We start from the raw sequence: 112922 nt of genomic DNA, 5'->3' as shown, positions 1-112922 counted from the left end.
CGTCCGGGAGATCGAAAGGCTCCGGCTGCGGGTCGCGGGCTTCCCGTTCCTGCTGTAAGAAGACGCTCCGAAGGCCGGCTGCGCGTCGGCCGACCCCGCATTCTGACCACCGTCGTCCGGAGATGATCCCGATGTTGTACCTATCGCGCGTCCGCCTCGCCGGTCTTGCCGCAACAGCTTCGCTGCTGGCTGCCGGCCCGGTTCTTGCTCAGCAGGCTGAAAAGCCCGCCGCGCCGGCTTCCGGTACCGCGAAGATTGAGACCGTGCAGACGCCGGCCGGTGCGGCGCCTGCCGCGCCCGCTGGGAGCGGTACGGCCACCCCGAAGGCCGCCGAAGCGCCGGCGAAAACCGGCGCTGCCGCCGCTCAAGCAACCACGGCCGTCGGGACGCCGGCGGCGAAGTCCGAGACGGCCGACACCGGCGCGATGACGAAGACGGTCGAGACCCTGCCGGTGATGATCCAGGACGTCCAGATCGTCGGCCCGTGGAAGGACGGCGACAAGGAGGGCGTCTGGCGCACGATCATCGCGCAGCCGGATGGCGACTCCGGCAAGTCGCACTTCTTCATCCAGCAGATCGAGACCGACGGCAACGAATACAAGCTGCTCTCGACCACCGAGATCAAGGAGATCTCCAATGTCGACGGTTCGATCCTCGGCTATCGCGCTGACGATCCGAGCGACGTCGACCCGAACAGCCTGATGCTGTTCTTCGAAATCGTCCCGGCGGGGGCACAGATCTCGGAGACCTACGAACTGCGCTTCCATCCGGGCAAGCCCTACACCTTCGGACCGTCCACCAACTGACGCAGTGCCGGCTCGATCGGCGGTCGAGCCCGCCCGCGGGCGGCTCGGCGCATCGAGGGTTCGTCGGGCGCCCGGCTCATTCGGGGGCACCCCGTCCGGACGTAGCGTGCAGGAGCCGCTGCAGCGCCCCGGTCGCAACCTCCGGGGCTTCCAGCGAAACCATGTGGCCGATGCCTTCCAGCATGGTCAGCGCGGCCCCGGGTATCGCCGCAGCCATCTCCCGCGATCGCTGCGGCGCAATGATCTCGTCCGCCGTCCCCGCGAGGATTTCCGTCGGCACGGCGATGCTCGATAAGAGGCCGGTCTGGTCCAGCCGGGCGATGATCGCCTCCTGCTGACGCACGAAGGCCTCGGGTCCGACCGCCTCGGCCATCTCGACCGCCAGGCGCTGCAGCCGCGCGTCCGAACGTGCGGACGGACCGAACAGCCGCTCCGCCAGCAGCCGCGCGACGGTGCCGACGCCGTCCCGCCGGGCGAGCGAGATCAGCCGGCGCCGCCGCTCCGTCTGCTCCGCTGTGTCGGGGTCGGCGCTGGTCGCCATCAGCGCCAGGCCGCGGACGCGGTGAGGCTGCTGCCGCATCACCTCCAGCGCAACATAGCCGCCCATCGACAGGCCGCAGAGGATGAATTCCGCCGGTGCGGTCGCCAGAAGGCGCTCCGCCATCTGCGTGATCGACGCGTCCGTCAAAGTATCGGCGATGCGGCAGTCGATCTCCAGCGCAGCGATCTGCGGGAGATAGAGGTCGCCGCTGCAAAGCAGCCCCGGCACGAACACGATGCTTGTCGTTTTCATGAATTTAACCCTCAAAATCCCGGAAATCCGCCCCATATGACTGCTCAAGGTTGACTCGCGTCTGCGGTCGCCCTATCGCCCCTCATAAGCATGGGCCTTTGTCGGCGCATTCGCGCCATTGTCTCCAGTCGTAGAGAACTGCCAGCTTGACACTCTTTTCCGAACTCGGCCTCAGCGCCAAGGTTTTGGCGGCCGTCGAAGCCGCCGGCTATCGCGAACCCACGCCGATCCAGGAACAGGCCATTCCGCACGCGCTCGAGCGCCGCGACGTGCTCGGGATCGCACAGACCGGTACCGGCAAGACCGCGTCCTTCGTGCTGCCGATGCTGACAGTGCTCGAAAAGGGCCGCGCACGCGCCCGTATGCCACGCACGCTGATCATCGAGCCGACGCGCGAACTCGCTGCGCAGGTCGAGGATTCCTTCACCAAGTATGGCAAGGACCAGAAGGTCAACGTCGCCCTGCTGATCGGCGGCATGTCGTTCGGCGATCAGGACAAGAAGATCGACCGCGGCGTCGACGTGCTGATCGCGACGCCCGGCCGGCTGCTCGACCATTTCGAGCGCGGCAAGCTGCTTCTCACCGGCGTCGAAATCCTGGTGATCGACGAGGCCGACCGCATGCTCGACATGGGCTTCATTCCCGACATCGAGCGGATCTGCAAGCTCCTGCCCTTCACCCGGCAGACGCTGTTCTTCTCGGCGACCATGCCGCCGGAGATTACCCGGCTGACCGAGCAGTTCCTGCAGAACCCGGTCCGCGTCGAGGTCGCCAAGCAGGCCTCGGCCGCGCTGACCGTGACCCAGCGTCTCGTCGCCTCGCACAAGACCGACTACGCCAAGCGCGAGACGCTGCGGCGGGTGATCCGCGAACAGGACGACCTGAGCAACGCGATCATCTTCTGCAATCGCAAGCGCGACGTCGCGACCCTTTTCCGGTCGCTGGAGAAGCACGGCTTTTCCGCGGGCGCGCTGCATGGCGACATGGACCAGCGCTCGCGCACGGCGATGCTGCAGGGCTTCCGCGACAACCAGATCCAGCTGCTCGTCGCCTCCGACGTGGCGGCGCGCGGTCTGGACATTCCTGCCGTCAGCCACGTCTTCAATTTCGACGTCCCGATCCACGCCGAAGACTACGTCCACCGCATCGGCCGCACCGGCCGCGCTGGTCGCTCCGGCAAGGCGTTCACGCTGGTGACGAAGGCGGACAAGAAGTATCTCGACGCGATCGAGAAGATGCTCGGCAGCGAGATCGCCTGGCACGGCGACACGCTCGCCGATCTTCCGGCGGAAGAGGCCGAGGAAAAGCCGGGCCGCGGCAGCCGCCGCACCGGCACCTCGTCCCGCGCCGGCACGCGCTCCCGCGGCGAGAGGAGCGATCGCCGCAAGAAGGACGTCGCGCCGGAGACCGCCGAAGAGCCGGCCGTCGCGCGGGCAGAGGCCGGGGAGTTGGCCGTTCCTGTCGCCGAGATCAATGACGACGCCGCGCCGGCCGCCGCTGCGACGGAGGCCCCGGCCCGCAGCTCCCGCAGCCGTGCTTCCGGCAGCGATCGCGGCCGCCCGTCGGCGTCGTCCCGGGGCCGCGTCTCGCCGCCCGCCAACGCGAACCGCTCGCGCGGGGGCGACGACGGCAAGCAGCCGGTCGGCTTCGGCGACGACATCCCCGCATTCATGCTGATCGGCACCGGCACCTGAGCGATGGGGGCCGGCCGTACCGTCGGTCGGAGCGCTGTAGCCGACAGTCAGTCCCACAGATGCAAAAAAGCCGCGGACGAGAGATCGCCCGCGGCTTTTCTTTTTCCTGTCCGGCTCGCCTCAGTGGATCGAGAGGCCGCCGACCTGTTCGCTGAGCCGCCGCAGCTCCGTGCGGGCCTGCGCCGTCAGCTCGACCGTCAGCGAGACGGCGCCGTCGTCGCGGTCGTCGCGCGTCTGCACCGAGGCGTTCTCGTAGAGCCAGGGCAGTACCCTCATCGCATCGGGGGCGACGTCGAGCGAGAGTTCGCAGAGCGAGCCGGCGATGCGCCGCTCGATCTCGGTCAGGAGCGCGTCCGTCCCCTTGCCCGTCACCGCCGAGACGAGATGCGCGGCCGCAGGATCGGGCAGCCCGTCACGCGCCGTCTCCAGATGCTGGCGGCCCGCCTCGTCCAGAAGGTCGATCTTGTTCCAGATCTCGACGACGTGGCTCGTATCCTCCGCATCGATGTCGAGGTCGTGCAGGATCTTGCGAACGTCCTCGGCCTGGGCGAGCGTGTCGGGATCGGCCATGTCGCGCACATGCAGGATCAGGTCCGCCTCGATCACCTCTTCCAGCGTCGCCCGGAAGGCGGCGACGAGATGCGTCGGCAGGTCGGAGACGAAGCCGACCGTGTCGGAGAACATCACCTCGGTGCCGTGCGGCAGCGTGGTCCGGCGCAGCGTCGGGTCGAGCGTCGCGAACAGGAGGTTCTTGGCGAACACGTCCGACCCCGTGAGCCGGTTGAACAGCGTCGACTTGCCGGCATTGGTGTAACCGACGAGGGCGACCACCGGATGCGGCACCTTCTGGCGCTTGGCGCGGTGCAGCTGGCGCGTCCGCTTCACCTGCTCCAGTTCGCGCTCGAGCTTCTTGATCTTGTCCTGCAGCTGCCGGCGGTCGGCCTCGATCTGCGTCTCGCCGGGGCCGCCCATGAAGCCGGCACCGCCGCGCTGGCGCTCGAGATGGGTCCAGGAGCGCACGAGACGGCCGCGCTGGTAGTTGAGATGGGCGAGATCGACCTGCAGCCGGCCTTCCTTGGTGCGCGCACGGCGCCCGAAGATCTCCAGGATCAGGCCGGTGCGGTCAAGCACCTTGGTGCCGAGCTCCTTTTCGAGATTGCGCTGCTGCACGGGGGTGAGCGGGTGGTCGAAGACGACGAGGCCAATCTCCTCGGCCGCGACGACGCCTTTCAACTCCTCGACCTTGCCGGTGCCGATCAGGGTCGCCGGACGCGGCCTGGAACCGGTGACGACGCCGCTGGCGACGATCTCGAGGTCGATGGCCGCAGCAAGGCCCAGAGCCTCGGCGAGACGGGCCTCGTCGCTGCGGCGGACGAGTTCCGATCCCGCGCCCATGCTCTCGTCCGCCGAGGTGAAGTTGCGGAAGGTCGGGACGAAGACCGCCGCTCTCGTCGCGACGCTCTTGTGTTCGATCGGGCCGCGCGGCCCGGTTTCGCGGAATTCTGCCAATCAGTTGGTCCTGTCCTCGTCGCCGCCCTCGTACATCTGGACGGGCTGCGACGGCATGATGGTGGAGATGGCGTGCTTGTAGACGAGCTGCGAGTGCCCGTCGCGGCGAAGCAGAACGCAGAAATTGTCGAATGAGGTGACCACGCCGGTCAGTTTCACGCCGTTGACCAAAAAGATCGTCAACGAAATCTTCTGCTTGCGGACCGTGTTGAGAAAGAGGTCCTGGAGGTGCTGGGTGCGCTCAGCCATGTATGGGCTTTCCTTGTTATCGTTCTTCCGCAGCGGCTCGAAATCTCCGTTTCGCCGGCCGCGGTGCCGCATCGCCTGGGGGTAAGCAGTCGGCGCCGACGGCTTATGCATGAATGTGGTCTTTCGCAGCGCCGTCGTAAAGCCGGACTTTCGCACGCGCACGCAAAGACGATGCGAAAGCCGAGCTGTGCCACGGTCGGCGGCCGTGAACGCTCCGGCTGCGCGTGACGGACGGACAATGTCGGCGCCTGGGCCGACGGGCGTCCTGGGGCGCCGCCTCGAGACCCGGTCAGAAGAATTCGAGGCTGACCCGGAACATCTGCTCGACATGGCGCACCGCGCTCGCCGCTGCGAAGATGACGACGCGGTCCTTCGCCCTCACCTTCATCTGGCCGCTCGGCTTGACGTATTTGCCCTCGCGGTAGATCGCGCCGATCCTCAGATTGTCCGGCAGGTCGAGATCCCGCAGCGGCGTACCGACCAGCGGCGAGGTTTCCAGCGCCTCCGCCTCGATCACCTCGGCGATGCCATTCTGGATCGAATGCACCGCCCGGATCCGGCCGCGCCGCACGTGCTGCAGCACCTTCGAGATCGTCACCGTGCGCGGATTGATGAAGGCGTCGATCCCGAGCGTGCGCGTGAAGCCCTGGTACTCCGGATTGTTCAGAAGGGCGAGGTTGCCCTTGCAGCCCAGCCGCTTGGCCATGACGCTGGAGAGGATGTTGACCTTGTCGTCGTTGGTGACGGCGACGAGAAGATCGCCCGTGCCGATATCGGCCTCCTCCAGGATCGCCTGGTCGAGGCCGTTGCCGTGCAGCACGATCGTGCGTCGCAGACTGTCGGCAATCGCGACCGCGCGCTCGTGATTTGCCTCGACGATGCGGATTTTGGTGCCGAGATTGCGCCGCTCGATCTGGCTGGCGACATAGAAGCCGATATTGCCGCCGCCAACCACGACGATGCGCCCCGCCTCCGGCTCCTCGTGGCCGAACAGGCCGAGCGTCCGGCGCACATGCGAGCGCTCGGCGACGACATAGGCGACATCGCCCGGAACCATCTGATCGGCGGAAGCCGGGATGAACACCCGCTCGCCCCGCCATATGCCGACGACGGTGGCGTTGAGATCGGGAAACAGGTCGGTCAGCTGGTCGAGCGGCGTGTTGACGACCGGGCAATCCTCGCGGCACTCGATCGCCACCATGGCGATCTTGTCGTCGGCGAAACGCACCGCGTCCATCGCGCCCGGCAGCGAGATGCGGCGCAATACCATCTCGCCGACCTCCAGCTCCGGCGAGATGATCACGTCGATCGGCAGGTTGTCGGTCGAGAACAGGTCCTGCCAGTGCGAATGCAGGTAGCTCTGCGAGCGGATGCGGGCGATCTTGGTCGGCACGTTGAACAGCGAATGCGCGACCTGACAGGCGATCATGTTGACTTCGTCGTGCAGCGTCACGGCGATGATCATGTCCGCCTGCTCGGCGCCGGCCTCTGCCAGAACGTCGGGATGGGCGCCGTGCCCGACGAAGCCGCGGGCGTCGAGATTGTCGCGGATTGCCTGGACGAGCGTGTGGGAGGTGTCGATGACCGACACGTCGTTGCGCTCGGACGCCAGCCGTTCGGCGATGCCGTAGCCGACCTGTCCCGCACCGCAGATGACAACCTTCATTCAGACGCCCCTCTGGCGATCGTTGCTGAGCGATGTGCATAGACCGCAAGCGGGTCGCCCGCAAAGCCCTCCCGCGGAGGATGGCCCGCACGCCGACGCGGCGGATCGCGCAACACCAGCAGCGGCGGCGCGCGATCAGATGCCGAGCGACTTCAGCTTGCGGTGCAGCGCCGAGCGCTCCATGCCGACGAATTCGGCGGTGCGCGAGATGTTGCCGCCGAAGCGGTTGATCTGGGCGACGAGATATTCCTTCTCGAACACCTCGCGCGCATCGCGCAGCGGCAGCGCCAGGATCTGGCCGTTCGCCTGGCTTGGCGTCCTCGGCAGCATGTCGCCGACCTCGTTCGGCAGCATGTCGGCGGAGATCGCCTCCTCCGCATCGCCGTCGCGGGCAAGAATCATCAGGCGCTCGACGTTGTTGCGGAGCTGGCGGACATTGCCCGGCCAGTCGCTCGACTGCAGCACCGCCATCGCCTCCGGGCTGATCGCGCGTGGCTTGATGCCGGTCTGCTCGCTGATCTGCTTCATGAACGCATCGATCAGCAGCGGCACGTCCTGCCGGCGATCGGCGAGCGGCGGCACCGGGATCGGAACGACGGCGAGGCGGTGGTAGAGATCCTCGCGGAAAAGCCCGTCGGCGATCATCGATTCGAGGTTCTGCGACGTCGAGGAAATGATCCTGACATCCACCTTCACGCGCTTCGAGCCGCCGACGCGCTCGAAGGTCTGTTCGGTCAAGACGCGCAGGATCTTGTTCTGCGTCTCGCGCGGCATGTCGGCGACCTCGTCGAGATAGAGGACGCCGCGATGGGCCTCTTCCAGCGCACCGACCTTGCGCTCGACGCCCGGCGGCGTCTCGTTGCCGAACAGCTCGATCTCCATGCGCTCCGGCGTGATGGCGGCGGCGTTCAGGGCGACGAAGGGTCCTTCGGCGCGGCTGGAGGCTGCATGGATCGCGCGCGCCACCATCTCCTTGCCGGATCCGGACGGGCCGAGGATCATCACGCGGCTGTTGGTCGGGGCGACGCGCTCGATCAGCGTGCGCAGCTGGTTCATCGGCTGCGACTTGCCGATCAGCTCCGAGAAGTCCGAAGAGCGGCGCCGTAGGTCGAGGACCTCGCGCTTCAACTTGGACGTCTCCAGCGCGCGCTCGGCGACCAGCAGCAGGCGGTCGGCCTTGAACGGCTTCTCGATATAGTCGTAGGCGCCGCGCCGGATCGCCGAGACGGCGGTCTCGATATTGCCGTGGCCGGAGATCATCACCACCGGCACTTCCGGATGCTGCGCCTTGATCGCGTCCAGGAGGTCGAGCCCGTCGAGCCGGCTGCCCTGCAGCCAGATGTCGAGGAAGACCAGTCGCGGCACGCGGTCGGCGATGGACTGCAGGGCGGCGTCGGAATCGCCGGCCGTGCGCGTCTCGTGCCCCTCGTCCTCGAGAATCCCCGCGACCAGCTCGCGGATGTCGGCTTCGTCATCGACGATCAGGATGTCCGATGCCATGGCTCTCACCCAATCCTTTCTGCGGTCTCGTTCTCGCTCACGGACCCGTCTCTTGCGGCAGCCGTACCGGACGGAAGCCTCATTCTCACCATCGCGCCCTGCGGCTGATCGGGTGCATCCTCGAGCGAGATCTCCCCGCCGTGGTCCTCGATGATCTTGCGGACGATGGCGAGGCCGAGGCCGGTGCCCTTCTCGCGCGTCGTCATGTAGGGCTCGAGCAGACGATCACGATTCTCCCGCGGGAAACCGCGGCCGTTGTCGATGATGTCCACGCTGTGGAACTCGTCGCCGGCGCGGGCGCGGATCGTGATCCGGCCGGCGAGACCTTCCGTCGCCTCGAGCGACTCGACCGCGTTCTTGACGAGATTTCCGAAGGCTTGTGACAGAAGACGGATGTCGTAGGAACCCAGCATCGGCCGATCGGGGATGTCGGCTTCGAACGCGATGCCGTGATCGCCCATCTCCCGCATGAACATCGCCTCGCGCAGCGCCTCGCGCAGATCCTTGTTCTCCATCTTCGGCTTCGGCATGCGGGCGAAGGTGGAGAACTCGTCGACCATGCGGCCGATGTCGGACACCTGGCGCACGATCGTCTCGATGCAGCGGTCGAAGACCTCGCGGTCGTCCTCGACCCGCTTGCCGTAGCGCCGGCGGATCCGCTCGGCCGAAAGCTGGATCGGCGTCAGCGGATTCTTGATCTCGTGCGCGATGCGCCGGGCGACGTCGGCCCAGGCCGAGGTGCGCTGGGCATCGACGAGATCGGTGATGTCGTCCAGCGTGACGACGTTGGACTGGCCGCCTTCACCGTCGCCGGAGGAGGTGATGCGCACCGCCAGCGTGCGTTCGCGCTGGCCGATCTTGAGCTTCAGCTCCTCCTGATACTCCGGGCGGCGCGACTGCGAGGCAGCGTCGCGGATGCGGCCGATGGTCGGGAAGACCTCGTCGAGCTTGCGGCCGATCACCTCCTCGGCGTCCACCGACAGGATCCGCTCGGCCGAAGGGTTGAGCATCGAGATGGTGCCGTCCTGCTCGACGCCGAGGACGCCGACAGTGACGCCGGACAGCACCGCCTCGGTGAAACGCCGGCGTTCGTCGATGACGTCCTTGGCATGGACCAGCTCCGAGCGCTGGCTCCGCAGCTGCAGGATCATGTTGTTGAAGGTGTTTGACAGCGAGCCGACGTCGCCATCCGAGACGCGCACCGGCACCGAGACGGAGAGATTGCCCTCCGAGACCTCGTCGGCCGCTCCAATCAGCAGCCGGATCGGGCGGACCAGCCGATCGGCGACGCCGATGCCGGTCCAGATCGCCGAGAGAAGGACGATCAGCGTGATGCCGAGATAGAGCAGCGCGAAGGCGATCTGCAGGCCGAAGCGGTTGCTCTTGAGATCGGAATATTCCGCCGTCCGCTCCTCCATCAGGCGCAGCGATTCCATCACCTGGGGATCCACTGCCCGCACCGTATAGAGGTAGGCGTCGGTGAGCTGCCGCAGCTTGATGATCGAGCCGACGAGGTTCGTGACGCCCGGCGGAATGAAGACCAGATTGCCTTCCGCCGCCTGGGACAGCGCGTCGGCGGGCGGAGCCGGCAGCGGCTTTCCGACCGGCACATTCGCCTTCATGAACGGCGTGCCGTCCGGCCGCAGCAGCTGCGCGCCGAGCAGCGAGCGTCCCCTCGCCTGTTCGGTCAGCAGCGATTCGAAGCCGGTCCGGTCGAGATCGTAGAGCCGGCGCTGCTGGTCCAGGTCGTAGGCCATCGACAGCGTCGAGCCCTGCAGGTTGCGGGCGTTCTCGTTGACATAGGCCCGGGCGACGCTGATCGAGGAGTCGATGATCGCCTGCGTGCGCATACCGAACCAGCGGTCGAGGCCGAGATCGAGGGTCACGCCGGCGACGATCGCCACCAGGAGCGCCGGCAGCGCCGCGACGATCGAGAACAGGACGACGATGCGGATATGCAGGCGCGAAGCCGCCCGCCCCTTGCGCCGCGCCCGGAACATGCGCAGCACCTCGCGCCCGATCAGCACGCACAGCACCACGACGAAGGCGCCGTTGACGATAGAGGCGATGGTGACGATCGTGTCGGTCGGCGCGATCGGCGTCAGGCCCATCAGCACGACGAACGAGATCGCGCCGGTGATCAGCGCGCCGACGACCGCGAGAAGTCCCGGCACCAGCATGAAGCGCCGGCGTTCCAGAAGAAACGGGATCTCGGTGTCGGACTGAATCGGGTGCGATGTCATTCTTGGCTGCAGCTCAGGTGGCCGTTGCCACTGAGCAACGGAATGTGTCTAAACTGCAACGAAACCGAAGAAATTTCCAGCTATCTGATCGATCGGACGACGGAAATATCAAGATCCCGGATCTTCTTTCGCAGCGTGTTCCGGTTCACCCCAAGAAGATCGGCCGCCTTCACCTGATTTCCACGCGTCGCCGCCAAAGCGGCTGCGATCAAGGGATATTCCACCTCCCGCAGGATTCGGCCGTGCAGGCCCGGCGGCGGCAGGTCCTCGCCGAAGGAGGAGAAATACTCAGCGAGATAGCGCTCGACCGCCGTCGACAAGTCCACGGCCTTGCTGCCGTCGACGTCCAGTCCTGGCGCGCGGACCGCGTCGTTGGTGAGCTCGTGCTCGACGAGTTCCGCCGAGATCTCGTCCTGCGGATAGAGCGCCGACAGCCGGCGAACCAGGTTCTCGAGTTCGCGGACATTGCCGGGCCAGGCATAGCGGCGCATGACGTCGAGCGCCCCCTGCGACAGCGTCTTGCGCGGCAGACCCTCCTTCTCGACCTGCTGGAAGAAGTGCCGCGCGAGGTCCGGCAGATCCTCGATGCGCTCGCGCAGCGGCGGCAGGCGCAGCGGCACCACGTTGAGGCGGTAGAACAGGTCCTCACGGAACAGGCCGCGGCTGATCAGCTGGCGCAGGTCCTTGTTGGTGGCGGCGACGATCCGGACATCGGTCGCGATCGGCGTGCGTCCGCCGACCACGGTGTACTCCCCCTGCTGCAGCACCCGGAGCAGCCGCGTCTGCGCCTCCATCGGCATGTCGCCGATCTCGTCGAGGAAGAGCGTGCCGCCCTCGGCCTGCTCGAATCGCCCGCTGGCGCGCGCCTGGGCGCCGGTGAAGGCGCCCTTCTCGTGGCCGAAGAGCTCCGACTCGATGAGGTCGCGGGGGATCGCCGCCATGTTGATCGCCACGAACGGCCCCTTCCGCCGCCGTCCGTAGTCGTGCAGTGCGCGGGCGACCAGCTCCTTGCCGGTGCCGGACTCGCCGGTTATCGTCACCGTCAGGTCGGTCTGCATCATGCGGGCGAGCGCGCGGTAGATGTCCTGCATGGCCGGCGAACGGCCGACCAGCGGCATCGCCTCCTGCATCTCGTCGCCCGCGCCGTTCTTGGCGCCCTGCTTCGGCTCGGACAGCGCCCGGCGGACGATCGAGACCAGCTCCGTCAGGTCGAAGGGCTTCGGGATGTAGTCGTAGGCGCCCTTCTCGGACGCCTTGATCGCCGTCATGAAGGTGTTCTGCGCACTCATGACGATGACCGGCAGGTCCGGGCGCGAGTTCTTGATCTTCGGCAGCGTGTCGAAGGCGTTGCCGTCGGGCATCAGGACGTCGGTGATGACGAGGTCGCCCTCGCCCGCGGAGATCCAGCGCCAGAGCGTCGCGATGTTCGAGGTGACGCGCACTTCGAAGCCGGCGCGCATCAGCGCCTGGGAGACGACGGTCCGGATCGCGGCATCGTCGTCGGCGACGAGGATCTGCATTGCCATGGTACTCTCAGCCTTGCATTCCGGAAGTGTCGTTGGGGTCTTCGGCGAAGGATTCACGCCAGGCGGGCATCAGGATCCGGAACACGGTATGGCCCGGCTGCGACTCGCATTCGATGACACCGCCGTGGTCGCCGACGATCTTGGCGACCAGCGCGAGGCCGAGGCCGGAGCCTGAGGGCTTGGTGGTCACGAACGGGTCGAAGATGTTCTCGCGGATGTCGTCCGGGACGCCGTCGCCATTGTCCTCGACCGAGAACTCCAGCGGCAGCGTCACCCGGTCCTTCGACCCCGGGACGGACAGGCGCACCCCGGGCTTGAAGGCCGTCGAGAGCTTGATCTCGGCATCCTCCTTGTCGCGCACCGCCTCCGCCGCGTTCTTCAGGAGGTTGAGGAACACCTGCACCAGCTGGTCGCGGTTGGCGTAGACGGGCGGCAGCGAGGGATCGTAGAGCTCGGTCACCTTGATGCCGCGGGCAAAGCCGTTGCGGCCGAGGGTCTTCACATGCTCCAGCACGGAGTGGATGTTGACCGCGGAGCGTTCGATCGGGCGCTGGTCGGAGAACACCTCCATGCGGTCGACCAGCTTGACGATCCGGTCGCTCTCCTCCTGGATCAGCCGGGTCAGCGTCCGGTCCTCGTCGCTCGCCGAACTCGCCAGCAGCTGCGCCGCCCCCTTGATGCCCGAGAGCGGGTTGCGGATCTCGTGCGCCAGCATGGCGGCGAGGCCGGTGACGGTCCGGGCCGCCGAGCGGTGCGTCAGCTGCCGGTCCATCTTCTCGGCGATCGAGCGCAGCTGGATCATCACCACGACGAGATCCGGATCGTCCGCCAGCGCCGAGACGTAGAGGTCGACGATGCGCTCGCCACCGAGCCGGGGCGAAGAGATGTCCACCCTGTATTCGCTGATGCGCGACTGCTCGCGCCGCACCTGCTCGATCAGGCCGAAGAGCGGACTGTCGCCGGGGACGAAATCCTGCAGCCGACGCTTGGCGAGGTAGGACATGCCGGCGGAGAAGAACTGTTCGGCATCCGAATTGGCGAAGCGGAAGCGGCCCTCGGGGTCGATCACCACGACGGGATGCGACAGCGCGTTGAGGATCCGGGTTTCCGGCGTGTCGGGTGCGACGAGATCGGAGTGACTGGACATGGCTCAGGCGGCCTCCGCCAAGGGTGCGTCGGCGAAGGACGGCTCGACGTCCGACAGGCGCGCGTTTCCAAACAGGCTTCGCAGAAGCGCGATCACCGCATCCGGGGAGCGGCCGGTCATCACCGCAGCGCGCTCTTCCCCCGGCACCGGCCCGACGGCAGCCGCAAAGCGGTCGAGATACCAGCCGAGGTGCTTGCGCGCATGCCGCAGGCCGGTCTGGACGCCGTAATGCGACAGCATCGCCTCGTAGTGCTCCGTCACGAGGTCGGCGAGCGACATCGACCGCAGGTCCGCCTCCTGCACGGCGCCCGCCACGAGGCCGGGCAGCCACGGCCGACCCTGGCTGCCGCGGCCGATCATCACGGCATCGGCGGCGCTCTCGCGCAGCATGCGCGGCAGCTGCTCAGGCCGGACGAGGTCGCCATTGGCGATGAGCGGCACGGACACCACCGCCTTCACCGCCGCGATCGCCTTCCAGTCGGCGGTGCCCTCGTAGAAGTCGGCGCGCGTACGCCCGTGGACGGTGATCATCGCGACGCCGGCTTCTTCCGCCCGGCGCGCGATCTGAGGCGCATTCAGCGACTGCCGGTCCCAGCCGAGCCGCATCTTCACGCTCACCGGAACGTTGCCTGCGCCGGCGAGCGTCGCCTCGACCAGGCGCAATGCGAGATCGGGCTCGCGCATCAGCGCCGAGCCCGAGAGGCCGCCGACGACCTTCTTCGCAGGGCAGCCGAAATTGATGTCGATGAGGTCCGCGCCCTCGGCAGCGAGGCGTTCGGCGGCCGCGCGCATCCAGGCCGGATCGCGGCCCGCGAGTTGCACCGCATGCGGACCGTCGCCGTCACGCATCGCCCGCTTCAGCGCCTCGGCGTCGCCCTTGACGAACTCGCCGCTGGCGATCATTTCCGACACTACGAGGCCCGCGCCGAAACGCCGCGCCAGCCGGCGAAACGGCACGTCCGAGATGCCGGAGAGCGGCGCGAGCAGGACGCGGTTCTTCAACGTCAGGCGGTCGAGCGTCCACGCTTTCCCGACCGCAGCCGGACCGGCGCTCTCGCTTAAAGTTTGAGCGTTCATGAGCGGTGTCGATTCTTGCATCACTGCGATGTACTTTATCGGGGCATGCTCAAAAGACAAGCATGTTGCGCTTGCGAAGATCGCTCCTTTTATGATCCATCCGCAGCGATCGAAAGGGAGGGTTGGGTGAATGGAGCGGACAGTCGCCGCGATCATCGTGGCTGCCGGGCGCGGCGAACGCGCCGGGCAGTCGCAGGAGGGACCGAAGCAGTACCGCACGATCGGAGGCCGCCCCGTCCTCGCCCATACGGTGGAGCGGTTCCGGAGCCATCCCGCGGTGGGGGAGATCGTGCTCGTCGTCCATCCGGATGACGGGGATCTCCTGGCGCGCGCGCTCGGCCCTGCGCGCGACGGGTTGACGATCGTCACCGGCGGTGCCGAGCGGCAGGAATCGGTGCGGATGGGACTGGCGGCGCTCGGCGACGATCCGCCGGACATCGTGCTGATCCACGACGGCGTACGCCCCTTCCTCCAAGCGGATCTGATCGAGGCCGTCATCGCCGAAGTCTCCGACGATCGCGGCGCGATCCCGGCCCTCGCCATCGCCGACACGCTGAAGCGCGCGACCGGCGACTCGCACATCCACGAGACGATCGACCGCAAGGGCCTGTTCGGCGCGCAGACACCGCAGGGCTTTCCCTATCAGGCGATCCGATCCGCACACGACGCGGCGTCACTCTCCGGCCGCTCGGACTTCACCGACGACGCCTCGATCGCCGAATGGGCCGGCCTGCCGGTGCGCCTGGTCGGCGGCCACCCCGAAAACGTCAAGCTCACCACCGCCCACGACATCGCGCTGGCGGACCGCAAGCTGAAAGGAAGCCCAGAGATGATCGACGTGCGGACCGGCAACGGCTACGACGTCCACAGGCTGGTCGCGGGCGACCACGTGACGCTCTGCGGCGTGCGCATTCCCCACGACCAGACGCTCGACGGCCATTCCGACGCCGACGTCTGCCTGCACGCGCTGACGGATGCGCTGCTCGCGACCTGCGGAGCCGGGGATATCGGCGATCATTTTCCGCCCAGCGATCCGCAATGGCGCGGCGCGGCCTCGCACATCTTCGTCGAGCGGGCGGTGGAGATCGTGAAAGAACGCGGCGGCCGGATCATGAACGCCGACATCTCGCTGATCTGCGAAGCGCCGAAGATCGCGCCGCACCGCGAGGCGATGTGCGAGGCGGTCGCGGCGATGACCGGGCTTTCGCGGGACCGGGTGTCGGTCAAGGCGACGACCAACGAGACGATCGGCTTCGTCGGCCGCCGCGAGGGCATCGCCGCGATCGCGACGGCGAGCGTATCCTATGGAGAGCAGGGATGAGCGCGAGCGGACCGTCAGGCGAAGGCACACACGCTGCGAACGCGGCTCCTGTCGCTGCCGCCGGAGACACGGCCGCCCTCGCCCGCGCGATCGTCGAGCGCTACGCCGCCGCCGGCTGGACGCTCGCCACCGCCGAATCCTGCACCGGCGGCCTCGTCGCCGGCGCGATCACCGACATCGCCGGCTCCTCCGCCGTCCTCGACCGCGGCTTCGTCACCTATTCCAACCAGGCGAAGATCGACATGCTCGGCGTCGATCCGGCGGCGCTGGCGGCGCATGGCGCGGTGTCGGAGACGGTGGCGCGGCAGATGGCCGAGGGCGCGCGACAGCGGGCGGGCGTGAACGCGGCCGTCTCGATCACGGGCATCGCGGGACCCGGCGGCGGCTCCGACGTGAAGCCGGTCGGACTCGTCCACTTCGCCTGCGCGGGCCCGGCCGGCACAGCGCATCGCGAAGAGCGCTTCGGCGACATCGGCCGGGCGCAGGTGCGCGCGGCGTCGGTGCGGGTGGCCCTGGAGATGTTGGCGGCGGCACTGGAGCGACGCTGACTGGAAGCGCGGCATCGGCGCGATCCGGTCGCCCCGGACGCCAAGCGATCCGCTTTGGCCGACAGCGGCAGCGTGGCGATGAGGGCGCCTACAGCCTGCCGTTCTCCGGGCCGATGTTCCGCCGGAGCGTAGCGGCTTCGCGGCTTGCGGTGACGGAGCCGGCCGTTCCGCCGACCGCCGTATCCCGCAAGAGCTTTCGCGCGCTTTCGACGGCAGCGTAGCTCGCCTGAAGCCGCTCGGCCTGGAATTCGAGCGTCTGCTGGCTTCGGGAGACGCAGAACGCGGTCCGCCCGAGCCCGTCGCTGAGGCCCGCCCGAATCCAATCGAACTGCGGATCGAGCGTCGGACCGCGCATCGAATTCTCCTGACTGAACATGATGGCAGGAGAGTAAGGCCCGGATCGGCAGCCGACCACTAAAAATTTCGCAACACGGTTCAGGAACGTGTGAGCGAGGTGGCAGTGCGCGAGCGCAACGCCGGCCCTTGGCCGGCGCCGGGCGTGCCGGCCATCCGCCTCAGCCGTAGATCTTGTCCGCCCGCTGCTCGAACGCCTCGGCGAACCGGCGAAACGCGAAGTCGAACATCGAGCCCATCAGCAGGCCGAGCGTGCGGCTCTTGAACTCGTAGTCGATGAAGAACTTCACGTCGCAACCGCCCTCGCCCGCCGGCTCGAAGGTCCAGCGGTTGTCGAGATATCTGAACGGGCCGTTGACGTAGGAGACGTCGATCTCGTTCTCCTCGGGCTTCAGGAGCACCTGCGAGGTGAAGGTTTCCCGCACCATCTTGTAGGCGACCGTCATGTCGGCGATCAGCAGGCGCTTGCCCTCCTTCTCGCGCTCCGAGCGGATCACCAGGCGCTGGCAGAGCGGCAGGAACTCCGGATACTTCTCGACGTCCGCGACGAGGGCGAACATCTCCTCCGGCGTGTGGCGGACGCGGCGGGTCGTTTCGAATTTCGGCATCGGAACGGAAACTCAGGCGGCGGCTTGGCGGGCGAGCCGCGCCGCCTTCAGGCGCTCGAAATCCTCGCCGGCATGGTGCGAGGAGCGGGTCAGCGGGCTGGCGGAGACGACGAGGAAGCCCTTGGTCAGCGCGACGGTCTCGTAGGACTTGAACTCGTCCGGCGTGACGTAGGCGATCACCGGATGGTGCTTCTTGGTCGGTTGCAGGTACTGGCCGATGGTGAGGAAGTCGACGTCGGCCGTGCGCAGGTCGTCCATCAGCTGCAGCACCTCGTTCCGCTTCTCCCCGAGCCCGACCATGATGCCGGACTTGGTGAAGATCGTCGGATCGAGTTCCTTCACCCGCTGCAGCAGCCGGATGGAATGGAAGTAGCGCGCGCCCGGCCGCACCGTCAGATAGTTCGACGGCACGGTCTCGAGATTGTGGTTGAAGACGTCGGGCTTGGCCTCGACGACGCGCTCCAGCGCGCCCGGCTTCCTCAGGAAGTCCGGCGTCAGGATCTCGACGGTCGTGCCAGGCGCTGCGGCGCGGATGGCGCGGATCGTCTGGACGAAGTGCTCCGCCCCGCCGTCCGGCAGGTCGTCGCGATCCACCGAGGTGATCACGACATGGGCGAGGCCCATCGCGGCGACGGCGCGGCCGACGCTCTCCGGCTCGCTCTGGTCGAGCCCGTGCGGCTTGCCGGTCGAGACGTTGCAGAAGGAGCAGGCTCTCGTGCAGATCCCGCCCATGATCATGAAGGTCGCGTGCTTCTTCTCCCAGCAGCCGCCGATATTGGGGCAGCCGGCCTCCTCGCACACGGTGACGAGCTTGTTGTCCCGCGCGATCGCGCGCGTCTCGTAATAGCCCTTCGACACCGGGGCCTTGACGCGGATCCAGTCCGGTTTCGGCTGGGTCGCGGCATTGTCCGGACGATGGGCTTTTTCGGGATGCCGCGGCCGGGGCTGAGCCTCGGCCGGCGAGCGGTTGTCGAGCACGGTGACCATGACCGGCTATTTAGGCCGCCGAGGGCTCTGGCGCAATCGTTTCAGGCGCGTCCGCGGATCAGCCGGAAGACGAAGATCAGCAGGCAGGCGCCGATGAAGCCGACGATCAGATAGGCCCACGACCAGTGGCTGGTGTAGCCGATGACGTGGAAGGCGGCGAGGATGGCATTGAGCACCACCGCGCCGACGATGCCCAGAATGATGTTCATGATCACGCCCATGTCGCTGCGCATGACCTTCTCGGCCAGCCAGCCGGCAATGCCGCCGACGATGATCGCACCCAACCAACCCATGCCGCTCTCTCCTTCAGGCAATCGATAGTCGGCGAAAAGATGAGGCGAAAACGCCGCCCCGCAAGGGACGGCGTCGACAAAATCGCGATGGCGGGCGTGAGGCAACGGGACAGGCACCTGCCGTGGGCGCGTTGCGAGCGCCCGAGCAGAGGCGCGCGGCCCGGCGCCCGGCATTACATGTGGATGACGCGGCCGAAGGCGTCGAGCACGCTCTCGTGCATCATCTCCGACAGGGTCGGATGCGGGAAGCAGGTGTGCATCAGCTCTTCCTCGGTGGTCTCGAGGCCCATGGCGATGACGAAGCCCTGGATCAGCTCGGTCACCTCGGCCCCGACCATGTGCGCGCCGAGAAGCTCGCCGGTCTCGGCATCGAACACCGTCTTGACCAGGCCCTCCGGCTCGCCGAGCGCGATCGCCTTGCCGTTGCCGCGGAAGTTGAAACGGCCGACCTTGACCTTGCGGCCGGCCTCCTTGGCCTTAGCCTCCGTCAGGCCGACCGAGGCGACCTGCGGCTGGCAATAGGTGCAGCCGGGGATCTCGGTCTTCTTCATCGGATGGACGTCGAGGCCCTTGATCTTCTCGACGCAGATCGTCCCCTCGTGCTCGGCCTTGTGGGCGAGCATCGGCGGGCCGGCAACGTCGCCGATGGCGTAGATGCCCTCGACATTGGTCCGCCCGTAGCCGTCGATCTTCACGATGCCGCGCTCGATCTGGACGCCCGCCTCTTCGAGGCCGAGCCCTTCGGTGTTGCCCATGACGCCGACGGCGGAGATCAGCCGCTCCGCATTCAGCGTCTGCGACTTGCCGTCCTTGGTCTCGACGGTGACGGTGACGCCGTTGCCGCCCTTCTCGACCTTCGACACCTTGGCGTCGGTGAGGATCTTCAGCCCCTGCTTCTCGAACTGCTTGCGCGCGATCCCTGCGATCTCGGCGTCTTCCACCGGCATGATCTGCGGCAGCAGCTCGACGACGGTCACGTCGGCGCCCATCGTCCGGTAGAAGGAGGCGAACTCGATGCCGATGGCGCCGGAGCCCATGACGATCAGGCTCTTCGGCATCGCCTTCGGCTTCATCGCCTCGAAATAGGTCCAGATCCGATCGCCGTCCGGCTCGATGCCGGGCAGGACGCGCGGGCGCGCGCCGGTCGCCACGATCACGTGCTTGGCCTTGTAGGTCCCCTCGCCGAGGACGCCCTTCGGGATCGGGTTCTGCGGCTCGACCACCGTCTTCTCGATCTTGCCGACGGCGACCTCCACCGGCCCGCCCTTCGGCGCCTTCGCGATCTTCGCCTGGCCCCAGATGACGTCGATCTTGTTCTTCTTCATGAGATAGCCGACGCCGCCGTTCAGCTGCGCCGAGACGCCGCGCGAACGCTTCACCACCGCCTCGATGTCGAAGTCCGGCTTGGCGATCTTCAGCCCGTAATTCGCGGCGTTCTCGGCATAGTGGAAGATCTCGGCCGAGCGCAGCAGGGCCTTGGTCGGGATGCAGCCCCAGTTGAGGCAGATGCCGCCGAGATGCTCGCGCTCGACCACCGCCGTCTTGAAGCCGAGCTGGGCGGCGCGGATCGCCGCGACATAGCCGCCGGGGCCGCCGCCGATGATCAGGATGTCGTAGGTGTCAGCCATGGGTCGTCTCCCCGGACGCTTGTTCGTTGTCTGTTTCGACGAAGGGATCGATGGGGTGCGCCATGCACCGGCCGCCAGCGCAGAGCCATGCCCACGGCGCCGGGCTGCCCGGCGCCATCGTCATGCGTCGTCGGCCAGAAGCTTGCGCACCGGCTCGATCAGCGCTTCGCCGAGTGCCTTCGTGTGCTCCGCCGAAAGGTGGATTCCGTCGAGCGGCGTCGTCTCGCACGCCTCGGAGGCGTCGAAGAAGGCGCATTGGTATTCCTCTGCCACCTTGGTGAAGGCGGAGCGGAAATGCTGCGATTCCTCGACCGCATGGCCGAGCAGCAGCGCGAAATCCGGCTCGGTCGTCTCGCAGAAGATCGGCGGCGCGACGATCAGGATCTTCGGAACGGTGTAGCCGCGCTGATAGGGGAAGCCGAGGACGATCTCGACCAGCCGCTCCATGCCCTGGCGCGATTCGAACACCCGGCCGCCGCCGGTGTGCTTCTTCAGGTCGTTGGTGCCGAGCATCAGGATGACGAGGTCGAGCGGCTGATGCGCGCCCAGCGCCGTCGGCAGCGTCTTCACCGCGTTGCGCTCGGCCGAGACCATCTGGTCGTCGAACACCGTGGTGCGCCCGTTCAGCGCGTCGGTAATGACGTAGGCCTCTTTCTCCAACGCCTTCGACAAGACGTTCGGCCAGCGCACATCGTGCTCGTGCCTCAGGCCCGTCTCGGCGTTGTAGCCCCAGGTGAGGGAGTCGCCGTAGCAGAGAATCGTCTTCATGCGCCTGCCCTCGTCTCTCGTCTCAGACCAGCATCGACATCGGGTTCTCGATCAGCTGCTTGAAGGCGCTGATCAGCTCCGCCCCGAGCACGCCGTCGACCGCGCGGTGGTCGGTCGAGAGCGTCACCGTCATCACCGTCGCGACGGACACGGCCCCGTTCTTCACGACGGCACGCTGCTCCCCGGCGCCGACCGCGAGGATCGTCGCATGCGGCGGGTTGATGACGGCGGAGAAGTCCCTGATGCCGAACATGCCGAGGTTGGAGACGGCCGAGGTGCCGCCCTGGTATTCCTCCGGCTTCAGTTTGCGGGCGCGGGCGCGCTTGGCGAGGTCCTTCATCTCGTTGGAGATCGCCGAGAGCGTCTTTTCGTCGGCGCGGCGGATGATCGGCGTGATCAGCCCGCCCTCGATCGACACCGCGACGCCGACATCGGCGTGCTTGTGGATCAGCATGGCGCCTTCGGTCCAGGAGGCGTTGGCCATCGGCACGGCTTTCAGCGCCAGCGCATGCGCCTTGATGATCATGTCGTTGACCGAGAGCTTGTAGGCCGGCTTGTCGCCTGCGTCGGTCTTGATCATCGGCGAGGCGTCGTTCAGCTGCTTGCGCAGCGCCAGCAGCGCGTCGAGCTCGCAGTCGACCGTCAGGTAGAAATGCGGGATCGTCGTCTTCGCCTCGACGAGGCGCTTGGCGATGGTCTTGCGCATCCCGTCATGCGGCACCTTTTCGTAGGAGCCTTCCGGGAAGAGCTTCAGGATCGACTCGTCGCTCGCCGCCTTGGCGATCGGTGCGGCCGCAGCCTGCGGCTCGGCGGCCCCCTGGGGCGCAGCGTCCGCCGGCTTCCTCGCGGTGCCGCCGGCCTTCGCCGACTCGATGTCGGCCTTGACGACGCGGCCATGCGGGCCGGAGCCGCTCACCGCCGAGATGTCGACGCCTGCCTCCCTGGCGAGGCGCCGCGCCAGCGGCGAAGCGAAGACGCGGCCGCCCTCGGACTTGGCGTCGCCGTTCGCGGCCGGCGCCGGAGAGGCGGCCGGAGCCGATGCGCCGTTGCCGCCGGTCGCCCGGCTGTCGCCGCGCATCGCCGGCTCCTTGGCCTCTTCCACCGAACCGGTCGCGGCATCGTCTGCCTTGGCGTTCTCCGCCATGACGCCGCCCTTGGCGTCCCCGCCCTGCGGCGCGCCGCCGCCATTGCCGGCCTTCGCCGCGTCGGAGACGTCCTCGCCTTCGGCGGCGAGGATCGCGATGACCGCGTTGACCTTCACGCCCTCGGTGCCGGCCGGCACGAGGATCTTCGCGACGGTCCCCTCGTCGACCGCCTCGACCTCCATCGTGGCCTTGTCGGTCTCGATCTCGGCAATCACGTCGCCCGAGGAGATCGTATCCCCCTCCTTCACCAGCCACTTGGCGAGGTTGCCCTCCTCCATCGTCGGCGACAGCGCGGGCATGGTGACATTGATCGGCATGGCGTCGTCTCCGCTTGCGGCGGGTCCCTAGTGATCGTTCTGTTGGGTTTCGCTGCCGGCATGCTGCTGGCCGAAGGGCCAGAGCACCGACAGGGGAAAGGAAATGGCGTCGAAGGGCGGTGCGGACACAGGATCGGAACCGGACATCGTCGTGCCGACCATCCAGTTCCCATCGACGAGCGCGAAGGTCTCGAGCAGTTCGGCGCGCGGGTCGAGGAGCCACATGTGCCTGACGCCGGCATCGGCATAGATCAGGCGCTTCTCTCCGCGGTCGTAGCGCTCGGTCGACGGCGACACGACCTCGCAGACCCAGTCGGGCGCGACCGCGATGAAGGCCGTTTCCGGCAGCGTCGGCAGGCGCTCGCGTCGCCAGCCGGCAATGTCCGGCACGACAACATCCGAGCCGAGGTGCAGTTCCGGCTCGTCGAGAATGATCCAGCCGCCCGGTCCCGAGCGGCCACGGCCGAAAGCGTCGACCAGTTCCGCACCGAGGCAGGACGCCGCAGCCGCATGCTTCGGCGCCGGCCGCGGATGCGTCACCAGCTCGCCGTCGAGGATCTCGGCGACGAGATGCGACGGCACGGCTTCGAGATCGGCATAGGTCGCGGCCACACGCTCCCGACGCGGCAATGCTTCAGCGCTGGACATGGTCGCCTCCGCTCATGGCCCTTCGTCCGCCCCGTCCGCTCCGTGGTCATGCGTCTCCGCATGTGAGGCCAGACTGTCCAGATGATGCTCCCAGCCGGCGCGGTGGTCGAGGAGAAACGCGGCGCGGTCGGCCTCCGGCGCGCCCTCCCAGCCCTGATGCTCGATCGTCACGCGGGTCCCGGCCCCGGTCGGCTCCAACGAGACGGAGACGACGGTGTCGAAATCCCATGCCTCGTCGGCCCAGACCATGACGAAGCCCTTCGGCGGATGATAGGCGGTGACCTCCGCCGTCACGCTGCGCCCCTTCCCCGAAGGATCGACGAAGGGTGCGGCGAAGCGGCCGCCGAGCTTCGGCTCGAAGCTCAGATGTTCCTGCCACCAGACCTTGAAGCACTCCGGCGCAGTCAGGCAGCGCCAGACCTGCTGCGGCGGCGCGCCGACGTCGCGGGTGACGACGATCGCGGCGCCCTGCGGCACCCCGTCGTCGCCTGTCGCTTCCGCCGCACCTGCCGCCATCAGATCAGTCCCGGTAGCAGACCGCCTTCACCGCATCGATCACTTCCTTGACCGAGGGCAGCGCCAGCTTCTCGAGATTGGCCGCATAAGGCATCGGCACGTCCTTGCCGCAGATCTTCAGGACCGGCGCGTCGAGATAGTCGAAGGCGCGGACCATCAGCTCGGACGCGATGTGGCCGCCGACCGAGTTCTGCGGGAAGCCTTCCTCGACCGTCACGCAGCGATTGGTCTTCTTCACCGAGCGCACGACCGTGTCGAGGTCCATCGGACGGATCGTGCGAAGGTCGATCACCTCAGCGTCGATCCCCTCCTTGGCCAGTTCCTCCGCCGCCTTCACGGCATAGGTCATGCCGATGCCGAAGGAGACGATGGTCACGTCCGTGCCCGGCTTGTGGATGCGGGCCTTGCCGATCGGCACGGTCCAGTCGTCGAGCTTCGGAATCTCAAAGGAATGGCCGTAGAGGATCTCGTTCTCGAGGAAGATCACCGGGTTCGGGTCGCGGATCGCCGACTTCAGCAGGCCTTTGGCGTCGGCCGCGGTATAGGGCTGGACGACCTTCAGGCCGGGAATGTGGCTGTACCAGGCGGCATAGTCCTGGCTGTGCTGCGCCGCGACGCGGGCCGCGGCGCCGTTCGGGCCGCGGAACACGATCGGGCAGCCCATCTGGCCGCCGGCCATGTAGAGCGTCTTCGCCGCCGAATTGATGATCTGGTCGATCGCCTGCATGGCGAAGTTGAAGGTCATGAACTCGACGATCGGCTTCAGGCCGCCGAAGGCCGCGCCGACGCCGAGGCCGGCGAAGCCGTGCTCGGTGATCGGCGTATCGACGACCCGGCGGGCGCCGAACTCGTCGAGCAGCCCCTGCGTGATCTTGTAGGCCCCCTGATACTCGGCGACCTCCTCGCCCATGACGAAGACGCGCTCGTCCTTGCGCATCTCCTCGGCCATGGCGTCTCGCAGCGCCTCGCGCACCGTCACGGTCACCATCTCCGTGCCCTCGGGGATCTCCTGCGCGTACTGACCGACATCGTCCTCGGGATCGGGATGCACCTTGCCCTCGGCCGGAACGCGCCGGGCCGAGATGTCGGCGACGGCGGCGGCCGGCGCTTCCGGCTTTGCGCCGGCGCCCTGCGCCTCGTCGGTGCGGCGGGCGCTGGCGGAGGTGTCTTCGGCCGCGGACGCCGGGGCGCCGCGCTGGCTGCCCGTGGCAGCGCCGTTCTCCAGCGCGCTCTCGTCCTCATCCTCGCCGAGGAGCAGCGCGATCGGCGTATTGACCTTCACGCCCTCGGAGCCGGCCTCGACCAGGATCTTGCCGAGCTTGCCCTCGTCGACGGCTTCGACCTCCATGGTCGCCTTGTCGGTCTCGATCTCGGCGATCACGTCGCCGGCGGAGACGGTGTCGCCCACCTGCTTCACCCATTTGGCGAGCGTACCCTCCTCCATGGTCGGAGACAGGGCGGGCATCAGGATTTCAGTCGGCATTGGTCAGTCCCACCCCTTACTCGGCCGCCTGCGGCATCTCGTCCGCATAGATGTCGGTCCACAGCTCGGAAACGTCCGGCTCGGGATCGTTCTGCGCGAAGTCCGCCGCGTCGGCGACGATCTCGCGGACCTCCTTGTCGAGGCCCTTCACGTCGTCCTCGGACATGCCGTGCGTCTCGATCAGCCGGCGCTTCACCTGCTCGATCGGATCCGACTCCGAACGCATCTTCTGCACCTCGTCGCGGGTGCGGTACTTCGCGGGATCCGACATCGAATGGCCGCGATAGCGATAGGTCATCATCTCCAGGATGATCGGCCCGTCGCCCTTGCGGCAGTGCTCGGCCGCGAGGTCGCCCGCTGCCTTCACCGCGCGCACGTCCATGCCGTCGACCTGGATGCCCGGAATCTTGAAGGAGATGCCGCGATGGGCGAAGTTCGTCTCCGCCGACGCCCGGTTGACGGAGGTGCCCATGGCGTAGCGGTTGTTCTCGATCACGTAGACCACCGGCAGCTTCCACAGCGAGGCCATGTTGAAGCTCTCGTAGACCTGCCCCTGGTTCGCCGCGCCGTCGCCGAAATAGGTGATCGAGATCGCGTCGTTGCCCTTGTAGCGGTTGGCGAAGGCGAGGCCGGTGCCGATCGGCACCTGCGCGCCGACGATGCCGTGCCCGCCGAAGAAGTTCTTCTCCTTCGAGAACATGTGCATCGAGCCGCCCTTGCCCTTGGAATAGCCGGAGCGGCGGCCGGTGAGCTCGGCCATGACGCCGCGCGCCTCCATGCCGGTCGCCAGCATGTGGCCGTGGTCGCGGTAGCCGGTGACGACCTCGTCGCCTTCCTTCATCGCCATCTGCATGCCGACGACGACGGCTTCCTGGCCGATGTAGAGGTGGCAGAAGCCGCCGATGAAGCCCATGCCGTAGAGCTGGCCGGCCTTCTCCTCGAAGCGGCGGATCAGCAGCATGTCGCGATAGGCGCGCTTGTCCTGGTCACGGGAGAAGTCGGCGGGCGCCGGCGGATCGAAATGCTCCAGCGTCTCGACGATCTGCGAAGAGGACTGCTTGGTCGCAGCCGTCGCCGCCTTCGTGCCGGACGTGCGCCCCGCACCCCGCGTCGACGGAGACTTCTCCGCGCCTGCAGGGGATTTTCTCTGTCTGGCCGCCATGGTGCCTCCGATCTTGACCCGCCGTCATGCGGCTACACTTAGCCCGGAGGCACTATAGGATCAGGGGTAGGGTCATCAAGCGGAGAGCCGGTCTTTAACCGGGAAACGGTTATAAATTGACCTGTAAGCGCACTTTAACCGAAATGTGGTTTTCGGAATTGCTGCGCTGCAGCAAGTAGCGAGCAACCCTTTACTCACGCCCTGCCTGACACGGGCAGGCAATTCCTCTCCGAGGCAGCGATCCGGCAGTTCCACGGCGGTCTGTTGTTAGCAACCGCAGCAATTCACGTCTCCGCAAATCGTTATCGCAGAATCACGATCTCGTCCTCGTTGACGACGTTGAGCGCGCGGCGGGCCTGCTCGTCGATCATGTCGCGCTCCAGCGTCCCGTCGTGCAGCAGCTGGACGCGCCTTTCCAGCTGCTCCCGCTTCTGTGTCAGCTCCGCCAGTTCCGCGTTGCGTTCGGCCAGGCGGTGCGCGAGCGTCGCCTTGGCGCGGATGCCATACTGGCCGCTCTGGGCGTGGATCGCGAAATAGCTGAGGAAGGTGGCGGTGATCGCGGGAACGATCAGCCGCCCGACGAAGCTTCGGCGTTTCTGAATGGTGCGCATGGACTGCCTCCGGATTCGGCGCAGTTTGCCAGCCGCGACTTAAGGCCGCGTAAACCGTGTTCGGCCGGTGGGCCGGGCTTCGAGCCGCCGTCAGGCCGGGCTGACGTCACTTCCGCTGGACACTTCGCGCGCTATCCTTTGCTTCGGCGGCTGCGGATCACGCAGGACCCGTCTGTCGAGGATGGCACCGATGACGTCGCAGCCTTCAGTGGAACAGTCGCAGGCTCCGCAGGAAGAGGAGCGCGAGGACAGCGCTACAGCGCTCAGAAAGGATCGCGATCCCGACGAGAAGCGGCGCTCGGACCCGGAGGTCTCTCTTGCCAATGCCCCCTCCGAGGGGGAGACGATCTCGGACTATTTCGCCTTCGAGGAGATCTTCGCGCGCGTCCTGTCGACCGCGGACGACGAGCTCGACGCGACGAACAAATACCTGTTCTGGAGCGGCCTCGGCGCCGGCGGCGCGATCGGCCTGACCTTCCTTGCCCGCGTCGTCTTCACCGACGCGGCGCACGAGGCCGAGCCCGGCCTGCTCGGCAATCTCCTCTACCCCGTCGGCTTCCTGATCATCGTGCTCGGCCGCTATCAGCTGTTCACCGAGAACACCCTGACGCCGGTGGTGCTGGTCCTGACCAAGATCGCCAGCCTGCGCAACCTGCTTCGGCTCTGGACGGTGGTGCTCGTCGCCAATCTCGTCGGTGCGATCGGCGTTGCGGCGCTGCTCGGCTATTTCGACGTCCTCAGCCCTGAACGGCTGAAGAAGGCGCTGGAGATCAGCCGCCACGCCTACGAGACCGGATGGGGATCGCTGTTCTCGAAGGGGATGATCGCCGGCTGGATCGTCGCGGCCATGGTCTGGCTGGTGCATGGCGGGCGCGACACCGTCTCGAAGATCCTGTTCGTCTGGGTGCTGATGTATTTCGTCGGCGTCGGCGGCTTCTTCCACGTCATCACATCCTCGGTGGAAGTGTTCTTCCTCGCCTTCCGCGCGCCGGACGTGGCCTTCCTTCCGCTGTTTCCGAACTTCGTCCTGCCGGTTCTCCTCGGCAACATCGTCGGCGGCGTGACCTTCGTCGCCGTCCTCAACTATGCGCAGTTCGCCGAGCACGAAGACGCCCAGCTGTTCGAGCGCTACGGCGACCGGCTCTCCTGGAAGGACTGGGCGTTCGGGCGGAACGAGCAGCGCCGGCAGGCGGAGGCCTCGACCGCCCGGCCGTGACGCGCAGCGCCGGCCGGATTGCCCGTGCCAGGCCGTGAACACCGACAGTTGACGGTCGGTCGCCGGAAAGGTTGGGAGCCGTCCCGCGCCGAGGCCGTTTCCCAAGATAGAGAGCCGAACGTACCCCGGGGCTGCGACCCCGCGGCTCCGCGGCAGCTCCTGAAGCAGAGGCGAAATGGATCAGTACAACCCCGCATCGGAACAGGCCCCCCGGCCCGGCCGCCGGCATTCCAACGATGTCACCGAGCGCCGGCTGGAAGAGGAAGGCTCGACGCTCACCGAAGACGAGCTCAACGAGATCAACCACCGCCTGAAGCTGCGGCCGCTCGCGGTCTACGAGATCGTGCGCCAGGAGGGCGAGGACGAGTTGACGCGGCCGACCGCGAGCCTCTGGTGGTCGGGCCTCGCGGCGGGCCTGTCGATCGGCTTTTCCGTCTTCACCCAGGCGGCACTCCGCGCCTATCTGCCTGATGCCCCCTGGCGGCCCTTGGTCGAGTGCTGGGGCTATGCCGTCGGCTTCCTGATCGTGATCCTCGGCCGCCAGCAGCTCTTCACCGAAATCACCCTCACCGCCACGCTGCCGGTCCTGGCGCGACGCAAGCGCAAGGGGCTCATCGCGATCGCGCGCCTGTGGAGCGTCGTCTTCATCGCCAACATGATCGGCACGGCGGCCTTCGGAGCCGGTATCGCCTTCGACGTCCTGAACCTACCCGGGGTGACGGACGCCGCGATCGCCATCTCGCAGGGGACGCTGAGTCCGGCGCCGCACTACATGCTGCTGCGGGGCATTGCCGCCGGCTGGCTGATCGCGACAGTCGTCTGGGTGCTGCCGTCGGCGGAGAACTCCAGCTTCCTGGTGATCGCTCTCCTGACCTATCTGATCGCGCTCTTCCACCTCGCCCACGTGGTCGCCGGCTCGGTCGAGGCGCTGACGCTGGTTTTCTCCGGCCATATGAGCTTCGGACACGCGCTCTGGGGCTTCTACCTGCCGGCCCTCGTCGGCAACGTCCTCGGCGGATCGGCGCTGTTCGCCCTGATCAGCTACGGCCAGGTCGCGACCGAACTCGACCAGCGCGGCAATTGAGCGCCTTCGAAAACGACGAACGCCGGCGGATCGCTCCGCCGGCGTGTCAGTCTGTCCGCCTCGTGCGCAGGCTCGTCTGTCAGCCGCGCAGGATGGAGCGCCCGGCGAAGACCGCCTGGTCGCCCAGCTCTTCCTCGATGCGGAGCAGCTGGTTGTACTTGGCGAGCCGGTCCGAGCGGGCGAGCGAGCCGGTCTTGATCTGCCCGCAATTCGTCGCGACGGCGAGGTCGGCGATGGTCGAATCCTCGGTCTCGCCGGAGCGGTGCGACATCACGGCGGTATAGCCGGCGCGGTTCGCAACGCTGACGGCGTCGAGCGTCTCCGACAGCGAGCCGATCTGGTTGACCTTGATCAGAATCGAGTTGGCGACGCCGCGCTTGATCCCCTCGCGCAGGCGCTCGGAATTGGTGACGAACAGGTCGTCTCCGACGAGCTGGACCTTGCCGCCGATCTGGTCGGTCAGGCTCTTCCAGCCGTCCCAGTCGTCCTCGGCCATGCCGTCCTCGATCGAAATGATCGGATAGGCGCTGGCCAGTTCGGCGTAATAGGCCGCCATGTCGGCGGGCGAGAGCTTTCGCCCCTCGCCTTCCAGATCGTAGACGCCGCCCTTGAAGAACTCGGTCGAGGCCGGGTCGAGCGCGATCCCGATCTCCTCGCCCGGCTTGTAGCCGGCCTTCTCGATCGCCTTCACGACGAAGTCGAGCGCCTCCTTGGCCGAGCCGAGGTTCGGGGCGAAGCCGCCCTCGTCGCCGACATTGGTGTTGTGGCCGGCGTCCTTCAGCATCTTCTTCAGCGTGTGGAAGGTCTCCGACCCCCAGCGCAGCGCCTCGGAGAAGCGTGCCGCGCCGAACGGCATGATCATGAATTCCTGGAAGTCGATCGGATTGTCGGCATGCGCGCCGCCATTGATGATGTTCATCATCGGCACCGGCAGGACATGCGCCGAAGCGCCGCCGACATAGCGGTAGAGCGGCAGGCCGGCGGCGTCCGCCGCGGCCTTGGCGACGGCCAGCGAGACGCCGAGAATGGCGTTGGCGCCGAGGCGGGACTTGTTCTTGGTGCCGTCCAGCGCCCGCAGCGAATTGTCGATGCGGATCTGGTCCTCGGCCTCGAAGCCGCCGATCGCCTCCAGGATCTCGGTGTTGACCGCGTCGACCGCCTTCTCGACGCCCTTGCCCATGTAGCGCGAGCCGCCGTCGCGCAGCTCGACCGCCTCGTGCGCGCCGGTCGAGGCGCCCGACGGCACCGCCGCGCGGCCCATCGAGCCGTCCTCCAGGATGACGTCCACCTCGACCGTCGGGTTGCCCCGGCTGTCCAGAATCTCGCGTCCGATGATGTCGATGATGGCAGTCACGGGCCCACTCCTTGTCGTGCCGATCAGGTCTGGTTCGGCCGCGTTCTAGAACATGCGGGCCGGGCTGAACAGCGCGAAGCGGGCTTCGGACGCGGGCGCGGGAACTTCAGGAAGTCGCCGGGAAGATCCCGCCCTCGGGGAACCGGCGACAGTCGACGCGATTTCCCTCGGGTTGAGCCAAGCAGGGAGGCAGACCATGGCCGAAGTGACATTCGAAGAGGATGGTCCGGACACGATCGCGCGCGTCGATGGGGTCATCATCGGCCGGCTCACCGGCCAGGGCCCGAACCGCCAGATGCAATGGCGCGAGGGCCACGACTACGACCAGGCGAAGGTCGAGGCCTTCGACCATGGCTATGCCGCCAGCGACCGCTCGCCGGAGGCCGCGCGCCGGGAACTGAAGAAGGCCGGCTTCGCCTGAGGCCGTCGTCTCAGCCGAGGTCCTTCGTCAGCGCGTCCAGCGCCTGCAGCCGCTTCAGCATCTCCGGCATCCGGTCGAGCGGCACCATGTTCGGCCCGTCGGACGGCGCGTTGTCCGGGTCCTCGTGGGTCTCGACGAACAGCCCGGCGACGCCGACGGCCACCGCCGCGCGCGCCAGCGTCTCGACGAAGCGGCGCTCGCCCCCCGACGAGCCGCCCTGCCCGCCCGGCTGCTGCACCGAATGGGTGGCGTCGAAGACCACCGGCAGGCCGGTCTCCGCCATGATCGGCAGCGCCCGGAAGTCCGAGACCAGGGTGTTGTAGCCGAAGGAGACGCCGCGCTCGGTGAGGAGCACGTTGGAGTTGCCGCTCTCCGTCACCTTGGCGGCGACGTTCTTCATGTCCCAGGGCGCCAGGAACTGGCCCTTCTTGATGTTGATCACGCGGCCGGTCTTCGCCGCGGCGATCAGAAGGTCCGTCTGGCGGCAGAGGAAGGCCGGGATCTGCAGGATATCGCAGACGGCGCCGACTTCATGGGCCTGCTCCTCGGTGTGGATGTCGGTCAGCACCGGCAGGTCGAAGGTCTCGGCGATCTCCTGGAAGACCGGCAGAGCGCCGGAGAGGCCGATGCCGCGCTTGCCCTTGAGGCTGGTGCGGTTCGCCTTGTCGAAGCTCGCCTTGAAGACATAGGGGATACCGAGATCGCCGGTGATCCGCTTCATCCTCTCCGCGATCATCATCGCATGGTCGCGGCTCTCCATCTGGCACGGCCCGGCGATCAGCGCGAAGGGCGCGGCGTTGGAAAACGAGGCGGATTTGGCGGAGACGGTGGCGGCCGCAGCAGTCATGTCGATGCTCTCTCGAAGGCGATGAAGGTGCCGGCGGTCCCGAGCGGGACGACGAGGCGGCCGGCGACCTCGTGATACGACACTGCGCCCCGATTGAGGCACTGACGGCGCTTTGTCAGATCGGCAACCGCGAAGACGAGACCGAGGGCGCCGCGCACCCCCTCCGCTCCGTCCTGCGGCGCCCCCCCGTATACCGCGGACAAGTCGTCCCGCCCGGCGAACTGGAGCGCGACGTTCGCGAGTGATTGCGCCCTGCCGGCTTCGGCCGACGCTTCCTGGCTGTCGGTGGCCGAAGCGGCCGCGTTCAGCCTCTGAAGCACGGCTTCCACCGCCGATCTGGCGCCCTCCGCGACGACGATCCGGGCGAGGCCCGACACGCCGTTTTCATGCCGCATGAGCGCGCTGCGATCCGGCGCCGCCTCATGCCGCGGCTCGCAGAGAAACAGAGTCAGGTCACGGTCGCTGTCGGTGCAAGCGAAGGCCAGCCGGAAGCTGAGCGTTGCCGCCTCGCCGCTCGCGGTGGTGAAGTCGCGGGAGAATTCGACGAAGGGCTCTTCCGCCAGACCACCGGCGGCAAGCAGCGCCCGGTCAGCGTCCGCATCCGCCGACTTCAGCGCCAGCGCCGAGATCGCCGGCAGCGCGTGCGCCTGACGAAAGGCCGCGTCGCGCATCACGAAGAGATTGCCGTCCGCTTCGGCCCGCCGGTAGGCGACGGGGTCGGCGACGACCAGCGGCTCAAGATAGATGCCGTCGGCGAGGAAGACGCAGGCATTGCCCGTCCCGAACGGATGCACCGCGTCGGGCGCGACCGTGAAGCCCAGCGCCGCGAAGGTCGTGCGCGCATGGGCGGGCGAGGCAAAGGGCATGACGACATGGTCGAGCGCCCGTGCGGATGACACGGCGCCCGCCCTGTCGCTCACACCAGCCTCGACTGCTCGACCGCCGCCGCGATGAAGCTCGCGAACAGCGGGTGCGGCTCGAAGGGACGCGACTTCAGCTCCGGATGGTACTGGACGCCGATGAACCAGGGATGGTCGGAGAACTCGACCGTCTCCGGCAGGAGCCCGTCCGGAGACATGCCGGCGAAGTGGAGACCTACCTCCTCCAGCGCCTGGCGATAGCCGCGGTTGACCTCGTAGCGGTGCCGGTGACGTTCCTCGATTTCGGTGTCGCCGTAGATCGAGGCGATCTTCGAGCCTTCCCGAAGCTGGGCCCTGTAGGCGCCGAGCCGCATCGTACCGCCGAGATCGCCTTCCGCCGCGCGCTTTTCGAGTTCGTTGCCGCGCAGCCATTCGGTCATCAGACCGACCACCGGCTCCGGCGTCGGACCGAACTCGGTCGAACCGGCCTTCTGGATACCGGCGAGCGAGCGCGCCGCCTCGATCACCGCCATCTGCATGCCGAAGCAGATGCCGAAATACGGCACCTTGCGCTCCCTCGCGAAACGCGCCGCGAAGATCTTGCCCTCGGCGCCGCGCTCGCCGAAGCCGCCCGGCACCAGGATGCCGTTGACGCGCTCCAGATAGGGCGCGGGATCCTCGGCCTCGAACACCTCCGACTCGATCCAGTCGAGCCGCACCCGCACCTTGTTGGCGATGCCGCCATGCTGGAGCGCCTCGATCAGCGACTTATAGGCGTCCTTGAGGCCCGTATACTTGCCGACGACGGCGATGGTGACCTCGCCCTCCGGATTGCGGATGCCGTCGACCACCTGGTGCCAGCGCTGCAATTGCGGCTTCGGAGCCGGATCGATGCCGAAGGCGGCCAGCACCTCGGTATCGAGCCCCTCGTGGTGATAGGCGATCGGCACGTCGTAGATCGTCGCGACGTCCAGCGCCTGGATCACCGCCGTCTCCCGCACGTTGCAGAAGAGGCTCATCTTGCGCCGCTCCTCCTTCGGGATCGGCCGGTCGGCGCGCACGAGGAGGATGTCCGGCTGGATGCCGATCGCCCGAAGCTCGCGCACCGAATGCTGCGTCGGCTTGGTCTTCAGCTCGCCCGCCGTCGGGATGTAGGGCATCAGCGTCAGGTGGACGTAGACCGCCCCGCCCCGCGGCAGATCGTTGCCGAGCTGGCGGATCGCCTCGAAGAACGGCAGGCCCTCGATGTCGCCGACCGTGCCGCCGATCTCGCAGAGGACGAAGTCGAAGTCCTCGTTGCCGTCGAGGACGAAGTCCTTGATCGCGTCGGTGACGTGCGGAATCACCTGGATGGTTGCGCCGAGATAGTCGCCGCGCCGCTCCTTAGCGATGATGTCCTGGTAGATCCGCCCGGTGGTGATGTTGTCCATCCGGTTGGCCGAGCGGCCGGTGAAGCGCTCGTAGTGCCCGAGGTCGAGATCCGCCTCGGCGCCGTCGTCGGTGACGAACACCTCGCCGTGCTGGGTCGGGCTCATCGTGCCCGGATCGACGTTGAGATAGGGATCGAGCTTGCGCAGCCGCACGCGGTAGCCGCGCGCCTGCAGGAGCGCTCCGAGCGCTGCCGAGGCGACGCCCTTGCCGAGAGAGGAGACCACGCCGCCGGTGATGAAAATATATCGCGCCATGGGCCTCCCCGATAACGTTCCGGCTTCGATTCTGCCAGTCACTTTTGCTGATCCGCGACCTGGCTCATAAAACGATCGGGGCGCCCTGCGGCGCCCCGAACACACTCTGTCCGCCCGGATCGGCGGCCGGGTTACTGGGCTGGCGCGGTCGCCGGCGTCCCGTTCGTCTGGCTGGCTGCCGGAGCCGCGGTGTCGGTCGTCGTGCCGGTCGAAGCCGCCGTGCCGGCGTTTGCCGCAGGCGTCGTCTCGCCCGAAGACGCCGGTGCGGAATTCGCGGCCGGGGCCGTGCTGCCGGCGGACGGCGACGCAGCGCCGGCCGGAGCCGACGGTGCTGCGTCCGGGGTGGCCGCGGAGGACGGCGCCGAAGCCGGAGCAGCCGAAGACCCGCCGGTGGCCGGAGCCGTCGTCGCAGGCGCCGTCTCAGCCGGGGTCGCGCTACTCGGCGCAGCGGCGGCCGGGGCGCTCGGGCTAGCGGCCGGAGCCGCCGTCGTCGAAGCAGCGGGCGCAGCCGGAGCCGTCGCGGCACCCGTCGCCGGCTGGCTGGCTCCGGCGGCCGGAGCCGTGGTGCTGCCTCCGGAGCCGGCAGGCGTGGTCGAGCTCGCGGCGGGAGAAGCCGGCGCGGTCGTCGAGGCACCGTTCGGCACGCCGAGGTCGTCCGCCGGAGCAGGCGCTGCCGCGGGTGCCGTGGCCGGCTGCGCCGGCGCCGTGCCGCCCGCCGCCGGCGTTTGGCTCTTGTCGGGCAGGCCGCCGAGCTGGTCGAGCAGGCTGGTGCCGGCCTTGCCGGACTGGCTCGGCTGGAGTCGATCCAGGATGTCCGTCGGCTGCGAAGCGTAACGCGCCATGATGCCCAGCGTCAGCGAGGTTACGAAGAACGCCGCCGCAAGGATGCCGGTGGTTCTGGTCAGCGCGTTCGCCGCGCCGCGGGCGGTCATCAGGCCGCCGCCGCCGCCACCGATGCCGAGAGCGCCGCCTTCGGAGCGCTGCAGCAGCACCACGACGACGAGCGCAATGACGATCATCAAGTGGATGATGATGATAATGGTTTCCATCGGACTTTCGTTACGCGTCTTTGGGAGATGCGGCGCCTTCTATAGAAGCTTCGCCGGTATTCCAACCGGATTCCGCCAGGCGGCGACCGGGAGAGATGGAATCACGCCGCGGAAGCCGGCTCGCGCAGGTCCGGAACCGCCTCGCATATCGCGATGAAGGTCTCCGCCTTCAAGCTGCAGCCGCCGACCAGCGCGCCGTCCACATTGTCGATCGCCAAAAGGCCGGCGGCATTGTCGGGATTGACCGAGCCCCCGTAGAGGATGCGGATTCCCGCCACACCGGCCGGTCCGAAGCGGTCCGAGAGCTCGCTGCGGATCAGGGCGTGGGCTTCCGCCACATCGGCCGATGTCGCGGTGCGTCCGCTGCCGATCGCCCACAGCGGCTCGTAGGCGACGACGAGATTGTCCGGCGTGGCGCCCTCAGGCACGGAGCCCGCCAGTTGCGCGCGGAGCACGTCGAGCGCCCGGCCGGCCTTGCGCTCCTCCTCGCTCTCGCCGACGCAGACAATCGCGGTCAGGCCAGCGCGCGAGGCGGCTTCGGCCTTGGCACGCACCACGGCATCGCTCTCGTCGTGGTCGGTACGGCGCTCCGAATGGCCGACGATCACGAAGCGCGCGCCGAGATCGGCCAGCATTTCCGCGGCGACGTCGCCGGTATGGGCGCCGGACGCCTCGGCGTGACAATCCTGGCCGCCGACGGCCGCCGCCGAGCCGAGGATGCCGTGGCTCGCCGACAGGATCGTCGCCGGCGGGCAGATCAGCACGTCGCAACGCGGCCGCAGCCGCTCGGCGGCTTCGGCGATCGGTTTCAGTTCGACGAGCGACTTCAGCGAGCCGTTCATCTTCCAGTTCCCGGCAATCAGGGGCCGTGGCGCCATGAGATTCCGTCTCCTCCAGTGCGGGCTCGATCGCCTCCCGATCGCCTCCTGTCGCCCGGCCCCGTTCGCATCCGAGGGCATGACGAGCATTGCCAGTCGGTTTGGCGGAAATCAATTGTCGCCATGCTTGCGCCCGCACGCCGCATTTTCCTAATAGAGCGCAGACGAGAAGACGATCGCGGCGCCGCATCAGGACCGGCCGCGACAGTGGGAGATCACCATGCTCGATTTGCTGCGCCGGAGCGTGTCCGGCTGGACGGCGAAGATCCTTCTGTCCCTTCTGGTGATCAGTTTCGTCGTCTGGGGCATCGGCGGTGTCTTCCAGGGCGGAGCCGCGAGCGCCGTCATGACCGTCGGCGACACCAGGGTGACACCGCAGGACTATGCGCTGGCCTACACCCGGGCGGAGTCGCAGGTGGCCCGCCAGCTCGGCCGTCGCCCGACCGCCCAGGAGGCGCAGATGTTCGGGCTCAATCAGAGCGTTCTCAGCCAGCTGATGGCGGGAGCGGTGCTCGACGAACAGGCGCGCCGGATCGGGCTCGGCCTGTCGCAGGACGCCCTCGCCAAGCAGATCGGCCAGGACCCGGCCTTCCAGGATTCGAACGGCCAGTTCTCGCGCGCCGCCTTCACGAACATCCTAGCGAATGCACGGATCAGCGAGGCAGAATACATCACCAGCCAGGCGGAATCGGCCAAGCGCAGTCAGATCCTGCAGGCGGTCTCGGGCGGCGTGAAGGCCCCGCAGGTGCTCGACACCGCCCTCGGCCTCTACAACGGCGAGCGCCGCACGATCGACTATGTGGCGCTGACGCCCGCGCAGATCCCGCCGATCAAGGACCCGGACCAGAAGACGCTGCAGGCCTATTTCGACGCGCACAAGGACAAGTACGCGGCCCCGGAATATCGCTCGATCGCCTATGCCGAGCTGACGCCCCAGGCGATCAGCGATCCCGGTGCCATCACGCAGGATCAGATCGCGGCGGACTACAACGCCCACAAGGACCGCTACACGACGCCCGAGGCGCGGCAGATCCAGCAGATCGTCTTCAAGGACATGGCTGCGGCCAAGGCTGCGGACGCCAAGCTCGCATCCGGCGAGAGCTTCGATCAGGTCGCCAAGGAAGCCGGCAAAAGCGTTTCGGACACGCAGCTCGGCATGCTGACGAAGAGCCAGATTCCGGACCCGAAGCTCGCCGACGCGGCCTTCTCGCTGCCCAAGGGCGGCACCTCCAACGTCGTCCAGGGCGCCTTCGGCCCGGCCATCCTCCACGTCTCCGAGATCAAGCCGGCCGGCGTGAAGCCGCTGTCCGAGGTATCCGACCAGATCCGCAAGGCGCTGGCGCTGTCGAACGCCGCGGACGCGATCAACAAGGCCTACGACACCTTCGAGAACGCCCGTGCCGGCGGCGCGACCTTCGAGGAGGCGGCCAAGAAGGCCGGCATTCCGGTCAAGGCGGTTCCGGCCGTCGACAGCCAGGGCAACGGACCCGACGGCAAGCCGCTCGACCTTCCCGCCGAGCAGGATCTGCTCGATCAGGCGTTCCAGACCGAGCCCGGCTTCGACAACACGCCGGTCAACGAGGGTTCGACCGGCTACGTCTTCTACAACGTCGTCAGCGTGAACCCCGCGCATCAGCGTACGCTGAAGGAGGTTCACGACAAGGTGCTCGCGGACTGGAAGGACGAGCAGACCCGCGGCGCGCTGCAGAAGAAGGGCGAGGCGCTGAAGGCGGAGGTGCAGAAGGGCAAGACCATCGCGCAGGTCGCCCAGGAGATCGGCGCGAAGCCGCAGACCGCCGCTTCCGTCACCCGCCAGTCCGGCGTCTCCGAACTCGGCCAGGCGGGCGTCGCCGCGGCCTTCGACGGGGGCAAGGGCACGGTTGCCGCCACCGTCGGCAGCGATCCCGACAGCCGCATCATCCTGAAGGTGGCGGAGATCGCACCGCCGGCCGACCCGAAGGCCAGCGTCTCGCCGCAGGAGCGCCAGCAGTTGAGCTCGATCCTCGAGAACGACCTGCTGCAGTCCTATGTCGGCATGCTGCAGAGCAAGTACCCGGTCAGCGTCAATCCGGCCGCGATCGAGCAGGCGAAGGCCTTGGTGCGATGAGCGGGTCGCTGAAGCCGCTGATCGCGAAGGTTGCCGACGGTCAGAGCCTGACGCGAGCGGAGGCGGAGACGGCCTTCGGCATCATGATGTCCGGCGAGGCGACCCCCTCGCAGATCGGCGCGCTCCTGATGGCGCTGCGCGTGCGGGGCGAGACCGTCGAGGAGATCGCCGGCGCCGTCAGCGTGATGCGCCGGAACATGCGGCGGGTCAAAGCGCCCGCGGATGCGATCGACATCGTCGGCACCGGGGGCGATCACGCCGGCACCGTCAACGTCTCGACCTGCTCGGCCATCGTCCTCGCCGGCTGCGGCCTGACCGTCGCCAAGCACGGCAACCGCGCCCTCTCCTCGAAATCCGGCGCGGCCGACGTCCTGTCGGAGCTCGGCATCGATGTCGACCTGTCCCCGGACCAGATCACCGAAGCCATCGCCGAGGCCGGCTTCGGCTTCATGTTTGCGCCGACCCATCATGCGGCGATGCGCTTCGTCGGCCCGAGCCGGGTCGAGCTGGGCACGCGGACGATGTTCAACCTCCTCGGCCCCCTGTCCAACCCGGCGGGCGTCGAGAAGCTGCTCGTCGGCGTGTTCTCGCCGGACTGGCTCGACCACATCGCCGAGACGCTTCTGACGCTCGGCACGAAATCGGCCTGGGTCGTGCACGGCGACGGCCTCGACGAGATGACGGTGACCGGGACGACGCAGGTCACTGCGGTCGAGAACGGGACGCTGCGCCGCTTCACCATCGAACCGGAGGATGCCGGCTTGCGGCGCTGGACGCTCGCGGACGTGAAGGGCGGCGACGCGGCGGCCAATGCCGTGGCGCTCCGTGCCGTCCTGGACGGCGCCGAGGGCGCCTACCGCGACATCGTGCTCCTCAACAGTGCCGGCGCGCTCGTCATGGCCGGCGAAGTGCCCGACCTCGAGACGGGCGTCGCCCGGGCCGCGGAGGCGATCGCGACGGGCCGCGCCCGCGCCGCCCTGGAGCGGCTGGCGGCGGTCACGCAGCGGATCGGTGGAGACAAGACGCCATGAGCGACATCCTCGAACGCATCAAGTCCTACAAGCTGGAGGAGATCGCGGCGGCGAAGGCGACGATTTCGCTCGCCGACCTCGATGCAGCGGCGGCCGAAGCCGGAGCGGCCCGCGGCTTCGCGCAGGCGATCCGGACCCGCGTCGCGGCGGACCAGCTCGCGCTGATCGCCGAGATCAAGAAGGCGAGCCCTTCCAAGGGCCTCATCCGCGAGGATTTCGATCCGCCGCTTCTGGCGAAGGCCTACGAGGCCGGTGGCGCGACCTGTCTCAGCGTCCTCACCGACGCGCCTTCCTTCCAGGGCGAGCCGGCCTTCCTGACGGCGGCGCGCTCTGCCACGCGGCGCCCGGCGCTGCGCAAGGATTTCCTGTTCGACACCTATCAGGTGGCGCAGGCCCGCGCCTGGGGCGCCGACGCCATCCTGATCATCATGGCGGCGGTCGACGACGCGCTTGCGGCCGACCTCGAAGCCGCGGCGACGGCCTACCGCATGGACGTGCTGATCGAGGTGCACGACGAGGCCGAGACCGAACGGGCGCTGCGGCTCGCCTCGCCGCTGATCGGCATCAACAACCGCAATCTGCGCACCTTCGAGACCAGCCTCGCGACGGCGGAGCGGCTGGCGCCGCTGGTGCCGGACGACCGCATCATCGTCGGCGAGAGCGGCATCTTCACCCATGCCGACTGCCGCCGACTCGCCGGCCACGGCATCAAGACCTTCCTCGTCGGCGAGAGCCTGATGCGCCAGGCGGACGTCACCGCCGCGACGCGCGCGCTCCTCGGCGAGCCCGAGACGATCCGAGCGGCCTCATGAGCGGCGAGACCCGCCTCACCCATCTCGACGAAGCCGGTTCGGCGGCGATGGTCGATGTCGGCGACAAGGCCGAGACCGTCCGCACCGCGACCGCCGAAGGCCTGGTCGTCATGCAGCCGGAAACGCTGGAGCTGATCCGCGCCGGGAACATGAAGAAGGGCGATGTGATCGGCATCGCACGCATCGCCGGCATCATGGCGGCCAAGAAGACGCACGAGCTGATCCCGCTCTGCCACCCGCTGATGCTGTCGAAGATCGGCGTCGAGATCGAACTGGAGCCCGCCCTTCCCGGCCTCCGCGTCACCGCGACGGCGCGGCTGACCGGCCGTACCGGCGTCGAGATGGAGGCGCTGACCGCCGTCTCCGTCGCCTGCCTGACGATCTACGACATGGCCAAGGCCGTCGACCGCGAGATGGAAGTGACGGGCATCCGGCTGCTCGCCAAGTCGGGAGGCCGGTCCGGCGACTTCGCGGCGGCGGCGAAATGAGCCTCCTCCCGGTCGAAGAGGCCTACCGCCGCCTGATCGGATCCGCCCGGGCGCTGGGCCGGCACGAGGACGTGCCGCTGCGCCAGGCGGCCGGGCGCGTGCTAGCGGCGGACGTCCGGGCGCGGCGCACGCAGCCGGGCTTCGACGCCTCGGCGATGGACGGCTATGCCGTGCGCGCGGCGGATGTGCAGGAGCCGTTCGCGCCGTTGCGGCTGATCGGCGAATCGGCCGCCGGCCGTGCCTTTTCCGGAACGGTCGCGACGGGCGAAACCGTCCGCATCTTCACCGGCGCCCCGGTTCCCGACGGCGCGGATGCCGTCCTGATCCAGGAGGACACCGAGGCTCTGTCCGACGGCACCGTCCGCCCGACCGAGGCCGTGACGATCGGCCAGCACATCCGCCAGGCTGGCGTCGATTTCAAGGAAGGGGCGCTGCTGCTCGCCGCGGGAACGCATCTTTCCGCCGGCGCCGTGGCGCTGGCCGCAAGTGGCGGGCATCCCGTCCTGCCGGTCCTCGCGCGGCCGAAGGTCGCCGTCCTCGCCACCGGCGACGAACTCGTCCTGCCGGGCGAGCCCGTCGGCCCGTCGCAGATCGTCGCCTCCAACACCTATGGCGTTGCGGCTCTCGTCGAAGCGTCAGGCGGCGACGTGCTCGACTGCGGCCTCGCCCCGGACCGCGAGGACGAGATCGCGGCGCGCCTCGATCAGGCGCTCGCCGCGGGCGCCGACATCTTCGTGACGATCGGCGGCGCGTCCGTCGGCGACCACGACCTCGTCGGCAAGGTCTTCGCGTCGCGCGGCGTCGAACTCGACTTCTGGAAGGTAGCGATGCGGCCGGGCAAGCCGCTGATGGCCGGCCGTCTCGGCGGGATGCGGATCGTCGGCCTGCCGGGCAATCCCGCTTCGTCCATGGTCGCGGCGACGCTGTTTCTCGGCCCGCTCGTGCGCAAGCTCGCGGGGCTCCCCGAGCGGCCGCTGCTGCGCGAGGGCATCCTGGCCGCGCCGATGCCGCAGAACGGCGTGCGCGCCGACTTCGTGCGCTCGCGCAGCCGGGTGGACGAGGATGGCCGCGTCATGGTCGAGCCGCTGCCGCGGCAGGATTCCTCGCTGTTGTCCATTTATGCCGCGGCGGACGTGCTGCTTTTTCGCCAGCCTAATGCCCCGCCGGCCGCGAGTGGCGAGCCGTGCCGGTTCGTCCCGCTGGACTGATCGCCTTTCGCCGAACGCTCGGCGGAAACCGGCGCTCCTACGGGCACCGCGACGGCGTCAGCCGCTCGGTGCAGTCCGGATCAACTTGCCGATGATCGCCACCCCGGTCAGGCGGCCGCGCTCTTCTCGCGCCGCTCGATCTGGTCGAGCGCGTCGACCACGGCGTCGAAAGTCAGCATGGTCGAGGCGTGGCGCGCCTTGTAGTCGCGGACCGGCTCCAGATATTTGAGGTCGGCGAAGCGGCCCTCCGGCGGCGCGCCGTTCTCCTTCAGCATCGCCCGCATCCGCTCGCGCACCGCCCGCAGCTCGCCGGGGCTGGCACCGAGGATGTTGCGCGCCATCACAGAGGACGAGGCCTGGCCGAGCGCGCAGGCCTTCACCTCATGCGCGAAGTCGGAGACCACGCCGTCCGCGAGCTTGAGATCGATCGTCACCGTCGACCCGCAGAGCTTGGAGTGCGCGGTCGCCGAGGCGTCGGGCTGGTCGAGCCGGCCGATCTTCGGTATGTTGCCCGCGAACTCCAGGATTTTCGTATTGTAGACGTCGTCGATCACGGAAAGCACCCACGGGTTTTCGTTTATCGTCGGCGGTCTGTTACCGCGCGCCTTCGCCAACTATATAGGAAGGCGGGTGCCGCTTTGATAGTCGTGGCTCTGGTACCGGTCCGTCCGCGAAACGGCGGGCTTGAGCCGATCGACCAGACGACGGAACGAGCAGAGCGTGACAAAGCTTCCGATGGCCGGCACGAGCAAGCTGCCGCTTCCGGCACCCGACCACCATTCGCAGTGGATTGCGGCCCGCATCCCGATCCGACCGGAAAGCAGAGACATGGACGCCGTCGTGAAGAAATTCCCCGATTTCGCCGAAGACCGGCAGGCTTCGCGGCCGAGCCGCGCCGAGGCCGAGGCGGCCGTCGAGACGCTGCTGCGCTGGATCGGCGAAGATCCGGGCCGCGAGGGTCTGCGTGAGACGCCGGCCCGGGTCGTCAAGGCCTATGAAGAGCTCTTCGGCGGCTACAAGCTGCAGCCGGGCGACGTCCTCGGCCGGACGTTCGCCGACGTCTCCGGCTACGACGACATGGTCCTCGTGAAGGACATCGACTTCCATTCGCACTGCGAGCACCACATGGTGCCGATCATCGGCAAGGCGCACATCGCCTACATGCCGGACAACCGGGTGCTCGGCCTGTCGAAGATCGCCCGGCTGGTGGACATCTACGGCCGCCGCCTGCAGACGCAGGAATCGATGACCGCGCAGATCGCCGCCGCCCTCGCCAGCCTGCTGAAGCCGCGCGGCGTCGCCGTCCTGCTCGAGGCCGAGCACATGTGCATGTCGATGCGCGGCATCCGCACCAAGGGCTCGACCACGATCACCACCTCCTTCCAGGGCGTCTTTGCCGAAGACGCCGGGCTGAAGGACCGCTTCCTGTCGCTGTCGGGGTACAAGGCGTGACGGACCAGCCGTTCCCGGCATCGTCGTCCGACAAGAAGGTCCAGGAGGAAGGCCGCGAGCTTCGGCCGCGCTTCGACGCCGCCGGTCTGGTGACCGCGGTGGTGACGGATTTTGCCTCCGGCGACGTGCTCATGGTCGCGCACATGAACGACGAAGCGCTGCGGCGCACGATCGACACCGGCATCGCCCATTACTGGTCGCGCTCTCGCGGTACGCTGTGGAAGAAGGGCGAGACCTCGGGCGGGCTGCAGACGGTGCGCGAGATCCGGGTCGATTGCGACCAGGACGCCGTCTGGCTGCGCGTCGACGTCGCCGACCCCACCCAGACCTGCCACACCGGCCGTTCGACCTGCTTCTTTCGTGCCCTCGCCGCGGATGGCCGCGCTCTCGAATTCGTGTCCGCCGCGCAGCCGCGGTCTTAACGATGCCGAGAGGATCCGAGCGCAATCTGGTGAGTCCGAACGAGACGCAGCCGGGACGACGCAAGATGCTCGACCGTGTATTCGGATGGCGCGAAGAGCCGTCCATCAGCCGGCCCGAATCCGCTCCGGAAGAGCCCGGCGTCAAGCCTCCGGCGCGACCCGGCATCGCTTTGGCGCTCGGCGGCGGCGCCGCGCGCGGCTGGGCCCATATCGGCGTTCTCAAGGCCTTGGACGAAAGCGGCATCGAAATCTCGATGATCGCCGGAACTTCGGTCGGCGCCCTCGTCGGCGGCTGCTATCTCGCCGGCAAGCTGGACGAACTCGAAGCCTTCGCCCTCTCGCTGACCCGCCGCGGTCTCATCCGCTTCCTGGACTTCCGTTTCGGCGGCGGCGGGCTGATCGGTGGCCTCCGGCTCTCCAAGCGGCTGTCCGAACGGCTCGAAGGCGTCAGGATCGAGGACCTCGACCGGCCGTTGATCTGCGTCGCGTCGGATGCCCAGACCGGTCACGAAGTGTGGCTCGATTCCGGTTCGCTGGTGCTGGCCATGCGGGCGTCCTACGCCCTCCCCGGCGTGTTCGAGCCGGTCTCCTGCGGCGGGCGCCGGCTGATGGACGGCGCGTTGGTCAATCCGGTGCCGGTGAATGTCTGCCGCGTGTTCGAGCAGCAGATGGTCATGGCGGTGAACCTCCACTACGACCTGTTCGGCCGCGCGGCCGTCCTTCGCATGACGGCGGAAGAAGATTCGGCAACCAATGCCGATCGGATCGGCCTCGGCGCCCCGGCGATCATGCCGCGCGCGGACGCGGCGGCGAAGCGGCGCGAGAAGCTCGGCCTGACCCGCTCCATGGTCGATGCGTTCAACATCATCCAGGACCGCATCTCGCGCTCGCGTCTCGCCGGCGACCCGCCCGACCTGTCGCTGCAGCCGCGCGTGCGCGACATCGGCCTGTGGGAGTTCTTCCGCGCCGAAGAAGCCATCGCGATCGGCTACGACACAACGATGAGCCGGATTTCCGAGATCCGGCGCATGGCCGACAGCCATCGCAGCCTCGTCACCGGCTGAACACTTCGATTGGCGCTGCCCCGCGCCGGGATAGCGCCGGGGCCGGGATGGCGCCGGGCTCGCGGCACGAGCCTCTGTCCGGTGACCCTGTCGCCGTCGGCCACGCGTTTTCGGGAAGCGCCTATCCCGCGGTGATGTACTCGCGGATCTCGCGCGCCTCCCGCTCGGCATCCTCGATGCGCTGCTTCACCACGTCGCCGATCGAAACGATGCCGATCAGCTTGCCGTCTTCGCAGACGGGAAGATGCCGGAACCGTCCGTTGGTCATGATTTCCATGGCCTCGTGGACGGTCGTCCTGACCGTGCAGGTCGTCACCTGCATGGTCATGACATCCTTGACGGGCTGAGTGAGGCTCTGCGCCCCGGCTTTGGCAAGCCCGCGAACGATATCGCGCTCCGATACGATGCCGGCGACGCGGTCGTCGTCGGCGAGAAGGACGATGGCGCCGATCTTGTGCTGCGCCATCACCTTGGCCGCTTCCTCCACGGTCACGCCCGGCCGCAGCGTCACGACATCGCGTCCCTTGCTTCCCAAGATTTTCCCGACTGACATGATCGCACCTCCCATTCATGCCGAAGGGGATGGTGTGTCAGGACGATGACGAGCACAAGAGGCCGCCGGGCGAAACCTGAAGCCCGCAGCGGCCTTTAGCGTCGCCGACCACGTGACCCGCGCGGCCGACGCGATCAAGCTCCGCTCACGAATGCACGGCCGCCGCACGCCCGTGACCTGCTCCGTCCCCACGGGTCGTAGCCTCCCGGCAGGGCACGGTCCGGGCTCCGCTATCGCTCCTGGCGCAGTGTCACCGGGTCGAACAGCGGAAAGCCGAAGAAGCCGAAGGCGAAGCCGCCGAGATGCGCCTGCCATGCGACGTCGCTGCCGCCGGCGACCAGGCCGCCGAGGCTTCCGATCAGCGCGAGATTGCTCGCGAAGAACACGATGATGAAGATCAGCACCGTCCGGTTGGTCAGCGCCTCGCGGACCGAGGCACGGGGCTGGCGCGGGTTCATCGGCATCAGGCCGCCGGCGGGGCCGCTGAAGGCGAACCGGCAGGCACCGCCCATCAGCGCCGAGACGATGCCTGAAGCGCCGATCATGGGTGCGACGAGCGCCGGATTCATGAAGTAGAAGACCGCGGCGCCGGCAACGGCTCCGAGCGCCGAGAACAAGAGGAACCGCGGCGGACCGAAGCGCCTGGCGACCGGCGTTCCGAAGGCGAGCAGCCAGATTGCATTGACGCCGAAATGCGTCCAGCTTCCATGCAGGAAGGCATAGGTGAGCGGCGTCCAGATCCCCGCGCCCGCCGCGCGAAACCGGCAGACCGCGTCGAGCGACCCGTAGCAGCCGGGGATGAAGGCGAAGTCGACCAGCACGCGCGTGTTCGCGACGTCTCCGAGCAGGAGGGTGCGGAGGGCATGCACCGCCGCAAACGCGACCACCAGCGCCAGGATGACGCCGGGCACGTTGAACGCGGGAGGATGCCGCACCGGTCGCCGTGGCCGTTCAGCCTCCTCCGGCCACTGCTGATCGATGCCGTCCTCCACGCAGATCTCTCCTGGTCGTTTGCCGGCGGCGGCGGTCACCGCCCCGGCTGAAGATGGGTTTCCTCCCGCCTAGCGGAACCGGCTGCAACGAAAAAGGCCGCCTTCCCCGATCGGGTAAGGCGGCCAGGTTATTCGGATCGGCTCACGGACGGATCCGGAGCGATATCCTCGATCGTGCTGTCGAACGGGACAGGAATGTCCTGACATCGCGTTACCGCGAAACGGCACGGGCTTCAAAGCCGATCGGCGACCAGAGTTAACGCTGCCTTCGTCCCGCGGGCCGCTTTGGTCCGAACCGGACCTCCACCGATGGTTAACCCTTGCGAGATAAGTTTCGTTGCCGGGGCTTCCCCAGCGTTCGCACCGCCAGAAGATGGTTCACCGACGATGCAATTGATGACGGCCCACACTCCGCGGACGGATTTTGTCGAAAGACGGCGGTTCAACCGTGTGACTGTCGATCTGCTGGGCCGATTCATGCGCGAGGACAGGACGGAATATCCCTGCCGCGTCGAGAACATGTCGCCGGGCGGCATCGCAATCGCGACGCCGGTCGTGCCGAACCCGGGCGAGCGAATCATCTTCTACATCGACCACGTCGGCCGCGTCGAAGGGCCCGTGACGCGCATCTTCAAGGGTGGCTTCGCGGCCGAACTCATCGGCACCGAACGCAGGCGCGAGAAGCTCGCCGCGCGGCTGACCTGGCTCGCCAATCGCGGCGAACTGGACCTGCCGGAAGACCGCCGGCACGAGCGCCACATGCCCGCCGACCCGTTCTCGGACATCATTCTCGAAGACGGGCGCCGCTATCAGGTGCAGATCATCGACCTGTCGCTGTCCGGCGCCGCGGTCCAGTCCACCGTTCGCCCGGCAATCGGCGCCAGGGTGACGCTCGGCACCATGCAGGGCCGCGTGGTGCGGCATCTGGAGGAAGGCTTCGCGCTGGAGTTCGCAGCGGTGCAGGCGGACGAATCGATCCAGCGGTTCTTCCGCTAGCAGTCCCGAGCGTCGTTCGGGCTATCGGGCCGCAGACAGCCACCTCGAAGCCACTGCCCTTGCCCCCTCCCGCGGCTCTTCCCCGGCGCCGGTGGCCTGCTGCCTTTAATCCCATGCCGGGGGCATCCCTGGATCCGGTCCCGACCCGGCGGCCGGATCATCCTCGGATCCTCGCCGACAAGCCGCGATGCCGCCCTCAGCCCAGGGATCCGGCGCGGCCGCGCGGCGATTGCGGGAGCTCGGCTCCAGACGGCGCCACGGGGGGACGTCGGCCGTCTCAACTAAAGCTCGCAGGGACCAAAACCGGGCCTTGTCAAATGCTGCACCTGCACAGTGATTCATCACATTGCCTGACATTCAGCCGTGGTTGACTCCTAGGCATTTTGGCGGAAGTCTGCGGCCTCAATCACGGGGAGACCGCATTGGGTCAACATTTTTCGCCCGAAGAGATGCTGGCAAAACTCGTCGCATTTCCGACGGTCTCGAGCCGGAGCAACCTGCCCCTCATCGATTTCGCCGCCGACTATCTCGCCTCGCATGGCATCGCGTCGCACCGGGTCCCGAACGAGGACGGCACCAAGTCGAATCTCTGGGCGACCGTCGGCCCGGACGCGCCGGGCGGGGTCGTTCTCTCCGGCCACACCGACGTGGTACCGACCGAGGGCCAGGCCTGGTCCAGCGATCCCTTCGCGCTGACGGCGCGCGGCGACAAGCTCTACGGCCGCGGCACCACCGACATGAAGAGCTTCGTCGCGATCGCCCTGGCGCTGGCGCCGGACATGGCGGCAGCCGGGCTGAAACGCCCGATCCATCTCGCGCTCTCCTATGACGAGGAAGTCGGCTGCCTCGGCGCGCCCTTCATGATCCGCGAGATGCGCGGTAAGATCGCGCCGCCGCAGGCGGTGATCGTCGGCGAGCCGACGAAGATGCAGGTCGTCACCGGCCACAAGGGCGTCATGGGCCTCAATGTGCATGTGCGCGGCAAGCCGGTGCATTCGAGCGTCGTCCACGGGGGCGTCTCGGCGGTGATGGTCGCGGCGCGGCTGATCACCTGGCTTTCCGAGCGCATGGAGAAGAATCGCGTCTCTGCCGAGGCGAGCGCCGGCGACAGCCTGTTCGTGCCGCCCTACACCACGCTGCACTCCGGCAAGATCGAGGGCGGAACGGCGCACAACATCACCGCCAAGGACTGCTGGTTCACGGTCGACGTGCGCACGCTGCCGACCGAGCGCTCCGGCGATTATCTCGAGGAGTTCCAGGCCTTCGCGGCGACGCTGGAGGCCGGGATGCAGCGGATCGATCCGGCGAGCGGCATCGACATCGTGCGCCGCTCCGACACGCCGGCCTGCCGGCGCGAGGCCGACGGCGGCGCCGAGGCGCTGGCCCGCGCGCTGACCGGCGACAATGCCGAGCATGTCGTCGCCTACGGCACCGAGGCGGGGCAGTTCCAGGACGAGGACTTCTCCACCGTCGTCTGCGGGCCGGGCGACATGGAGCAGGGCCACGCGCCCGACGAGTTCATCACGCGCCAGCAGCTCGCGGCAGGCGAAGCCTTCCAGCGACGCCTGATCGAGCGCCTGACCGCCTGAGGGCGAAAGCCAAGAAGAAGAAGGACCTGACGTGCCGACCATCAATCGATTCGCCGCTCTGCATCCCGAGATCACAGAGTGGCGCCGCGACATCCACGCTCATCCCGAACTGATGTTCGACGTGGAGCGCACCGCCGGGATCGTGGCGGACAAGCTCAAGGCATTCGGCGTCGACGAGGTGGTCACCGGCATCGGGCGCACCGGCGTCGTCGGCATCATCAAGGGCCGCGACACGGGCTCCGGCCGCGTCATCGGCCTTCGGGCCGACATGGACGCGCTGCCGATCCTCGAGGCGACGGGCGTGCCGCACGCCTCGCAGACGCCCGGCAAGATGCATGCCTGCGGCCATGACGGCCATACGGCGATGCTTCTCGGCGCCGCCCAGTATCTCGCCGAGACGCGCAACTTCGACGGTGCCGTGGCGCTGATCTTCCAGCCGGCGGAGGAAGGCGGCGGCGGCGGCCGCGAGATGGTCGAGGACGGCATGATGGATCGCTTCGGCATCCAGGAAGTCTACGGCATGCACAACCGTCCGGGCCTGCCGGTCGGCCAGTTCCTGACGCGCCCCGGCTCGATCATGGCATCCGCCGACGAGTTCGAGATCACCGTCGAGGGCACCGGCGGCCACGCCGCCTACCCGCACCAGTGCGTCGATTCCACGCTGATCGCGGCGCAGATCATGCTGTCGCTGCAGACCGTCGTGTCGCGCAACGTCGATCCGGTGCAGTCGGCGGTGGTTTCGGTGACCCAACTGCATGCCGGCGAGGCCTTCAACGTCATCCCGCCGACGGCGGTGCTGCGCGGCACGGTGCGCACCCTGAAGCCCGAGATCCGCGATCTCGTTGAGGCACGCATGGCCGAGGTCGTCGAGCTGACGGCGCGGGCGCTCGGCGGCAAGGCGGTGCTCGACTACCGGCGGAAATATCCGGTCGTCGTCAACGACCCCGCCCGCACAGAATTCGCCGCCAGCGTCGCCCGGCAGGTCGCCGGCGATGCCCGCGTCGACGTGGACGCGCCGCCGGTGATGGGCGGCGAGGACTTCGCCTTCATGCTGGAGTCACGCCCCGGCGCCTTCATCTTCGTCGGCAATGGCGACACCGCGCCGGTGCACCATCCCGGCTTCGACTTCAACGACGAGGCCATCCCGCACGGCTGCTCCTACTGGGCCAAGCTGGTGGAGACGGCCATGCCGCTCGCCGGCTGACGGACGACGGCAAAGCAATCAGTCAGAACAGGAGAGGCGTTCATGAAGCATTGGATCACGGCGGGCGTCCTGGCGCTCGCGCTCGGCGCGGGGCATGCCGAGGCGAAGACGTTCAAATGGGCCTATCAGGGCGACGTCCAGTCGCTCGACCCGCAGGGTCTTCAGGAGACCTTCACCCTCGGCTTCCTCGGCAATGTCTACGAGGCGCTGACCCATTACGACACGAATCTGAAGCTCGAGCCGGCACTCGCCACCTCCTGGGAAAACACCGATCCGACGCACTGGAAGTTCCACCTGCGCAAGGGTGTGACCTTCCACAACGGCGACAAGTTCACCGCAGACGACGTCATCTTCACCTGGAAGCGCTCGCTGACCCCCGGCTCCGACGTCAAGGGCGTCGGCGGGGAGATGACCGACATCAAGAAGATCGACGACTACACGATCCTCGTGACCACCCCGTCGCCGAACCCGATCCTGCCGCGCGAACTGCCGTTCTTCTACATCATGGACAAGAAGTGGGCGGAAGCGAACAACACCACCGAGGCGACCAGCCCGAAGGACGCCAATTCAAGCACGACCTACGCCTCGACCCACGAGAACGGCACCGGCCCCTTCGTCGTCACCTCGCGCCAGCCGGACGTGAAGACCACCTTCAAGCGCTATGACGGCTACTGGAACAAGGACATTCCGACGAATGTCGACGAGGTCGTCTTCACCCCGATCAGCGAGGATGCGACCCGCACCGCGGCGCTGATCTCGGGCAATCTCGACCTCGTCTTCCCGGTGCCGGTGCAGGACTGGCCGCGGCTCGAGAGCGCCCAGGGCGTCAAGCCGCTGCACGGCCCCGACGCGCGGACGGTTTTCCTCGGCATGGACCAGTTCCGCGACCAGCTGCTCTATTCAAGCGTCAAGGGCAAGAACCCGCTCAAGAACAAGGACGTCCGGGCGGCGATGGCGCATGCGATCGACCTGAAGGCGATCGACCAGAAGGTGATGCGCGGCGCCGCCAACCCGACCGGTGAACTGGTCGGGCCGCAGATCAACGGCTACGACAAGGCGGAGGGGGCTCCCTACAAGTACGATCCGAAGATGGCGAAGGACCTTCTGAAGAAGGCCGGCTATCCCGACGGGTTCGAGCTCGGCATGGACTGCCCGAACAACCGCTACGTCAATGACGAGCTGATTTGCCGGGCCGTCGCCTCCTATCTCGCCAAGATCGGCATCAAGATCCAGCTGAACGCCCAGCCGAAGGCGAAGTACTTCGCCAAGGTCGGGCCGCAGGCCGGCAACGACACCTCCTTCTACCTGCTCGGCTGGACGCCGACGACGATGGACGTGCACAACACCCTGCTCAACATCGTCCACTCCTTCGACAAGAAGACGAATGCGGGCCAGTTCAACTACGGCCATTATTCGAACGAGAAGATCGACGCGCTGATCACCAAGATCGGCGTCGAGACCGACCAGAAGAAGCGGCAGGATCTGATCGACCAGGCGACCAAGCTCCTCAAGGACGATTACGGCTACCTGCCGGTGCACCAGCAGCCGCTGTCCTGGGGCATCAAGTCCGACGTCAAGGCGCCGCAGCGGCCCGACGACGTCCTCGACTTCCGCTATGTGGTGATGCCGTAAGGCCATCATCGGCGGCGCCGGCTGAGAGCCGGCGCCCCACTACCGGCAGCCGGCACGAGGGAGCGAACGCCCGACCGCATGCCGGACATATCACCGCCGACCGTGCCATGCCGGCCGGCGCTCCGACGCTTTCTATCTCGGCGGGCAGATGCTCCTCTTCATTCTCAAGCGCCTGGCGCAATCCGTCGCGGTGATGCTGGTGGTCGCGCTGATCGCCTTTTCGCTCTTCCGCTATGTCGGCGATCCCATCGACAGCATGGTCGGCCAGGACACCACGCTGCAGCAGCGCGAGCAGCTGCGCGAGCGCCTCGGTCTCAACGATCCCTTTTTCGTTCAGTACGCGCGCTTCATCGGTCACGCCGTGCAGGGCGACTTCGGCCTCTCCTATCGCCTGCGCCAGCCGGTCGACTCGCTCCTCGCCCAGCGCTTTCCCGCGACCTTCGAGCTCTCCCTCGTCTCGGCGATCATGGCGCTGGTGATCGGCGTGCCGATGGGCGTCTATACGGCGCTGAACCGCAGGGGCATCCTCAGCCGCGGCTTCATGACCCTGTCGCTGATCGGCATCTCGCTGCCGACCTTCCTGATCGGCATTCTCCTGATCCTGCTCTTCGGCGTCATCCTGCGCTGGCTGCCGACCTTCGGGCGCGGCGACGTCGTCCATATCGGCTGGTGGACCACCGGCTTCCTCACCGCGAGCGGGCTGAAGTCGCTGATCATGCCGGCAATCACCTTGGCGATCTTCCAGATGACTCTGATCGTTCGGCTGATCCGCGCCGAGATGCTCGAGGTGCTGCGCACCGACTATGTCAAGTTCGCCCGCGCGCGGGGCCTGAAGGCCCGCACCATCAACTTCCGCATCGCGCTGAAGAACACGCTCGTGCCGGTGATGACCATCATCGGCCTGCAGATCGGCTCGATCATCGCCTTCGCGATCATCACCGAGAGCGTCTTTCAGTGGCCCGGCATGGGGCTCCTGTTCATCCAGGCGATCGAGAACGTCGACATCCCCGTCATGGCCGCCTACCTCATGCTGATCGCCTTCATCTTCGTCGTCATCAACCTAACCGTCGACATCCTCTACTTCGTCGTCGACCCGCGTCTGAGGGTGCAGCGATGAGCGAGGTGGAAGCCGCGGCCGAAGCGGAGACCATCGGCTGGCGCTCGCGCCTCGCCGACAGCGACCTCTTCTACGCCTTTACCCATTCGCCGGTCGCCATCGGATCGGCGGTCGTCACCGCAGTCATCCTCCTCGCCGCGCTGTTCGCCCCGTTCGTCGCTCCGCACGACCCGTTCGACCTCGCCTCGATCGACCTGATGAACTCGCTGCTGCCGCCGGCCTGGATGGACGGCGGCTCCTGGGCCTTCCCGCTCGGCACCGACGACCAGGGCCGCGACGTCTTCTCGACCATCCTCTACGGCGCCCGGATCTCGCTCCTCGTCGGTTTCCTCTCGGTGATCCTCGCCATGGTGATCGGCGTCGTCGTCGGCCTCGTCTCCGGCTACGCCGGCGGCCTCGTCGATTCGATCCTGATGCGCGTCGCCGACGTCCAGCTGTCCTTCCCGGCGATCCTGATCGCGCTCCTGATCGACGGCGTCCTGCGCGGCATCGTGCCGCGCGACGACTACGACCAGATCGCCGTCTACGTCCTGGTGCTGGCCATCGGCTCGAGCTTCTGGGTGCAGTATGCCCGCACGGTGCGCTCCTCGGTGATGATCGAGCGGACGAAGGAATACGTCCAGGCGGGCCAGGTCATCGGCCTGCCGACGACGACGATCCTCTTCCGCCACATCATGCCGAACGTCCTCGGGCCGGTGCTTGTGATCGCGACGATCCAGCTGGCGCTGGCGATCATCACCGAGGCCACCCTGTCCTTCCTCGGAGTCGGCGTGCCGCCGACCTCGCCTTCGCTGGGGACGCTGATCCGCATCGGCAACGACTATCTGTTCTCCGGCGAGTGGTGGATCACGATCTTCCCGGGTGTCGCCCTGGTGGTCCTGGTCCTCGCGATCAACCTCCTCGGCGACTGGCTGCGCGACGCGCTGAACCCGAAACTGCGCTGAGGAGACAGACGATGACCATCCTCCTCGACATCGACGGCCTTCGGGTCGAGTTCCCCTCCCGTCGCGGCGATGTCGTCGCCGCCAAGAGCATCACGCTCAAGCTCGCCGCCGGCGAGATCCTCGGCGTCGTCGGCGAATCCGGCGCCGGCAAGTCCACCATCGGCAATGCCGCGATGGGCCTTCTGGAGCGTCCCGGCCGCGTCTCCGCCGGAACGGTGACGCTGGAAGGCCAGCGCATCGACAATCTCGGACAGGAGGAGATGCGGCGCCTGCGGGGTGCGAAGATCTCGATGATCTTCCAGGATCCGCTGACCTCGCTCGACCCGCTGCGCACCATCGCGGAGCAGTTGATCACCACGATGCGCACGCATCTGCCGATCGACGAGGCCGAGGCGCGAAGGCGCGCGATCAAGCTCATGGACCAGGTCGGCATTCCCGATCCCGAGCGGCGCATCGACCATTACCCGCACCAGTTCTCCGGCGGCATGCGCCAGCGCGTCGTCATCGCGCTCGCCCTGTGCGCCGAACCGGACGTGATCATCGCCGACGAGCCGACGACGGCCCTCGACGTCTCGATCCAGGCGCAGATCCTCGACCTCCTGCGCTCGCTGGTGAAGGAGTCCGGCGCGGGCATGCTGATCATCACCCACGACATGGGCGTGATCGCCGAGATCGCCGACCGGGTAGCGGTGATGTATCGCGGCGAGGTCGTCGAGACGGGGCCGACGGCGAAGATCCTCGGCGACCCCGACCACGCCTACACCCGCAGCCTGATCTCCGCGGTGCCGCGGCCCGACGTCAAGCTCGACCGATTCCCGCTGGTGGAGCACATCGAATCGGCCGGCACCCGCAAGAGCCTCGACCTCAAGACCCACTGGCTCGGCCAGCATCGCGACTACGAGGCGGTGGAAGGCCCGCTGCTCGATGTGCGCGACCTGAAGATGATCTTCCAGCTGGGCTCGCTCTTCGGCGGCGGCCGGCAGGAGGTGCGGGCGGTCGACGGCGTCTCCTTCGACATCCGGCCGGGCGAGACCTTCGGCCTCGTCGGCGAATCCGGCTCCGGCAAGTCCACCGTCGCGCGGCTGGTCACCGGCATCTACAAGCCGACCGCGGGCGAGATCCGGTTTGCCGGCACCGACCTTGCCAAGCTCGGCAGCCGCAAGGCGCTGAACCGCTATCGCCGGCAGATGCAGATGATCTTCCAGGATCCCTATTCGTCGGTGAATCCGCGCATGAAGGTGCGCGACATCGTCGCCGAGCCGATCCGCTTCCACAAGCTGGCGGGGTCACGCGAGGAGGTTCGGCGGATCGTCGACGACCTGCTCGACCATGTCGGGCTCGGCGCCAGGGCGGCGGCGAAGTTCCCGCACGAATTCTCCGGTGGCCAGCGCCAGCGCATCTCGATCGCGCGGGCGCTCGCGACGCGGCCGCGCTTCCTGATCTGCGACGAGCCGACCTCCGCCCTCGACGTCTCGATCCAGGCGCAGATCCTCAACCTTCTGAAGGACCTGCAGGACGAACTCGGCCTGACCATGCTGTTCATCAGCCACGACCTGCCGGTGATCCGGCAGATGTGCGACCGCGTCGCGGTCATGCGGCGGGGAAAGATCGTCGAGACGGCGGCGACGGAGGACCTCTTCGAGCGGCCGCAGGACGACTACACGCGGCACCTGATGGCGCTGATGCCGCGCATGCAGCGCGAGACGCCGGCCGCCGAGATGGCCTGAGGCCGCGGGTCCCGCCGCGGACGGAGGCGACGGATCGCGGCGCGGCGGTCGGTCCGGCCGCGCCCGGAAGGCGTCCGCAAGGGTGCGGGCGCCGGCGCCGGACGATCAGTCCTTGGCGCGCTCCACATAGGAGCCGTCGGCGGTCATCACGACGATGCGCGTGCCGACCGCGATATGCGGCGGGACGGTCGTCTTCACGCCGTTCGACAGGATCGCCGGCTTGTAGGACGAAGACGCGGTCTGGCCCTTGGTCGTCGGCTCGGTCTCGACCACCTCGTAGGTCGCGCGCTGCGGCAGCTCGATCGAGATCGGCACGCCGTTGTAGATCGCCACCTGCACCGGCATCTCCTCCTGGAGATAGGGCGCAAAGTCGCCAACGACGCTTTCGGGCACGGCGACCTGGTCGAAGGTCTCCGGGTTCATGAAGTGGAAGCCCTCGGCGTCGCTGTAGAGGAAGGTGTGCTCGCGCTCCTCGACGAAGGCGCGCTCCACCTGCTCGGTCGTACGATAGCGGTCGGAGACCTTGGTGCCGTCGGAAATCCGGCGCATGTCGAGCTGGGTCACCGGCGTGCCCTTGCCGGGATGGATGTTGTCCGCCGTCAGAATGACGTAGAGATGGCCGTCATCCCTTTCCACGACATTGCCTTTGCGGAGCGAACTGGCGATCACCTTCACCACGAGACGAAATCCTTGAGGTTTGCGTTGACGAAGCGGCGCTGGCCGCCGTTTGGCTCGGGCCTAGCGCATCTGACGCGCGATCTCCAGCGCTGCGCGACGAATCTGTATCAAAGCCATGACAAAGCCTTCGCCCTTCTGGGCGCCTCACGTCCACGCCGACCGCCGTCCGCGCCTTCTCGCCCGCAACGCCATTGCGGCGGACGTCCGCGCCTTTCTCGCCGGCCGCGACTTCCTGGAGGTGACGACCGCCTGCCTGCAGGTCTCGCCCGGCAACGAGGCGCATCTGGCCGCCTTCGCCACCCAGGAGTTCCGCACCGACGGAACGCGCCTGCCGCTCTACCTCCACACCTCGCCGGAGTTCGCCTGCAAGAAGCTGCTTGCGGCGGGCGAGAGCCGCATCTTCAGCCTTGGCCCGGTCTGGCGCAACGGCGAACGCAGCGCCCTGCACCACCCGGAGTTCACCATGCTCGAATGGTACCGCGCCGGGGAGACCTACGAAGCGCTGATGGATGACTCCGCCGCGCTGCTGGCGCTCGCCGCGGAACGGACCGGCATGCGGCGCTTTTCCTTCCGCGGCCGGGACGCCGATCCCTTCGCCGAACCGGACCGGCTGACCGTCGCCGAAGCCTTCGCGCGCTTTGCCGGGATCGATCTCCTGGCAACCGTCGCCGCGGATGGGACGACCGACCGCGCCGGGCTCGAAGCCGCAGTGCGCGGCGCCGGACTTCGGACCGCCGTCGACGACAGCTGGGAGGATCTCTTCAGCCGCGTCATGGTCGAGCGCGTCGAGCCCAACATCGGCAACGGCCGCGCCACCATCCTGATGGAATACCCGGTGCCGGAAGGCGCCCTCGCCCGCCGCAGCCCGCGCGATCCGCGCGTCGCAGAGCGCTTCGAACTCTTCGCATGCGGCGTCGAACTGGCGAACGCGTTCGGCGAGCTGACCGACCCGGCCGAGCAGCGCCGCCGCTTCACCGCCGAAATGGACGAGCGCGAGCGGGTCTACGGCGAGCGCTACCCGCTCGACGAGGATTTCCTCGACGCGCTGGCGATCATGCCGGAAGCCTCCGGCATCGCGCTCGGCTTCGACCGGCTGGCGATGCTGGCCGTCGGGGCCGATAAGGTGACGGAGGTGATCTGGACGCCGGTCGCGGAGAGTGCCGGGGAGCCCCGACGATGAGCCGGACACTGCGCTCGCCCGCCGATCTCGCAGCCGCCGGGCTGATCGCGCCGGCGCGGCGTCCGGCGCTTGAACGGGTGGCCGCTCGCTATGCCGTCGCCATCACCCCGGAGATGGCGGGTCTGATCGAGGATGCCGACGATCCGATGGGGCGCCAGTTCGTCCCGCGCGAGGATGAGCTGCAGACCCTGCCGGAGGAGCGCGTCGATCCCATCGGCGACGGCGCCCATGCGCCGCTGCCGGGCATCGTGCATCGCTATCGCGACCGCGTGCTCTTGAAGCCGCTGCATGTCTGCCCGGTCTATTGCCGCTTCTGCTTCCGCCGCGAGGTGGTCGGGCCGGACGGCGACGGCTCGCTCACCGAGGCCGAGCTCGACGCCGCCCTCGCCTACATCGCGGACCACCCCGAGATCTGGGAGGTGGTCGTCACCGGCGGCGATCCCTTCCTGCTTTCGCCGCGCCGGCTGGCGGCGATCGCCGAGCGACTGCGGGCGATCGCGCATGTGAAGGTGCTGCGCCTGCACACCCGCGTGCCGGTGGTCGATCCGGAAAAGGTGGGGGACGCGCTGGTGGCGGCGCTCAAGGAGTTCGGCGGCGCCGTCTTCGTCGCGCTGCACGCCAATCACCCGCGCGAATTCACCGACGCTGCGCGGGCTGCGATCGCGCGGCTCGTCGACGCAGGCGTCCCGATGATCAGCCAGTCCGTGCTGCTCGCCGGCGTCAACGACGACGCCGAGACGCTGTCGGCACTGATGCGGGCCTTCGTCGAGAACCGGGTCAAGCCCTACTACCTGCACCAGGGCGACCTCGCCCCCGGCACCGCGCATCTGCGCACGACGATCCCCGGGGGCCAGGCGCTGATGCGGAGCTTGCGCGGCCGCGTCTCCGGCCTCTGCCAGCCGACCTATGTCCTCGACATTCCCGGCGGCTACGGCAAGGTGCCGATCGGGCCGACCTATCTCGACTCCTCCGGCGAGGGCTGCACCGTCACCGGTCCTGACGGGCGCCGGCACGCCTATCCTCCATCCGGCGGGACGGACACCAGCAATGGCGACGGCTGAAGGCCCCGCCGATCCTGTTCACCCGGCATGACATCGCCATACAAGGAGCCTTTCCCGATGCCGCACGTCTTCCCGCCCGCCGCGATCACGGCGTTGCCCGTCAAAGGTTCGTCCGACACATTTCCGGTGCGCCGGGTCTACTGCGTCGGGCGCAACTATGCCGACCACGCGATCGAGATGGGCCACGATCCGAACAAGGAGCCGCCCTTCTTCTTCCAGAAGAACCCGGACAACCTCGTCACCTCGGGCGAATTCCCCTACCCCGCCAGGAGCACCGACGTGCATCACGAGATCGAGCTCGTCGTCTGCCTGTCGAAGGGCGGCGAGAACATTGCGGTCGAGGACGCGCTGTCGCATGTCTACGGCTATGCCGTCGGCCTCGACATGACGCGGCGCGACCTGCAGGCGGAAGCGAAGAAGCTCGGCCGTCCCTGGGAGATCGGCAAGGCCTTCGAGCACTCCGCGCCGGTCTCTGCGATCGTCCCGGCCGCCGAGATCGGCCATCCCTCGCAGGGAGCGATCTGGCTGAAGGTGAACGGCGAGATTCGCCAGAGCGGCGACCTCAACCAGACGATCTGGAAGACCGCCGAGGCGATCTCCTACCTTTCCGGCCTCTTCGCCCTCGCCCCTGGCGACGTCATCATGACCGGCACGCCGGCGGGCGTCGGCGCGGTCCAGCGCGGCGACCGGCTGGAGGGCCATATCGACGGCGTCGGCGACCTCGTGGTCACCGTCGCCTGACCGGCCCCAGTGCCCCGTCTGCGGCGATCCGGCGCGGGCGGGAGCTTCGGCCCCTCAAAGCCGGTTCGCATTGACGATGTTCCCGTTTCGTTCCATGTCGGGCATATGGTACGGCCGATCACGAATCTGCAGGAAGCGTCAAAGCGGGACATGGCGGTGCGCGTCCTGTGCCAACGCTGTCACCGACAGGCGCACTTCCTCGCCAGCGATCTCGTGGCTCACGGCGCCTCTGCCGGCCTGCCCTTCGAGGAGATCCGCTTCCGCTGCAGCGCCTGCGACAGCCGCAAGACGCGAGCCCATCCCGTCGATCTCGATGCGACACCGGCGGGCTTCATCGTCGTCCAGAGGCTTCCCGCCCGCGGGTGGCGTTGGCGACATCGGCGCCCTCAGGATGAATGAATCGGCCGGCTCCGAGCCCGCGGCCGCAACGACCCAGAGCGGGCATGACTGTCCGTCGCGGCCGCCGGCGCTTGGCTCGATCGCCAGGCCCAATTGAAAGCGGCCGGACCCCGGTCCGGCCGCAAGGATTTCCTCCATCGCCTGACACCGACGATCGGAAGCGACCGTCGGTGGCGGCACAGTGGACACGCGAAAGCGGAAAACGTCACTGGCATCGAGCCGGGTGCCGCAGCTCCCGGCCGGCGAGCAGCCTTACTTGTTGACCGCGTCCTTCAGGCCCTTGCCGGGCGCGAACTTCGGGACGTTGCGCGCCGGGATGTCCACCTCTGCGCCGGTCGACGGGTTGCGGCCCTTGGAAGCGGCGCGATGCGTCACGGAGAACGTGCCGAATCCGACCAGCCGAATATCGTCCCCCTTGGCCATGGATTCCTGGATGACGTCGAACACTGCATCGACAGCGGCTCCCGCCTGCTGCTTCGACAGTTCCGCCTTTTCCGAGACAGCCGAGACCAGGTCATTCTTGTTCATGAAAACCCTCCTGAGTACGAAGCCTAACGATTCCGTAAGTGAACCATCTTAGACTCTTGCGGATCGTAGCAGGTTCGGCAACGGCAAGATGCCGGATTTCCGGGCTTTCGCAAAAAAAATGCCGCTCCGAAGAGCGGCATTTTCAACAAAGTGACGCGACTGCGCCTAGTGCGCAACAGCTGTCGCCGCATCCTCGACCGGCGGCTGGCCGGTCAGCGGCTCGTCGTGCTCCGACCATTCGACCGGAGTCGGCACCTCCACCAGTGCGTGCTTGAGGACTTCGCCCATCCGCGAGACCGGAACGATCTCCAACCGGTTCTTCACGTTGTCCGGGATGTCCGCGAGATCCTTGGCGTTCTCCTCCGGGATCAGCACCTTCTTGATGCCGCCCCTGAGGGCTGCGAGGAGCTTCTCCTTCAGGCCGCCGATCGGCAGCACCCGGCCGCGCAGCGTGATCTCGCCGGTCATCGCGATGTCGCGGCGCACCGGGATCCCGGTCATCACCGAAACGATCGCCGTCGCCATGGCGACGCCTGCCGACGGCCCGTCTTTCGGGGTCGCCCCCTCCGGCACGTGGACGTGGATGTCCCGCTTCTCGAACAGCGGCGGCTTGATGCCGTAGTCGAGCGCCCGCGACCGGACGTAGGACGCCGCAGCCGAGATCGACTCCTTCATCACGTCCTTCAGATTGCCGGTGACGGTCATCTTGCCCTTGCCGGGCATCATGACGCCTTCGATCGTCAGCAGTTCGCCGCCGACCTCGGTCCAGGCAAGCCCGGTGACGACGCCGACCTGATCGTCCGACTCGGCTTCGCCGAAGCGGAAGCGCGGGACGCCGAGAAAGTCGGAGATGTTCTCCTTCGTCACCTCGACCTTCTGCGCGTCGCCCTTGAGGATCTGCGTCACGGCCTTGCGCGCCAGCGTCATCAGCTCGCGCTCGAAGTTCCGCACGCCGGCCTCGCGGGTGTAGCGCTGGGCGATCTCGCGCAGCGCGTCCTCGGAGACGGAGAACTCCTCCTCCTTCAGCGCATGGTCGCGCACCGCCTTCGGCAGGAGATGCCGCCGGGCGATCTCCACCTTCTCGTCCTCGGTGTAGCCGGCGATCCGGATGATCTCCATCCGGTCCATCAGCGGCGCCGGGATGTTCAGCGTGTTCGCCGTGGTCACGAACATAGTCGAGGAGAGGTCGTACTCCACCTCGAGATAGTGATCCATGAAGGTGGCGTTCTGCTCCGGATCGAGCACCTCGAGGAGAGCCGACGACGGATCGCCGCGGAAGTCCATGCCCATCTTGTCGATCTCGTCGAGCAGGAAGAGCGGATTGGTCTTCTTCGCCTTCTTCATCGACTGGATGACCTTGCCGGGCATCGAGCCGATATAGGTGCGCCGGTGACCGCGGATCTCGGCCTCGTCGCGCACGCCGCCGAGCGCCATCCGGACATACTCACGGCCGGTCGCACGCGCGATCGACTTCGCGAGCGACGTCTTGCCGACGCCCGGAGGGCCGACGAGGCAGAGGATCGGCCCCTTCAGCTTGGACTGACGGCTCTGCACGGCGAGATACTCGACGATGCGCTCCTTGACCTTGTCGAGGCCGTAGTGGTCGGCGTCGAGGATCTCCTCGGCCTTCTTCAGGTCGATCTTCACCTTCGACTTCACGCCCCAGGGCAGGCCGAGCAGCCAGTCGAGATAGTTGCGGACCACCGTCGCCTCGGCGGACATCGGCGACATCTGCTTCAGCTTCTTCAGCTCGGCATTGGCCTTCTCGCGCGCCTCCTTGGAGAGCTTGGTCTTCTTGACCCGCTCCTCCAGCTCGGCCATCTCGTCGCGGCCGTCCTCGCCGTCGCCGAGTTCCTTCTGGATGGCCTTCATCTGCTCGTTGAGATAGTACTCGCGCTGCGTCTTCTCCATCTGGCGCTTGACGCGCGAGCGGATGCGCTTCTCGACCTGCAGGACCGAGATCTCCGACTCCATGAAGCCGAGCGCCCGCTCCAGCCGCTCACGCACGCTGGTGAGCGTCAGCATCTCCTGCTTCTCGGGGATCTTGATCGCAAGATGCGACGCGACCGTGTCGGCAAGCTTGGAGTAATCGTCGATCTGGCCAGCCGCGCCAACGACTTCCGGCGAGATCTTCTTGTTCAGCTTGACGTAGTTCTCGAACTCCGAGACCACCGAGCGCGCCAGCGCCTCGACCTCGACGGCATCGTCCTCGGCATCCGGAACGATCCGGGCCGCGGCTTCGTGCCAGTCGGTGCGCGGCGAGAACTGCTCGATGCGCGCGCGGGACATGCCCTCGACGAGCACCTTCACGGTCCCGTCCGGCAGCTTCAGCAGCTGCAGCACGTTCGCCACCGTGCCGACCTCGTAGATCGCATCCGGCGCCGGATCCTCGTCGCTGGCGTTCTTCTGCGTCGCAAGCAGGATCTGCTTGTCGGCGCCCATCACCTCTTCCAGCGCCTTGATCGACTTCTCGCGCCCGACGAAGAGCGGCACGATCATGTGCGGGAACACCACGATGTCGCGGAGCGGCAGGACCGGGTAGAGAGTCGCTTCCGCGCTCCGGCCTTCTGGTGTGTGGGACATGCTTCTTCCTTTCTGCGGCTCATCGCCGTCACCGGCCGTTCATCTCAAGTCTGTACAAGCCCTTGGGAGGAACGCCTTCTGGATCTGAATGTGGGCTCGCAGGCCCTGCGCTTCAAGCGATTCGGAAGATATTCGCGCGCCGTCTCCGCGCTCGGAACGCAACAAACAAAAGCCCGCTCCGGCGGGAAGCCGGAACGGGCGAACAGGTGCCGTTCAGATCGGTCCCGATGTGAGAACCCGGTCAGGCACTCACGTTTTCCTTCTCGTCCTTGCGGTCCGCGTAGATGTAGAGCGGGCGCGCATTGCCATCGATGACGTCCTCGGAGATCACCACCTCCTGCACGCCCTCGAGGGTCGGCAGATCGAACATGGTGTCGAGCAGCATCGCCTCCATGATCGACCGCAGGCCGCGGGCGCCGGTCTTGCGCTCGATCGCCTTGCGAGCGATCGCCTTCAGCGCGTCCTCATGGAAGGTCAGCTCGACGTTCTCCATCTCGAACAGCCGCTGATACTGCTTGACCAGCGCGTTCTTCGGCTGCTCCAGAATCTGCACCAGCGCGATCTCGTCGAGATCCTCGAGCGTGGCGAGGACCGGGAGACGGCCGACGAATTCCGGGATCAGGCCGAACTTCAGGAGATCCTCCGGCTCGACCTGGCGGAACAGCTCGCCGGTGCGCCGATCGTCCGGGCCCGCGACGTTCGCCGCGAAGCCGATCGAGGTCTTGCGGCCGCGATCCGAAATGATCTTGTCCAGCCCGGCGAAGGCGCCGCCGCAGATGAACAGGATGTTCGCCGTATCGACCTGCAGGAACTCCTGCTGCGGATGCTTGCGCCCGCCCTGCGGCGGCACGGAGGCGACGGTGCCTTCCATGATCTTCAGGAGCGCCTGCTGCACGCCCTCGCCCGACACGTCGCGGGTGATCGACGGGTTGTCCGACTTGCGCGAGATCTTGTCGATCTCGTCGATGTAGACGATGCCGCGCTGGGCCCGCTCGACATTGTAGTCGGCCGACTGCAGCAGCTTCAGGATGATGTTCTCGACGTCCTCGCCGACATAGCCGGCCTCGGTCAGCGTCGTCGCGTCCGCCATGGTGAACGGAACGTCGAGGATGCGGGCCAGCGTCTGCGCGAGCAGCGTCTTGCCGCAGCCCGTCGGGCCGATCAGCAGGATGTTCGACTTCGCCAGCTCGACGTCGTTGTTCTTCGCCGCGTGGGCGAGGCGCTTGTAGTGATTGTGGACCGCGACGGAGAGGACCTTCTTCGCGTAGGACTGACCGATCACATAGTCGTCCAGGACCGCGATGATCTCCTGAGGTGTCGGCACGCCCTCTCTGGACTTCACCATCGAGGACTTGTTCTCCTCGCGGATGATGTCCATGCACAGCTCGACGCACTCGTCGCAGATGAAGACCGTCGGCCCGGCGATCAGCTTACGGACTTCGTGCTGGCTCTTTCCGCAGAAAGAGCAATAGAGCGTGTTCTTGGAATCGCCGCCGCTCGTTTTGCTCATGCGTTCTTCCTTCCGATCGAGCCCGAAAGGCCCGTTTCTCGCTTTCCCGTCGATCCTATCCGCGCCCGCACCCTAGCACCTGGCCGAAGGGTTCGCACCGCCGGAAATGACCCTATCCGAGGCACCGTCCAAGATCATCCACGATAGGGTGGAATGCTTGAGTGGCGCTTAACGTCGCCGTCGGCATTATCCTACGTCAACTGTGGCCGCGGCGTGGCGAGGCAAGCCCCGCCATCCTCAGCCGGCGGTCTGGGCTTCCAGCGCCTCGCGCGAGGAGTAGACCTTGTCGATGATGCCGAATTCGCGGGCCTCGTCCGCCGTCATGAAATGGTCACGGTCGAGCGTGCGTTCAATGGTCTCGTAGTCCTGGCCGGTATGCTGGACATAGACCTCGTTCAGCCGGCGCTTCAGCTTGATGATGTCCTGGGCGTGGCGCTCGATGTCCGAGGCCTGGCCGGAGAAGCCGCCCGAGGGCTGGTGCACCATGATGCGGGCGTTCGGCGTCGCGAAGCGCATGTCCTTGTGGCCGGCGCAGAGCAGCAGCGAGCCCATCGACGCGGCTTGGCCGATGCACAGCGTCGAGACCGCCGGCTTGATGAACTGCATGGTGTCGTAGATCGCCATGCCGCTCGTCACCACGCCGCCCGGCGAGTTGATGTAGAGCGCGATCTCCTTCTTCGGGTTCTCCGCCTCGAGGAACAGGAGCTGGGCGCAGACCAGCGTCGCCATGCCGTCCTCGATCGGGCCGGTGATGAAGATCACCCGCTCCTTCAGGAGCCGCGAGAAGATGTCGTAGGCCCGTTCGCCGCGATTGGTCTGCTCGACCACCATCGGAACGAGGTTCATTGCGGTTTCGAGGGGGTGCTTCATGATGACGTCTCACACGATCGTTCGAAATGGTGGGGCAGCGTGTCCGGCCGGGAATCAGCCGGCTGCCGTCACTGCCTAGATAGGGCTTTCGAAACCGGCGGCGCAAGGCATGCGGCGTCGCGGCCCGCAGTCCGGCCGAAAACCCTGGATGAAAGGTGAATCGCGCTGCACCGGGCGGCGCATGGCCGCCGGCGGCCCGTTCAGCCGCGTCCGCCGCCGGCGCTCTCGAGATCGACGTCGCTCGGCGGGATCGGCTTCCCGGTCTCGTCGATCGTCCCGTGCTGCGAGCGGTCCTCGCGGCGCTCGTCCGCCGCCGCCCGCTCGTCGGTGATGGTCTTCGCCACGGGCGGCGCGGCGTCGCGTACGCGGACCGGCGGCGCCTTGCCGTCGCGGCCTTCGCCGAACCACACCGTCATGTGCGGATACGGGATCTCGATGCCGCGCTCGTCGGCCATGCGCTTCACGATCTCGCGATAGGCGCGCCCGACGCCCCATTGCGTCGACGGCTTGGTCATCACCCGGCCGCGAACGACGACGGCCGAATCGCCGAGCTCGTTGACGCCCCACATGTCGAAGCCCGAGATCAGGTTCTCGCCGACAGGGCTCGCCTTCAGCTCCTCGAAGGCATCGACCATCATCTGCTTCACCTCCTCGACATTCTCGCGATAGGCGACGCCGATGTCTGCGACATAATAGGCGAAGTCCTTGGAATAGTTGGCGACCTTCGCCACCGAGGAGAACGGGATCAGGTACCAGGTGCCGTCGACGGTGCGCAGCCCGACCGAGCGGACGGTGAGCTGCTCCACCACGCCCGACACGCCGTCCACTTCGACGACGTCGCCCTCGTTCATGGCGTTCTGGATCTGGATGAAGGCGCCGGTGATGATGTCCTGCACGAACTTCTGGGCGCCGAAACCGATGGCGAGGCCGACGACGCCGGCGCCGGCGAGCAGCGGCGCGATGTCGATGCCGACCTGCGACAGGACGAGCATCGCGACGACCACCACCATGGCGATGGTGAAGGCGTTGCGGAACAGGGAGAGCAAGGTGCGCTCGCGCGCCGTCGGGACCTTGCCGTAGTTCGGGTTCAGCCGGTATTCGATCCAGGAGGACACCGCGATGTAGAGCGCGCCGCCGATCACCAGGATGATCCCGGCACCGACGAGGCCGCCGACGAAGCGCTGCGCCACCGGCCGCGCCACCCAGGCGCTGAAGCTGAAGATGCTCCACGCCTCGAGGATCACGCAGATCACCGCGATGATCACCAGCGTCCGAATCACGATCAGCGTGTTCGGGATGAAGGAGTTCACCCGCTTCTCCAGGAGCGGCAGGCGATCCTTCGCGCCCTGCGGGATCGGAATGCCGGCCGCGATGACGCGCGACAGGACCGAGACGATGAGCCCGCCGACGGCCATCGCCCCGATCGACTTCAGCGTCGCGGACGTCATGAAGGCGAAGCCGGTCTCCGGACTGCGCAGCCAGACGGTGAACAGCGACACGACGAATCCGATCGCAAGGATCCACCAGACATGGCCGATGAGGGCATTGACCTGGGCGCCGAAGCCCCGCTCGCCGTTGTGCTTGGCGCGCTTCAGCCGCTCGCGCACCCGGCGGCGGTTCTTCAGGATCAGCCCGATCATCAGCAGCGTCGAAAACAGCACCACGATCATCCGCACGGCGTCGGCCGCGGCGAGGCTGGAGGATTGCTGCACGATCGGTGCGACGAACAGGAAGGTGTAGCCGATGATCGAAACCAGCCGCGAAATCCAGAAGTACCAGTAGCTCGCCTGGCGGTTGGAGAACGGCGTCAGGCGCAGTTCCGGAAAGTTCGGCGCGACGAAGGCCGAAAGGCCGACCTTGATCAGCTCGATGAGCAGGAAGGCGTTGAGGAAGAGCGCCTGGTTGATGCTCGGCGGCCCGCCGAAGAAGATCGCCGCGGCGAGATAGCCGGCGGCCCAGCTGACGGCGACGCCGACGAGTTCGACGAGGCCGGAGACGACGAGGTTCAGGAGCTTGTGCAGCGGGCTGGCATGCTCGGCCCCGTGCGCCAGCCGCCGAAAGATGCCGCGTTCGAAATAGCGGCAGACGAGGTAGATCAGGAAGACGAAGACCGCGACGAGCGCCACCGGCGTGATCGCCTGCATGATCCGCGGCAGGTTGATCGAGCGCGCCCCGGCCAGCATCGCCACCGCCGCCTCGCCTGTCGCCGGAATGTTGTTGAAGCTCTGCGCGACGGTGCCGATCGCGCCGCGGGTATAGTCGGCGATCCGGCCGGGCAGCGAGCGGATCACCGCGGCCTGCTGGTCGCCGGCGCTCGCCGCCGACTTCGCGGCGGCCGGCGCCTGATAGGCCGCCGCCTTCAGGGTCTCGACGAGCTTCTTGCGGGTGGTGTCGTTCTCGAGGATCTTGATCAGGTCGTCGAGCGAAGGCTGGGCACTCGTCTGCGCGCTCTGCGATGCAGCCCCCTTCCCCGAGACGCCGCCGGCCAGCGAGGACAGCTGGGCGCTCGCCGTGCCGACGAACAGGAACAGCGCGGCGCACAGCGCGATCGCCCCTCTCGCCAGCATAGCCAGACAAGGAACGGGGCGATTGCCGTCATGCATGGAGTCACCGCTTCGTTGGGACGAGGAGGAGAGGGAGAGGGATCGGCGGCCGGCCAATCCTGAGGTCGTCGGGCCGAGGCCTATCGCCGACGGCTTTGACCAGAGTGGGGCACGAAAAGCAAAAGGGCCGGATTGCGCCGGCCCTTTGACGGTCAAATCGTCGCGACGGGCGAGGATCAGGAGGCGAGCGCCGCTTCCGGATCGGTCTCGTCCTCGGCGAAGAGCTCTTCCTTGGTCACCGTCTTGTCGGTGACGTCGGCCTGCTCCAGGAGGTGGTCGACGACCTTCTCCTCGTAGATCGGGGCCCTGAGGCTCGCCACCGCGTCCGGGTTCTCCTGAAACATCTTGTAGACTTCCTGTTCCTGGCCGGGATAGCGGCGGATCTGCTCGAACATCGCCCGCTGCAGCTCCTCGTCGCTCACCTGGACGCCGGCCTTCTCGCCGATCTCGGAGAGCACGAGGCCGAGCCGCACGCGGCGCTCGGCGAGGCGGCGGTACTCCTCCTTCGCCTTCTCCTCGGTCGTGTCCTCGTCCTCGAAGGTCTTGCCGGACTGCTGGAGCTCGTTCTGCACCTGGTTCCAGATGTTGTTGAACTCTGCCTCGACGAGCTTCTCCGGCAGCTCGAAGCTGTAGGCCTCGTCGAGCTGGTCGAGCAGCTGGCGCTTGACCTTCTGCCGGGTCTGCATGCCGTACTGGCTCTGGATCTGGTCGCGCACGATGCCCTGCAGCTGCTCCAGCGATTCCAGCCCGAGCTTCTTGGCAGTCTCGTCGTCGATGCTCGTCTCGGTCGGCGCGGCCACCGCCTTGACGGTGACGTCGAAGGTGGCGTCCTTGCCGGCGAGATGCGCGGCGCCGTAGTTCTCCGGGAACTTCAGCGACACCGTCTTCTCGTCGCCCGCCTTGACGCCGACGAGCTGCTCCTCGAAGCCCGGGATGAACTGGCCTGAGCCGAGGACGAGCTCGCTGTCGTTCGCCGTGCCGCCCTCGAAGGCCTCGCCGTCGATCTTGCCGACGAAGTCCATGGTGACGCGGTCGCCGTTCTCCGCGGCGCCGTCCTTCGGCTCATAGGTCCGGGCGTTCTGCGCGATCCGCTCGACCTGCTCGGCGACTTCCTCGTCGGTGACCTCGACGATCGGGCGCTCGATCTTGATGCCGCCGGTCTCCTTCAGCTCGATCGCCGGAAGCGTCTCGTAGGACAGGGTAAACTTGAAGTCGGACTGGCCGGACAGAACCTTCTCGGCTTCCGCCTCGTCCTCGGTCATGGCGATTTCCGGACGCATCGCCGAGCGCTCGTTGCGCTCCGCGATGATCGAGTTCGGCGTCTCGTTCAGGATCTGATTGACGATCTCCGCCATCATCGACTTGCCGTACATCTTGCGCAGATGCGCGACCGGCACCTTGCCCGGCCGGAAACCCTTCAGCTGCACCTGGTCCTTGGCCTCGAAGAGCCGGGTCTGGAGGCGCGCCTCAAGGTCCGAGGCGGGCACGACAATCTCGATCTCGCGCTTCAGGCCCTCGGCCTTGGTTTCCGTTACCTGCATTCTCGATACCTTCTTGATCTGTTTTCGCCGGCGGAACCCGTCCGCCGGATCAGCGATGAATTCATTCGAACCGGCGATGGTGCGGGTGGAGGGACTTGAACCCCCATGCCTCTCGGCGCTTGGACCTAAACCAAGTGCGTCTGCCAATTCCGCCACACCCGCACGGCGCGTCAGCCACGGACGTCGCGAGGCGCGCGCCTCTATATCATCGCGAGTCCGGGCACGAAAGGGCAGACCGGGCGGTTTTCCGGCCGGTTTCGGGCTTTTCGGCAGGGATTTCGCTCCCCTGGCGCGGGCATCGCCGCGGCGCCGGGTCGAAGCGCGCCCTGCCCGACACTGCAGAAGGCTGCCCTCTCCTTTCCCGAGGCGCAGCGCGAAAGGCCTGCAATCCTTGACGATTCCTTACTTTGCTGCGTTGCACAAAGTGCATTGCTGCCATGCAAAGCCCGCTCTGGTAGGACCGGCCGCCGGTCCATAGATTGCAGGTCAACGAGGCGAGCGCCGCCATCGCTGCTGCAAAACCTCAATCGATTTAACTACGCATATGAGGGGAACCTCCGATGAACCTGATCCGCTCCTACAGCAACTGGCGCCGTTATCGCGAGACCGTCAACGAGCTGAGCCGTCTGTCCCACCGCGAGCTTGCCGACCTCGGCATCGCCCGCACCGACATTCCGGCCGTCGCTCGCCGCACGGTCGCCTGAGGCGCCTGATGATTTCGTAGCGGTCCATCCTCCTCCCAGGACCGCTCGGAACGGCCGAGCCCATCCTCCTCCCAGGGCGAGGCCACCTAAAGTCGCCCGCCGGGTCCTCCCCCCGGCGGGCGCCAAGAGATCGAAAGTTTCGCGAGGGTCCATCCTCCTCCCAGGACCCGAGCGGATAAGGCCGAGCCCATCCTCCTCCCAGGGCGAGGCCACCTAAAGTCGCCCGCCGGGTCCTCCCCCCGGCGGGCGCCAAGAGATCAGAAGTTTCGCGAGGGCCCATCCTCCTCCCAGGGCCTGAGCGGATAAGGCCGAGCCCATCCTCCTCCCAGGGCAAGGCCAGTGAAACGACACCCGCCGGTCCTCCCCCGGCGGGTGTTGTTGTTTTGGGACCCGGCCCGCCTTTCGCGACCCGGCGCCGACTGCTAAATTCCTGACATGTCGATCAAACCCATCCATGTCGTCGGCGGCGGTCTCGCCGGCTCCGAAGCCGCTTGGCAGATCGCCGAGCAGGGCGTCCCCGTCATCCTGCACGAGATGCGGCCGGTGCGCGGGACCGAGGCGCACAAGACCGATGCGCTGGCCGAGCTCGTCTGCTCCAACTCCTTCCGATCCGACGATGCCGAGGCCAACGCCGTCGGCGTCATCCACGCCGAGATGCGGCGGGCCGGCTCGCTGATCATGCGGATGGCCGACGCCAACCAGGTGCCGGCGGGCGGTGCGCTCGCCGTCGACCGCGAGGGCTTTTCGCGCGCCGTCAGCGCCGCGATTGAAGCGCATCCGCTGATCACCCTGGAGCGCGGCGAGGTCGAAGGCCTGCCACCGGAGGAATGGGGCAGCTCGATCGTTGCCACCGGGCCGCTGACCGCGCCCTCGCTCGCCGAGGCGATCCGTGCGGCGACCGGTTCGGACGCCCTCGCCTTCTTCGATGCCATCGCCCCGATCGTCCACTTCGACACGATCGACATGGACAAGGCCTGGTTCCAGTCGCGCTACGACAAGGTCGGCCCCGGCGGCACCGGCAAGGATTACATCAACTGCCCGCTCGACAGGGAGACCTACGAGCGCTTCGTCGCCGCTCTCGTCGAGGGCGACCGCGTCGGCTTCAAGGAATGGGAAGGCACGCCCTATTTCGACGGCTGCCTACCGATCGAGGTGATGGCCGAGCGCGGGCCGGAGACCCTGCGCCACGGGCCGATGAAGCCGATGGGCCTGACCAATGCCCACCAGCCGGACGTCAAGCCCTATGCCGTCGTCCAGCTGCGCCAGGACAACGCCCTCGGCACGCTCTACAACATGGTCGGCTTCCAGACGAAGCTGAAATACGGCGCCCAGGCGGAGATCTTCCGGATGATCCCCGGGCTCGAGAATGCCGAGTTCGCGCGGCTCGGCGGGCTGCACCGCAACACCTATCTGAACTCGCCGGTGCTCCTCGATCAGACGCTCCGCCTGAAGGCGCGACCGCATGTGCGCTTCGCCGGCCAGATCACCGGCTGCGAGGGCTATGTCGAATCGGCGGCCGTCGGGCTCCTCGCCGGTCGGTTCGCGGCGGCAGAGCGGCAGGGCGAGACGATCGCGCCCCCGCCGCAGACGACCGCGACCGGCGCGCTGCTGGCACACATCACCGGCGGCCATCTCGCGCATGAAGAGGACGGCGGCAAGCGCTCCTTCCAGCCGATGAACGTCAATTTCGGCCTGTTCGCGCCGCTCGATCCCGGCGCCATCGTCAAGCCCGAGGGCCAGAAGCGCTTCCGCGGCAAGGAAAAGGCCATCGCCAAGAAGAAGGCGTTGTCCGCGCGGGCGCTGGCGGATTTCTCCGCCTGGCTCAATCGCTCGGCACCTGCCCGGGCGGCTGCCGAGTAATCGCCTCGGCGGCCGTCGCCGGGGCGGGATCCATGGCCGTCGCGGAGGCGGCCGGAGCGCCGCCGGGCCATTCGGCGGCATGGAAATAGAAGGTCAGTGTCGCCGACAGGATCGCTCCGCCCGGCGACTGCTGAACCATCTGTCGGATCGCCACCCGCACATGCCGTCCGGCCCGGCTGGTGAGATCGAGAATCGGCGCGCTCGTATTGTCCGGCTCGCTGGAGAAGATCGCGTCCGGCAGATTGGCGATGGCGTCGACGATCGGAAAGTCGTCCCGCGTCCCGTCCACCACCGCGACGAGGTCGGCGTCCGAAAACCACAGCTGCACATCGCCGGTTGTCGCCGTGAGGCGCGAGTTGTCCGGCGCCAATGACGACGCGATGACCGAGCGCTCCATCGTGCCACGGTCGAAACCGGAAAGATCCACGACCGGCTGGCGCAGGGCGGTGAAGCCCCGCGCGGTCGAGGCCGCGGCGACGTGATAGAGGCCGAGCCCGCCGGCGAGCACGGTCATCGTCTCGTCCGGCCGGGTGGCTTCGGCGAGTTGCACCCGCGTCGCGAGATCCGGCTCGAGATAGGGCAGGATCCGGTCGACCTCGCCGGCATCGCGCAGCGCCTCGAGGCGCGATCGGATCTGATGGTGCGCCCGGTCCGAACGGTCCGTGGACCGCAGGCCGATGGCGCCCGAACCCGGGAGAGCGGCGCCGTATTCGGCGATCAGGCGCGATGTCTGGCTGCGGCCGACGGTGTCGGCGGCGCCCCAGGGGCCGAAGGCGGAGAGCGCGAGAAGGCCGATCGGCACGGCCGCCATCACGCGCGAATCCGCCCGCATGCGCGGGAAGAGCTGGAGCGCCAGGACGCCGAGGGCCGCGACCGCGGCCAGCGCCACGTAATAGCGCGGGAGTGTGACCCCTTCCGCCGCGACTCTCTGCCAGATCGCGATGACCAGCAGCACCAGCGGCACGACCAGGATGCCGCCCCAGAGCCGCCCGAACAGCCGCATCGCTGGCGCCTTGTCGCGCAGGAACGGCTGCGCCGCGACCCGCAGCATCAGCACCAGCAGCGCATAGAAGGTGACGATCCAGCCGATCTCGCCGTCCGGGACGTTCGCGGTGAGCGCGATCTTGAGGGCGTAGAGGTGGAGGACGAGCGCCGTCACCAGCACCAGCGGCGCCGCGACCCAGGCGAACAGGATCCTGAGGCCCGCGACCAGCCGGTCGTCGTCCGCCTCGCCGACGCGCTGGTCGAAGTCCGCCGGGATGCGGCCGAGGGCGAAGAGCGGCCCGACCAGGCTGAAGGCGGTGACGAAGATATGCTCGTAGGCCGCCGAGGAGAGCCCGACTTCGAACAGGAAGCGGATCATCTCCAGGATCGCCGAAAGCCCGAGCGTGAAGAGCAGGACCGAGAAGAAGGCCAGCGCGACGCCGACGACGGTCCAGAGCGTGAAGGTCCAGAAGCGGCGTTGATCCGGGCGCTCCACGAAGGGCGCGAGGGGAACGGCGAGCGTCGCCGCGGCAACGAGCGGCGGCGCATAGATGCCGAAGTCCCGCCCGAAATAGGTGGCGAGGCCGAGCACAACCGCAACACCGAGCGAGGCCGCAAAGCGCGCGAGGCGCCCGAAACCGCGCGCTTCGAGCGCGGTGACCGCGACGACGGAACTTGCGGCAGCGCCGTAGAGCGCCGCGAGCAGCCAGGGAAGATTCGCCTCGTCGGGAAGGAAGACGTCCTCGACCGCCAGATTGCCGAGGACCGCGATGGCGATGATCGCAAGCGCGGCGACCGGAAACCGATTCGCCGCGACGCCGGCGCCACGGGCGAGCGACCCGGTCAGTCGCGCCAGACGCTGCCGCGCAAGCGCTGCCATGCCCTCGTTCATGCCCCTTCGATCGTCCCCATCCGCCACATCGTCACGTCTCGCCGGGCAGCAACGCGCGCACCGGCCTCCTCGCCCCGGCGACCCCCATCGCCGGATGTCTTCACCGCCGTCGCGAAGCCGACCGCAGCCCCGCCGCGGCCGCTGTCACCGCCGCATCGAACGCCAATAGGTGAACGACTTGCGCAAAGGACCGATATCCACGGGCCGGTCGAAGACGCCCGAACCTGCTTTGTCGATTCGGTCCAAATATGGCGCGGCCAGGAGCGCCGGCAGAAAGGCGGGACGAACTGTTGCCGGAACGTCGCGGAAGAGCGCCGCCGCCTGTCTGGCATGCTCGCGCGCAAAGGCGCTCATCGCGGCGACGGCGCGCAGCGGCGCCTCCCCCTTGCCGGCGATCAGCTCCTCGACGCTGCAGCCGGCGGCGGCCAGGAGGTCCTGCGGGATGTAGACCTGGCGCCGCGCCCGATGGATCGGCAGAAGCCGGAGCGCCCCCGCCGCCGCCTGCGCGACGCCCGCGTGACCCGCGGCATCGGCGATCCGGTCGGCGTCGGCGCGCGACAGGATCGTCGCGGCCAGCACGACGAGGGTCGAGGCGGTCTCGCCGGCATAGGCCTCGAAGGCGTCGCGGTCGGGCATCGGGTCGTCGTAGAGGTCGAAGATCCGCGCCTCGATGAAGCGGTCGAAGGCCGCTCGCGGCAGGTCGTGGCGCGAAATCGCGGCTTCGAGCGCCTCGGCGACGGGATTGCCGGAGGCTTCCGACGCCGGTTGCGTCACCGTGTCGCGCCACCATTGCAGCCGGATCTCGCCGGGCAGCGGCTGGCTCACCTGGTCGCGCACCCGCGCCGTTTCGACGTTGAAGCCGTAGAGGGCCGCGAGATCGCGCCGCACGGCTTCCGGCGCGAAGGCCAGCGAGATCGCGCGGTCGCGATCCTCGGCCTCGACCAGCGCCGTCACCTCGTCACGCGCGTCGCTCATGTCGGGCCTCCTCGCGAGACGAAAGTCGGATGGGAGTGTCGCGTCAGTCGACCGAGATCAGCGCGGCGGCGACGGCCCGCCCCTCGGAGAGCATGATGTTGAAGGTGCGTACCGCCGCTCCGGTCGACATCGGATCGCAGGCGATACCCGCGCGGCGCAGACGCTCGGACAGGCCGGCAGGCAGGCGCTGGATGTCCTTGCCGGTGCCGTAGAGGAGAAAGCTGATCTCGCCCGCCTCCTCGATCACCTTCTGCAGCCGCTCGCCTGTGAACGGCGCCTCGGCGGTCGCGTCCCAGCCGTAGATGCCCGACGGCAGGCACAGGATCGAGCCGCGATGCGACATGTCCGCGAAGCGGAAGCCGCCATTGCCGTAGGCGGTGATGGGAGCGCGGCCCGGGAAATGGGCCGCGCGGATCTCGATGCCCTTTGCCATGACGGATCAGGCCCGGTTCGCCGCCGCGGGCTCGGTCCCGCTCCGTGCAGCCTCGGCCTCCTCCTTCTTCGCGGCGAAGTCGGCCGGGCGAAGCTTGAAGAGGATCAGGATGGGCGCGGCGACGAAGATCGACGAGCCGGTGCCGATCAGGACGCCGAACAGCATCGACGCCACGAAGGAGCGGATCACCTCGCCGCCGAAGACGAACAGCGCGAAGAGCGCCAGCAGCGTCGTCATCGACGTCATCGTCGTGCGCGACAGCATCTCGTTGTCCGACAGGTCGAGCAGCTGGCCAATCGGCATCTTCTTGAAGCGCCGCAGGTTCTCGCGGACCTTGTCGTAGATGACCACCGTGTCGTTCAGCGAATAGCCGACGATGGTCAGGATCGCCGCGACGGTCGACAGGTTGAACTCCAGCTGCGTCAGGACGAGGAAGCCGAGCGTCAGGATCACGTCGTTGATCGTCGCGATGATCGCGCCCATGGCGAACTGCCACTCGAAGCGGAACCAGACATAGATCAGGATGGCGACGAGCGAGGTCAGGACGCCGATGATCGCCGCCCAGGCGAGCTCGCCGGAGACCGTCGGGCCGACCACCTCGGTGCGGCGGAAGTCATAATCGGCGGACAGCGCCTTCTGCGCCGTGTTGACGACCGCAGCCTGCGAGGCGTCGCCGCCCGAGCCCTGCTTGCCGATGCGGATCAGCGCCTCGTTCGGCGTGCCGAACTCCTGGACCTGGATCCCCTCGACACCGGCTTTGCTCAGGCTCTGCCGGATACCGCCGATGTCGGCATTGCCCGACTTCGCCTGGACCTCGATCAGCGTGCCGCCGGTGAAGTCGATGCCGAAATTCAGGCCGACGACCCCGAGCGAGATCACCGAGGCGAGGCACAGCGCCATGGAGACGCCGAACATCTGCAGGCGGATCTTCATGAACGGGATGCGCGTCACCTCCGGCACCAGCCGGAAATAGCCGCGCGGCAGCTCCTTCGGGCGGCGGCGGCGCACCCATTCCGCCGCCAGCCAGCGCGTCAGCGTGAAGGCGGTGAAGACGGTGGTGACGATGCCGACGGCCAGCGTGACGGCGAAGCCGCGCACCGGACCGGAGCCGAGGAAGAACAGGACGACGGCGGCGATCAGCGTGGTGATGTTGGCGTCGAGGATCGTCGCCAGCGCCTTCTGGAAGCCCGCGTCGATCGACTGGATGACCGTGCGGCCCTGCCGGCGCTCGTCGCGGATGCGCTCGTAGATCAGGACGTTCGAATCGACCGCCATGCCGATCGTCAGCACGATGCCGGCAATGCCCGGCAGCGTCAGGGTCGACCCGAGCACCGTCAGGACGGCGAACAAGAGGATGACGTTCACCGCCAGCGCAATGTTCGCGATCACGCCGAGGAAGCCGTAGGCTCCCAGCATGAACAGGACGACGAAGATCGCGCCGATGATGCCGGCATTCTCACCGGCGGAGATCGAGTCGGCGCCGAGGCCCGGCCCGACGGTCCGCTCCTCGATGATGTTCAGCGTCGCCGGAAGTGCACCGGCACGCAGGAGCACGGCGAGATCGTTGGCGGACTGGACGGTGAAGTTGCCCGAGATCTGCGCCTGGCCGCCGAGGATCGCCTCGCGGATGTTCGGCGCCGACAGCACCTTGTTGTCGAGCACGATGGCGAAGGGCTTGCCGACGTTCTGCTGCGTCACTCGGCCGAAACGCTGGGCGCCCTGGCTGTCGAAGCGGATGTTGACCACCGGCTGGTTGGTCTGCTGGTCGAAGCCGGCCTGCGCGTCGGTCAGGTTCTCGCCGGACACCATCACCTGCTTCTGGACGAGGATGGGCCGCGGCGGGTTGTCGTTGGTGTAGAGGAGCTCGGAACCGGCCGGCGGCCGCGCGCCCTTGGCGACAGCTTCCGGCGACTCCGTCTGGTCGACCAGCCGGAAGGTGAGCTTGGCGGTCTGGTTGAGCAGCGCCTTCAGCCGCTGCGGATCCTTCAGGCCCGGCACCTGGACCATGATGCGGTCCTGGCCTTCGCGCTGGATCACCGGCTCGGTGGTGCCGAGTTCGTCGACGCGGCGGCGAACGACCTCGATCGACTGCGTCACGGCGCTGGAGACGCGGTAGCTGACGCCCTGGTCGGTCAGCGAGGCATTGATGACGCCGGGCTGCGGCTGGCTCACCGCCACCTCGCTCACCGATCCGCCGGTGAGGAGGCCGCCGGAGATCGGCTGCGTAAGATCCTTCAGGGCGGCCTGCGCGGCATCGGCCTGAGAGGGATCGCGCAGCCGCACCGTCACCGTCTGGCCGTTGGCGGCAAGGCCGGTGTAGCCGATATGGGCGTTGCGAAGGTCTTGCCGCACCTCGTCGCGCACGCTCTGCAGCCGGTCGTTCACCAGCGACTGACGGTCGACCTGGAGCAGGATGTAGGAGCCGCCCTGCAGGTCGAGGCCGAGCGTCACCTGCTTTTTCGGAAAGAAGTCGGGCAGCCCCGCGAGGGTCTGCTTGCTGATGACGTTCGGCAGGGCAAGAACGACGCCGGCCACGACCGTCAACCAGATGAGGATCGTCTTCCAGCGCGAGAAATACAGCATGGCGGTCTCGGATCAGATGGCCGCGGCGATGACGCTGCCGGCCTGGCGCGACGGTTGCCCGATCGCAGATGGCCGCGCAGATGCGGCCGAAATGACGTCATTCTAAGGCAGAACGCGACTTTCCCTCAAGGAATCGCCCTCGGGGATGCGGCTACTTGCTGTTCGCCGCAGCCGGCTCGCCCTTCACGCGCACCTCCGTCACCATCGACTGGACGACGCGAACGCGAACCTGATCGGAGATTTGAACCTCCAGCTCGCCGTTGTCCAGCACCTTGGTGACCCGCGCCACGATCCCGCCCCCGGTGATCACCGTGTCGCCGCGCCGAATATTCTTCAGCATGTCCTCGCGCTTCTTCATCGTCGAGCGCTGCGGCCGGATGATGAGGAAGTACATAATCGCGAAGACCGCGATGAACGGAAGCACGCTGATCAGAATCTCGCTTCCGCCGCCGGCAGCACCACCGGCCGTCTGGGCGAAAGCCTCGGACACGAACATTATCGACCTCTCAGGAAATTGGGGGCTTGGGAGCCTTTACGATGTGGGCGGAATATACGATCGGTCCCCCTCAATGCAACAAGCCGCGGAGGCGCCTGTCCCGCAGCGACATTACGATGAGGTCATGCGGATGGATCAGGCCGACTGGAGCAAGCTCGCCGAAACCATGGAGCGGATCGCCGAAAGCCTGGAACGGCTGGCTCCGCCTCCCCCGCCGGCTCCGGATTTCGCCGCCGCCGATGCCTTCGTGTTCGAACCGCCGACGACCCTGAAGCCGGTGCGGAACGTCAACCGCGTGCCGATCGCGCTGCTCAAGGGGATCGAGCGCTCCCGCGACATCCTCTACGACAACACCTGGCGCTTTGCCTGCGGTCTCGCCGCGAACAACGCGCTGTTGTGGGGCGCGCGCGGCATGGGCAAGTCGTCGCTGGTCAAGGCGGTGCAGGCGGCGGTCAACGGCGCCCTGCCCGCCGACGCCCCGCGATTGAAGCTGATCGAGATCCACCGCGAGGACATCGACCACCTGCCGCGCCTGATGGACTTCGTGCGGGCTTCGCAGTCCCGCTTCCTCCTGTTCTGCGACGACCTCTCCTTCGATCAGGGCGATTCGTCCTACAAGTCGCTGAAGGCGGTTCTCGATGGCGGCGTCGAGGGGCGGCCCGCCAACGTCCTGTTCTACGCCACGTCGAACCGGCGCCACCTCCTGCCGCGCGACATGATCGAGAACGAGCGCGCGAGCGCGATCAATCCCGGCGAGGCGGTGGAGGAGAAGGTCTCGCTGTCCGACCGCTTCGGTCTCTGGCTCGGCTTCCACAACTGCAGCCAGGACCAGTATCTCGCGATGATCGAGGGCTATGTCGCGGCTGCCGGCCTGACAGGCGTCGAGGACGCGGGCACGATCCGGCACGAGGCGCTGGAATGGGCGACGACCCGCGGCAGCCGCTCCGGCCGCGTGGCGTTCCAGTTCATACAGGATCTCGCCGGGCGGTTCGGCAGGCCGCTGGAACTGGCGGAATAGGGTCGGACGCCAAAACGACATCGACCCGGTCGCGCCAAGAGGAGCGCGGCCGGGTCGCGTTACGCCTGGAGGTCGGCGTCGGGTCGGGCGGCAAGCCAAGGCCCGGCCGCCGATGGAAAGGGAGCCGCGAGAAGCGGCGCTGGAAGCGCGCCTACTGCAGGTACTTGGTCGGGTCGACCGGCACCGAGTTCTTGCGCACCTCGAAGTGGAGGATCGGCACGTCGGTGGCGCCGGTCATGCCGGACCGGGCGATCTCCTGGCCACGCCGCACCTTGTCGCCGCGCGCGACCTCCAGCTTCTCGGCATTGCCGTAGACCGTCACGAGGCCGTCGTCATGCTTGATGAGGACGGTGTTGCCGAACTCCTTCAGGCCGTCGCCGGCATAGATGACGACGCCGTTCTCGGCCGCCTTGACCGGGGTGCCGCGCGGCACGGAAATGTTGAGGCCGTCATTGCGCCGCCCGTCGACCTTCTCGCCGAAGCGGTTGATGACGCGGCCCTGCACCGGCCAGCGATAGCCGTTGATCCCGGTCGTGCTGGGGGCGATCGCCGCCTCCTGGGTCTCGACCTCCTGCTTGACCGACGATGCGGGAGCCGACGGCTGCGATGCGGCGCTCGCCGACGGGCGCTCGCTCTTCGGCGCGGTCTCGACCTGATGCTGCGGCTCCGGAGCCGGCGCCTCGACATGCTGCGGCCGCCGCTCGGGCGCTGCCGGCGGCTCGTTGCTCGCCACGCGGACCGGCTCGCGGCTCGGGGTCGTGCCGCCCTTCGGGATCGTCAGGCTCTGGCCGACGCGGATCATGTCGCTGTCGAGGCCGTTCGCCCGCTTCAGCTCGGCCACCGAGACGCCGCTGCGCCGGGCGATGCCGGCGAGCGAATCGCCTGACGCCACGGTGACCGTGCCGGAGCCGTGCGAGGGTGCTTCACGCGCCTCGTGCACCGGCTCATGCGACGGCGCCGGCTGATAGGCCGGCCGATCGCGCGGCGCCGCCAGGCGGGCCGCTTCGGCCTGCAGCGTGGTCGGCGGAGCACCGCGGTTCGGGCCGACGTCGCGGGAGGCGCTCGCCGGAACGGTCCGCACCGGCGTCGACTCCGCCGACTGCGTCCGCGACGGGTAGGACTGAGCCGACGGGTAGGACTGAGCCTGCGACGGCGCGCGGCCGTAGCTCGGCGCCGGAGGCGGCGGCAGCATGTGGCTCTGCACCGGCTCGACCGCGGCGCGCTGGTAGGTCGGCGCCGGGGAATCGCCGGGGTTGCCGGACGCGGCGCCGGCGCCCGGATTGGTGCCGTACCGCTGGATGGACCCGGTGTTCATGCCGTCGAGGCTGCCCGGATAGGGCTGGTTTGCGATCGGCTGCGGCGGAACCGCCTGCTGCGGCACGGCGCCCGTGTAGAAGCCGTCGTCGAAGCGCACGGTATCGGCGCTGCACCCCGCCATCAGCCCCGCCACCGCGGCCACACCCACCGACCCGACCAGCTGTCGGCGCACACGGCTCAGCACTTGGAAACGCATCGCAGTCCCTTTGGTACGCAAGAAAGGTATTTGCGCACGATAGAACCGCGTTAATCTTACTGGCTGGTTAAGTCCGGCAGGGCAAACGCGAATTTCCTCCGCCGGGCACGAGAACGCCACAGTTTCGCGACGCCCGCGAAGGCAGGCCGGGAACGACCCGGGCCGGCCCGCGATCCGGTGCCCGGACCGCCGGATCGCGGCGCGGCCTGCCGCTCAGAGGACCTCGGCCTTGCCGAAGGCGAGCGGCTGGTAGCGCACCCGCCCGATCTCCTCGCGCTCGAACCGGCTGCCGACCTTCGAGAGGCGCACCAGCGTCTGCTCGCCGTCGCCCGGCCCGATGGCGCAGATCATCACCGCCTGCGGGCTGAGCTGTTCCAGGAACTGGCGCGGCGGCGCGGGGAAGGCCGCATGGGCGATCACCCGGTGGAACGGGCTCCCGGCGACATAGCCCTCGCGCCCGTCCTCGAAGAAGGACGAGACATTGGTGATGCCGAGCTGCTTGAAACGCTGCGCCGCCCGCTCGACCAGCCGGCGATAGCGGTCGAAGGTCGTCACGTGTAGCGCCGTGCGGGCGAGAAGCGCCGTGACGTAGCCGCTGCCCGTGCCGATCTCCAGCACGCGGTGCTCCGGCTCGACATCGAGCAGCGCTGCGAGCCGGACGGCGGCCAACGCCCCCGGCATGGTCTCGCCGCAGTCGATCGGCGCCGGGCGATCCTCATAGGGGTCGTCGACGTCGACTGGCACGAACATGCGCCGCGGCACCTCGCTCACCGCCTTGAGGAGCGCCTCGGGGATCCGCGGCTGTTCGGCCCCGAGGGTCGCGAGGAAGGCGGCGAGGAGTTCGCGGTCCCGGTTCATCGCGATCATGCAAACAGCGCCGAGAGGCCGTCGCGCAGGTCGTGGGCGGTGAGGTCGAGCTGCAGCGGCGTCACCGAGATGCGCCCAGCCGAGAGCGCCGCGATGTCGGACTGCGCGACCTCGGGCCCTGCCTGACGCCCGAAGAGCAGCCAGTAATAGGGAAAGCCGCGCCCGTCCCGGCGCTCTTCGAGGCCGAGCGAGTAGTCGAGCTTGCCCTGCCGGGTGATCTCCACGCCCTGGACCTCGTTTGGCCCGACGCCGGGGAAGTTGACGTTGACGAGATGGCCCGTCGGCAGGTCGAAGGCGGCGAGCTTCTCGATCAGCGCCGGACCATGACGCTCCGCCGTCGCCCACTCCGCCTGCCGCCTGCCGCCGGGGCTGAAGGCCTGGCTGAGAGCGATCGACCTGACCCCGAGCATCGCCCCTTCGATGGCGCCCGCGACCGTGCCGGAATAGGTGATGTCGTCGCAGATGTTCTGGCCCGCGTTGACGCCGGACAGGACGAGGTCCGGCGGGCTCTCCATCAGCCGCTTCACCGCCATGATGACACAGTCGGTGGGCGTGCCGGAAAGGGCGAAGCGCTTGTCCCCGACCTCCCGCAGCCGCAGCGGCGAGGACAGCGAGAGCGAGTGCGACAGGCCGCTCTGGTCGGTCTCCGGCGCGACGATCCACACGTCGTCGGAGAGAGTGCGCGCGATCCGCTCCAGCACGCCCAGACCCTCGGCATGGATGCCGTCGTCATTGGTGAGGAGTATCCGCATCAACCCGCGATCCGCTCCAGGCCGCCCATATAGGGTCGCAGGACCTCCGGCACGGTGATCGAGCCGTCGGCGTTCTGATAATTCTCCATCACGGCGATCAGAGCGCGGCCGACGGCAGTGCCCGAGCCGTTGAGCGTATGGACGAAGCGCTGCGCCTTCTCGCCCTCCTTGCGGTAGCGCGCGCCCATGCGCCGCGCCTGGAAGTCGCCGCAGACCGAGCAGCTGGAGATTTCGCGATAGGCACCCTGCCCCGGCAGCCAGACCTCGATGTCATAGGTCTTGCGCGCGCCGAAGCCCATGTCGCCGGTGCACAGGACGACGGTCCGGAACGGAAGGCCGAGCCGCTTCAGCACCTCTTCGGCGCAGGCGGTCATCCGCTCGTGTTCGTCGATCGAGGCCTCGTCCGAGGTGATCGAGACGAGCTCGACCTTGTAGAACTGGTGCTGCCGCAGCATCCCGCGGGTGTCTCGCCCCGCCGAGCCCGCCTCGGAGCGGAAGCACGGCGTCAGCGCGGTGAAGCGCAGCGGCAGCTCCGCCTCGTCCAGCGTCGCCTCGCGCACCAGATTGGTGAGCGGCACCTCGGCGGTCGGGATGAGGTAACGGCCGTCCGTGGTCTTGAAGAGGTCCTCCTCGAACTTCGGCAGCTGGTTGGTGCCGAACAGGGCTTCCGGCCTGACGAGGATCGGCGCCACCACCTCCTGATAGCCATGCTCGCCTGTGTGGAGGTCGAGCATGAACTGACCGAGGGCACGGTCGAGCCGCGCGAGCTGTCCGCGGAGAATCGTGAACCGGGCGCCGGAGATCTTGCCGGCCTGCTCGAAGTCCATCAGCCCGAGGGCTTCGCCGAGCTCGTAATGCTCCTTGGGGGCGAAGCCGAAGTCAGGCGGCGTGCCGACGCGCCGAACCTCGACATTGGCGGTCTCGTCCGGACCTTCCGGCACGTCGTCCAGCGGAACGTTTGGCAGCCTCGCGAGCGCGTCCTCGAGTTCGGCGTCGATCCGCCGCTCGGTCTCCTCGCCCGCCTGGATGTCCGCCTTGATCTCGGCGACCTCGGCGATCAGCGCCTCGGCGCGGGCATTGTCGCCCGAGCCTTTCGCCTTGCCGATCTCCTTCGAGGCGTCGTTGCGCCGGCTCTGCAGCTCCTGAAGACGCTTCAGATGGTCCCGGCGCGCCTCGTCGAGCTTGATCAGGTCGATCGCGGCGGGCGCGGCGCCGCGCTTGCGCAGCGCTTCATCCAGCCTGCCAGGATTGTCGCGTATCCACTTGATGTCGAGCATGATGTCCCCGTCTCCGACCGAGTGGCAGCCGGAGACGTCACGATCGCGTCAGGCCTCGGTGTCGGCCTCGCTCTCGGCGAGCTCTTCCGCCCGTTTCTTCTCGATCATCCGTGCCGCAATGATCGAAATCTCGTAGAGAAGGATCGTCGGCAGGGCAAGGCCGATCTGGGACATGGGATCGGGCGGCGTCAGCACCGCCGCGGCGATGAAGGCAAGCACGATCGCGTATTTGCGCTTCGAGGCGAGCCCCGCCGCCGAGACGATGCCGACCCGCACCAGGAGCGAGGTCACCACGGGCAGCTGGAAGACCATGCCGAAGGCGAAGATCAGCGTCATGATCAGCGACAGATACTCGCTGACCCGCGGCAGCAGCTGGATCGCGACACGCCCGTCCGCTCCCGTCTGCTGCATCGACAGGAAGAACCACATCACCATCGGGGTGAAGAAGAAATAGACCAGCAGCGCGCCCATGATGAACAGGATCGGCGTCGCCACCAGGAACGGCAGGAAGGCGTGCCGCTCGTTCTTGTAGAGCCCCGGCGCGACGAACTTGTAGATCTGCGACGCGATGATGGGAAAGGCGAGGAAGAAGCCGCCGAACGCCGCGATCTTCACCTGGGTGAAGAAGAATTCCTGCGGCGCGGTGTAGATCAGCTCGACCTGGCGGTTGTCGACGCCGGCCCAATGGGTTGCCGTCTGATACGGAACCACCAGGATGTTGAAGATCGGCTTGGCGAAGAAGAAGCAGATCAGGAACGCGCCGAAGAAGCCGACGATGCACCAGATCAGCCGCGTGCGGAGCTCGATCAGGTGCTCGATCAGCGGCGCGGACGACGCTTCGATGTCCGTCTCGGCCCGGCTCACGCCACACCTTCCCGCTTCTGGCCAAGGGAGGCATCGCTCGTCGCCACCTCGGCCGGCGCAGGTTCGCTGTCCGCCACGGGGGCTGCCTTATCCTCGGCGTTCGGGCCCGCGGGTGCTTCGGCTCCATTCGCGACCGCCGGCATCTCGGCGGCAGCCGGCTCAGACGCCTCCGCCACCTTCGCTTCGCCCGTCGTCAGCGTGTCCGTGTTGGCCGGGATCCGGGGTTCCGGCGCCTTGGCGGCGGCGGCGAGCGAGGAGCGGATCTCGTCGCCGATCGCGCGCATCGGGTTCATCGCGTCGCGCACGGTGCGCCGGGGATCGAGATTGCGGATTTCGTCGACGCTCGACCGCACGTCGTCGAGTTCGGCCTCCTGGAGGGCCTCGTCGAACTGCCGGCGGAACTCCCCCGCCATCGCGCGAAGCTGCTTGGTCGTGCGGCCGAAGGTCCGCAACATGCCGGGCAGATCCTTGGGCCCCACGACGACCACGAGCACCACCGCGATCACCAGGAGTTCCGACCAACCTATGTCGAACATCGAACTGTCTCAGATGCGAATGCCGGACGCGCGGACGCGTGGGTACCGGCCATACCCGCGCGCCAGAAGCCGTTCCGAATCAGCCGACCGACTTTTCGGTCTTGACGTCGTGCACCACGACGTCGCCGTCGTTGTGTTCCAGCGAACGGCGCTCGCGAACCGTCGTCGTCTCGGGCTCGTCGTCCGCCATGCCCTTCTTGAAGTTCTTGATGCCCTTGGCGACGTCGCCCATCAGGTCGGGAATCTTGCCGCGACCGAACAGGAGCAGCAAGACGGCGAGGACGATGAGCCAATGCCAGATGCTGAAACTACCCATATCACTTCTCCATCGAAGGCGAGAGACCTCCGCCTCCCTATAGCTAGCGATCGCTCGCTGCCCTTTCAAACACGATACCGCCTTTCGGATCAACGGAAACGACGGTACCCGCCCCAATCTTCTCGGGTTTGTGCATCGGAGCGTCGATCGGGCGGAAGGCGACAAGCCCTCGCGCCCCTGTTCGCCGCGCCGACCTGCGGGACGACTCTCGTCGGAGCGCCGCGCGTCGAGGGAGGGGACGGCAAAGCGGTACGCCCGGATCATGGCGGACTTGCGGCCCGGCGGGAGCTGCCGCGCCTCTAACCAGTTGGCAGACTAGCGAAAATTGCGCCTGAGGCAAAGTGTGCCGTCAGCCGAGGCGGGACATCAGCTCGTGATATTCGCGGCGCAGCTCCTCGTCGCCGCCAGGCAGGCTCTGCGGCGAGATCGCGCCTTCCGCTGCCCGCGCCCGCCGCTCCGCATCCCCCGCGAGCGGCTGGCAGGCGCGTGCGACATGCCGCATCTCCTCCATGTCGCCATTGCAGTGGAGAACGACGTCGCAGCCCGCGGTCAGCGCACGCCGGCTGAGGTCGAAAAGGTCGCCGGACAGCGCCTTCATCGACATGTCGTCGCTCATCAGGAGGCCGTCGAAGCCGATCTCGCTGCGGATGACGTCGCCGATGACGATCGGCGACAGCGTCGCCGGGCGGGTCGGATCGATGTCGCTGTAGAGGATGTGCGCGGTCATCGCCGCGGGCAAGCCGGCGAGCGCCTTGAAGGGGACGAAGTCGGTCCGCGCCAGCTCGTTTCGCGACGCCCGGACCACCGGCAGCGCCAGATGGCTATCGGCGTTGCCCCGGCCGTGGCCCGGCATGTGCTTCATGACCGGCAGCAGCCCGCCCGCCGCCAGCCCGTCGGCGACCGCACGGCCGAGCGTCGCGACGACCTCGGGATCGGTCCCGTAGGCGCGGCTTCCGATTACCGAGTCGGCCCCCTCCACGGGGACGTCGAGGCAGGGCACGCAGTCCGCGTTGATGCCGTAGCGGGTGAGATCCTCCGCCAGCAGCCGCCCGTGCAGCCAGGCGGCGCGCTCGCCCGCCGCCGGATCGACGGCATGGAGGCGCCCGATCGACTCGGCCGGCGGATAGTCCGGGGCCAGCGGCGGACGCAGCCGCTGGACCCGGCCGCCTTCCTGATCGACGAAGATGGGCGTCGTCGCACGCCCGCCCAGATCACGCAATTCGGCGACGAGATCGCGGACCTGCGACCCGGAAGAGATGTTGCGCGCGAAAAGGATGTAGCCCCAGGGCCGCTCGTCCGCGAAGAAGGCGCGCTCCTCGGCGGTCAAGGCGTGTCCCGACGGCGCCGCGATGAAGGACTTCGAACTGCTCACCCTGACCTCACCCGACCGGCGCGGCGCACCGCAAGAGCCGTGCCGCATGCCGGGATCCGCCTCCGGCCGCGCGCATTCGGCGCTCGGCCGGCAGCAGATCCGCAGCCACTCCCCTTAGCGCGAAACGAAGCAGCTGCCGCCGGCCGACTTCAGCGAGCCGCACAGGCTGGAGGCCTCGTCCTTGGACGCCGCGGCGACGCGCACCCGGTAATAGGTGCCCTTGCCCGGAATCTCGGCCGACAGGATCACCATCTTGTGCCCGCCGAGCACGGAGGCAAACTTCTGTCCGAGCCGCTGCGACGACTTCTGCGCCAGAGGCTCGGTCGGCTGCGAGGAGATCTGCACGTAATAGCCGTTCGTCTCGGTCACGACCGGGGTCGGCCCGCTCGCCGACGGCGCCGCGGAACTATCCGGGAGCGACGCGGTCCGAACCGGATCGGCCGCCGTACGCTCCGGCGTCGGCGAAACCTTTGCGGGCGTCGCGGCCGGCTCCTCGGGAGCGGCGGACGCCACCTCGACAGGAGCGGGCATCGCCGGGCGCAAGGTCGGCACGGGCATGTTCGGCGCCGGCTGCCCGACGATCGGTTTCGTCTCGGCCGCGACGGCCGTCTCCGCCTGAGCGGCCGCCACCTGCGGCTGCCCGTCGCTCGACGACTCGATCGCCACGGGACGCGCCGAAGCCTGGATCAGCGCGCCGTTGTTGCGCAGCGCGTCCATCGCCTCGCCCGAAGCGCTGTCGACCTCGGCAAGCGTTCCGTCCGGGCGGACTGTCAGGGTCTTCACCCGGCGCGGCGCGAGACCCGGCATCGGCTGTTCGCTCGCGGACGCATCCGCGACCTGGACGGGCGCGGTCCCGGTCTCGGCGGCATTCGCCTGCCGGATCGGTCCGCCCACCTCGACGCCCGGGAGGTCGGACGGGTCGGGTCCGCGCTCCGGCGGCGCGACCGGCAGGTCGATCGGCTTTTCCTCGGCCTTCAGCAGCTTCGGCTGCGAGGGCACGAGATCGGCCGAGGCGCTTTCGACGCGCTGGTAGACCGCCTTGTTCTGGTTCGGAATATCCCTGCCGCCCGGATCGGTCGGCTTGACCTTCACCGGATCCTTGTCGGCCTGCACGATCAGCACGCCGCCATTGCCGGCGAGCGGGGACGAACCGGTCAGCAGCGAATAGCCGCCATAGCCGACCGCGAGAACCGCGACGACGGCACCGAGCGCCACACCGGAGCCGAGCGGACGCTTCGGCCGCAATGCCGCGGCGGCCCGACTGGCGCGACGGACCGCCCCGTCGTCACCGGCCTCGGCACCCTCGGCTTCGGACGCCCAGCGCCCCTGCCCGTCGGGAAGGCTGCGAGCGGCCTCGAGGTAATCGTCATGATCGTCCTGCGGCTGCCAGAGCGATTCGTACTCGGGCTCGGCCTCCGGCTCGGCGGCGACCGGCGCCTGCTTCATCGCCGCGAGCTCGCTGGCGATCAGGTCGTCGAAATCGTCGAACACCTTGCCGGCCGGAGCGGCCACGGGCTGCTCCGGCATGCGCGCCGGCGCAAAGGGCTCGGCACGATGAATCATTGTCTCGCGCGGATTGGCGGGCGCCGACAGGCCAAGCAGCGCCGTCTCGATTTCCTCGTCGAACACGCCGGCGAGCCCGGACGCCGAGCCCGCGCGCTTCTTCGACGACGGGACCGCAGCCTCGGCTGCCGGGCCGGCCGCTAAAGCCACACCTTGCGTCCGCGACGCATCCTGCGGAACCTCGTCCCCCATGGCGACGGCGAATTCCTCGGCGAAACCAGCCGAGATGTCGCCATCCACATCAAGCGCCGCAGCGAGCGCCGTCGCGTCTTCGCTGGCGAATTCGGCCCCGACCGACGGCTCGGAGGCACTGTGACCGGCAGTCGAAGGCCGCTCCGCCGCCGAAACCCCCGACCCACCGCGCGACTCGCCGGCCTGCGGCGACAGGCGGGCCTGATTCTCTACATGCGACACCGGCCGCGGCAAAGCTTCCAGCGGCTCGTCCAGCAGCCTGGCGAGTTCCTCGAACGGATCGTCGAGATCGGCTGAAGCCGGCCCAGCGTTCCCGCTGCCCGAGCCCGTCAAGTCTCTCATCGACATGAGCACCCCGTCATTCCCCTCAGCGGGGGCAAGCCCCCGATCTCCACATCCACCGCTAGGAGAGGAAATTGACCAAAGCGTGGTGGTTTATCGCATTTCTTCCGGTGCGTCGGCTCCGATCAGGTCGAGTCCAGTCGCAAGAACGATTGCGACAGCCTTCACCAAACCGAGGCGAGCACGAGTCATCATCGGCTGATCAGGGTTAACAAACCGTAAGTCCGGCAAGTCTTTTCCGCGGTTGTACTGGCCGTGGAAGGCCGAGGCGAGGTCGTAGAGGTAGAAGGCGAGCCGGTGCGGCTCTTTCGCCTCCGCCGCCGCCAGGATGAGCCGGGGAAACTCCGCCAGCTTGCGGACGAGGGCCAGTTCCCCCTCGTCCGACAGGCCCGCGAGGTCTTCGGCTGCCAGGGCGGAGAAGTCCGGCAGTTCGAGCCCCACCTCGAGCGCCTGTCGGAAGATCGCCGCGGCGCGGGCATGGGCGTACTGCACGTAGAATACCGGATTGTCCTTCGACTGCTCCGTCACCTTCTGGAAGTCGAAGTCCAGCGGGGCGTCGCTCTTGCGATAGAGCATCATGAAGCGGACCGGATCGCGGCCCACCTCCTCGACCACGTCGGCGAGCGTGACGAAGTCGCCGGAGCGCTTCGACATCTTCACCGGCTCGCCGTTGCGATAGAGCTTCACGAGCTGGCAGAGCACGACGTCGATCGTGGCCTTGTCGCCGGCGACGGCGCGCGCGACGGCCTCGAGCCGCTTCACGTAGCCGCCGTGATCGGCGCCGAGGACGTAGACCATCTCCTGGAAGCCGCGCTCGAACTTGTCGCGGAAATAGGCGACGTCGGCGGCGAAGTAGGTATAGGCGCCGTTCGACTTGATCAGCGGCCGGTCCTGGTCGTCGCCGACCTCCGTGGAGCGCAGCAGCGTCTGCTCGCGATCCTCCCAGTCCTCCGGCAGCTGGCCTTTCGGCGGCGGCAGCGAGCCCTGATAGACGAAGCCGCGTTCGCGCAGCGCCTCGATGGTCTCGGCGATCTTGCCGCCGCCGGCGGCGTGCAGCGTGCGCTCGGAGAAGAACACGTCCTGCTCGACGCCGAGGAGCTTCAGGTCGGCGCGGATCATTTCCATCATCGCGGCGATGGCGCGGTCACGGACCGGCGGCAGCCATTCTTCCTCCGGCAGCGATGCCAGGCGGTCGCCGAACTCGGCCTTCAGCGCTTCGCCGACCGGCTTCAGATAGTCGCCGGGATAGAGCCCGGCCGGGATCTCGCCGATCGTCTCCCCCAGCGCCTCCCGGTAGCGCAGGAAGACGGAGCGGGCGAGCACGGTGATCTGCTCGCCGGCGTCGTTGATGTAGTATTCCTTGGTGACGTCCGCGCCGGCGAAATCGAGGAGCGCCGCGATGACGTCGCCGACCACCGCGCCGCGCGTATGGCCGACATGCATCGGCCCGGTCGGATTGGCCGAGACGTATTCGACGTTGATCTTGCGTCCGGTGCGCGGCCCACGGCCGTATGCGGGCCCTTCGGACAGGACCGCCAACAGATGGGCGATCCAGAAGGCCGGCGCGAGGCGCAGGTTGATGAAGCCCGGCCCCGCCACCTCCGCGGCCGCGACGTCGGGATCGGCCGCGAGCCGGTCGGCCAGTGCCGAGGCGAGGTCGCGCGGCTTGCGGCCGAGCGGCTTCGCCAGCACCATCGCGGCGTTTGTCGCCAGATCTCCATGCGCGGCGTCGCGCGGGGGCTCGACGGTGATGCGCGAGAGGTCCACGCCCGCCATTTCCTCTGACGGAACAATTGCCTCTACCGCCGTCTTCACCCGGTTTTCGAAGTCGGCAAAGATGTTCATGATGATCCTCGACTGGTGCGACCGGGAAGGCCGGAGACGCTTGAAACCTGCTTCCGCGGTGATGCGGCCGAGCGACGCCCTGTCGCGGCGCGCCGCCGGTTGTCACCTGTTGCGCAATGCGACGCGAGAGCCCGCCTCCCGCAGCCGTCGTCGTCGCCGAGCCTGGAAGGCTCGGCGGCTAACGCAATTGCGGCACCACGTCAAACAGCCGCTGATATTCCGCGAGCGCATAGGTGTCGGTCATTCCCGAGAGATAGTCGGCGACACGCCGCGCGCGCTTCTCGACCGGCAGGCGTGCCATGGCGTCCGGCCATTCGCCGGGCATCAGTTCCGGCCGCTCCATGAACCGGGCGAACAGTTCCTCGACCAGGCGCTCGGCGCGGCGCATCACCTGCATGACGCTCTCGCAGCGATAGACCCGCGCGAAGAGGAAGCGCTGCGTCTGCTTCACCGCGTCCTGCATGACGGGAGAGAAGGCGATCATCGGCCGCTGCGCCGCCCGCACCGCGTCCGCGTCCTTCGGCGCGAGTTCCCCGATCGCACCGGCGGAGGTCACGATCACATCCTCGACCAGCCGCGTGATGTGGCGGCGCATGATCTCGTGGACGGTGCGACTCTCGTCAAGTGCCGGATAGGCGGCCCGCACATCGGCCAGGATGGACCCCGCGAGTTCCAGTTCGGCGAGATCGTCCAGCCGGATCAGCCCCGCCCTCAGCCCGTCGTCGAGATCGTGGGTGTTGTAGGCGATGTCGTCGGAAATCGCCGCCGCCTGCGCCTCGAGCCCGGCGAAGGTGGCGAGGCCCAGCGGGAACAGCGCGTCGAAGTCGGCGATCGGCCGTGGAACCGGTTCGCCCGCGCGGGCATGCGGGCCGATCAGGGGGCCGTTGTGCTTGACGAGGCCTTCCAGCGTCTCCCAGGAAAGGTTCAGCCCGTCAAACTCGGCATAGCGGCGCTCCAGCGCCGTGACGATGCGGAGCGACTGCGCATTGTGATCGAATCCGCCGAAGTCGGCCATGCAGCGGTCGAGCGCGCGCTCGCCGGCATGGCCGAAGGGCGTGTGGCCGAAATCGTGGACCAGCGCCACCGCCTCGGTCAGGTCCTCGTCGAGCATCAGCGCCCGCGCAAACGCCCGGGCGATCTGCGAGACCTCGATCGTATGCGTCAGCCGTGTCCGGTAGTGGTCGCCCTCATAGGGCACGAAGACCTGCGTCTTGTGCTTCAGCCGGCGGAAGGCGGTGGAGTGGACGATGCGGTCGCGGTCGCGCTCGAACGGCGTGCGGGTCGGACTCGGCGATTCCGCAAACAGCCGTCCGCGCGAGCGCTCCGGCTGCGCGGCGTACCGCGCCCGCTGGCGCAGCGAGGTCCCAAGTCCCGCTAGGATCGTCTCGTCCATCCGGCTCCGCGCTCCCGCTCGCTTACCGTCCGGGCCGCTTCCCGCCCGGCCGGCGCCCGACCCGGCATATCCGCACCCGATTGACCGGCCGCTCCGCCGTCCATACTTAAGCGCGTGGATACGAACAAGGAGCGGCGCCGCCGGAAGGCCGGGCGCCGACATGCCGATGAGCGATACCGCGACCCGTCCCGTTACACTTTCCGACAGCGCCGCCCAGCGCATCCGGAGCGTGCTCGCCAAGGCCGAGGGCGCCGAGGCGCTGCGCATCTCGGTGGAAGGCGGCGGCTGCTCCGGCTTTTCCTACAAATACGATCTGACGAAGGACCGCGAGGACGACGACCTCGTCATCGAGAAGGACGGGGCACGCGTGCTGATCGACCAGGTCTCACTCGCCTATCTGGAAGGCGCGGTGGTGGACTTCGTCGACGACCTGATGGGCCAGTCGTTCCAGATCCGCAATCCGAACGCCGTCGCCTCCTGCGGCTGCGGCACCTCGTTCTCGATCTGACCGGCGGCAGGGCATGCTCGTCGCCACCTGGAACATCAACGGCATCAAGGCCCGCATCGACGCGCTGACGGCGTGGCTCGAGGCCCGCCAGCCGGACATCGTCTGCCTGCAGGAGATCAAGAGCCAGGCCGACTCTTTTCCGCGCGCTCCCATCGAGGCGCTCGGCTACCACGTCGAGACGCATGGCCAGAAGGGATTCAACGGCGTCGCGCTCCTGTCGAAGGAGAAGCCGTCCGAGGTGATCTGCCGCCTTCCGGGCGACGAGAACGACGACCATTCGCGCTTCGTCGAAGGCGTCTGGCAGGTGGGCGCGCGCCGGCTGCGGGTCGCCTCGCTGTATCTGCCGAACGGCAATCCGATCGGCACCGAGAAATTCACCTACAAGCTGGCCTGGATGGAGCGGCTGATCGCGCATGCGCAGACGCTGCTCGAAAGTGAGGACGACCTGATCCTCGCCGGCGACTACAACGTCATCCCCGATCCGATCGACGTCGCCAACCCTGAGAACTGGCTGTCCGACGCGCTGTTCCAGCCGGAATCGCGCGAGGCCTTCCGCCGGCTGATCCATCTCGGCTTCGCCGACGCGGTGCGCGCGACGACGGACGCCGCCAAGACCTATACGTTCTGGGACTATCAGGCCGGCGCCTGGCAGAAGAACAACGGCATCCGCATCGACCACGTTCTGCTCTCGCCCGAGGCGCAGGAGCGCTTCGTCTCGGCGGGCATCGACAGCCATGTGCGCGGCTGGGAGAAGCCGTCGGACCACGTGCCGGTGGTGGTCGAACTCCGGCACTGACCGCCGACGGCCCGCGGGCGCGACCGGCATCCGTCAAGGTCAAGCCGGGGGCTCAAGCCCGGCCTCATCGTGAGTGCCGATTGCGACCGCCGGGCCCGTCTCGGAAGACTGGGCTACTGGTTGCTCGCGGTCGCCGTGGCAGTGGCAGTGGCAGTGGCAGTGGCAGTGGCAGTCACCGTCGCGGTCGCAGCAGCCGTCGCCGTCGCGCCGGCGGCGGGCACCGCCGCCGCCAGCTGCTGCTCGGCGGAGAGCTGGGCCAGCCGCCGGTCCTTCTCCGATGCCACCGAGAATGCCGCCTCCTGCAGCGGACGGATCCACTCCTGGTCCTTCGGGCCGGCCTGCTTCAGCGCCATGGTCAACAGCGCGAGGCCCCGCACCGGCTCCGGCCTCATGGCGATCTTCTGCCCGTCGAACAGCAGCGAGCCGAGCAGCGCCTCGGCGCCGACATGGCCCTTCCCGGCCGCGAGCTTCAGCCAGCGCGCCGCCTGGCGCGGATTGGCGCGACCGCCCTCCCCGTTGATCAGCATGCGGCCGAGCTGGAACTGCGCGTCGGCGTCGCCGAAATAGGAGGCGGCGTGGAAGTAGAACTGCCGCGCGCGGGGCAGATCGACCGCCACCGGGCTGTTCGGGATGCCGGTCCTGAGATAGTTGGCGAGCGCAACGATGGCGCTGGCGACATAGGCGGCGTTGGCATAGCCGTTCGAGTCGTCGTCCTGGTCGCGCACGATCTGCTCGAAGATCTTGAACGCCTCGTAGTCGTTCTCCGGCACGCCGTCGCCCTGGGCGTACATCTGGCCGAGCTTCCAGCGCGCGCCGGCATGCCCCTTGTCGGCGGCGTAGCGCAGCGCCTCGAAGGCCTCCAGCTTCTCGCCGCGCTGATAGGCCTTGTAGCCGAAGGAGAACAGCTGGAGCGGCGTCGCGTCAGGATCGACCTTGGCGGCCGGATCGAGGGCCGAGGTCACGCCGGTGGTCGATGCGAGCAGACCCGCAGCGAGCGAAACAGTCAGGAGCAGGCTAGAAATCCGCATGGCAGTGCTTTTCCGCGACGCCGCCCGGACCCCTCACCGCGCCAATACAAGCGGTGCCGGCCTGCTGCGTGTAGATCCGGAAGCTCCCCGCCCGGGGAGCTTTCCCCTTCGACCGTAAGGTGGCCGATTCCCATTCCATTTCGGTCTCGCCGTTTCCGGCATCAATCGGGCCGGACCCGGCAGCGGCATGCGCCGATCCCGCCGTCGCCAGACGGATCGGCAGGCGCTGACAGTGCATCGCGTGCGCGATCATGATCGTTCCTCGTCCCGCTCGCCGATTCTGTCGCCGGCTCTTTGCATCTGCTTCCGAGGTGACGTCGTTTTGTGGCGGCAAGGGGGCGCTTCGGCCTGTCGACGACAGTAGACGATGCAAGCTTGCAATAGTGTTGCCGGAAATCTACAGGGCGAAAATCGCGTTGCGGCTGCGGAACATAAGGGCGAAACGCAACCGCGCCCGGCCGGTCCGGCCGAGCGCGCAGAGGGTCTGTCCGAAGCTGCGATGCGGCGGAGCCGCCCGACGGTCGGATCAGAAGGTCAGCTTGAGCGAGGCGTTCAGCGCCCAGACGAAGTCGCCGCCGACCTTGCCGTCGAAATAGGCGCCGTCGGAGATCTTCTGCTCGCCCGCCGTCCAGTAGCCGACGAGGCCGCCGAACCGCAGCTCGCTCCACTTGTTGTTCTTGAACGAGACGCCGCCGGCGAGCGTGTAGAGGTCGGTGTAGGTGGTCTCGGAGCCCGTCGAGACGCCGCGGTCGTAGCCGAGGCTCACCGCGCCGGAGACCTTGTCGGTGAAGGCATGGCCCAGACCCACAATGCCCGTGTAGCCGTCCCGCCAGTGATAGGGGGCATAGGACGAGGACTTGATGCCGTAGGTCGTGTTCGAGATCGAGCTGATGCTGACGTCGTTGGTCGACCAGTCGGTCCACCGAAACGCGCCGAGCAGCAGCCAGCCCGGCGCGATGCCGGTCTGTGCCTTGATGTCCACGTACTGCGGGCTGGTCGCCTCGCTCAGCTTGGAGTCCACCGGCACGACCGTTCCTGCGGGCAGTCCCGGAATGATCGAGCTGAGGAAGGTGACTGAGCCGTCGCCCGTCACGTCATCATGATGGACCTGCGAGCGATACATGGCCTGGACTCGCAGCGCGTATTCCGGGATCTCGTAGGCGGCGCCGATCCTGAAGCCGGCTTTGTAACCGCCACGACTGTCGACATCGATGCGGGTCGAGGCGACCGGGAATGGAACACCCGGAGCAGCATAGCTCGTGCCGAGGCTGGTCCCCTTGAACTGGAAGTCCTCCATGAACACCCCGCCGAGGAGGCTGTAGCGTCCCGAGGAGGCGGCGTAGCTGAGGCGGCAGGTCAGGCCGATCTCTTCCGAATCGAAGGACAGCTTCTGCGTCCGTGCAACCGAACCGGCCGTTGCGAAATTCAACCGGTCGGCGGTCGAGCCGCTCTGCGTCGAACTCACCTGCATCGGCAGGGCTCCGCCCGGCGAACCGGAATAATCCGCCTCCGCCCCAAACGACTGGGTTGCCGTGCCCGCGCACCCAGCGACGTCGTTGCCGAGCGAGATGGCGAAGTTGGGGATGGCGTAGTCCCCGGTATAGTTCGAGAAGTTGCCGCTTTGGCCGGCGATCGACGTAAATCCGCGCTGCGGATCGACGTAGGTCATGCCGGCCTTCATGTTCACTGTGCCGGGCTCGAACAGGATGTCGGTGTCGGGCATGCCTCGCTGGAAACCGCCGGCCGACGCGACCGACGGCAGGACCAGCGGAGCGAGTGCCGCTGCAATCGCGATCTTGGTAATGCTTCTCATCAATTCCCCCCAACGCTTGCCCCGGCCGCCATTCCCCCCTGGGGCGGCCATTGACGTAAGCGTAAATCAGAGTTCTCGCGAAAAACATGCATTCGCAAGCCTGCTCGGGGCTTGGGGAAACCGGGCATCCGCCGGTCAGAACGACGTCGGCATGCCGCAAGGCAGAGACGGCGTCAGCGGATTCAATGCCTTAGCGAGAGGTCCGCCGGCGGCGGCAAAAACAGCCGCGCGAGCGCCCGCATCTTTGCGATGCGAATCGCTGCGGCTGTGTAACAATTCTGCGACAAATAAGGCGGTTGCGCCCCGTCGTAGCGAGACCCGGAGCGCCTCCGAGAGGCGCTGCAGGAGCAGCGGCGTCGCCGCCGGCCGCCTTGCCTGTGGCGGAGCCGGCCGGCAGGCGACTCGCGTTCAGCTCAGGCTTTCGAGCGCCGCAGCGAGCTTTTCGCCCTCCAGCCGATAGGCTTCCCGCTTGGCCCGCTCCTCGTTGACGACCTCTTCAGGCGCGTTGGCGACGAACTTCTCGTTGGCGAGCTTCTTGTCGATTCGCGCGATCTCGCCGAGCGCCTTCTGATGCGCCTTGGTCAGTCGCGCCCGCTCCGCAGCGATGTCGATCATCCCCTTGAGGGGCAGCGCGAAGGTGACGCCGGCGACGACGATCTGGGCCGACTGGGCCGGCGGGCTGTCCGCCGATTCGACACCGCCGAGGCGTGCAAGCCGCTGCAGCGCCGCCGCATGCCGCTCGATTCGCGCCAGCGTCTGCGGGTCCGCCTGGATCGCCAGGAGCGAGGCCGTGGCCCCCGCCGGCACGTTCATCTCGGCGCGCACCGAGCGGACCGCGCTGACGAGGTCGATCAGCCAGTTGATGTCGTCGGCGGCGTCGGCATCGGCAAAGTCGAGCGCCGGCCACTCGGCATGGCACAGGAGGCCCGGCCGGCTCTCCACGGTCGTCGCCCAGAGCTCTTCGGTCACGAAGGGCATGAAGGGATGCAGCAGCGCGTAGATCCGGTCGAGCACGAAGCCCATCACCCGCCGCACCTCGTCCGCCGCGGCCTGATCCTCGCCCATCAGCGTCGGCTTGGCCAGCTCGACATACCAGTCGCAGAAGAGGTTCCAGACGAAGCGGTAGAGCGTCGCTGCCGCATCGTTGAAGCGATAGGTCTGAAGCGCCGCGTTCGTCTCGGCGATGGCACGGCCGAGTTCGGTGACGATCCAGCGGTTCAGCGGCTGGGTCAGCGCGGCGGGATCGACGGCGACGCCATGGACGGCGCCGTTCATCTCGGCGAAGCGCGTGGCGTTCCACAGCTTGGTGCCGAAGTTGCGGTAGCCGGCGATTCGCTGCGGGTCGAGCTTCACGTCGCGCCCCTGCGCCGCCATGATCGCCAGCGTGAAGCGCAGGGCGTCCGCGCCATACTCGTCGATGAGGTCGAGCGGGTCGACGACATTGCCCTTCGACTTCGACATCTTGGCGCCGTTCTTGTCGCGGACGAGCGCATGGACGTAGACGGTCGCGAACGGCGCCGCGTCCATGAATTCCAGGCCCATCATCATCATCCTGGCGACCCAGAAGAAGATGATGTCGAAGCCGGTGACGAGGACGGAGGTCGGGTAGTAGGTCTTCAGCTCCGGCGTCTCGTCCGGCCAGCCGAGCGTCGAGAACGGCCAGAGCGCCGAGGAGAACCAGGTGTCGAGCACGTCCTCGTCGCGCCAGATGCGGACGACGCCGTCCTGGCGGCCCGCCGCGTCCCGCGCATCCTCGGCGATCCCGACCTCCGCGCCGTAGTAGTCCGCGGCAGCGGCAAGCGCATCGGCCTCCGAACGCGCGACGAAGGTCTCCGTCTCCAGCGGCTGATCCGCAGCGGGCGCGCCGCCGCCGATCCCGGTGCCCGTCCCGGAGCTCCGCTTCGGCCCGTACCAAGCCGGAATGCGGTGGCCCCACCAGAGCTGGCGCGAGATGCACCAGGGCTCGATGTTCTCCATCCACTGGAAATAGGTCTTCGACCAGTTCTCCGGCACGAACCTGGTGCGCCCGTCGCGCACCGCAGCGATCGCCGGCTCGGCCAGCGTCTTGGCGTCGGCGAACCACTGGTCGGTCAGCATCGGCTCGATGACGACGCCGGAGCGGTCGCCGAAGGGCTGCATGATCGGCTTGTCCTCGACCTTGATCATCAGGCCTTCGGCGTCGATCTCGGCGACCACCTTCTCGCGCGCCTCGAAGCGGTCAAGGCCGCGATACTCGTCGGGCACAAGGTTGATCGCATCGACCACCGCCGGCGCCGGCAGGGAGCCGGACTGAACGATCTCCGCCGCCCGCGCGGCCGCCTCGGCATAGGGCGCGCCATCGGAGCGCATCGCGCCGCGCGTGTCCATCAGCCGGTACATCGGAATGCCGCCGCGCTTGGCGACCTGGTAGTCGTTGAAGTCGTGCGCGCCGGTGATCTTCACCGCGCCCGAGCCGAAATCCATGTCCGGATATTCGTCGGTGATGATCGGGATCAGCCGGCGGTGCTCCTTCGGCCCGACCGGGATCTCGCAGAGCTTGCCGACGATCGGCCGGTAGCGCTCGTCGTCCGGATGCACCGCCACCGCGCCGTCGCCGAGCATGGTCTCCGGACGGGTCGTCGCGATCGAGATGTAGTCGCGGGTCTCGCGCAGGATCTCGTTCCCGTCAGCATCCTTCTCGACATATTCGTAGGTCTCGCCGCCCGCCAGCGGATACTTGAAGTGCCACATATGGCCGGCGGTCTCGCGATTCTCGACTTCCAGGTCGGAGATCGCGGTCTCGAACTTCGGGTCCCAGTTGACCAGCCGCTTGTCCTTGTAGATCAGGCCCTTGCGGTAGAGTTCGACGAAGACGTGGAGGACCGCCCTGGACAGGCCCTCGTCCATGGTGAAGCGCTCGCGCGACCAGTCGCAGGAGGCGCCGAGCCGCCTCAGCTGACCGGAGATCGCGCCGCCGGATTCGGCCTTCCACTTCCAGACGCGCTCGATGAAGCCCTCGCGGCCGAGTTGGCGTCGCGTGACGTTCTCGCCGGACGCCGCCATCTGCCGCTCGACGACCATCTGCGTCGCGATGCCGGCGTGATCCAGCCCCGGCTGCCACAGCACGTTCTTGCCGCGCATGCGCTCGAAGCGCACGAGGATGTCCTGCAGCGTGTCGTTCAGCGCATGCCCCATATGGAGCGAGCCGGTGACATTGGGCGGCGGAATGACGATCGAGAACGGTTCGGCGCCGTCCTTGGCCCCGGCGCCGGCGGCAAAGGCGTTTGCCTGATCCCAGCGGGCGGCGATGCGCGGCTCGATGGCGGCGGCGTCGTAGGTCTTGTCGATCATGATTGTCCAGAAGGCGATTGCTTGCGTCGCCATCCGGTTAGCGCCTCCGTTTCGGCGCTGTCAACGAAGTGCCGCGCCGTCGCCTCCGTCACGGCGGCAGCCGAGGCGGGCGAGCCGGCCCCGGCCGATGCAGCCCGAGCGACGCAGTCCGCGGGGCAAGCCCGCGCGGCAGGCGCTTGCGATCAGCGCGCGCCGCCGCGGGCGACCCGCTCGATCTCTTCGCGCACCAGCCGCTCGACCATGCGCGGCAGGTTGTCGTCGAGCCATTCCTGCAGCATCGGCCGCAGCATTTCCCGCACGATGCCATCGACATCGCGCAGATGCTCCTCGCGGATCGTCGCGGCGAGGCTGGAGAAGGAGGCAGCGACCCGCGCCCCGGCCTCCTGCGAGATCAGGGCATGAGCGACCCGTACCGGCTCGTCGGCCGCGTCGAGGAGCGCCTCGTCCGACAGGTCCTGAACCGCCTCGGCGTCAAAGTCCTCCCCGGTCTCCTCCGGCTCGACCTCAGCCTCCGGCTCGACGTCCGGAGCATCGATCAGCCCGGCCTTGCCGAGCAGCTCCGTCGCAAATTCCTGCTCGTCGAACTCCGCCAGAAAGGCGTCGGCGCCGCTACCGGCCGGCCGATCGTTCGCGGCGACCGCGGACGGCCATTCCGGCAACTCGGCCGCCGGCTCGGCGCTGCGCCGGATCGCATGCGGCGTGTTCGCAGAGACCCGCGCCACCGTCTCGCGCGGCGATTCTCCCTGTGGCTCCGGCATCTGTTCCGGCTCGGCCGGCTTCACCTGAGAGGCTGCGGCGAGCGAAACGGCCCGCAGGCGCGCCACCGACAGGTCCGTCTCACCCGCGGCCATCGCGGCCATGCCGTCTTCGCCCGTCACCTGCGCCCGCGTTTCTCCCTGCTCGGCCAACGCCGCCGGAGGCCATGCCGCACGCGGCCGCGCCTGCGGCTGGGCCGCCGGGGCAGCAAGACCGGTCATCGCTGCACGTCCGTCCGCCTGCGGCGCAGGCCGAATCGATTCCGCCTCGGGCGATGTCGCCGGTGAGACGAGGCCGGGAGCGGCCTCGGCAGCCTTGCCGGCCGCTTGCTCCGCCTGCTGGGGCATGGCCCGCACGGTTGCGGACGCATGCCCGGCACCGACCGACGCGCCGCCCGAAGCAGCCGCACCGGCCTTGCCGAGCCTGTCGTCACCGCTCTCGATGATCCGTCTGATCGAGGCCAGGATCTCGTCCATGGACTGTTCCCGGACCGGCAGGGCATTGCTCATTCGGCGCTCCCGCAAATTACGCGACAGGAAGGCCCTACCGCTCGAATCATGCGCGAAGCCTAAGTCGGAAGTTGCGGCGCGGGAATCCCGGACGGCGGCGAAACGGAATTTTCACCAATTTCTTTCAGGCGGCGCCACGACAAGCCGCCCGATTCGGGGTCCCGCGTCGACAGGACGCTCGGTCAGCGGCCGTCCGGCGTGCGCAGGCCGTACCACTTGTCCTGGACCTCGATGTAGTGGTCGTCCGGATTGTAGACCTTGCCGGCGAGATGCAGGCGCCCCGCGGACAGCCGGCCGATCGCCGACAGCAGCGAATAGGCCGCCACGACCTCGTCGCGCTGCGAGCCGACCAGCAGGATCTGCGCCGAGATCACGTCGGCCTGGGCGTTCAGGACGTCGAGCGTCGTGCGCTGGCCGACATTGCGCTCCTCGATGACGCCGTTCAGCGCCAGCCGGGCTGCCTGAACCTGCGCCTGATAGCCGGTGATGTTGGCGCGGGCGGCCTGCAGGTTGGCCCATTGCGTCGCCACCGCGGCGCGGACCTGGTCGCGGGCGCTGTCGACCTCGATCCGGCGCTGGCCGAGCGTCTCCTTGTACTGGCGGACCAGCGAACTCGTGCGGCCGCCCTGGTAGATCGGAATCGTCAGCTGCGCGCCGACGGTCGCCGAGATCTGGTTGCCGGTGGTGGTGCGGGTCACGCCCGGCAGGGAGGCACCGCCATGCGCGGTATCGCTCGAATAGGCGTCCTGCACCTGCCCGGTCAGGCTGAGCGACGGCAGGAGCGCTCCTTCTGCAGACTTCACCTGGAAGGCGGCCGCGTCGACCGCCGCGAGATTCGCGAGGATCGCCGGATGCTCGCGCTGCGCGATCGCATAGGCGCTGGCGATCGAGCCGGGAAGCGCCTTCATCGGCACGGTGCCGGGCCGCAGATTGGTCGGCGCGTCGCCGATCACCTGGAAATAGGTCGCTTCGCTGGAGGCGACCTGGGCCAGCGCACTGTTGAGAAGGGCGGTCGCAAGAGCCTGCTGCGACTGCGCCTGAGCGACGTCCGTGCGCGTGCCCTCGCCCACTTCGAAGCGCGCCCGCGCCGCGCGCACCTGCTCGTTCAGGAAGCCGAGGTTCTGCCGGCGGAGCGACGCGATCTGCCGGTCGCGCAGGACGTCCATATAGGCCGTCGCGGCGTTCAGCAGCGTGTTCTCCTCGGTATTGGCAAGGTTGTGCTGGGCGGCGCGCACCTGCGCCTTGGCGGCCTCGACGTTATTGGTCGTCTGAAACCCGTCGAAGATGGTTTGGTTGATCTGGATACCGACGCCGATCGAGTTCGTCGCGCTCCGCGCGTCGGCAATGCCGCCTCCATAGTTGGTATAACTGCGGGCGGCGCTGGCGGTGCCGGTGGCGTTGACCGTCGGGCGCAGCCCGGCGCGCGCCTGCGTGACGTTCTCGTCGGTCGCCCGCAGCTGCGCGCGGGTGGCGTTCAGGTTCTGGCTGTTCTGGTAGGCCTTTGCCAGGGCGTCGGCGAGCGTTTCCGCCCGGGCGAGCGTCGCGCTCGAGAGCAGGGTGCTCGCAGCGAGCAGTGTGGCGATCGAAAAGGTTTTCAGCAACGCAGTGACTCCAGCCGACATCTCTCCGTGTCCGCGGGCGGGCAAAAGCGGCCCGAGCGAGGACTGGAGGCTTTCTTTACCGCCATCCTTGATCAGGTCGGATGAACAAAGTTCAAGTTTGAAGGCAGCTTCGGCGCGATTTCCGGGCAACCGGGGCAAATCTGCAACGCCCCCTCCGGTTAGGAAGCCGGCTCAGAAGACGAACGCGGCGGCCTTCTTGAATCCCGGCAACGGCTTGATGGCGCAATTGAATCCGAAACGCTGCGAGACGACGCCCTCGTCGTCCTTGATGTAGAGCTTGGCTTCGGCGGCGAGGCCGACGCCTTCGACCACCACCATCCTGCCGCCGTTGCGCAGCTGGTCGAAGAAGGTGTCCGGCAGCGTCTCGACCGCCCCCTCGAACACGATCACGTCGTAGGGCGCCTCGGAGGGATAACCCTCGTTCAGCGGTCCTTCGACCACTGCGCAGGTGACGAAGTCGAGTCGCGCGAGTGTTTCGCTGGCGCTGGCGGCGAGGGTCGCGTTCTCCTCGAGCGCGACGACCGATCCGGCAAGGTGCGAGAGGATCGCGGCGGAATAGCCGGTGCCGCAGCCGACATCGAGGACGACATCGTCCGGCCCGATCGACACGAGCTGCAGCAGCTTGGCGAAGGGCGAGGCCTCCATCAGGAAGCGCCCGTCGCCGAGCGGCACGTCCTCGTCGATGTAGGCGAGCGGCTTCCAGGATGCCGGCACGAACTCTTCCCGCGGCACCTGCAGGAAGGCCCGCAGGATCGCGTGGCTGGTCACATCCGTGGTGCGGACCTGGTTGTCGACCATCTTGATCCGAGCGGCTTCGAAATCCATTGCCGAATCCCTGTCTGTCATCGCGTCGAAGGGGCCCCTTTTCGGGGTGTGAGTTCCTTAATCGGGCCGCCCGCACGGCGCAAGCTGGCGGCGTCTCGCGCTGAGGACCCGTTCCGGCGCCGCGGGTTCATCGCATTGTCACGCGCCGGCCGCGAGCCGATCCGCCCCCCTTGCGAAACCGCCGCGATCTCAGTACGTACAGCGGCGACGGGGCCTCGTGGCGGAGTGGTTACGCAGAGGACTGCAAATCCTTGCACGCCGGTTCGATTCCGGCCGAGGCCTCCATCTCTCCCTGAAAGCGCTGAATGGGTTTCCGGACGCGCCGGTGCCGCAAGGAGTCCTTCTTGCCGGGAACAGCTCCGCCAGAGCGCGCAGCCACGGACGATTCGGCGGACACCGGGGCATCGAGGCCGGTCGTCGTCTTCGATCTCGACGGCACCCTCGTGGATACCGCGCCGGACCTCGCGGCCAGCCTCAATCAATGCCTGCAGCGCAGGAACCTTCCGCCGACCGACCTCGCTCTGGTGCGCCCGCATGCCGGCCACGGCTCGCGCGTCATGCTGCGCGAAGCCTATCGCCGGCTCGGCCTGCCGCTCACCGATGCCGAGATGGAGGATCAGGTCGCCTGCTTCCTCGCGCATTATGCCGAGAACATCGCGCAGCAGTCGCGGCCCTTCCCCGGCGCCGTCGCCGCGCTGGACCGGCTGGCCGCCGGCCGCTTCACCCTCGCCGTCTGCACCAACAAGTCGGAGCGCCTCGCCGATCTCCTGCTCGCGGAACTGCGGCTGAAGGATCGGTTCGCAGCAATCTGCGGCGCCGACACCGTCGCCCGGAAGAAACCGGACCCTTCGCATCTCACCGAGACCCTGGCGCGGGCCGGCGGCGCTGCCACGGCCGCGCTGATGGTCGGCGACACGGCCACGGACATCGATGCCGCGGCCGCGGCCGGCATCCCCTCGGTTCTCGTCGACTTCGGCTATGCCCCGGACGCGGCAGCGCGCGCCAGGGCGACGCTGGTCATCGAGGACTACGCCGCGCTCGATGCCGCATGCGCGACGCGACTCATCGAAGCGGCGGCCAGCAAACCCTGACCGCCGCGACGGGAGCGGCGGCGACCTTCCGCGGCCGCACGGCGCGAGGCGCGCGAGGCCGCGCCGGACGGTGCTCGAATGCGGCGATCGACCCGGTTGACGAATCCTGCAGGACTGCCCTATATCGCGGCACCTCGTGGGTGGCGGATCCGCCACCACGGTCGGGCGCGTAGCTCAGCGGGAGAGCACTTCGTTCACACCGAAGGGGTCACAGGTTCGATCCCTGTCGCGCCCACCAAACCTTTCAGATACTTAGGCCGTTCTTGCGAAACGGCCGGTCTGTCCCCCGACCGATATCCCGACCGAAACGCCTCACGACGCCTTCTTCCGCCGGCCGGCGCGCCGGTTGAACGCCAGGCCGACGTCGCGATCCGCGTCGGGATGTTCGTGGCCGTAGACCTTCAGGAGCACGTCCCGTGTCATCGACAGGTAGCTCGCGATGTCGCCGATATCCTCGCCGCTCCACATCAGCCACGTTGCGCAGGTGTGGCGCAGGGTGTGCCGGACATAGGGGTGCCCCTCCCCGTAGACCTCGTCCATCGCCCGGGCGAGCGCCTTCTTCGGATCAGACGGCTTCCCCCGATACTCGACGAGGTACCGCCGCGGCCGGCGGACGCCTTCGACGAGCGGGCCTCGCCGCCACATGCGGAGGAAGGCGAGAAGTCGCGGCGGAATGCGCACGGACCCTGCCCTTTTCGTCGGCGACACTGATTCGCCCTGAGCGGCCCGATAGAAGACGCCGCCGTCGAGGTCGAGCCAGGGAAGCCCCTCCTCCCGTTCGAAGGACGCGGTCCAGATCCTGCGGCTGCGAGTGCCCGTATAGATGCCGACGAGGACGAAGCCGACGATGTGGCGGAGTGGGAAGCGCTTCGTCTCCCGCCCATGCTGCTTCTCGCGAGTCTTCCAGAGGTACCAGATAAGGGCGGCCGCTTGGTCGCGAGTGAGGAAGTCTGTTCGGCTTTGCGGCTTCCCCGGCGTCGTCACGACGACGTTCTCGCGACAGAGGCCGTCCGCAGCGTAGAGCCGGATCGCGGCGCGGAGGTCCTCAAGTTCGCGCCGAGCGGAAGGCTCTGACCCGCGCCACTTCGCGTATTCCCGGCATGTCCGGCCATCGATGTCCGCGAGGCTGCGATCGCCCCAGAATTCCGTCAGGCGGCCGGCGCGGTAGAGAAGGAGGTCTGGGTCGGAGATCCGGTCGCTGCGATTCTCGACATAGTGCCGGACGACGTCCGCGATCGCAGTGTCAGCCGCTGCCTTGTCTCTGACGGGCTCGGCGTCGGCGTGGCGCTTCGCTAGATACGCCTGCAGTGCTGCCTCGGCACCGGCATGGTTGTCGGCGTGGCAGCCCGTCGAGATGCGGATCTTGCCGTCCTTGATCTTCCAGACAGCCGCTTCTGTGACGCGGCCGTCGCGGGAGCGGCGTTCGGGCTCAAGCCAAAGGCGGGCAGGCTTTCGATGTCGTGGCATGACGAGGATCATGCGGATCCCCGACTCGGCGGCAAGCCGCGCCAGCGCGATGCTCAGTGAAATCGGCTGGCAGGGTTAACGTGCCGGGTTTCGACCCAAGAAGATGCTGTTTCGACCCAGCCTTTCGACACAGCCTGGGTCGAAAGATGAGCCTACGTGATCCAGCTTAGGTTCTCCAGCGGCTCAACGGTGACCGTGAAGCCTTGGGTTCTCATCTCATCGTAGATGCTGAGGATGCGGTCGAAGACGTGGCGCTCCCCTGAGAGCGAGTTCGCCCAGGCGAGGTCTTCGGTGGAGAAGGTGCTGCTGTGGCGGAGCCATTCTGAGGCGAGACGCCGGACGTCCAGTTCCAGAACGGTTTCCTCGATATCGTACGGGATGCGAGACCATGGATCTCGCATGACGAAAGCGTACTCGCTTCCAATGCGTCCTGCGACAGCTCCGACGTATGCTCGACGATTTGACGGCTCGGCGTGTCTCCGGACGAGATACATGACCTCATCCCGATCTCGTCCCGCCAGCGGAGACCGTCCGACCGCGACGAGGACTTGGCGCTGATCCTCGCCGGACGTTCGGGCGATTTCCGACTTCAAGATCTCGAAAACTGCCGGGGATGCCGAGAAAAAGTCCCGCATCGCGGAAATGACCGCCCGGCGCATCTTCTTGTCTTCGTACGAATGATTGAACGTATCGATCAGGAAATCGCGATAATCTCCCCGGCGATCAAAGCCTCTTGAGATAAAGAACAGCAGGCTGCTTTTCAGAAACTGATCGTCCGCATCTGCGAAGAGTGCGGCTGCTACCGTGACCGCCTGATCCCGCGTCTTGGATGATGGCTTCAGATTATGCGCTACCCAGTCTATACTTCTAGACCAATGCTCAGATCTCAGACGGTTGAACATCGCCTTCACGGCGTCGTTCGCATTGAGAAGCTCTTGCTGCCGGATGCGATGGGCGAAGAGCGACCCGGAAACCTCCGCTCCGTCGAGGAGGGTCGTATCGTCCCAGCGGACGTTCGAACCCATCGCGCCCCGGAGATCCGCCCCATGGAAGTCGAAGCCACGAATGTCCGTGTTCGAGAAGTCGATCTGCCGGAGATCGGCGTGCCGGAAGTCGCGCTTCGGGTCCAAATCGAACACCGCGACCAACTCGCCGAAACTGGTCTTCTTCGTCCTTATCTTCGCTTCCAGGTCCTTGATGACCGCTGCCGGAAGATCGAATTCCAGGAGTCCCCTAGTCATCGGTCTCGCAACGAGAGACCGACACATCTACCAGACCCTGGTAAGTCTCCTCCGCTTCCAGGTGCCGGTGGATGGCCTTTGCCAGAAGGATCGCGATCAGTTTGTCCCGGGTTTTCGTTCGCCCGATCAGCGCCATGCGGTCGGGGTTAGGAACGATGTTCAGATCGCGCTGCCGCACCGAGACGATCGCGGAAATGCCATGCCGATTCGCGCCAGAGATCGCCGTGAATGTGCAGAGTGGGTCGGAGTGAATGTAGGTGCCATCGAGGACCGCCTTATCCGCCGGCTCCTGCAGTTGCCAACGATCTCCGCCCAGAGCGGTAACGCGATGCGTCTTAGTCACGTGATCCGTCACCCGCGACTGGGACCGCTCTCTACTATAGGAAGCGCTAGCGCCGGCCTCGGCTGAAAGATCCGCGGCAGGCATCGTGGTCGCAGATCCAGAGGCTTTCGCTTTCGCGGCAGCGCTTGCGCTGATCTGTCCTGTGCTCTTGTCGGTAGTTGTAACGCTGGTCGAAATCTCGTTCTCGAGCTTCCTCTGGCCGTATCGGCTACCGGGATCGATGTCGACTCCTTCATATTGAAGCCGAAGGACTGCTTTTCGAACGGCGACCTCGAAGATGCGGCCATCTAGCGGGATTTCGGAGGATCCGAACGTGAGTTCGACCTTGAAGTCGACCTTGTCATCTTCCCTGTGGCCTACGCTCGATTGCATATCCGACAGGTCGGCGACAGGGTTCGAGTTCTCTGGCTTCTTCAACTTCATCGGATCGACCGCAGTGTCGCGCTACGTCCGAAGGGATATCACGCAACTCACGATCGATCCAACAGGCTCACCCCAACAGCCCCAGCACCTCCAGGTCATCATCCTCGATCGGCTCCGGCGGCGGCCCAAGCGCCTGCTTCTCCTCCCACAGTCGCCGCCTCACCGGCAGCGCGTGCTCGTTCCGGACCGCCGCGACCTTTCCCGCCCAGGACGCCTTGACCGCCTGGGCGAGCGTCTTGTGCTCCCACAAGACCAGCCGTTCGTCGCTGATCTCGACGACGACGCCCCAGTGATGCTCGCTGTCAGTGCGCCGCCGACGGTACTCGCACCATCCCCACTCAACGACGTCATAGACCTTGAGATCTCGGCCGTCCCACGTCCGCCCGGCGGCGCGATCCGGCTCCAAGAATTCCCTGTTCCGCTTCGCCTCAACGCCGTTTTTCCCGGAACAGATCGCCTGCCAGGTGCGAAGGTCGCGGCTGGGCAGGTAGAACGGCCGGAAGCGACGGCCGACGCCGGCGAGGACGGTGCCGTAGTCGGGGTAGGCCCTTGCCGCGCTGCGACCAAGTGAGCGGATCGACGACGACGGGGCGGCTGCACGCTTCGCGGTCGCGGGCGGAATCCCGGTCGTCTGGCGACAGCCGCAGTTCGTAGACGTCTTTTGCCGACAGCATCACGCCCTCCCCGTCTTCATTCCGCCGACGCCGATCACGGTCTCGATGACGATCTCGTCGCCGGTGTCATACCGACGACGCTCGCCTTCGATGAGATCAGAGACCGCCTTCCGGTAACCCTGGACTTCGCCGTCCCGCCGAGCCGCCTCGACATTACGATCGGCGGCCACTGCCTTCGCCAGCGCGCACGGCAGGCACTGCATCGCCCGCTTGTCGCCTTCGAACCGGCGGGCGCATGACCGGCAGACGACTGAGTAAAGTCCAGGCGAGAAGCCGCCGAGGGGGAACTGGACGCCCCGCTGGCGAAGCTCATCGGCGATGGCGTTATAGGAGGAGCCGAACTCGGAGGGGATGGTCATGCCAGCACCCCTTTCACCGCTGCCAGCGCCTGCAAAGGCGACGCCGGCCGGGTACCGACGATGATGCAGGCGACGCAGCAGACAGGGTGTAGTGCGGCGAGGCCGGCTGCTCCAAGGACGACCACGGAGAGTATGAAGGGCCACATGCCGGCGCCCATGAAGACGGCGTCGAGTTCAGCCTTGGACATGCGGCCGCCGCGCTTCTGTCGGAGAGCGAGCGACAAGGCTGCGACGATCGCGACGGCGGCAAGGTCGACGGTGCCTGTCATGCCGCCCTCCCCGCCCGCCGCGCCTGCCGCTGCCGCTTCTTCGCCGCCCGCGCCTTCTCCCGCTTACGCTCCGCCGCCGTGGCGATCGGCTCCGTCGTGCCGGAGAGGGGCCGACAGATACGAGCTGTGCGCTGAGGGCGTTCATGAGGGCGAAGGACGCGCCGGCGGCGGCCAAACCAAACGGGAGGAGGTCGAGCTTCGGAGCGACGGGGGACGCCTTCGAAAGGCGCCATGCGCCTCATCGTCTCGCCGACGAGATCGCGCTTGCCGCGGTCGTCGTAGATCGGGTCGGGTCGTGGTTGGTGGTGATCATAAGGACTCTTCTCCTCGACCGGCGCTCTCACTGGGCCTTCTCCGCCCGCGCCGGTCATGCGTGATTGTCGTCTGGTGTTGGAAAGCCGCAAGCCGCCCGATCAGGCGGCCTCGGCGGCCTCGTCGATGCGGACCGCGTAGGTCTCGGCCTTGCAGACCGGGCAGTCGACATTGAGGTAATCGTCGCCGCCCTCGTCGTTGAATCGATCTGCCCACGTGCAGCGGAATGTCGTCCCGCAGCGCGTGCAGCTGCCCCGGAAAAGCTCCTCGGGTCCGGAAATGATTTCGATCGTCATGCTTCTCTCCTTGTGTTGTCGCCGCCGATCAGGCTGCCGCGACGGGGTGATATGAGACGACTCGCCGGAGCCAAAGCGCAGCGAGGATGAGGCCGCCTGACTCCCGGCGGCCATGCAGGACGTCGTTGACGTAAGCGCTCGTGATGCCCCGCCTGACGGCGTGAGCGGGCCACGCGAAAGCGGCCGGGTAGGCAGCGGCGACGAGGCGGCGGACGCTTTCGGTCGTCACTCCGCGACCGACGCTTGATACAAGTAGTCGATCAAGGTCTCGCGCCGGCCTTCTGTGCGATCAATGATGAGGATGCGCGAGATCTCGCCGTAGCCCCGGTCGTCGAGACGGCGCTCAAGGGCTGCCGCCAGATCTATAGCGATTTCAATCACGTGGTCGTCGTCGATCGCGTAGGTGTTGACGACTTCAACTATGCTGTCGTCAATGATGGGAGGCGCAGTCATCCGAGCCTCCGCGTGCAACGAAATCTCTTTGTTCCACTGCTCTGTGATCACGCCGACCATCGGGGGGTTCCGACGTTCCCACCGCGGAATCTCGGCGCTTACGCGTTCTTCGATGACATTTCCTGCCCAGCGCCGGACTTGCGAAGCGATCTCTAACAGGGAGAGGCCGCCGTGATAGCGACCGGTACCCTCGTCGTATGTTCCGATCAGGGTTGACAAGGTTCTACCCTCGTCGCCATCCGGGACCGAGTTGCTAAGCAACACATCGTGCCAGCCCCCCTCGTCGTGCACGAAATCGCTTCGGCTCAGCCGTCGGCCTTCGGGAAGGCGGACAGTGACAAAGAGCTGACCAGGACCGAGCTTGTAGTCGAAAAACCACTCCCCACCGTCCGTACCGGGGATCCGAGCATGGTCGACGCGGTATACGGGCATCTCCGGAACCGTCGGGTGATATGATTTTGACACTTTCATAATGGTAACTTCCCACTTCGCTCTAGTATAACGGCGACACCACGTCTGTCTGAGCCGCTCCTGACCAGGTTACTTTCCGGACATTGCTTCGTAGCGCTCTGGCGATCTCCAGCCTTAAGACGCGAGCGGCTTGGAAACGTTGACCTTGGACGCGTAAACGGCCGCGCAGACCTCCTCCGGGTCGCGCTCTTTTGCTGCAAGCACCTCTTCGACTGCCTCAAGCAGTGCGTACAGCTCAACGGTGCCGAGGTCGCGAAGCACAGCGGACAGATGCTCGAGAGCGGCGAACTCCTCGTCAAGCCTTTCGATGTACTCTGAGCGGGTTTCATCGCTATCGTCTTCGAAGTATCCGAGGGGCTTCGACAGAATATCTTCCTTGACGTCGCGGTTCTGCTGCATATCAAAGTACACGACATATTTCAAATTGCGGGCCGGATCATGATCGCTGTCGAGCCCGTGGATTGTTGCCGCCTGACAGAGAAGTCGGAAATCCGATTTCGATATCTTGGAAAGATCCGCCATCGAAATCATGAACTCATGCCGGATGATCTTACGTTCTAGGCCAACAGAACGGCTCCCGTGCTTTTCGCAGTACACATTCAACATGTCTAGGACTTCCTTCTTGAGTGTCACGGTGACCGACAGTCGCTCCCTGTTCGGCTTCCTCATGGCTCCTCCTTTTTGCATTGTATGTGTCTTGCACACAAGCTTCACGAAAACGACATACGGGATGTTGGTTAACGCTTTGGTATTTGACACGGTGAGGAACAAGAGATCGGCGCAAATGGGCAGTTCAGGCGCGGACTGCCAAATCGTGACGGAGGTCGTCACCCCGCCATCATTCGCTGTGGTCGTCGCAGGTCTCAGCGCGCCTATAGTACATGTCCCGATCAGAACAAGCAAAGGCTGCTCGTGAGCAGCCTTTTCATAGACTTGCGACTCTCAGCCGGGAAACCCGATCAGATCGAGGGCGTTCTGGTCTGCTTTCGAGATCCGCGTCGCCTTGACCTTGCGAATAAGATTTACCTCCTGCCCCACAGTCCCGGTTCCCCGGAAACGACTCCGCGTCAGAGCGTCGAGAGCCGACGTCGGAACTTGGATCGACAGCTTGTCCGACTGGCCCGGGAAGGCGCGACGATCTTGAACTTTCGCCAGGACCCATCCCCTCGCGGCCCGCCGAATTTCAATCTCGTTCGAGGCGACGGAGAAGCCGTATGATTTGCTAGAGGGGCCGCCAGGAGCGTACCTGAGGGTGACTCCGACGCGGTAACGCTCGTGGACGCCCTGCCTCTCAAGCCGACGCTCCAGCCTGCGGGAAAGGAAGATAAGGTCCCTGGCGACAACCTTGTATTTCCCGCGACGCCCCAGGGGATCCTGCAACGCCTCGATCCCGTCCGGATCCTCGCCCTTCGGGATCGGAACGTTCAACTCGGCCGGCGCGTGGGTATCGGGAATCACCTGATTCAGGCCTGTTGCCGCTAGCGACAGCGCTTGCTGCCGATCGGTAAGGAGCAGGATCTTGGTCTCCGGCTGCGGTTCGACGTGATCCGGCGCCCGGGCCACATGACGCAGGTGCCAGCCTCCGGCGACGCGGCGGATGACGACATGGCATGGCAAGTCGGGCCCCCTCCAGACCACCCGGGACATCACGTGAACTTCTGCGTTGACCGATGCGCTCGGCGACAGGTCGAACTCGTGGGAAAGTCGCTCCTCCGCCCAACGCGCCAGGCGCAGCAGGTCCACCGGCCTCAGGTTCAGGCCGTCCAAGGCCTTCTCGAGCATCTGCTTGTCGAAAACGGCTGGGCGCTTCGTATCCGCGCAAGCCAAAGCCTCGGCGGAAACGATAAGGGGGAATTTTTTCAACGACATCTTTCTAACCTCCTGACAGGCCGTCTCTACGCGGCCCGGGTGCTGTTGTTTCACCGGCCCTGGACAATTGTCGGTCGCCAGGAACGGAACGATGGGACTAGCGCCTCTTGTTCGGCTTCATCGTGCCCCCTTACATATGCATTGTTCGTGTCTTGCACAAAAGAGGCACTGTTTGAGATCACCCGATATGGTAAATTTTGGCTCTCCATCGCTTTAATGTCTTATCCAGCGAGGCAGCACCGCGAGCGGGCGAACATTCCGCCGCGCTCGATCCGCAGCGACACCTTCGCCTTCAGCCGCTAGGCCTACCGCCGGCGCAACCGAGTCGAACGCTTCTTCAATCACATCAAACAGATCGAGGCCTTGCGACCCGCTACGATCGGCACGCCGAAAACTTCCTGGCAGTGCTCAAGCTCGCCGCCGTCCACATCCGGATCAATGCACGATGAGTCCGCGCACTAGAGCAGGTCCGGCTTAATCCGGTTCATATCCTGCAGCCGCGAAGTAGTTGGCGCACTCTTCGGGCTCGAAGAGCGGGAGGACCGCGCCGAGGGCATCCCAGAGCGCGTCGACAGACCGTTCGGCTCTCGCACGCAGGAGCGACTTGAGCTTGGAGAAGGCCATCTCGATCGGGTTGAAGTCGGGACTGTAGGGCGGCAGGTAGT

General features: G+C 67.3%; 103 protein-coding genes, 3 tRNA genes and 1 pseudogene. 35 read left to right on the top strand and 72 right to left on the bottom strand.

Going from position 1 to position 112922, the window contains the following annotated elements; translation table 11 throughout:
• The first annotated feature begins 425 nt into the window (after positions 1-425).
• On the top strand, positions 426-806 hold the full coding sequence (locus tag AB5S17_RS15800; RefSeq protein WP_369241049.1) for a hypothetical protein: 381 nt from the start codon (positions 426-428) through the stop codon (positions 804-806).
• A gap of 76 nt (positions 807-882) precedes the next feature.
• On the opposite strand, the gene AB5S17_RS15795 is transcribed toward AB5S17_RS15800, so the two are convergent.
• Positions 883-1599: an alpha/beta fold hydrolase gene (locus AB5S17_RS15795; RefSeq protein ID WP_369241047.1), complete on the bottom strand. Its 717-nt coding sequence runs from the start codon at positions 1597-1599 to the stop codon at positions 883-885.
• Between the two features lie 146 nt (positions 1600-1745).
• Here AB5S17_RS15795 and AB5S17_RS15790 point away from each other — a divergent pair, with 146 nt between their 5' ends.
• Positions 1746-3293, top strand: a complete 1548-nt coding sequence (locus AB5S17_RS15790; RefSeq protein WP_369241045.1) for a DEAD/DEAH box helicase — start codon at positions 1746-1748, stop codon at positions 3291-3293.
• 120 nt (positions 3294-3413) lie between these two features.
• On the opposite strand, the gene hflX is transcribed toward AB5S17_RS15790, so the two are convergent.
• From hflX to dusB, 8 genes are all read right to left on the bottom strand, one after another.
• The gene (gene hflX, locus AB5S17_RS15785) at positions 3414-4688 is read right to left on the bottom strand and encodes a GTPase HflX (protein WP_369241327.1); all 1275 of its coding nucleotides are present in this window, start codon (positions 4686-4688) and stop codon (positions 3414-3416) included.
• Between the two features lie 114 nt (positions 4689-4802).
• Complete coding sequence (gene hfq / locus AB5S17_RS15780) at positions 4803-5051, bottom strand: RNA chaperone Hfq (protein ID WP_369241043.1); 249 nt, start codon at positions 5049-5051, stop codon at positions 4803-4805.
• A 289-nt stretch (positions 5052-5340) separates the two neighbouring features.
• Positions 5341-6717 carry a Trk system potassium transporter TrkA gene (gene trkA / locus AB5S17_RS15775; protein ID WP_369241041.1) on the bottom strand — a complete coding sequence of 459 codons (1377 nt, stop codon included), beginning with the start codon at positions 6715-6717 and terminating at the stop codon, positions 5341-5343.
• A 135-nt stretch (positions 6718-6852) separates the two neighbouring features.
• Complete coding sequence (locus AB5S17_RS15770; protein WP_369241039.1) at positions 6853-8217, bottom strand: sigma-54-dependent transcriptional regulator; 1365 nt, start codon at positions 8215-8217, stop codon at positions 6853-6855.
• A 5-nt stretch (positions 8218-8222) separates the two neighbouring features.
• Positions 8223-10460 carry an ATP-binding protein gene (locus tag AB5S17_RS15765; protein ID WP_369241037.1) on the bottom strand — a complete coding sequence of 746 codons (2238 nt, stop codon included), beginning with the start codon at positions 10458-10460 and terminating at the stop codon, positions 8223-8225.
• An 80-nt stretch (positions 10461-10540) separates the two neighbouring features.
• Positions 10541-11986 carry a nitrogen regulation protein NR(I) gene (gene ntrC / locus AB5S17_RS15760; protein ID WP_369241035.1) on the bottom strand — a complete coding sequence of 482 codons (1446 nt, stop codon included), beginning with the start codon at positions 11984-11986 and terminating at the stop codon, positions 10541-10543.
• 7 nt (positions 11987-11993) lie between these two features.
• On the bottom strand, positions 11994-13133 hold the full coding sequence (locus AB5S17_RS15755) for a nitrogen regulation protein NR(II) (protein WP_369241033.1): 1140 nt from the start codon (positions 13131-13133) through the stop codon (positions 11994-11996).
• A gap of 3 nt (positions 13134-13136) precedes the next feature.
• The gene (gene dusB, locus AB5S17_RS15750; RefSeq protein ID WP_369241031.1) at positions 13137-14210 is read right to left on the bottom strand and encodes a tRNA dihydrouridine synthase DusB; all 1074 of its coding nucleotides are present in this window, start codon (positions 14208-14210) and stop codon (positions 13137-13139) included.
• A 130-nt stretch (positions 14211-14340) separates the two neighbouring features.
• On the opposite strand from dusB, the gene AB5S17_RS15745 reads away from it, so the two are divergent.
• Together AB5S17_RS15745 and AB5S17_RS15740 are read left to right on the top strand one after the other, a co-directional pair.
• On the top strand, positions 14341-15531 hold the full coding sequence (locus AB5S17_RS15745) for a bifunctional 2-C-methyl-D-erythritol 4-phosphate cytidylyltransferase/2-C-methyl-D-erythritol 2,4-cyclodiphosphate synthase (RefSeq protein ID WP_369241029.1): 1191 nt from the start codon (positions 14341-14343) through the stop codon (positions 15529-15531).
• Complete coding sequence (locus tag AB5S17_RS15740) at positions 15528-16079, top strand: CinA family protein (RefSeq protein WP_369241027.1); 552 nt, start codon at positions 15528-15530, stop codon at positions 16077-16079. The genes AB5S17_RS15745 and AB5S17_RS15740 overlap by 4 nt, the downstream gene beginning before the upstream one ends.
• Positions 16080-16167: 88 nt before the next feature.
• Here the strand turns inward: AB5S17_RS15740 and AB5S17_RS15735 are convergent, their stop codons facing one another.
• From AB5S17_RS15735 to AB5S17_RS15680, 12 genes are all read right to left on the bottom strand, one after another.
• Entirely contained in the window at positions 16168-16434 is a 267-nt protein-coding gene (locus tag AB5S17_RS15735; protein WP_369241025.1) for a hypothetical protein, read from the bottom strand.
• 160 nt (positions 16435-16594) lie between these two features.
• Positions 16595-17041: a type II toxin-antitoxin system RatA family toxin gene (locus tag AB5S17_RS15730; RefSeq protein ID WP_369241023.1), complete on the bottom strand. Its 447-nt coding sequence runs from the start codon at positions 17039-17041 to the stop codon at positions 16595-16597.
• 12 nt (positions 17042-17053) lie between these two features.
• The gene (gene lipA / locus AB5S17_RS15725) at positions 17054-18028 is read right to left on the bottom strand and encodes a lipoyl synthase (protein ID WP_369241021.1); all 975 of its coding nucleotides are present in this window, start codon (positions 18026-18028) and stop codon (positions 17054-17056) included.
• A gap of 41 nt (positions 18029-18069) precedes the next feature.
• Complete coding sequence (locus AB5S17_RS15720) at positions 18070-18321, bottom strand: GlsB/YeaQ/YmgE family stress response membrane protein (RefSeq protein ID WP_369241019.1); 252 nt, start codon at positions 18319-18321, stop codon at positions 18070-18072.
• Positions 18322-18494: 173 nt separating this feature from the next.
• Complete coding sequence (gene lpdA / locus AB5S17_RS15715) at positions 18495-19949, bottom strand: dihydrolipoyl dehydrogenase (protein WP_369241017.1); 1455 nt, start codon at positions 19947-19949, stop codon at positions 18495-18497.
• A gap of 120 nt (positions 19950-20069) precedes the next feature.
• On the bottom strand, positions 20070-20717 hold the full coding sequence (locus AB5S17_RS15710; protein ID WP_369241015.1) for an SGNH/GDSL hydrolase family protein: 648 nt from the start codon (positions 20715-20717) through the stop codon (positions 20070-20072).
• Positions 20718-20739: 22 nt separating this feature from the next.
• Positions 20740-22179: a pyruvate dehydrogenase complex dihydrolipoamide acetyltransferase gene (locus AB5S17_RS15705; protein ID WP_369241013.1), complete on the bottom strand. Its 1440-nt coding sequence runs from the start codon at positions 22177-22179 to the stop codon at positions 20740-20742.
• A gap of 27 nt (positions 22180-22206) precedes the next feature.
• A complete protein-coding gene (locus tag AB5S17_RS15700) occupies positions 22207-22827 on the bottom strand; it encodes a Uma2 family endonuclease (RefSeq protein ID WP_369241011.1) in 621 nt (206 codons plus the stop codon).
• A gap of 12 nt (positions 22828-22839) precedes the next feature.
• Positions 22840-23343, bottom strand: coding sequence for an SRPBCC domain-containing protein (locus tag AB5S17_RS15695; protein ID WP_369241009.1), 504 nt, complete (start codon positions 23341-23343; stop codon positions 22840-22842).
• A 4-nt stretch (positions 23344-23347) separates the two neighbouring features.
• Positions 23348-24826: a pyruvate dehydrogenase complex E1 component subunit beta gene (locus tag AB5S17_RS15690; RefSeq protein WP_369241007.1), complete on the bottom strand. Its 1479-nt coding sequence runs from the start codon at positions 24824-24826 to the stop codon at positions 23348-23350.
• A 16-nt stretch (positions 24827-24842) separates the two neighbouring features.
• A complete protein-coding gene (gene pdhA, locus AB5S17_RS15685) occupies positions 24843-25988 on the bottom strand; it encodes a pyruvate dehydrogenase (acetyl-transferring) E1 component subunit alpha (protein WP_369241005.1) in 1146 nt (381 codons plus the stop codon).
• A 302-nt stretch (positions 25989-26290) separates the two neighbouring features.
• Positions 26291-26599, bottom strand: coding sequence for a septum formation initiator family protein (locus AB5S17_RS15680; RefSeq protein ID WP_369241003.1), 309 nt, complete (start codon positions 26597-26599; stop codon positions 26291-26293).
• Between the two features lie 190 nt (positions 26600-26789).
• Here AB5S17_RS15680 and AB5S17_RS15675 point away from each other — a divergent pair, with 190 nt between their 5' ends.
• A complete protein-coding gene (locus AB5S17_RS15675) occupies positions 26790-27815 on the top strand; it encodes a formate/nitrite transporter family protein (RefSeq protein ID WP_369241001.1) in 1026 nt (341 codons plus the stop codon).
• Between the two features lie 175 nt (positions 27816-27990).
• Complete coding sequence (locus AB5S17_RS15670; protein ID WP_369240999.1) at positions 27991-28899, top strand: formate/nitrite transporter family protein; 909 nt, start codon at positions 27991-27993, stop codon at positions 28897-28899.
• A 79-nt stretch (positions 28900-28978) separates the two neighbouring features.
• Here AB5S17_RS15670 and eno read toward each other — a convergent pair whose 3' ends face one another.
• Positions 28979-30253, bottom strand: a complete 1275-nt coding sequence (gene eno / locus AB5S17_RS15665; RefSeq protein WP_369240997.1) for a phosphopyruvate hydratase — start codon at positions 30251-30253, stop codon at positions 28979-28981.
• Positions 30254-30449: 196 nt separating this feature from the next.
• On the opposite strand from eno, the gene AB5S17_RS15660 reads away from it, so the two are divergent.
• Positions 30450-30674: a hypothetical protein gene (locus AB5S17_RS15660; protein ID WP_369240995.1), complete on the top strand. Its 225-nt coding sequence runs from the start codon at positions 30450-30452 to the stop codon at positions 30672-30674.
• Positions 30675-30684: 10 nt separating this feature from the next.
• Here the strand turns inward: AB5S17_RS15660 and kdsA are convergent, their stop codons facing one another.
• The 5 genes from kdsA to tpiA all read right to left on the bottom strand — a co-directional run bounded on the left by kdsA (position 30685) and on the right by tpiA (position 35993).
• Positions 30685-31521 carry a 3-deoxy-8-phosphooctulonate synthase gene (gene kdsA, locus AB5S17_RS15655; RefSeq protein WP_369240993.1) on the bottom strand — a complete coding sequence of 279 codons (837 nt, stop codon included), beginning with the start codon at positions 31519-31521 and terminating at the stop codon, positions 30685-30687.
• Complete coding sequence (locus AB5S17_RS15650) at positions 31518-32441, bottom strand: VOC family protein (protein ID WP_369240991.1); 924 nt, start codon at positions 32439-32441, stop codon at positions 31518-31520. Before AB5S17_RS15650 ends, kdsA begins: the two co-directional genes overlap by 4 nt.
• Complete coding sequence (locus tag AB5S17_RS15645; RefSeq protein WP_369240989.1) at positions 32438-34066, bottom strand: CTP synthase; 1629 nt, start codon at positions 34064-34066, stop codon at positions 32438-32440. Before AB5S17_RS15645 ends, AB5S17_RS15650 begins: the two co-directional genes overlap by 4 nt.
• A gap of 131 nt (positions 34067-34197) precedes the next feature.
• Positions 34198-35115, bottom strand: a complete 918-nt coding sequence (gene secG, locus AB5S17_RS15640; protein ID WP_369240987.1) for a preprotein translocase subunit SecG — start codon at positions 35113-35115, stop codon at positions 34198-34200.
• A gap of 101 nt (positions 35116-35216) precedes the next feature.
• Complete coding sequence (gene tpiA, locus AB5S17_RS15635; RefSeq protein ID WP_369240985.1) at positions 35217-35993, bottom strand: triose-phosphate isomerase; 777 nt, start codon at positions 35991-35993, stop codon at positions 35217-35219.
• Between the two features lie 220 nt (positions 35994-36213).
• Here tpiA and AB5S17_RS15630 point away from each other — a divergent pair, with 220 nt between their 5' ends.
• Genes AB5S17_RS15630 through glp form a run of 5 tightly spaced genes read left to right on the top strand, consistent with a single transcriptional unit; the run spans position 36214 to position 41639 of the window.
• Positions 36214-38100 (top strand): SurA N-terminal domain-containing protein, encoded by a 1887-nt coding sequence (locus AB5S17_RS15630; RefSeq protein ID WP_369240983.1) that lies wholly within the window; start codon positions 36214-36216, stop codon positions 38098-38100.
• Entirely contained in the window at positions 38097-39131 is a 1035-nt protein-coding gene (trpD, locus tag AB5S17_RS15625) for an anthranilate phosphoribosyltransferase (protein ID WP_369240981.1), read from the top strand. The genes AB5S17_RS15630 and trpD overlap by 4 nt, the downstream gene beginning before the upstream one ends.
• Positions 39128-39943: an indole-3-glycerol phosphate synthase TrpC gene (trpC, locus tag AB5S17_RS15620; RefSeq protein WP_369240979.1), complete on the top strand. Its 816-nt coding sequence runs from the start codon at positions 39128-39130 to the stop codon at positions 39941-39943. The genes trpD and trpC overlap by 4 nt, the downstream gene beginning before the upstream one ends.
• On the top strand, positions 39940-40431 hold the full coding sequence (moaC, locus tag AB5S17_RS15615; RefSeq protein WP_369240977.1) for a cyclic pyranopterin monophosphate synthase MoaC: 492 nt from the start codon (positions 39940-39942) through the stop codon (positions 40429-40431). The genes trpC and moaC overlap by 4 nt, the downstream gene beginning before the upstream one ends.
• On the top strand, positions 40428-41639 hold the full coding sequence (gene glp / locus AB5S17_RS15610; protein ID WP_369240975.1) for a gephyrin-like molybdotransferase Glp: 1212 nt from the start codon (positions 40428-40430) through the stop codon (positions 41637-41639). Before moaC ends, glp begins: the two co-directional genes overlap by 4 nt.
• A gap of 107 nt (positions 41640-41746) precedes the next feature.
• Here the strand turns inward: glp and AB5S17_RS15605 are convergent, their stop codons facing one another.
• A complete protein-coding gene (locus AB5S17_RS15605; RefSeq protein ID WP_369241325.1) occupies positions 41747-42193 on the bottom strand; it encodes an iron-sulfur cluster assembly scaffold protein in 447 nt (148 codons plus the stop codon).
• Between the two features lie 274 nt (positions 42194-42467).
• Between AB5S17_RS15605 and folE the strand changes: the two genes are divergently transcribed.
• The 3 genes from folE to AB5S17_RS15590 all read left to right on the top strand — a co-directional run bounded on the left by folE (position 42468) and on the right by AB5S17_RS15590 (position 44577).
• On the top strand, positions 42468-43091 hold the full coding sequence (gene folE, locus AB5S17_RS15600) for a GTP cyclohydrolase I FolE (protein WP_369241323.1): 624 nt from the start codon (positions 42468-42470) through the stop codon (positions 43089-43091).
• On the top strand, positions 43088-43513 hold the full coding sequence (gene hisI / locus AB5S17_RS15595) for a phosphoribosyl-AMP cyclohydrolase (protein WP_369240973.1): 426 nt from the start codon (positions 43088-43090) through the stop codon (positions 43511-43513). Before folE ends, hisI begins: the two co-directional genes overlap by 4 nt.
• 65 nt (positions 43514-43578) lie before the next feature.
• Positions 43579-44577, top strand: a complete 999-nt coding sequence (locus tag AB5S17_RS15590) for a patatin-like phospholipase family protein (protein WP_369240971.1) — start codon at positions 43579-43581, stop codon at positions 44575-44577.
• A gap of 121 nt (positions 44578-44698) precedes the next feature.
• Here the strand turns inward: AB5S17_RS15590 and AB5S17_RS15585 are convergent, their stop codons facing one another.
• Together AB5S17_RS15585 and AB5S17_RS15580 are read right to left on the bottom strand one after the other, a co-directional pair.
• Entirely contained in the window at positions 44699-45130 is a 432-nt protein-coding gene (locus tag AB5S17_RS15585; protein ID WP_369240969.1) for a CBS domain-containing protein, read from the bottom strand.
• Positions 45131-45360: 230 nt separating this feature from the next.
• Complete coding sequence (locus AB5S17_RS15580) at positions 45361-46122, bottom strand: rhomboid family intramembrane serine protease (protein ID WP_369240967.1); 762 nt, start codon at positions 46120-46122, stop codon at positions 45361-45363.
• A 387-nt stretch (positions 46123-46509) separates the two neighbouring features.
• Between AB5S17_RS15580 and AB5S17_RS15575 the strand changes: the two genes are divergently transcribed.
• The 7 genes from AB5S17_RS15575 to AB5S17_RS15545 all read left to right on the top strand — a co-directional run bounded on the left by AB5S17_RS15575 (position 46510) and on the right by AB5S17_RS15545 (position 55331).
• Positions 46510-47118 carry a PilZ domain-containing protein gene (locus tag AB5S17_RS15575; RefSeq protein ID WP_369241321.1) on the top strand — a complete coding sequence of 203 codons (609 nt, stop codon included), beginning with the start codon at positions 46510-46512 and terminating at the stop codon, positions 47116-47118.
• Between the two features lie 422 nt (positions 47119-47540).
• Entirely contained in the window at positions 47541-48707 is a 1167-nt protein-coding gene (gene argE / locus AB5S17_RS15570; RefSeq protein ID WP_369240965.1) for an acetylornithine deacetylase, read from the top strand.
• 31 nt (positions 48708-48738) lie between these two features.
• Positions 48739-49911, top strand: coding sequence for a M20 aminoacylase family protein (locus AB5S17_RS15565; RefSeq protein WP_369240963.1), 1173 nt, complete (start codon positions 48739-48741; stop codon positions 49909-49911).
• A gap of 42 nt (positions 49912-49953) precedes the next feature.
• The gene (locus AB5S17_RS15560; RefSeq protein WP_369240961.1) at positions 49954-51543 is read left to right on the top strand and encodes an ABC transporter substrate-binding protein; all 1590 of its coding nucleotides are present in this window, start codon (positions 49954-49956) and stop codon (positions 51541-51543) included.
• 148 nt (positions 51544-51691) lie between these two features.
• Complete coding sequence (locus tag AB5S17_RS15555) at positions 51692-52660, top strand: ABC transporter permease (RefSeq protein WP_369240959.1); 969 nt, start codon at positions 51692-51694, stop codon at positions 52658-52660.
• A complete protein-coding gene (locus tag AB5S17_RS15550; RefSeq protein ID WP_369240957.1) occupies positions 52657-53604 on the top strand; it encodes an ABC transporter permease in 948 nt (315 codons plus the stop codon). Before AB5S17_RS15555 ends, AB5S17_RS15550 begins: the two co-directional genes overlap by 4 nt.
• Positions 53605-53615: 11 nt before the next feature.
• On the top strand, positions 53616-55331 hold the full coding sequence (locus AB5S17_RS15545) for an ABC transporter ATP-binding protein (protein WP_369240955.1): 1716 nt from the start codon (positions 53616-53618) through the stop codon (positions 55329-55331).
• A 105-nt stretch (positions 55332-55436) separates the two neighbouring features.
• On the opposite strand, the gene efp is transcribed toward AB5S17_RS15545, so the two are convergent.
• A complete protein-coding gene (gene efp, locus AB5S17_RS15540) occupies positions 55437-56006 on the bottom strand; it encodes an elongation factor P (RefSeq protein ID WP_369241320.1) in 570 nt (189 codons plus the stop codon).
• 118 nt (positions 56007-56124) lie between these two features.
• Here efp and epmA point away from each other — a divergent pair, with 118 nt between their 5' ends.
• From epmA to AB5S17_RS15520, 4 genes are all read left to right on the top strand, one after another.
• Positions 56125-57189 (top strand): EF-P lysine aminoacylase EpmA, encoded by a 1065-nt coding sequence (epmA, locus tag AB5S17_RS15535; RefSeq protein WP_369240953.1) that lies wholly within the window; start codon positions 56125-56127, stop codon positions 57187-57189.
• Positions 57186-58250: a lysine-2,3-aminomutase-like protein gene (locus tag AB5S17_RS15530; RefSeq protein WP_369240951.1), complete on the top strand. Its 1065-nt coding sequence runs from the start codon at positions 57186-57188 to the stop codon at positions 58248-58250. The genes epmA and AB5S17_RS15530 overlap by 4 nt, the downstream gene beginning before the upstream one ends.
• Positions 58251-58307: 57 nt before the next feature.
• Entirely contained in the window at positions 58308-58991 is a 684-nt protein-coding gene (locus AB5S17_RS15525) for a fumarylacetoacetate hydrolase family protein (protein WP_369240949.1), read from the top strand.
• A gap of 150 nt (positions 58992-59141) precedes the next feature.
• On the top strand, positions 59142-59390 hold the full coding sequence (locus tag AB5S17_RS15520; protein ID WP_369240947.1) for a hypothetical protein: 249 nt from the start codon (positions 59142-59144) through the stop codon (positions 59388-59390).
• Between the two features lie 252 nt (positions 59391-59642).
• On the opposite strand, the gene AB5S17_RS15515 is transcribed toward AB5S17_RS15520, so the two are convergent.
• The 7 genes from AB5S17_RS15515 to AB5S17_RS15485 all read right to left on the bottom strand — a co-directional run bounded on the left by AB5S17_RS15515 (position 59643) and on the right by AB5S17_RS15485 (position 69187).
• Positions 59643-59918 (bottom strand): HU family DNA-binding protein, encoded by a 276-nt coding sequence (locus tag AB5S17_RS15515; RefSeq protein ID WP_369240945.1) that lies wholly within the window; start codon positions 59916-59918, stop codon positions 59643-59645.
• Between the two features lie 165 nt (positions 59919-60083).
• Positions 60084-62501, bottom strand: coding sequence for an endopeptidase La (gene lon, locus AB5S17_RS15510; protein WP_369240943.1), 2418 nt, complete (start codon positions 62499-62501; stop codon positions 60084-60086).
• Positions 62502-62742: 241 nt separating this feature from the next.
• Positions 62743-64011 (bottom strand): ATP-dependent Clp protease ATP-binding subunit ClpX, encoded by a 1269-nt coding sequence (gene clpX / locus AB5S17_RS15505; protein WP_369240941.1) that lies wholly within the window; start codon positions 64009-64011, stop codon positions 62743-62745.
• 237 nt (positions 64012-64248) lie between these two features.
• Positions 64249-64881 (bottom strand): ATP-dependent Clp protease proteolytic subunit, encoded by a 633-nt coding sequence (locus AB5S17_RS15500; protein WP_369240939.1) that lies wholly within the window; start codon positions 64879-64881, stop codon positions 64249-64251.
• A 200-nt stretch (positions 64882-65081) separates the two neighbouring features.
• Positions 65082-67484, bottom strand: coding sequence for a mechanosensitive ion channel domain-containing protein (locus AB5S17_RS15495; RefSeq protein ID WP_369240937.1), 2403 nt, complete (start codon positions 67482-67484; stop codon positions 65082-65084).
• Between the two features lie 176 nt (positions 67485-67660).
• On the bottom strand, positions 67661-69025 hold the full coding sequence (tig, locus tag AB5S17_RS15490) for a trigger factor (protein WP_369240935.1): 1365 nt from the start codon (positions 69023-69025) through the stop codon (positions 67661-67663).
• 77 nt (positions 69026-69102) lie between these two features.
• Positions 69103-69187: transfer RNA gene (locus AB5S17_RS15485), tRNA-Leu, on the bottom strand.
• Between the two features lie 398 nt (positions 69188-69585).
• On the opposite strand from AB5S17_RS15485, the gene AB5S17_RS15480 reads away from it, so the two are divergent.
• Complete coding sequence (locus AB5S17_RS15480; protein WP_369240933.1) at positions 69586-69729, top strand: DUF1127 domain-containing protein; 144 nt, start codon at positions 69586-69588, stop codon at positions 69727-69729.
• Between the two features lie 435 nt (positions 69730-70164).
• Entirely contained in the window at positions 70165-71589 is a 1425-nt protein-coding gene (gene trmFO, locus AB5S17_RS15475) for a methylenetetrahydrofolate--tRNA-(uracil(54)-C(5))-methyltransferase (FADH(2)-oxidizing) TrmFO (RefSeq protein ID WP_369240931.1), read from the top strand.
• Here the strand turns inward: trmFO and AB5S17_RS15470 are convergent.
• The 5 genes from AB5S17_RS15470 to yajC form a co-directional block, all read right to left on the bottom strand.
• Positions 71552-73465 (bottom strand): DUF4153 domain-containing protein, encoded by a 1914-nt coding sequence (locus tag AB5S17_RS15470; RefSeq protein ID WP_369240929.1) that lies wholly within the window; start codon positions 73463-73465, stop codon positions 71552-71554. The two genes, trmFO and AB5S17_RS15470, sit on opposite strands and share 38 nt — an antisense overlap.
• 144 nt (positions 73466-73609) lie before the next feature.
• Entirely contained in the window at positions 73610-74440 is an 831-nt protein-coding gene (locus AB5S17_RS15465; protein ID WP_369240927.1) for a phytoene/squalene synthase family protein, read from the bottom strand.
• Between the two features lie 43 nt (positions 74441-74483).
• The gene (locus AB5S17_RS15460) at positions 74484-74873 is read right to left on the bottom strand and encodes an Mth938-like domain-containing protein (RefSeq protein WP_369240925.1); all 390 of its coding nucleotides are present in this window, start codon (positions 74871-74873) and stop codon (positions 74484-74486) included.
• A gap of 6 nt (positions 74874-74879) precedes the next feature.
• Positions 74880-77456 (bottom strand): protein translocase subunit SecDF, encoded by a 2577-nt coding sequence (gene secDF, locus AB5S17_RS15455; RefSeq protein WP_369240923.1) that lies wholly within the window; start codon positions 77454-77456, stop codon positions 74880-74882.
• Between the two features lie 151 nt (positions 77457-77607).
• A complete protein-coding gene (yajC, locus tag AB5S17_RS15450; RefSeq protein ID WP_369240921.1) occupies positions 77608-77952 on the bottom strand; it encodes a preprotein translocase subunit YajC in 345 nt (114 codons plus the stop codon).
• 130 nt (positions 77953-78082) lie between these two features.
• Between yajC and AB5S17_RS15445 the strand changes: the two genes are divergently transcribed.
• Complete coding sequence (locus AB5S17_RS15445; protein ID WP_369241318.1) at positions 78083-78970, top strand: ATP-binding protein; 888 nt, start codon at positions 78083-78085, stop codon at positions 78968-78970.
• 151 nt (positions 78971-79121) lie between these two features.
• Here the strand turns inward: AB5S17_RS15445 and AB5S17_RS15440 are convergent, their stop codons facing one another.
• The 11 genes from AB5S17_RS15440 to AB5S17_RS15390 all read right to left on the bottom strand — a co-directional run bounded on the left by AB5S17_RS15440 (position 79122) and on the right by AB5S17_RS15390 (position 91802).
• Positions 79122-80483, bottom strand: coding sequence for a peptidoglycan DD-metalloendopeptidase family protein (locus AB5S17_RS15440; protein ID WP_369240919.1), 1362 nt, complete (start codon positions 80481-80483; stop codon positions 79122-79124).
• 213 nt (positions 80484-80696) lie between these two features.
• The gene (locus AB5S17_RS15435) at positions 80697-81350 is read right to left on the bottom strand and encodes a protein-L-isoaspartate(D-aspartate) O-methyltransferase (RefSeq protein ID WP_369240917.1); all 654 of its coding nucleotides are present in this window, start codon (positions 81348-81350) and stop codon (positions 80697-80699) included.
• Positions 81347-82102: a 5'/3'-nucleotidase SurE gene (surE, locus tag AB5S17_RS15430; protein ID WP_369240915.1), complete on the bottom strand. Its 756-nt coding sequence runs from the start codon at positions 82100-82102 to the stop codon at positions 81347-81349. The genes AB5S17_RS15435 and surE overlap by 4 nt, the downstream gene beginning before the upstream one ends.
• Positions 82102-83379, bottom strand: a complete 1278-nt coding sequence (gene serS / locus AB5S17_RS15425) for a serine--tRNA ligase (protein ID WP_369240913.1) — start codon at positions 83377-83379, stop codon at positions 82102-82104. The genes surE and serS overlap by 1 nt, the downstream gene beginning before the upstream one ends.
• Positions 83380-83427: 48 nt before the next feature.
• Positions 83428-84243 carry a twin-arginine translocase subunit TatC gene (tatC, locus tag AB5S17_RS15420; protein ID WP_369240911.1) on the bottom strand — a complete coding sequence of 272 codons (816 nt, stop codon included), beginning with the start codon at positions 84241-84243 and terminating at the stop codon, positions 83428-83430.
• Positions 84240-84779: a Sec-independent protein translocase protein TatB gene (gene tatB / locus AB5S17_RS15415; protein ID WP_369240909.1), complete on the bottom strand. Its 540-nt coding sequence runs from the start codon at positions 84777-84779 to the stop codon at positions 84240-84242. Before tatB ends, tatC begins: the two co-directional genes overlap by 4 nt.
• Before the next feature lie 79 nt (positions 84780-84858).
• Positions 84859-85095 (bottom strand): twin-arginine translocase TatA/TatE family subunit, encoded by a 237-nt coding sequence (locus AB5S17_RS15410; RefSeq protein WP_369240907.1) that lies wholly within the window; start codon positions 85093-85095, stop codon positions 84859-84861.
• A 349-nt stretch (positions 85096-85444) separates the two neighbouring features.
• On the bottom strand, positions 85445-86467 hold the full coding sequence (gene nagZ / locus AB5S17_RS15405; protein ID WP_369240905.1) for a beta-N-acetylhexosaminidase: 1023 nt from the start codon (positions 86465-86467) through the stop codon (positions 85445-85447).
• A gap of 114 nt (positions 86468-86581) precedes the next feature.
• Positions 86582-88564: an SPOR domain-containing protein gene (locus tag AB5S17_RS15400; RefSeq protein ID WP_369240903.1), complete on the bottom strand. Its 1983-nt coding sequence runs from the start codon at positions 88562-88564 to the stop codon at positions 86582-86584.
• Between the two features lie 93 nt (positions 88565-88657).
• A complete protein-coding gene (gene argS, locus AB5S17_RS15395) occupies positions 88658-90409 on the bottom strand; it encodes an arginine--tRNA ligase (protein ID WP_369240901.1) in 1752 nt (583 codons plus the stop codon).
• A gap of 178 nt (positions 90410-90587) precedes the next feature.
• Entirely contained in the window at positions 90588-91802 is a 1215-nt protein-coding gene (locus AB5S17_RS15390; RefSeq protein WP_369240899.1) for a deoxyguanosinetriphosphate triphosphohydrolase, read from the bottom strand.
• A gap of 166 nt (positions 91803-91968) precedes the next feature.
• Between AB5S17_RS15390 and erpA the strand changes: the two genes are divergently transcribed.
• Positions 91969-92310, top strand: coding sequence for an iron-sulfur cluster insertion protein ErpA (gene erpA, locus AB5S17_RS15385; protein ID WP_369240897.1), 342 nt, complete (start codon positions 91969-91971; stop codon positions 92308-92310).
• A gap of 13 nt (positions 92311-92323) precedes the next feature.
• Positions 92324-93106, top strand: coding sequence for an exodeoxyribonuclease III (xth, locus tag AB5S17_RS15380; RefSeq protein WP_369240895.1), 783 nt, complete (start codon positions 92324-92326; stop codon positions 93104-93106).
• Positions 93107-93219: 113 nt separating this feature from the next.
• On the opposite strand, the gene AB5S17_RS15375 is transcribed toward xth, so the two are convergent.
• The 7 genes from AB5S17_RS15375 to AB5S17_RS15345 form a co-directional block, all read right to left on the bottom strand.
• Complete coding sequence (locus AB5S17_RS15375; RefSeq protein ID WP_369240893.1) at positions 93220-94134, bottom strand: tetratricopeptide repeat protein; 915 nt, start codon at positions 94132-94134, stop codon at positions 93220-93222.
• On the bottom strand, positions 94121-94387 hold the full coding sequence (locus AB5S17_RS15370; RefSeq protein ID WP_369240891.1) for a hypothetical protein: 267 nt from the start codon (positions 94385-94387) through the stop codon (positions 94121-94123). The genes AB5S17_RS15375 and AB5S17_RS15370 overlap by 14 nt, the downstream gene beginning before the upstream one ends.
• Before the next feature lie 273 nt (positions 94388-94660).
• The gene (locus AB5S17_RS15365; RefSeq protein ID WP_369240889.1) at positions 94661-95947 is read right to left on the bottom strand and encodes a long-chain fatty acid transporter; all 1287 of its coding nucleotides are present in this window, start codon (positions 95945-95947) and stop codon (positions 94661-94663) included.
• Positions 95948-96355: 408 nt separating this feature from the next.
• Positions 96356-99277: a valine--tRNA ligase gene (locus AB5S17_RS15360; RefSeq protein WP_369241316.1), complete on the bottom strand. Its 2922-nt coding sequence runs from the start codon at positions 99275-99277 to the stop codon at positions 96356-96358.
• Positions 99278-99459: 182 nt separating this feature from the next.
• On the bottom strand, positions 99460-100542 hold the full coding sequence (locus AB5S17_RS15355) for a DUF2497 domain-containing protein (RefSeq protein ID WP_369240887.1): 1083 nt from the start codon (positions 100540-100542) through the stop codon (positions 99460-99462).
• 182 nt (positions 100543-100724) lie between these two features.
• Entirely contained in the window at positions 100725-102164 is a 1440-nt protein-coding gene (locus tag AB5S17_RS15350) for a TolC family outer membrane protein (protein WP_369240885.1), read from the bottom strand.
• 171 nt (positions 102165-102335) lie between these two features.
• Positions 102336-102989 (bottom strand): protein-L-isoaspartate O-methyltransferase, encoded by a 654-nt coding sequence (locus AB5S17_RS15345; protein WP_369240883.1) that lies wholly within the window; start codon positions 102987-102989, stop codon positions 102336-102338.
• Positions 102990-103200: 211 nt separating this feature from the next.
• Between AB5S17_RS15345 and AB5S17_RS15340 the strand changes: the two genes are divergently transcribed.
• From AB5S17_RS15340 to AB5S17_RS15330, 3 genes are all read left to right on the top strand, one after another.
• Positions 103201-103274, top strand: a tRNA-Cys gene (locus AB5S17_RS15340).
• Positions 103275-103333: 59 nt separating this feature from the next.
• Positions 103334-104080 (top strand): HAD-IA family hydrolase, encoded by a 747-nt coding sequence (locus AB5S17_RS15335; protein WP_369240881.1) that lies wholly within the window; start codon positions 103334-103336, stop codon positions 104078-104080.
• Positions 104081-104243: 163 nt separating this feature from the next.
• Positions 104244-104318 (top strand) — tRNA-Val (locus AB5S17_RS15330).
• A gap of 74 nt (positions 104319-104392) precedes the next feature.
• Here the strand turns inward: AB5S17_RS15330 and AB5S17_RS15325 are convergent.
• From AB5S17_RS15325 to AB5S17_RS15280, 10 genes are all read right to left on the bottom strand, one after another.
• Positions 104393-105547, bottom strand: a complete 1155-nt coding sequence (locus AB5S17_RS15325; RefSeq protein ID WP_369240879.1) for an integrase — start codon at positions 105545-105547, stop codon at positions 104393-104395.
• A 152-nt stretch (positions 105548-105699) separates the two neighbouring features.
• Positions 105700-106788 carry a pentapeptide repeat-containing protein gene (locus AB5S17_RS15320; RefSeq protein ID WP_369240877.1) on the bottom strand — a complete coding sequence of 363 codons (1089 nt, stop codon included), beginning with the start codon at positions 106786-106788 and terminating at the stop codon, positions 105700-105702.
• Positions 106781-107554, bottom strand: a complete 774-nt coding sequence (locus AB5S17_RS15315; protein ID WP_369240875.1) for a hypothetical protein — start codon at positions 107552-107554, stop codon at positions 106781-106783. Before AB5S17_RS15315 ends, AB5S17_RS15320 begins: the two co-directional genes overlap by 8 nt.
• Before the next feature lie 67 nt (positions 107555-107621).
• On the bottom strand, positions 107622-107960 hold the full coding sequence (locus tag AB5S17_RS15310; protein ID WP_369240873.1) for a hypothetical protein: 339 nt from the start codon (positions 107958-107960) through the stop codon (positions 107622-107624).
• A gap of 267 nt (positions 107961-108227) precedes the next feature.
• Positions 108228-108587 (bottom strand): hypothetical protein, encoded by a 360-nt coding sequence (locus AB5S17_RS15305; RefSeq protein WP_369240871.1) that lies wholly within the window; start codon positions 108585-108587, stop codon positions 108228-108230.
• Positions 108584-108856 (bottom strand): hypothetical protein, encoded by a 273-nt coding sequence (locus tag AB5S17_RS15300; protein ID WP_369240869.1) that lies wholly within the window; start codon positions 108854-108856, stop codon positions 108584-108586. Before AB5S17_RS15300 ends, AB5S17_RS15305 begins: the two co-directional genes overlap by 4 nt.
• A 413-nt stretch (positions 108857-109269) precedes the next feature.
• Positions 109270-109464, bottom strand: coding sequence for a hypothetical protein (locus AB5S17_RS15295; protein ID WP_369240867.1), 195 nt, complete (start codon positions 109462-109464; stop codon positions 109270-109272).
• Between the two features lie 225 nt (positions 109465-109689).
• Positions 109690-110349, bottom strand: coding sequence for a hypothetical protein (locus AB5S17_RS15290; protein ID WP_369240865.1), 660 nt, complete (start codon positions 110347-110349; stop codon positions 109690-109692).
• Between the two features lie 153 nt (positions 110350-110502).
• Positions 110503-111219 carry a hypothetical protein gene (locus AB5S17_RS15285; RefSeq protein ID WP_369240863.1) on the bottom strand — a complete coding sequence of 239 codons (717 nt, stop codon included), beginning with the start codon at positions 111217-111219 and terminating at the stop codon, positions 110503-110505.
• Between the two features lie 111 nt (positions 111220-111330).
• Positions 111331-112257 carry a hypothetical protein gene (locus AB5S17_RS15280; protein WP_369240861.1) on the bottom strand — a complete coding sequence of 309 codons (927 nt, stop codon included), beginning with the start codon at positions 112255-112257 and terminating at the stop codon, positions 111331-111333.
• Between the two features lie 249 nt (positions 112258-112506).
• Between AB5S17_RS15280 and AB5S17_RS15275 the strand changes: the two are divergent.
• Positions 112507-112706 (top strand): annotated as a pseudogene (locus AB5S17_RS15275) (transposase); the annotation flags it as partial.
• 25 nt (positions 112707-112731) lie between these two features.
• Here AB5S17_RS15275 and AB5S17_RS15270 read toward each other — a convergent pair.
• On the bottom strand, positions 112732-112922 hold a 191-nt coding region (locus tag AB5S17_RS15270; RefSeq protein ID WP_369240859.1), incomplete at its 5' end, for a transposase.

This window comes from Jiella sp. M17.18 (assembly GCF_041027365.1).
GTDB lineage: Bacteria > Pseudomonadota > Alphaproteobacteria > Rhizobiales > Rhizobiaceae > VKMB-3413.
Note: the sequence above shows the minus strand (reverse complement) of the source record. Positions and strands in the feature narration are given on the sequence as shown.

Bases quoted from the DNA above. Each gene is read 5' to 3' on its own strand.
- AB5S17_RS15645 (WP_369240989.1), bottom strand. From the start codon at position 34,066: ATGGCGCGATATATTTTCATCACCGGCGGCGTGGTCTCCTCTCTCGGC.
- trpD (WP_369240981.1), top strand. From the start codon at position 38,097: ATGAGCGGGTCGCTGAAGCCGCTGATCGCGAAGGTTGCCGACGGTCAG.
- AB5S17_RS15305 (WP_369240871.1), bottom strand. From the start codon at position 108,587: ATGACCATCCCCTCCGAGTTCGGCTCCTCCTATAACGCCATCGCCGAT.
- AB5S17_RS15670 (WP_369240999.1), top strand. From the start codon at position 27,991: ATGGATCAGTACAACCCCGCATCGGAACAGGCCCCCCGGCCCGGCCGC.
- trmFO (WP_369240931.1), top strand. From the start codon at position 70,165: ATGTCGATCAAACCCATCCATGTCGTCGGCGGCGGTCTCGCCGGCTCC.
- AB5S17_RS15460 (WP_369240925.1), bottom strand. From the start codon at position 74,873: ATGGCAAAGGGCATCGAGATCCGCGCGGCCCATTTCCCGGGCCGCGCT.
- AB5S17_RS15315 (WP_369240875.1), bottom strand. From the start codon at position 107,554: ATGAAGTTGAAGAAGCCAGAGAACTCGAACCCTGTCGCCGACCTGTCG.
- glp (WP_369240975.1), top strand. From the start codon at position 40,428: ATGAGCCTCCTCCCGGTCGAAGAGGCCTACCGCCGCCTGATCGGATCC.
- tpiA (WP_369240985.1), bottom strand. From the start codon at position 35,993: ATGGCGCCACGGCCCCTGATTGCCGGGAACTGGAAGATGAACGGCTCG.
- AB5S17_RS15520 (WP_369240947.1), top strand. From the start codon at position 59,142: ATGGCGGTGCGCGTCCTGTGCCAACGCTGTCACCGACAGGCGCACTTC.
- AB5S17_RS15705 (WP_369241013.1), bottom strand. From the start codon at position 22,179: ATGCCGATCAATGTCACCATGCCCGCGCTGTCGCCGACGATGGAGGAG.
- AB5S17_RS15495 (WP_369240937.1), bottom strand. From the start codon at position 67,484: ATGCATGACGGCAATCGCCCCGTTCCTTGTCTGGCTATGCTGGCGAGA.
- kdsA (WP_369240993.1), bottom strand. From the start codon at position 31,521: ATGACTGCTGCGGCCGCCACCGTCTCCGCCAAATCCGCCTCGTTTTCC.
- AB5S17_RS15575 (WP_369241321.1), top strand. From the start codon at position 46,510: ATGCAATTGATGACGGCCCACACTCCGCGGACGGATTTTGTCGAAAGA.
- AB5S17_RS15515 (WP_369240945.1), bottom strand. From the start codon at position 59,918: ATGAACAAGAATGACCTGGTCTCGGCTGTCTCGGAAAAGGCGGAACTG.
- secDF (WP_369240923.1), bottom strand. From the start codon at position 77,456: ATGCTGTATTTCTCGCGCTGGAAGACGATCCTCATCTGGTTGACGGTC.
- AB5S17_RS15350 (WP_369240885.1), bottom strand. From the start codon at position 102,164: ATGTCGGCTGGAGTCACTGCGTTGCTGAAAACCTTTTCGATCGCCACA.
- AB5S17_RS15370 (WP_369240891.1), bottom strand. From the start codon at position 94,387: ATGATCGCGCACGCGATGCACTGTCAGCGCCTGCCGATCCGTCTGGCG.
- AB5S17_RS15440 (WP_369240919.1), bottom strand. From the start codon at position 80,483: ATGCGTTTCCAAGTGCTGAGCCGTGTGCGCCGACAGCTGGTCGGGTCG.
- hflX (WP_369241327.1), bottom strand. From the start codon at position 4,688: ATGGGCGCGGGATCGGAACTCGTCCGCCGCAGCGACGAGGCCCGTCTC.
- AB5S17_RS15320 (WP_369240877.1), bottom strand. From the start codon at position 106,788: ATGACTAGGGGACTCCTGGAATTCGATCTTCCGGCAGCGGTCATCAAG.
- hfq (WP_369241043.1), bottom strand. From the start codon at position 5,051: ATGGCTGAGCGCACCCAGCACCTCCAGGACCTCTTTCTCAACACGGTC.
- AB5S17_RS15480 (WP_369240933.1), top strand. From the start codon at position 69,586: ATGAACCTGATCCGCTCCTACAGCAACTGGCGCCGTTATCGCGAGACC.
- moaC (WP_369240977.1), top strand. From the start codon at position 39,940: ATGAGCGGCGAGACCCGCCTCACCCATCTCGACGAAGCCGGTTCGGCG.
- AB5S17_RS15345 (WP_369240883.1), bottom strand. From the start codon at position 102,989: ATGGATTTCGAAGCCGCTCGGATCAAGATGGTCGACAACCAGGTCCGC.
- AB5S17_RS15795 (WP_369241047.1), bottom strand. From the start codon at position 1,599: ATGAAAACGACAAGCATCGTGTTCGTGCCGGGGCTGCTTTGCAGCGGC.
- AB5S17_RS15470 (WP_369240929.1), bottom strand. From the start codon at position 73,465: ATGAACGAGGGCATGGCAGCGCTTGCGCGGCAGCGTCTGGCGCGACTG.
- clpX (WP_369240941.1), bottom strand. From the start codon at position 64,011: ATGAGCAAAACGAGCGGCGGCGATTCCAAGAACACGCTCTATTGCTCT.
- AB5S17_RS15770 (WP_369241039.1), bottom strand. From the start codon at position 8,217: ATGGCATCGGACATCCTGATCGTCGATGACGAAGCCGACATCCGCGAG.
- folE (WP_369241323.1), top strand. From the start codon at position 42,468: ATGGACGCCGTCGTGAAGAAATTCCCCGATTTCGCCGAAGACCGGCAG.
- trkA (WP_369241041.1), bottom strand. From the start codon at position 6,717: ATGAAGGTTGTCATCTGCGGTGCGGGACAGGTCGGCTACGGCATCGCC.
- AB5S17_RS15545 (WP_369240955.1), top strand. From the start codon at position 53,616: ATGACCATCCTCCTCGACATCGACGGCCTTCGGGTCGAGTTCCCCTCC.
- AB5S17_RS15500 (WP_369240939.1), bottom strand. From the start codon at position 64,881: ATGAAGCACCCCCTCGAAACCGCAATGAACCTCGTTCCGATGGTGGTC.
- AB5S17_RS15660 (WP_369240995.1), top strand. From the start codon at position 30,450: ATGGCCGAAGTGACATTCGAAGAGGATGGTCCGGACACGATCGCGCGC.
- AB5S17_RS15375 (WP_369240893.1), bottom strand. From the start codon at position 94,134: ATGCGGATTTCTAGCCTGCTCCTGACTGTTTCGCTCGCTGCGGGTCTG.
- AB5S17_RS15630 (WP_369240983.1), top strand. From the start codon at position 36,214: ATGCTCGATTTGCTGCGCCGGAGCGTGTCCGGCTGGACGGCGAAGATC.
- dusB (WP_369241031.1), bottom strand. From the start codon at position 14,210: ATGAACGCTCAAACTTTAAGCGAGAGCGCCGGTCCGGCTGCGGTCGGG.
- yajC (WP_369240921.1), bottom strand. From the start codon at position 77,952: ATGTTCGTGTCCGAGGCTTTCGCCCAGACGGCCGGTGGTGCTGCCGGC.
- AB5S17_RS15290 (WP_369240865.1), bottom strand. From the start codon at position 110,349: ATGCCCGTATACCGCGTCGACCATGCTCGGATCCCCGGTACGGACGGT.
- argS (WP_369240901.1), bottom strand. From the start codon at position 90,409: ATGAACATCTTTGCCGACTTCGAAAACCGGGTGAAGACGGCGGTAGAG.
- AB5S17_RS15675 (WP_369241001.1), top strand. From the start codon at position 26,790: ATGACGTCGCAGCCTTCAGTGGAACAGTCGCAGGCTCCGCAGGAAGAG.
- AB5S17_RS15550 (WP_369240957.1), top strand. From the start codon at position 52,657: ATGAGCGAGGTGGAAGCCGCGGCCGAAGCGGAGACCATCGGCTGGCGC.
- trpC (WP_369240979.1), top strand. From the start codon at position 39,128: ATGAGCGACATCCTCGAACGCATCAAGTCCTACAAGCTGGAGGAGATC.
- AB5S17_RS15435 (WP_369240917.1), bottom strand. From the start codon at position 81,350: ATGATCGCGATGAACCGGGACCGCGAACTCCTCGCCGCCTTCCTCGCG.
- AB5S17_RS15690 (WP_369241007.1), bottom strand. From the start codon at position 24,826: ATGCCGACTGAAATCCTGATGCCCGCCCTGTCTCCGACCATGGAGGAG.
- erpA (WP_369240897.1), top strand. From the start codon at position 91,969: ATGAGCGATACCGCGACCCGTCCCGTTACACTTTCCGACAGCGCCGCC.
- lipA (WP_369241021.1), bottom strand. From the start codon at position 18,028: ATGGTCACCGTGCTCGACAACCGCTCGCCGGCCGAGGCTCAGCCCCGG.
- AB5S17_RS15735 (WP_369241025.1), bottom strand. From the start codon at position 16,434: ATGCGCGGTCCGACGCTCGATCCGCAGTTCGATTGGATTCGGGCGGGC.
- ntrC (WP_369241035.1), bottom strand. From the start codon at position 11,986: ATGGCAATGCAGATCCTCGTCGCCGACGACGATGCCGCGATCCGGACC.
- AB5S17_RS15560 (WP_369240961.1), top strand. From the start codon at position 49,954: ATGAAGCATTGGATCACGGCGGGCGTCCTGGCGCTCGCGCTCGGCGCG.
- AB5S17_RS15720 (WP_369241019.1), bottom strand. From the start codon at position 18,321: ATGGGTTGGTTGGGTGCGATCATCGTCGGCGGCATTGCCGGCTGGCTG.
- AB5S17_RS15755 (WP_369241033.1), bottom strand. From the start codon at position 13,133: ATGTCCAGTCACTCCGATCTCGTCGCACCCGACACGCCGGAAACCCGG.
- AB5S17_RS15365 (WP_369240889.1), bottom strand. From the start codon at position 95,947: ATGAGAAGCATTACCAAGATCGCGATTGCAGCGGCACTCGCTCCGCTG.
- AB5S17_RS15745 (WP_369241029.1), top strand. From the start codon at position 14,341: ATGGAGCGGACAGTCGCCGCGATCATCGTGGCTGCCGGGCGCGGCGAA.
- AB5S17_RS15590 (WP_369240971.1), top strand. From the start codon at position 43,579: ATGCTCGACCGTGTATTCGGATGGCGCGAAGAGCCGTCCATCAGCCGG.
- tig (WP_369240935.1), bottom strand. From the start codon at position 69,025: ATGCAGGTAACGGAAACCAAGGCCGAGGGCCTGAAGCGCGAGATCGAG.
- AB5S17_RS15300 (WP_369240869.1), bottom strand. From the start codon at position 108,856: ATGACAGGCACCGTCGACCTTGCCGCCGTCGCGATCGTCGCAGCCTTG.
- lpdA (WP_369241017.1), bottom strand. From the start codon at position 19,949: ATGGCTGACACCTACGACATCCTGATCATCGGCGGCGGCCCCGGCGGC.
- AB5S17_RS15585 (WP_369240969.1), bottom strand. From the start codon at position 45,130: ATGTCAGTCGGGAAAATCTTGGGAAGCAAGGGACGCGATGTCGTGACG.
- xth (WP_369240895.1), top strand. From the start codon at position 92,324: ATGCTCGTCGCCACCTGGAACATCAACGGCATCAAGGCCCGCATCGAC.
- AB5S17_RS15680 (WP_369241003.1), bottom strand. From the start codon at position 26,599: ATGCGCACCATTCAGAAACGCCGAAGCTTCGTCGGGCGGCTGATCGTT.
- secG (WP_369240987.1), bottom strand. From the start codon at position 35,115: ATGGAAACCATTATCATCATCATCCACTTGATGATCGTCATTGCGCTC.
- AB5S17_RS15355 (WP_369240887.1), bottom strand. From the start codon at position 100,542: ATGAGCAATGCCCTGCCGGTCCGGGAACAGTCCATGGACGAGATCCTG.
- surE (WP_369240915.1), bottom strand. From the start codon at position 82,102: ATGCGGATACTCCTCACCAATGACGACGGCATCCATGCCGAGGGTCTG.
- pdhA (WP_369241005.1), bottom strand. From the start codon at position 25,988: ATGGCGGCCAGACAGAGAAAATCCCCTGCAGGCGCGGAGAAGTCTCCG.
- AB5S17_RS15390 (WP_369240899.1), bottom strand. From the start codon at position 91,802: ATGGACGAGACGATCCTAGCGGGACTTGGGACCTCGCTGCGCCAGCGG.
- AB5S17_RS15700 (WP_369241011.1), bottom strand. From the start codon at position 22,827: ATGTCCAGCGCTGAAGCATTGCCGCGTCGGGAGCGTGTGGCCGCGACC.
- AB5S17_RS15295 (WP_369240867.1), bottom strand. From the start codon at position 109,464: ATGACGATCGAAATCATTTCCGGACCCGAGGAGCTTTTCCGGGGCAGC.
- lon (WP_369240943.1), bottom strand. From the start codon at position 62,501: ATGTCCCACACACCAGAAGGCCGGAGCGCGGAAGCGACTCTCTACCCG.
- AB5S17_RS15765 (WP_369241037.1), bottom strand. From the start codon at position 10,460: ATGACATCGCACCCGATTCAGTCCGACACCGAGATCCCGTTTCTTCTG.
- AB5S17_RS15740 (WP_369241027.1), top strand. From the start codon at position 15,528: ATGAGCGCGAGCGGACCGTCAGGCGAAGGCACACACGCTGCGAACGCG.
- AB5S17_RS15555 (WP_369240959.1), top strand. From the start codon at position 51,692: ATGCTCCTCTTCATTCTCAAGCGCCTGGCGCAATCCGTCGCGGTGATG.
- AB5S17_RS15800 (WP_369241049.1), top strand. From the start codon at position 426: ATGACGAAGACGGTCGAGACCCTGCCGGTGATGATCCAGGACGTCCAG.
- AB5S17_RS15695 (WP_369241009.1), bottom strand. From the start codon at position 23,343: ATGGCGGCAGGTGCGGCGGAAGCGACAGGCGACGACGGGGTGCCGCAG.
- AB5S17_RS15360 (WP_369241316.1), bottom strand. From the start codon at position 99,277: ATGATCGACAAGACCTACGACGCCGCCGCCATCGAGCCGCGCATCGCC.
- AB5S17_RS15710 (WP_369241015.1), bottom strand. From the start codon at position 20,717: ATGAAGACGATTCTCTGCTACGGCGACTCCCTCACCTGGGGCTACAAC.
- serS (WP_369240913.1), bottom strand. From the start codon at position 83,379: ATGCTCGACATCAAGTGGATACGCGACAATCCTGGCAGGCTGGATGAA.
- AB5S17_RS15465 (WP_369240927.1), bottom strand. From the start codon at position 74,440: ATGAGCGACGCGCGTGACGAGGTGACGGCGCTGGTCGAGGCCGAGGAT.
- AB5S17_RS15445 (WP_369241318.1), top strand. From the start codon at position 78,083: ATGGATCAGGCCGACTGGAGCAAGCTCGCCGAAACCATGGAGCGGATC.
- epmA (WP_369240953.1), top strand. From the start codon at position 56,125: ATGACAAAGCCTTCGCCCTTCTGGGCGCCTCACGTCCACGCCGACCGC.
- AB5S17_RS15280 (WP_369240861.1), bottom strand. From the start codon at position 112,257: ATGTCGTTGAAAAAATTCCCCCTTATCGTTTCCGCCGAGGCTTTGGCT.
- tatB (WP_369240909.1), bottom strand. From the start codon at position 84,779: ATGTTCGACATAGGTTGGTCGGAACTCCTGGTGATCGCGGTGGTGCTC.
- AB5S17_RS15530 (WP_369240951.1), top strand. From the start codon at position 57,186: ATGAGCCGGACACTGCGCTCGCCCGCCGATCTCGCAGCCGCCGGGCTG.
- AB5S17_RS15400 (WP_369240903.1), bottom strand. From the start codon at position 88,564: ATGAGAGACTTGACGGGCTCGGGCAGCGGGAACGCTGGGCCGGCTTCA.
- AB5S17_RS15730 (WP_369241023.1), bottom strand. From the start codon at position 17,041: ATGCCGAAATTCGAAACGACCCGCCGCGTCCGCCACACGCCGGAGGAG.
- AB5S17_RS15525 (WP_369240949.1), top strand. From the start codon at position 58,308: ATGCCGCACGTCTTCCCGCCCGCCGCGATCACGGCGTTGCCCGTCAAA.
- AB5S17_RS15325 (WP_369240879.1), bottom strand. From the start codon at position 105,547: ATGCCACGACATCGAAAGCCTGCCCGCCTTTGGCTTGAGCCCGAACGC.
- AB5S17_RS15410 (WP_369240907.1), bottom strand. From the start codon at position 85,095: ATGGGTAGTTTCAGCATCTGGCATTGGCTCATCGTCCTCGCCGTCTTG.